The sequence below is a fragment of the Denitratimonas tolerans genome, assembly GCF_037203605.1.
In the GTDB taxonomy this organism is placed as follows: Bacteria; Pseudomonadota; Gammaproteobacteria; order Xanthomonadales; family Xanthomonadaceae; genus Denitratimonas; species Denitratimonas tolerans.
Window position 1 is genome coordinate 1 of record NZ_JBBDHC010000005.1, and the last position, 115,343, is coordinate 115,343.

Genomic DNA, 115,343 nt, shown 5'->3' on the forward strand with positions numbered 1-115,343 from the left:
GGCGGCAACGGCACGATCACGCCGGCGTCGCAGACGGTGGCCTTTGATGGCACGGCGAGCTTCACGGTCACGCCGGCCAGCGGCTACCACGTCGTGAGCGTGAGCGGCGACACCTGCACCGTCACCGGTTCGGGCAGCAGCTACAGCGCGGCCAATATCCAGGCCAACTGTGCGGTCACCGCGACCTTTGCGATCAACCAGTACACCGTGACCTTCGTGGACTGGGATGCGACGGTGCTCAAGACCGAGCAGGTGAACCACGGCGATGCGGCCACCGCGCCGGCCGACCCGAGCCGCACGGGCTACACCTTCGCGGGCTGGGACGTGGCGTTCAGCAACGTCACGGCGGACCTGACGGTGACGGCGCAGTACACGATCAACCAGTACACCCTGAGCTTCGACAGCCAGGGCGGCAGTGGCGTGGCCCCGATCACGGCGGATTTCGGTGACTCGGTGACCCTGCCTGCCGCACCGACCTACGCAGGCTACACCTTCGTCAACTGGAACACCGCGGCGGACGGTTCGGGCGCGCCGTACTTGGCCGGAGCCAGCTTCACGATGCCGGCGACAAACACGACGCTGTATGCGATCTGGACGGTGACTCAATACACCCTCACCTACACTGCCGGCCCCAACGGCAGCGTCGATGGCCAGGCATCGGTGACGCACAGCGTGGTGGTGGGTGGAGACGGGCCGCAGGTCGAGGCGCTTCCCGACATGGGCTGGTCCTTCGATATCTGGAGCGACGGGGTGACCGCCAATCCGAGGCAGGACACCAACGTCCAGTCCGATCTCAGCGTGACGGCCAGGTTCACCCAGCGCTGCGACATCTACTGCGATGGCTTCGAGGCGGGTGCATCGCCGCGTCCGGATGCGCTGGCCGCACCTGGGCAGGGCGGCGCGGCGGGTGCGGTGGTCGGCTGGTCCATCGCCGCTTCGCCCGTGGGCGGCATTGATCGGGCCCTGGAACTGCTGGATGCGCGCGGTCAACGCGTGGCGTGGATCGAGGCATCGGGTACGGAAGGCGGGCAGCGCCTGCGCCTTGGCTGGATCGATGCGCAGGGTGCCGAGCAGCGCGGTGCCTGGGTGCCGTGGAGCGCGGATGATCTCCTGCTGTACGCGTGGGACCTGTCGATGGACGATCTGATGCTGCGCTTTGGCACCATTGGCCGTTTCCCGGATGATCTGGCTCTCCGGCTGCCGCCCGGCAGCCCGATCCCGGAGGCGGCTCGCGCGCTGCGGGCGTTGCCGTCCTACTGATCCGGAACCAGGCGTGATGGAGCGGGGCGAAGCAGGTCTTCGCCCCGCTTTTTTGGTTTTTCACCCGGGTCCGCGGCCCGCAGGCCACGCGGGCACTTCCGGCACTTTGCCGGCGCGGCCGGTGCTTCTACCATCGCGGTCTTGCGCAACCACACGGGAGCTTGGCGGGATGATCAGGATTTTGGCAGGCGCGGCGCTGTCGTTCGCCGTCGCGGGCGCGATGGCGGCCCCGCATGGATTGACGGCGGAGGAACTGGTGGCGCTCGACCGCGTTTCAGCGCCAGTGCTGTCGCCGGACGGCGAACAGGTGGTCTTTTCGCTGCGTCAGGCCGATGTGGCGGCCAACAAGGCCACGAGTTCGCTCTGGGCCATTGCGCTTGACGGCAAGACTCCCGCACGCCGCCTGCTCGCGCCCGGTACGGCCGCGACGGCGGCACAGTTTTCGCCGGATGGCCAGCAGCTTTATTTCCTGTCTCCGCGCTCGGGCTCCATGCAGGTGTGGCGGCTGCCGATGGCAGGCGGCGAAGCGCAGCCGGTGACGGCCTATCCGCTCGACGTGGGCAGCTATCGCCTGTCGCCCGACGGCACGGCGCTGGCCTTCAGCCTGGAGGTGTTCAACGACTGCGTCGATCTTGCCTGCAGCAAGGCGCGCCTCGACGAGCGTGCGGCAGCCAAGACCACAGGGGTTCTCTACGAGCGGCTCTTCGTGCGGCACTGGGATACCTGGGCCGACGGACGCCGCAGCCAGCTCTTTGCCGCGGCGATCGGTGCCGACGGCCGCGCGGCGGAAGCCCCGGTCAAGGTCAGCCGCGACATCGACGGCGACGTGCCGTCAAAACCCTTCGGCGGGTCGGAGGAGTACGCCTGGTCGCCGGACGGGAAGAGTCTGGTGTTTTCGGCCCGCATCGCCGGAAGTTCGGAGGCGTGGTCGACCAATTTCGACCTGTATCGCGTGCCGGCCGATGGTTCTGCGGTACCCGTCAACCTCACGCCGGACAACCCGGCCTGGGACACCGCGCCGGCGTTCGCTGCCGATGGCAAGGTGCTGTACTACCTTGCGATGAAGCGCCCCGGCTTCGAGGCCGATCGCTTCGCCCTGATGGAGAAAAACCTCGCCACCGGCAGCACCCGCGAGATTGCGCCGGGCTGGGATCATTCGGCGGGCGGCATCACGCTCTCGGCGGACGGCAAGCACATCTACACCGCCACCGACGACGTCGGCAATCACCCCATCCACGCCATCGAAATTGCGACCGGCAAGAGCCGGCGCATTACCGGCCCGGGCTCGGTCGAAGGCTTCGATCTCTCCCGCGATGCACTGGTCTATACCCAGTCTTCCCTGGGTTCTCCGGCGCAGCTCCACGCCGCGCGTGCGGACGGAAGCCAGGCGCGCACGCTGGCGACGTTCAACCGCGAGGCGTTGGCCGACGTGCGCCTCGGTGCCTACGAGCAGTTCAGCTTCCCCGGCTGGAACGATGAAGTCGTGCACGGCTACGTGGTCAAACCCTGGAATCATGAGGCGGGCGGGAAGTATCCGGTGGCCTTCATCATCCACGGCGGGCCGCAGGGTTCGATGGGCAACAACTTCCACTACCGCTGGAATCCGCAGACCTATGCGGGACTCGGGTTCGCCGTGGTGGTGATCGATTTTCACGGCTCGACCGGCTATGGCCAGGCCTTCACCGACTCGATCTCGGGCGACTGGGGCGGCAAGCCGCTGGAAGACCTCAGGAAGGGCTGGGCCGCGGCGCTGGAAAAGTACGACTTCCTCGATGCCGACCGCGCCTGCGCGCTGGGTGCCAGCTATGGCGGCTACATGGTCAACTGGATCGCCGGGAACTGGAACGAGCCCTGGAAGTGCCTGGTCAACCACGACGGCGTGTTCGACACCCGCTCGATGGGCTATGTCACCGAAGAACTGTGGTTCACCGAATGGGAGAACGGTGGGCCGGTGTACGAAGTGCCGGCCAATTACGAGAAGTTCAATCCGGCGAACCACGTTGCCAAGTGGCGGGTGCCGATGCTGGTAGTGCAGGGTGATCGCGATTTCCGGGTGCCGACGGACCAGGGCTTGTCCACCTTCACCGCCTTGCAGCGCCGTGGCATTGCCTCGCAGCTGTTGTTCTATCCGGATGAGAATCACTGGGTGCTCAAGCCGCAGAACAGCATCCAGTGGCACAACGCGGTGGCTGACTGGCTCAAGCGCTGGACGGCTGCCGGTGACTGATGCCGCCGCGCGCCGGGGCAGATGCGCGTGGCCCCGGCGCGAGTCACCGGGTCTCGGTGCGCGCCAGTGCGGTCAGGTTGGGCGTCAGACGGATCAGGAGCTTCTGCAGCTCGGCGTGGCTGCGCGTGCCGGTCTTGGCCAGCAGGCGCTTGATGTGCGTGCGCACCGTGTCGGGTCGGATCAGGAAGGCCTGGGAAATCCCCTCGGTGCTCAGGCCGCCGACCAGCGCGTTGGCGATGCGTGACTCGGTGGCGGTGAATCCGAACAGGCCGCGCAGTTCGTCGGGATCGTGGCACGGCGCGGCCTGCAGATTGTCGATCAGGATGAGGAGCGTGGTTGCGGGCGAGGATGTGGGATCGAGGCCCACGAGCAGGCCGTAGTAGCGCGCGATGCGGCTCCCGTCGGTCCGCAGCGCGAGGCAGCGCGAACGGTGGCGGCTGCCTGCCCGGACCTTGCCGGCAATGTCCCTGAGCGCGCCATTGAGCCCGGAAGCGTGGTCGTATTTGCGCCCCGGCGCCAGGCGGCGCTCGGAATCCAGCACGAGCCGCCGGCCATCGCGCAGGATCTGATCGGCTGCCGCGTTGTGCGTCACCACCGCGCCCGCGGCGTTGAGCAGGAAGATCGGCCGGTTCCATGCGTTGGCGGCGGCCCGGTGCGTGGCCAGCTCGCGTTCGAGCTGGCGAATCCTGCGGCGCTCGCGCAGGCGGTGCGCGACATGCGTGTGGAACAGCCTCAGCGCATCGCGCTCGCAGGCAGAGAACGGTTCCTTGTCCGCACCACGGAAGAGCCGCAGGCTGATCAGGTGCTGCGGGCCGGTCCGCGCATAGTGCGAGAGGCCATAGACCAGGTCGCCGTGCGGTGCCAGGAAGCGCGTGTGGAACGGGTGATGACGCAATTCGTCCGGTGCCATCACCTCGCGTGACACGATGCCGCGGTCGTTTCGCAGCGCATCGTTGCGAAGCGCCTCGGGGGAGAAGGGGTCGATGGAACGGAATCGGGCGAAATAGTCGTTGAGGAACTGCGAATCGGTGCTCGCGCTGGCGCGCAGGCGGGCAACGCCGCCGGCTTCCTCCCATTCGTAGGCGAACGCCTGGCAGCAGGGGATCAGCCTGACGACGGCGTCAAGGGTCAGCTGCAGGAGCCGCTGTTCGTCCGCCGTGGCGTCCAGAGCGGTCAGGAGCTGCAGGAGTACGGCTTCCGGCGTGGGGGGCAGTGCCGACAGCTCGGGGGGCGGGGTGGCATGGGTATTCATGGTCCCGGATCCTGCAGCGATGTTGCGACAGGTATTGTCGCGCATGGCTTGCTGGTGCTCATGTTGTCCCCCTGTATTCATCCGAAGCCCGCGGGCAGAGGGCGGCTCGGTGTGTCCGTGCGCCATGTATTTCCCGTTTTCCGCCCCGGTGTGAAGTGTCTTTGCAGGCCTCCCTACCTTGTATCGGGTAAACACGGATGCGGGTATAGGAAAATTCCTACCCAGTCCGGGTACCCAGGCGCGAAGCCGCCGGATCGGCAGGCGTGCAGGCGCGATGTGCATCGGCGCAAGTTTTGCTATACTGCGCGGCCCGTTCCGCTGCATGGACCGGGGGTTGGACCGCGCGGCAATCGCCGGGCACAAGAAGCGGATGCGAGCAAGAAGGAAAGCGCGGCCAGCGCCGCCGCTTGCATCGGTGACATAACAGCGGCCTCGTGCCGCACCTCAAGGACACATCGTCATGCCCAAGATGAAGACCAATCGGGCGGCGGCAAAGCGCTTCCGGAAGACCGCTTCCGGCAAGTTCAAGTGCGGCCACGCCTTCAAGAGCCACATCCTCACGAAGAAGTCCACCAAGCGCAAGCGCGGCCTTCGTGCGCCCAATCACGTTCGTGCCGAGGACGCAGGTCGCGTCCAGCGCATGCTTCCTTACCTCTGAGGAGCACTGAGTCATGGCACGAGTCAAGCGTGGAGTCATCGCGCGCCGCCGGCACAACAAGGTGCTGTCGCGCGCCAAGGGCTATTACAACGCCCGTCGCAAGGTCTATCGCGTCGCCAACCAGGCCGTCATCAAGGCCGGTCAGTACGCCTACATCGGCCGCAAGCAGCGCAAGCGCCAGTTCCGCGCGCTGTGGATCGTCCGCATCAACGCTGCGGCGCGCCAGTTCGGCCTGTCCTACAGCCGCCTGATGAATGGCCTCAAGAAGGCCGACATCACGCTGGATCGCAAGGTGCTGGCCGATATCGCGGTGCACGACATCGCCGCCTTCGGCGCGATTGCCGAAAAGGCCAAGGGCGCACTCGCGGCGTAAGATGCCGCACGGTGGCCGTGGCCACCGCAGCTGCCCGCGGCGGCCTGGCCGCCCACGCATGGGGAAGGGCGCAAGCTCTTCCCCATGTGCGTTTATGGACTCCGGAAGATCCGGCCTGGGCCGGACAACCTGCAGGGATCGGAATGGACGATCTGGATACGCTGGTGGACGAGGGCCTCGCCGCGATCGCGGACGCGGGCTCGCTCGATGCGCTCGACGCGGTGCGCGTGCGCCTGCTGGGAAAATCCGGCAGCGTGACGGCGCTGCTCAAGAACCTCGGCAAGCTGCCGCCCGACGAGCGCCGCGCGCAGGGTGAGCGCATCAACAGCGTTCGCGATCGCCTGGGCGAGGCGCTGGGCGCGCGCAAGGCGGCGCTGGAGAAGGTGGCGCTGGACGCGCGCCTCGCCGGCGAGCGCATCGACATCACCCTGCCGGGCCGCGGCGGCGAGCGCGGCGCGGCGCATCCGGTGTCGCGCGCGCTGGCGCGCATCGTCGCGATCTTCGAGCGCCTGGGTTACCAGGTGGCCGATGGCCCGGAGATCGAGGACGACTGGCACAACTTCGAGGCGCTGAACTTCCCGCCGCACCACCCGGCGCGCACGATGCACGACACCTTCTGGTTTCCGGACGGCCGCCTCCTGCGCACCCATACCTCGCCGGTGCAGATCCGCACCATGGCCGGACGCCAGCCGCCGATCCGCATCATCGCGCCGGGCAAGGTCTACCGCAGCGATTCCGACCAGACCCACACCCCGATGTTCCATCAGGTGGAAGGCCTGCTGGTGGATGAAACTTCCAGCTTCGCCGACCTCAAGGGCACCCTCAAGCAGTTCGTGGACGCCTTCTTCGAGCGCGACTTCGAAATGCGCTTCCGCCCCAGCTACTTTCCTTTCACCGAGCCTTCCGCCGAAGTGGACATCGCCTGGGATCGCGGCGACGGCAGCGCGCCGGGCTGGCTGGAAGTGCTCGGCTGCGGCATGGTGCATCCCAACGTGCTGAAGAACTGCGGCATCGACCCGGAGCGCTACAGCGGCTTCGCCTTCGGCCTGGGCGTGGAGCGCTTCGCGATGTTGCGCTACGGCGTCGCCGACTTGCGCAGCTTCTTCGACAACGATCTTCGCTTTCTCAGGCAGTTCGCTTGAGAAAACGAGGGATTCGGGATTGGGGATTGGGGATTCGCAACGGCAACAGCGTTGCGTCTCCCACCCACATCACCGCATCCCGCTTTTGACCAATCCCCAATCCCCAATCTCGAATCCCGGCTCTCATGAAATTTCCCGAATCCTGGCTGCGTGAACATGTGTCGGTCGAGGCCGACCGCGATACGCTGGCCGCGACCCTGACCGCCATCGGGCTGGAAGTGGAGGGCGTCGAGCCCATCGGTGCGCTGCTGCCTGGCGTGGTGGTGGCGCAAATCCTCTCCTGCGAGAAGCACCCCGAGGCTGATCGTCTGAATCTGTGCCAGGTGTCGACCGGCGCGCAGACCGTGCAGATCGTCTGCGGTGCGCCCAACGCGCGCGCGGGCCTCAAGGCACCGCTGGCGACGGTCGGAGCCGAACTGCCCGGCGGCCTGGTGATCAAGGCCGCGAAGCTGCGCGGGGTGGAATCGTTCGGGATGCTGTGCTCGGCGAAGGAGCTGGGCGTCGATGCCGACGCCTCGGGCCTGCTCGAACTGCCCGAGGATGCGCCGGTCGGCACGCCGATCGCCGAGTTCCTTTCCCTGCCCGACGCCAGCTTCGAGCTCAAGCTCACCCCCAACCGCGCCGACTGCTTCTCGGTGCGCGGGGTTGCCTACGACGTGGCGGCGGCGCTGGGCGGTGCGGTGAACGAATTCGAGGTCGAGGCGGTTCCCGCAGGCGTCGAGGACCGGCGCGAGATCGTGCTGGACGCCCCGGCCGACTGCCCGCGCTACTGCGGCCGGATCGTGCGCGGCGTCGATCCGACCGCGCCGACGCCGTTCTGGATGGCAGAACGCCTGCGTCGCGCCGGGCTGCGCCCGATCAGCGCGCTGGTGGACGTCACCAACTACGTGATGCTCGAACTCGGACAGCCGATGCATGCCTTCGACCAGAGCCTGCTCAAGGGTTCGGTCCACGTGCGCCGTGCGGCGCAGGGCGAGCGCCTCACGCTGCTGGACGAGCGCGAAGTGAAGCTCGATCCCGGCTTCCTGGTGATCGCGGACGAATCCGCGCCGCTGGCGGTGGCCGGCGTCATGGGCGGGCGCGATTCCCGCGTCACCGACGATACCCGCGACGTGTTCCTGGAAAGCGCTTTCTTCGCGCCCGAGGCGATCATCGGCCGCGCCCGCACGCTCGGTCTGCATACCGATTCATCCCAGCGCTTCGAGCGCGGCGTCGACCCGGAACTGGCGCGCCGTGCGCTGGAACGCGCCACCGCGCTGGTGCTGCAGATCGCCGGCGGCACGCCCGGGCCGGTGGTCGAAGCCAGCGACGGCCAGCGCCTTGCCGCACACACGCCGGTGCGCCTGCGCCGCGCGCGGCTGGAGCGGGTGCTGGGCATGGCGGTTCCCGATGCCGAGGTCGAGCGCATCCTGCGCGCGCTCGGCATGGGCGTGTCCGCCGATGCCGAAGGCTGGCTGGTGGCCCCGCCTTCGCGCCGCTTCGATATCGCCATCGAAGAGGACCTGATCGAGGAAGTGGTGCGCATCCACGGCTACGACCGGGTACCGCTGCATGCGCCGACCGGTCAAATCCAGCTCGCGCCGCTGCCCGAGGCGCAGGTGCCGCTGGCGGCCTTCAGCGCGCAGCTGGCCGCGCGCGGCTATTTCGAGGCGATCAACTACGCCTTCCTGGACGTTGCCGTGCTTCGCGCCTGGTCGCTGGATGCCGGTGCCGAGGCGCTGGCCAACCCGCTGTCCAGCGAGTTGGGCGTGATGCGCACCGCGCTGCTGCCCGGGCTGGTCGAGGCGCTGCGGCACAACCTGGCGCGCCAGCAGTCGCGCATTCGCTTGTTCGAAACCGGCCGCGTCTTCCTGCGCGACGCCGATGGCCCGCGCGAGGCGCTGCACCTGGCGGCGGTCGCCTGCGGACCCGCGCGCGCCGAACAGTGGGGCGAAGCGGCGCGCGAGGTCGATTTCTTCGACCTGCGCGGCGACTTCGAGTCGGTGCTGGCGCTGGTTGGTGATGCCGGTCGGGTGGAATTCCTGTCGGCCGATGTGCCGTGGCTGCACCCCGGGCGCAGTGCGCGTATCGTCCGTGATGGCCGGCTTCTGGGCCACCTTGGCCACCTGCATCCGGCCCTGCTGCACGCGCTGGACATCGGGCAGGAGGTCCTGGTGATGGAGCTGGATCAGGCTGTGCTCACGCAGCGCGCCGTGCCTGCGGCGCGCGAGCTCTCGCGCTTCCCCGCCGTTCGTCGGGATCTGGCGGTCGTGGTCGCCCAAGCCATGCCCTGGGCGGCGATCGAGGCCAGCCTCAGGACGGCGCTGGGTGCGCAGCTTCGAGCCGTGATGCCGTTCGATGTCTACCAGGGCAAGGGGATGGAAACGGGATTCAAGAGCGTTGCTATGGGCTTGATTTTCCAAGACGATTCACGCACCCTAGCCGAGCAGGATATCGAGAAGGCCGTTGCGGCCGCGCTGGACGGTCTGGCGCGTGACTGTGGGGCGACACTCAGGGGAGCGTGATGGCATTGACCAAGGCCGACATGGCTGATCGGCTGTTCGAGGACGTGGGCCTCAACAAGCGCGAAGCCAAGGAATTCGTCGATGCGCTGTTCGACACCCTGCGCGAGGCGCTGGAGGGTGGGCATCAGGTCAAGCTGTCGGGATTCGGCAACTTCGACCTGCGCCAGAAGAACCAGCGCCCCGGCCGCAACCCCAAGACGGGGGAGGAAATCCCGATTTCGGCACGCACCGTCGTGACCTTCCGCCCCGGACAGAAGCTCAAGGAGCGCGTGGAAGCCTATGCTGGACCCGGGAAGTAATCGCGAGCTTCCGCCGATTCCGGCCAAACGCTACTTCACCATCGGTGAGGTCAGCGAGTTGTGCGACGTCAAACCGCACGTGCTGCGCTACTGGGAAACCGAGTTCCCCAACCTCAAGCCGGTCAAGCGGCGCGGCAATCGCCGCTACTACCAGCGCCACGATGTGCTGACCATCCGCCAGATCCGCGGGCTGCTCTACGACCAGGGCTTCACCATCACCGGCGCGCGCCAGCGGCTGGAAGGCGAGCAGGGCAGGGCGGAGGCGACCATTTCCAGCCAGATCGTGCATCAGGTGCGCGTGGAACTGGAAGAGGTGCTGCAGCTCCTGCGGCGCTGAGTCCCGTCGATCCGAGGCGCTCGTGCAAGCCACGCGGCGCAAACTCTGCTAACATGTGCGGCCCGCCGCAGCACCACGCGACGAGCGGGCTGATCCAACCATCGGGGTATAGCGCAGCCTGGTAGCGCACTTGTCTGGGGGACAAGTGGTCGTCGGTTCAAATCCGGCTACCCCGACCAAATTCCAGTTGCGAATCAGCGGCTTGTGACTTTTGTCCAAGCCGCTTTTCGTTTTCAGCCGATTCCCATCCTGATTCCACCCATCGTGCGAGCGCGCAACAGGCGCGTCTTGCGCCAGTGCGGGTCGTGGCCATCGGAGTGGCGCGCCGGTGGGGCCGCGCCAGCGGCGCGTGGAAGTCCTGGCCCCATGGTGGAAGAGGATCGCGGCGCGGGGAGGCGCGAGCGCCCGAACCCGGCCGCCGGGCCCCGAGGCTGACAACAACAGCCCGGCCGGAAGGCAGGCCGCCTGCCGGATCGCGGCCAAAGAAAAGGGCCTGCATCGCTGCAAGCCCTCGAAAGATTTGGCGCCCGAAGTTGGACTCGAACCAACGACCCCCTGATTAACAGTCAAGTGCTCTAACCGGCTGAGCTATTCGGGCGGGCCGCCCATTATATGGCCTGGCGTGGAGTGGTCAAGACGCGGATGTTCAGTGTGCGGATGTTCAGTGGGCCCTTCCGGTACCGGCGGTTCAGGGGCGATCGGTTCCGGCGGCGGGTTCGGGCGCATCGCGCTCCTGCAGCGCCATCCGCGCCAGCGCCAGCAGGCGTTCGGCGGAAGGAGCAGCCAGGCGCTGGCGGAACGCGGTCAGCGTGGCGTCGCGGTCGAGTTCGCGCGCGTTGGCCAGGGTGTCGGCCAAGGCATGGCCGAGGCTGTCGAAGATGAGGCCGTAGGCCACCGCGTGCACCAGCCCGCCCCCGAGCGTGCCGAAGCCGGGAAAGGCCTTGAGCGCGTTGCCGACCACCGCCAGGGTGATGGAGCTTCCGGTGCGCAGCAGGCCGCCGGCGCGCGAGAGCAGGTCGTCGACGTCCACGTCGCGCGCGCGCAGGCCGTGGATCTGGCACAGCTCGCGGGTGAGCGCGGTCGCCAGCGCGCCCTGGATGACGAGGTCGGTGCCGGGCGCAACGGCGGCGAGCGCGCCGATCACGGCGCGGCGGGTGTAACGCTCGATGGCCTTGTCGCTGCGCTCCTGCTGCTCGCGGCGCTCGCCTTCGGCCAGGCGCTCGTCGATATGGGCGAACAGGGCGGCTTCGCGCCCGGGCTCCAGCGCCTGCGTGCCCGCGCGTGCGATCCGGGCGAGCGCGCGCTGCAGGGCGTCGACCTGCGCCGGGCGCTCGCGCCGCAGGATCTCGTGACGGCCGTCGTGGTGCTCCCGCACCACGTCTTCGAAATGTCCGGCGCTGGCGCTGACCACCTCGGCACCCAGTTCGCGCACTTCCTCGGCGAGCCGGCCGGTGAGCGCCTTCAGTTCGGCCGGGGTGTAGCGGTCGGCCTTGTTCAGTACCAGCACCAGCGGGCGGCCGAACTGCGCCAGCGCGGCAAGCTCCTGGCGCTGGCTGCGCGAGAGGTCGGCGTCGACCACGTAGATCAGCGCGTGCGAGCGCGCCGCCTCGGCCCGCGCCAGCGCGATGTGTTCGCTGTCGCCGGCCTCGAAGCTGCCGGGGACATCCGCGATTTCCAGGGTGCGGCCGTCCGGCAGCAGGCCGCGGTGGTGGCTGATGCGCCGGGTCGATCCCCCCACCGCGCCGATCTCGGGTGCGGCGTCGGGTGCGAGCGCCTTGAGCAGGCTGCTCTTGCCGGTGGAAATCTGGCCGAACAGGCAGGCCTGAACCGCCCCTTCGGCGCGGCGGCGGTCCAGTTCGCCCAGTTCTCCGCGCGCCTCGAAGCCTTCCGGCACGGAGGCGCCGATGCGTTCGATCCGGGCCTCCAGGGTGCTGCGGTCGATCGCGGCGGCGCGCGGCGTGCGCGCGGCGCGCGGGCGCAGCAGGCGCCACACGCCCCACAGCGCAAGAATGACCAGCGCGGCCATGAGCGCGGCGAATCCGATGCGGACCCATTCGGGCCAGGCTTGCAGGCGATCCCATACCGAAAGTGCGGCATCGGTGGCGCGCAGCAGGGTCAGGGTGAGCATTGCCACACCCAGCATCAGTGCGGCGGCAAGCAGGAGTCGCAGGGGTTGGCTGGGTCGTTTCATCGCCTGCTCGCGGTGGGATGAGGCAATGTAGCGCTTGAACCGCGCCGCGGCCATTGCGAGGATGCCACGGGGGCCAAGGGCTGGACGCGCGCAGGCGCAGGGGGTTGGACATGGGTCGATGGGCGCACGCGCTGGTCGCACTGGGGTTCGTACTTGCGTTCGGGGCACGCGCGCAGGGCGTTCCCGAGTCACCCCTCTTCGTCCCGATGACGGCGGCCGATGGCCTGCCTTCCAGCCACGTCAACGCCTTGGTGCAGGACCACGACGGCTACCTGTGGATCGCGACCCACGACGGATTGGCGCGGTATGACGGGGTGGAGTTCAAGGCGTTCCGCCACGCGGTCAACGATCCGGCCTCGCTGCCGAGCAATTCGGTGGAGTTCCTGCACGTCGATGCGCGCAACCGCCTGTGGGTAGGCACGGAAGGGGCGGGCCTGAGCCTGCTGGAACCCGACGGGCTGCATTTTCACCGCTATGGGCCGGAGTTCGATCCGCGCTTCCGGCTGCGCGACGTGTGGGCGATCGCCTCCGGCGCGGATGGCGTGATCTGGGCCGGCGGCTATGCCGAGGGCCTGTACCGCTTCGATACCTTGGCCGATACGGTCGAGGTGCTGCGCGTCGATCCCGAAGGCGGCGGGATGCCGTCCAACCACATCCTCAGCCTGCTGCCGCTGCCCGATGGCCGCCTGCTGGTGGCCACCAGCGCCGGGCTGGTGTTCCTGCGCGACGGGCGCTTCGAGGCGGCACCGCCGTTTCATCACCCCAGGCCCGGCATGGTGCTGTCGCTCCTGGCCGAGCCGGACGGATCCATCCTGGTGGGCACGCAGGCCGGGTTGGAGCGGCTGGTGGATGGCCGCTTCGAGCCGGCGTTCCCGGGGGCGGAAAACGAGGCGGCGCTGGCGGCTGGCGTGAACGCGATGCTGCGCGACCGCGATGGCGAATACTGGCTTGGCACGCGCTCCGGGCTGCGCCATGCGCGCGGCGGACGCGTGCACGACAGCCGCACCCACGCCGCGCTGCCGAGCGCGGAGCTGGTGCAGTACATGCTGGAGGATCACGAGGGCGGGCTCTGGTTCGTGCTGCGCAACACCGGCCTGTTGCGGCTGCGCCCGGATTGGGAGAACTTTGCGGTACTCAGCCGCGGTGCGCCGGAGCTGGGCGGGCTGAGCAGCGATGTCGTGTCCGGCAGCACCTCCGATGGCGAAGGCGGCATGTGGCTGGTGCATCGCGACGGCGGACTCGAGCGGCTTTCCGCGGCGGGGCGTTCGACCCGCTACTTCGAGACGCTGGACGGCACCGTCCCGTGGCGGCAGCTTTCCGCCGTGCTGGCGCGCGAAGACGGCCGGCTCTGGCTGGGCCACACCCGCGGCGTGAGCTTGTTCGACCCGGTGAGTGGCGACCTCACCCACTGGCTGAGCGACGCCGAACGCGATGCCGCTCCGGTCGGCATGGTCGACCAGCTGCTTTCCGATGGCGACGGGCGATTCTGGATGACGGCCTACGGCGGAGGACTGCAGTACCGCGATGCGCAGGGGCGGGTGCTGGGAAGCTGGGCAAGCGGCGCGCCGGACGGCCTGCCGGACGGTTCCATCGAAGGATTGGTCCACGATCCGGCGGGGCGCCTCTGGATCGCGGGCGACTTCGGCGTGCTGCGGCAAACCGGCGACGGACGATTCGAAGCGATGCGCGGGCTGCCGCCGGGCCGCATCATGGGCCTGGCGTTTTCGCCCGATGGCGAGCTGTGGACCGTGCGCATGGGGTTCCTTGAGCGCCATCGCGTGCGCGATGGCCTGCTGGAGCGGGTCGACCAGGTGGGCGAGGCGCAGGGCCTTCCCGCGGTGGAAGTGGGTGGCGTCGTCGTGGATGCGGCCGGAGATGTGTGGCTCACCACGGTGCGTGGCCTGTGGCGCTATCAGGTCGCGTCCGGCAGCTTGCTGGGCTTCGGCGTGCGCGATGGCTTGCCCAGCGACGAGTTCACCATGCGACCACCGCGACAGAGCGCCGAGCGCATCATTTACGCCTCGACCATGAAGGGCATGGTGGTGTTCGATCCGGCGCGGATCGGCTTCACCCAGGCCCAGTCACCGCTCCTCATGCAGGAAGTCTCCGTGCTGCGACCGCAGGGGCGCGAAGCGCTGGATTCGACCGCACCGATCCGGCTCGCATGGAACGACCGCGAGCTGACCATCAAAGCGCGCCTGCTGTCCTTCGCCAACCCGCCGTCCAATCGCTACCGCTTCCGCCTGACGGGATTCGAAACCCAGTGGGTCGACGTGGGCGCGTCGGGCGAGCGCGTCTTCAGCCAGCTCGATCCGGGTGACTATCGCCTGGAGGTCATCGGCGACAACGGTTCGGGCGCGTGGAGCGCCGCGCCGCTGCAGCTTGGGCTGCGCGTGTCGCCGCCCTGGTGGCGCAGCGGCTGGGCCTACCTCGGCTACGCGCTGGCGCTGCTCGCGGCGCTGGCCGTGGCCCTGCTGGCACACCGCCGCCGGCTCGATCGCGAACATGCCCTGCAGCTTGCCCAACGCCAGCGCGAATGGGCCGAGCGCGCGTCGGAGGCCAAGAGCAGCTTTCTCGCCACCATGGGGCACGAGATCCGCACCCCCATGACCGGCGTGCTGGGCATGAGCGAACTCCTGCTCAAATCGCCGCTGGACGCGCGTCAGCGCGGCCACGTCGAGGCGATCCGCCGCTCCGGCGACCTGATGCTGCGGCTGGTCAATGATGCGCTCGATCTGGCGCGGATCGAGGCGGGCAAGCTGGATCTGGCCGATGAAGCCTTCGACCTGCGCGCGATGCTGCAGCAGGCCGCCGGGCTGCTGCGGCCGCTGGCCGATGCCAAGGGGCTGGTTTTCGAGGTGCGCCTGGATGCCGATGCGCCGAGATGGGTGCGCGGCGATGGCCAGCGGATGCAGCAGATTGTCCTGAACCTCGCGGGCAACGCGATCAAGTTCACCGAGGTCGGGCGCGTCGATCTGCATCTGGCGCGCCGGGCCGATGGCCAGGCGGTGATTTCGGTACGCGATACCGGGCCGGGCCTGGACGCCGAGCAGCAGTCGCGCCTGTTCCGGCGTTTCGAGCAGGGCGAGGGCAACCTGACCGCGCGCCGCCACGGCGGCAGTGGCCTGGGACTGGCGATCTGCCAGGAGCTCGCCGGCGCGATGGGTGGGCGGATCACGGTGGAAAGCGCGCCGGGCGCGGGATCGACGTTCCGGCTCGAGGTGCCGCTGCCCGACGCCCTCGCGCCGCCCGACAGCGCACCCGCCGCGGCGGCACCGGCGGCGCGGGATATTCTGGTGGTGGAGGACGACCCGGTGGTGGCGCAGGTGATCGCCGGGCTGCTGGCCGCCCAGGGGCATCGCGTGGAGCACGCCGCGCACGGTTTGGCGGCGCTGGCGGCGCTGCGCGAGCGGGACTTCGCGCTGGTGTTCCTCGATCTGGACCTGCCCGGCCTGAGCGGCTTCGAGGTGGCGCGCATGGTCGGCACCGGCGAAGGCGCGCCGCCCATGGTCGCGCTGAGCGCGCGCGCCGATCCGCAGGTGGAGGAACGCACCGCCCAGGCCGGCATGCGCGCCTTCCTGCGCAAGCCGGTGCGCGGCGAGGATCTCGCCGAGGCGGTGCGGCGCTGGGCGAGGTAGGGAATATATGCCCCGGCAACCCGATTCCTGATTAGCCCTGATCCTCAGCCGATGCTTCGGCGAAGAGTGGCTTTGGCTCGCCATTCCCGCATGCTTTTGGCGGAAACCCGGAGACTTGGCTTTTGTTGTGGGGGCATCTGGAAGCAAAGACACTGGATTCCTGCCTTCGCAGGAATGACGAGCTGAGAGTCAGGGCTAATCAGGACCCGATTTTGATCGAACGGAAGGGAGCATGAATAAGTCCGCTGAAAATCCTGATCGAGCGGATCGAATCACGCGTTTCTGCTTTTACCGCTAGTGCGGCAGACTCGCAGGCTTTAACTGTTGCGCTTCATTCGCACCTGAAAGCCAGTCTTCCCATAGCCTGATATTTTTCACTCCTCTCGATCATGACCTTTTTCAATCGATCCTTTGATGATCGCCAGAGAATCGAGAAATCGGCAGATTCCGTGGTGCCGACTGCGCCCGCAGGTTCCGGCGACGGTCATGTTGTGATACAATGCCTTGATTTGCACTGATCCCAGCCCGTCCTTCCTGTGAAGGCAGGAGTCCAGTGTCTTTGCGTCCTGATGCTCCGCATCAAAGGCCAAGTCACTGGATTCCCGCAAAAATCATGTGGAAATGACGAACCAAGGCCGTTCTTCAACGAAGCATCGGCTGAGGATCAGGGCTGACCAGATACGATATTTGTCGCAATTCACTGAACCAATCATCAAGTCCGACGGTTCGTGCTGCGCGTTTGGTATCGATTGCGTCGTTCCATCCGCTCGAACGGACGAGCGTCGAGCCCGCTTGTCGGCCTCCGCTCTTTCCTCCGTTCTTTCTCCGGGTCGATTCCGCGGACTTCCGCGCCGCGCCGCGATCCACCGCGCCTCGCCTCGCGCAGCCGTTCCCGAGCCATCCCTGTCGGCCCTGTTGTCGGCAATCCATCAAAAGGAGAACCTGACATGATGCTCGCGACCGATCTTGACGGCACCTTTCTCGCCGGTCACCCCGAAAACCGCCAGCGACTGTACCAGCTGATCACGGCGCACCCCGATATCAAGTTGGTATTCGTCACCGGCCGTGGGCTGGAAGTGGTGATTCCGCTGCTCTCCGACCCGTCGGTCCCGACGCCCGATTACATCGTCTGCGACGTCGGCGGCACCGTCGTCGACGGCCATACCTTGCAACCGATCCAGCCGCTGCAATCGCAGATCGACCAGCGCTGGCCCGGCGAGCGCGTCGTCGTCGACGCGGTGGCCTCCTTTTCCGGCATCGAGCGACAGGAAGTGCCACAGCAGCGCCGCTGCTCGTATTTCTGCGAACCGGGGGCGGTGACGGCGGAACTGCGCGACATCGCGCGCTCGCTCGGCTGCGAGGTGCTCTACTCCGCCGGGCGCTACCTCGACATTCTGCCCAAAGGCGTCAACAAGGGCAGCACGCTCACGGCGTTGGTGCGCCTGCTCGGCGTCGACGACGACTCGGTGCTCGTCGCCGGCGACACCCTCAACGATCTTTCGATGTACGAGCAGGGCTTCGTCGGCGTATGCGTCGGCGAGTCCGAACGCGCGCTGCTCGACGCCACGGCCGACCGTGCCCGCGTCCTTCACGCGCGCCACGCTGGCTGCGGCGGCATTCTCGAAGCGGTCGGCCATTTCGGATTTCTCGGCACCGGCGGCGTCGAGGCCGAGCTCCGCGAGATGGAGACGGCGGGCCGCTCCGAGCTGGTGATGGTGTATCACCGCCTGCCCTATGAGGAATCGATCCAGAACGGCCGCACCGTCCGCCGGCGCCCGGCCTCGCCGAACGGCATCATTCCGACCCTGCTGAGCTTTTTCGCGAACGGGCAACCCGGCGCGTGGGTCGCATGGTCGATCCACGATCCGAAGAGCGCGATCCCCTTCGAGACGCACACCAGCGTCGACCGGGACCGCTATCCGAACCTCGTTGCCGCGCGCGTGGCGCTGACCAAGGACGACGTCGACGTCTTCTACAAGCGCTTCTCGAAAGAGGCGTTCTGGCCGACGCTGCACACTTTCTGGGAGCGCGCGCAGTTCCGCGAGGACGACTGGAACGTGTTCCTCGAGGTCAACCGGCGCTTCGCCGAGCGCGCGGCGGCCGAAGCGGCCGAGGGCGGAACCGTGTGGCTGCACGACTACAATCTGTGGATGGTCCCGGCGGTGTTGCGCGAGCTGCGCCCGGACGTGAAGATCGCGTTCTTCCACCACACGTACTTCCCGTCCGCGGATACCTTCAACGTCCTGCCGTGGCGACGCGAGATCGTCGGCAGCCTGCTGCAATGCGACTACATCGGTTTCCACATTCCTCGCCAGGCCGAGAACTTCGTCGATGTCGTCCGCGGCGTCGCCCCGCTGACGGTGCTCGAGCGCCGCAACTGCGCGCCGCGCTTCCTGACCTACGGCTGCGCGGTCGGGCTCGACGAGATGACCACGGCGATCGAGGTGCACGGCCGCCGCATCGGCCTCGGGGCGCATCCGGTCGGGCTCGACGTCGACCGCATTCGCACGATCCTCGCCGATCCACGAACCGTCGAGCGCACGACGCAGCTGCGCGGCGAACTCGAAGGCGTGCGCATGATCCTGTCGGTCGAACGGCTCGACTACACCAAGGGCACGCTGGAAAAGCTCCTCGCGTTCGAGCGCCTGCTCGACGAGCACCCCGAACTGCATCGCAAGGTGTCGCTGCTGACGGTGTGTGTGCCGGCGGCGGCCGAAATGACCGTGTACGACGAGTTGCAGACGCAGATCGAGCAGATCGTCGGCCGCATCAACGGGCGCTTCTCGCGCGTCAACTGGGCGCCGGTGAAGTTCTTCTTCCGTGCGCTGCCGTTCGAGGAGGTCGTTTCCCTCTACACGATGGCGGACGTCATGTGGATCACGCCGCTGCGCGACGGCCTGAATCTCGTGGCAAAGGAATACGTCGCCGCGCAGGTGCTGTCGGGCGGCCGGGGCGTGCTCGTGCTGTCGGAGTTCGCCGGTGCGGCCGCGGAGCTTCACGGTGCCGTGCTGACCAATCCGCACGACACCGCCGATCTGACCGCACGCCTCTATCAGGCGATCGCAATGAACCCGGCCGAGGCGCAGTCGCGGCTGCGCGAACTCTTCGCCATCGTCGAGCACAACGACATCCGCATGTGGGGCGAGGCGTTCATCGACGCGGTCAGAAGCTCGCTCGCCGCCGACGAGGCGGCCGTAGTCAAGCAGAGCGAGGCGCTCGCGGCCTAGCGCCTTCCTCAGCGCGCCAGGTCGCCGGAGGATTCCGGCTGGTAGGAGATCGTGGCGACGCGGATGCGCAGCGGGCGGCCGTCCGGGCCGGTCCAGTCGATGCTCTGGCCGACCGACAGGCCCAGCAGTGCCGCGCCGATCGGCGCGAACACCGAAACGCGGCCGGCGGCCGCGTCGGCGTCGGGCGGATAGACCAGCGTCAGGTGGTGCTCCTTGCCGCTGATTTCTTCCACGCAGGTGACCCGGGAGTTCATCGAGACCACATCGGCAGGCATGTCTGCCGGCGCGACCACGTTGGCACGCACCAGCTCGTCACCCAGGCGCTTGGCGATGTCCAGATCGCGGTACGCCGGTGATTCCAGCAGGCGCTCCAGCCGCACCAAGTCCAGGCTGCTGATGGTGAGGGAGGGTTGCGGTTCCGCGGGCATGGGTATTCCTGGCGCAAATCTTGCGTGAACGAAGAGGCGGCGCCGTTGCGCCGCCTCGCGAAAGTCGAAATGTGGTCCGATGGGTGCAGGCTAGCGCGGCTGGGGGCGGGATTCAATCGCCGGCTTTCACGCGCGGCGCGCGCGGAGCCTGCCGGCGCGACATCGCCGGCGGCGGCGCGGAGTCGAGGAGGTCGCTCGGCAAGCCTGCGAACAGGTCGGCGAGCTTGTGCAGGAGCCCCTCGCGCGCGGTGCTGCGCCGCCAGACCATGGCGATGCGGCGATGCGGCGGCGGGGCGCGAAACGGCACCAGGGCGATATCGGCCGACGGTGGCACCGGCGCGGTTACGGCGAGCTGCGGCAGCAGGGTGATGCCCACGCCGGCGGCTACCATCTGGCGCAGTGTCTCCAGGCTGGTCGCGCGGAATCCCGATTTTTCGTCGGCCCCGGACAGGCGGCACACATCCAGCGCCTGGTCGCGCAGGCAGTGGCCGTCCTCCAGCAGCAGCAGGCTTTCTTCGCGCAGGTCGTCAAGCACGATGGAGCGGTGTTCCGCGAGCCGATGTCCGTGCGGCACGGCAAGCAGGAAAGGCTCCTCGAACAGGAAGCGGGTTGCGAGCTGGTCGTCGTGCACCGGCAGGGCGAGGATGGCCGCGTCCAGGCGTCCTTCGCGCAGCTGGCGTAGGAGGACCTCGGTCTTTTCCTCCACCAGCAGCAGCTCCAGCCGCGGGAACCGCTCGCGCACCCGCGGGACGACGTGCGGCAACAGGTAGGGACCAAGGGTCGGGAAGATGCCGAGGCGGACCGTACCGGCATCCGGATCCTGGGAACGCTGCGCGATCTGGTGCAGTTCGTCCACGTCGGCCAGGATGCGCCGCGCGCGCTCGGCAATCTCGCGCCCGACCGGCGTCAGCATCACCCGGCGTGGCGCGCGTTCCACCAGGCTGACGCCCAGCTTGTCCTCGAGCTTGCGGATCTGGGTGGAGAGCGTGGGCTGGCTGACGAAGCTCGCCTCCGCGGCGCGGCCGAAATGACGGTGTTCGGCCAGGGCAACGAGGTAGCGCAGGTCGCGGAGGTTCATGCGGGCGGTCCGTGGGATGCCGGCAATCTACCATCGCGGCCGAGCGCGGTTCGCGCGCTGCGGCATCAGCGCCTCACTGCAGGATCCGCCGCGCCTGCAGGTAGTTCTCGCGCCAGTACGGCCCGTCGAGTGCGTCCATGCGCACCGTGCCGCCGCTGCTTGGTGCATGCACGAAGCGTCCTTCGCCCACGTAGATGCCCACGTGGCTGGCGCGTCGCTTGCCGAAAAAGACGAGGTCGCCCGGGCGAAGCCGCTTGCGCTCCACCCGCGACGCCGCGTGTTCGGACAGGCCCTGCGTCGTGCGCGGCAGGCCCAGCCCCGCCGCTTCCCGGTACACATAGCCGACCAGGCCGCTGCAGTCGAAGCCGCCCTCGGGCGTGTTGCCGCCGTGGCGGTAGGGCGTGCCGACCAGGCCGATGGCGCGGAAAAGCACGTCGTTGGCGACGGTCTGGTTCGCCGTGGCCGGACCTGAGCGCGTCGCGCCGCCGCCGCAGCCGCCCAGGGCCAGCGTCAGGGTCACCAGCAGGATTGCGAGGGCAGGGCGGGAGCATGCGCGGGCCATGGCGACACCGTGGGCAGTGTGGCCGGACTTGTCAATTGTCGCCTCGTGCGTCGCCCCGGCGTGCCTTGGTGCCTGCGAGCCGCTATGCTGCGCGCCCCATTTTCCGGTTTCAGATCCATGAATATCGAGAAGAACAAGGTCGTCACCTTCCACTACACCGTTTTCGACGCGGACGGCAGCCAGGTGGAAACCTCTCAGGGACGCGATCCGCTGGTGATCCTGTTCGGCGCAGGCAACATCATCCCCGGCCTGGAGCGCGCGCTGGAAGGCAAGACCGCCGGTGATCGCGTGGATGTCACCGTGGCTCCGTCCGACGCCTACGGCGAGCGTGACGAAGGCATGATCCAGCGCGTGCCCAAGAAGCGCTTTGGCGAGGCGAAGCTCGTCCCCGGCCAGACCCTGATGGTGCAGACCCAGCAGGGGCCGCGCATGCTCACCGTGGTGAAGGTCGGGATGTCGGTGGTGGACGTGGACCTCAACCACCCGATGGCGGGCAAGACCCTGCGCTTCGAGGCGGAAATCAGCGGCGTGCGCGATGCCAATGAGGAAGAAATCGCCCACGGCCACGCCCACGGTCCGGACGGCCACGCCCACTGATTCCGTCGCGCACGGGGAATGACGCCTGGCACGGTACGCCAGGCGTCACGCTGCGCTAGGCTTTACGGGCCAACACAGTCCGGAGCCATCATGCAAGCGACGTTGCGCGTTCTCCCCGTCCTGCTCCTCGCGCTGGCCGCCGCCGCAGCGCAGGCCCAGTACCAGCAGCCGCCCGAACCGCTGCTGGGCGTGATGCGCGCGCCGTTGCCGCCGGTGCCGCAGCTCGATCCCACCGGCACCACCCTGATGATCGTGCAGCAGGGGCAGTACCCCTCGATCGCGCGCGTGGCCGAGCCGTATCTCAAGCTGGCCGGCGTGCGCGTGGAGCCGCGCATCCACGCCCGCCACGACATGGTCAGCGGCTACGGCATCCGTACCTGCCTGGAAGGGTTTTCCCTGGTGGACGTGGCCACGGGCCGGGAAACCCCGGTGGCCCTGCCGCCCAATGCCTGCCCTGACTGGCCGCTCTGGTCGCCCGACGGGCGGCGTTTCGCCTTCGTCAACACCACGGATGCGGGCGTCGAACTCTGGCTGGGCAAGGTCGAGGACGGCTCCATCCGGCGCGTGGACGGCGTGCGCATCAACCCGATCCTGGAAAACGAGCTGCAGTGGCTGGGCGCGCGCGATGCGCTGCTGGTGAAGACCGTGCCCGAAAACGCCGGGCCGGCACCGCAGAAGGCCGCCGTGCCGCCCGGCCCCGAGATCAAGGACGCGACCGAGGGCGGTGGCGAAAGCAGCACCTACGAGGCCCGCGATACCCTTTCGAGCCCCGAGGACGAAACCCTGTTCGACTACTACGCCAGCGCGCAGCTGGCCGTGGTCGATGCGCGCAGCGGTGCGGTGCAGCGTGTGGGCGAACCGGCCGTGCTGGGCGAGGTGCGCGCGGCACCGGACGGTCGGCACGTACTGGTCGACGTGCTCACGCGGCCTTATTCCTACGTCGTGACCTGGCAGCGCTTCGCGCACGAGGTGACCGTGCTGGACCTGGATGCCGGTACCAGCCGCACTCTCGCCACGCTGCCCGCCGCCGAAAGCGTACCGGTGCGCGGCGTGCCGACCGGACCGCGCGGTTTCGAATGGCGCGCCAATGCGCCCGCCACCCTGGTGTATGCCGAGGCGCTCGACGGCGGCGACTGGAAAAACACCGTGCCCGAGCGCGATCGGGTGCTGATGTGGGCCGCGCCCTTCACCGCTAAACCGGTGGAAATCGCCCGCACCGCGCAGCGCTACGCCGGCCAGTACTGGTTCGAGCGCGACTCGAAGGCCCTTCTCGTCCAGTACGACGCCAACCGGCGCTGGTTAACGATTTCGCTGATGGACGTCGACAAGCCGCGCAGCGCCGCCCGCGTGCTCTGGGATCTCTCGATGGACGAACGCTACGCCCATCCGGGCAATCCGCAGAGCCGCACCCTGGCCAACGGAGCCAGCGTGCTGCGAGAGCAGGACGGGGCGATTTTCCTGGCCGGATCGGGGGCCTCGCCGCAGGGCGATCGCCCCTTTCTGGACCGCTATGACCTCGGCAGCGGCAAGACCGAGCGGCTGTTCCGCAGCGCGCCGGATGCCTACGAGCGCCTGCTCGGGTTCGCCCCGGAACCGGGTGGCCTGCTGACCTGGCACGAGTCACCGATCGATCCGCCCAACGCGTTCCGCCGCAGGCTCGGTGCCGCGCTGGCCGATGCCGCCGCCGGCGAAGCCGCGTTCGCGTCTTCGGCCGAAGCCATCACGCGTTTCCCCGATCCGACCCCGGAAGTGCGCAAGATCAAGAAGCGCCTGGTCACCTACACCCGCAAGGACGGCGTGCCGCTTTCCTTCACCCTCTACACCCCGCCCGGCTACGTCGAGGGTACGCGCGTACCGGCCATCCTCTACGCCTATCCGATGGATTTCGCCGATCCCTCGCAGGCCGGACAGGTGCGCGGTTCCGAACAGACCTTCACCCGCCTGTCGAGCTATCGCCTGCTGCTGCTGGCCGGCTACGCCATCGTCGACAGCGCCGCCTTCCCGATCGTGGGCGATCCGAAGAACGCCTACGACACCTATCTCGAACAGCTCGTCGCCAATGCCGAGGCCGCCGTTGCCAAGGCCGTGGAACTGGGCGTGGTCGATCCCGAGCGCATTGGCGTGACCGGCCACAGCCACGGCGCGCTGATGGCGGCGAACTTGCTGGCGCACACCGATCTCTTTCGCGCCGGCGTGGCCTCGAGCGGTGGCTACAACAAGACCCTGACCCCGTTCGGGTTCCAGAACGAGCGGCGTTCGTTCTGGGCCGCGCCCAAGGCCTACGACGAGGCTTCGAGCTTCTTCCACGCCGACAAGATCAACGAGCCGATCCTGATCGTGCACGGCATCGATGACGCCAACCCCGGCACCGAACCCACCCAGTCGCCGCGCCTGTTCCAGGCCGTGCGCGGTCTGGGCGGCACCGCGCGCCTGGTGATGCTGCCGTTCGAGCCGCACTGGTACGCCGCGCGCGAATCCAACGAGCACTTCGTGGCGGAAATGCTTATCTGGTTCGATCGTTACGTGAAGAACGCCGCGCCGAGGTAGGTCATGGATACACCTCCCCTCTGACGTTGCGGGGACGTGCCGTAGGTCGGGGCTACGTCCCCGACGGGATGTTCGATGCCACGCCGCGTCGGCCACGTAGGGCCGACCTACGGGAAACGATGCGCCACGCGCGACGACGCGCACGGCAACGGCGGCGCGTAGTGCCGTAGGTCGGGGCTACGTCCCCGACGGGATGTTCGATACCACGCCGCGTCGGCCGCGTAGGGCCGACCTACGGGAAACGATGCGCCACGCGCGACGACGCGCACGGCAACGGCGGCGCGTAGTGCCATAGGTCGGGGCTACGTCCCCGACGGGATGTTCGATGCCACGCCGCGTCGGCCGCGTAGGGCCGACCTACGGGAAACGATGCGCCACGCGCGACGACGCGCACGGCAACGGCGGCGCGTAGTGCCGTAGGTCGGGGCTACGTCCCCGACGGGATGTTCGATGCCACGCCGCGTCGACCGTGTAGAGCCTGCCCAGGACTTGATCCGGGAGACCTACGGCGTTCTGTCGGCTCTGCGCGTGAACGGCACGCTGTCCGGGCTGACCGCGCCGCCGGAGATGATGAAGCTCATCGCCTGGTCCACGGTCCAGTCCGTGGGGGTGAGGTTTTCCACCGGCACCACTTCGAGATAGCCCGAGGTCGGGTTGGGCGTGGTCGGCACGTAGACGGCCGCCAGTTCGCGTTCGTTGCCTTCCTCGCGCAGCACCCGCGTGACGAAGCCCACGGCCTTCATGTCGCGGTGCGGGAAGTCGATCAGCACCACGCGCTGCGCGCCCTCGGGCTGGGTCTGGAGGATGTCGATCAGCTTGCGCACCGCGCCGTAGATGAGGTTTGCCAGCGGAATGCGGTGGACGACGGCCTCGAACCAGCGCAGCAGGCGCTGGCCCAGCACGCGGTGCGCCATCACTCCGACCGCGATGATGGCGGCGAGGGTGGCGACCAGCGCCAGCGCGGTCTGTACCCAGGGCGCGGCCATCCATCCCAGCGTCAGCGGATACTGCGCCGCCAGGCGCGCCAGCAGCGGCGTGATCCAGGGCCGGCTCACGTCGGACAGCAGCACGAACACGAAGCGGAACACGATCACCGTCAGCCACAGCGGCAGCAGGGTGATGACGCCGGAGAGGAAATAGCGCTGCAGCGAGGGGCGGTGGGCGGACATGGCGCGAGTTTACGCGACCGGCGAAATTCGGTGCAGCCGGTTCCGTTTGCGCCGTCGATGTGCTATCACTGTCGCCGTGAACGCCCCCACCCGCCGCTATTGGTACTTTTTTTACCGCTCGCCCCAAGGGCTGGCGCCGCGTGGCGTTCGCGTGATCTGAAGCATCGCGCAAACGAATCCCCCGAAGCCGCCAGTCCCCTGGCGGCTTTTTTGTTGCCGCCGGCCTGGCACCCACCCAGGAGCATCCCGATGAACCAGCCCACCGACGATCTTCGCATCCGCGAAATCCGCGCCCTTCCCACGCCCGCGGAACTGATGGCTGAAGTGCCTTGCGATGCGGTGTCCTCGCGCACCGTGCGCCAGTCGCGCCGCGTCCTGCACGACATCCTGCACGGTGTCGATGATCGCCTTGCGGTGGTGATCGGGCCGTGCTCGATCCACGATCCGGCGGCGGCGCTGGAGTACGCGCAGCGCCTCGCGCGCGAGCGCGAGCGTTTCGCCGGAACGCTGGAGATCGTGATGCGGGTCTATTTCGAGAAGCCGCGCACCACGGTGGGCTGGAAGGGCCTGATCAACGACCCGCACATCGACGGCAGCTGTCGCATCGACGAAGGGTTGGTGATCGCGCGCCGGCTGCTGCGCGACATCAGCGCGCTCGGCCTGCCGGCCGGCACCGAGTTCCTCGACATGACCACGCCGCAGTTCATCGCCGACCTGGTGGCCTGGGGCGCGATCGGCGCGCGCACCACCGAAAGCCAGGTGCACCGCGAAATGGTGTCCGGCCTGTCGTGCCCGGTCGGCTTCAAGAACGGCACAGACGGCAACGTGCGCATCGCGCTGGACGCGGTGCAGGCGGCGGCGCACCCGCACCATTTCCTGGCCGTCACCAAGGACGGGCGCAGCGCCATCGCCGCCACGATGGGCAACGCCGACTGTCACGTGATCCTGCGCGGCGGCAAGGCCCCCAATTTCGATGCGGCCAGCGTGGCTGAGGCCGCCTCGGCGCTGGAAAAGGCCGGACTGTCGCCGCGCCTGATGATCGATGCCAGCCATGCCAACAGCAGCAAGAAGCCCGAGAACCAGCCGCGCGTGATCGACGATATCGCCGGCCAGGTGGAAGCGGGCGCGCGCCGCATCATGGGCGTGATGGTGGAAAGCCACCTGGTCGCCGGACGTCAGGACGTGATCCCCGGGCGCGCGCTCGCCTACGGCCAGAGCATCACCGACGGCTGCATCGGCTGGGAGGAGTCGGTGGCCGTGCTCGAACGCCTCGACGCCGCGGTGCGGGCGCGGCGGCGCAGCGCGGCGGAAGAGGCGGCGGCCTGAATCAGTCCCAGCGTGCGCCGATCCCGAGGCTCAGCCAGCGGCCCGGGATCGGCGCGAAGCCGGTCTCGATGATCTCGCGGTCCAGGAGGTTCTGGATCGCGAGGTGGGCGCGCAGGGTCTTGCCCTGCCAGCCGAGTCGCGCGTTGGCCAGCGTGGCGGCAGCTTCATCGGCGTAGCGCGGGTGGCGCAGGTCGAGGTCCAGGCCGAAGCCCGCGCCCAGGTCCAGGCGCGCGTCGGCCCGCCAGGTGTGGCGGGCCACGCGCGGGGCGTACTTCACTTCGTAATCGGCGTCATCGACGCGCACCTGAAGGTACTCGTAGCCCAGGCCCGCGCGCGCCAGCCAGCGGATCGATGCGGGGTTCCAGCGCCAGCCGGCCTCCAGGCCGCGCCCGCGGTGGCCGTCGAGGTTGTTCGCGACCCAGGTCACGGTGCCGGGCGTGCGGGTCCAGTCGATCAGGTCGTGGGTGCGGCGCTGGTGCAGCGCCAAGGTAAGGGTTTGCGCGCCTAGACGCCCTTCGATGCCAAGCTCCGAGTGATCGGAAACCTCCGGTGCCAGCACCGCGCTGCCGCGGTTGGCGGCGGTGGCCAGATACAGTTCGGTGTAGGACGGCGCGCGGGTGGAGCGCGCCGCGGCGGCGAAGCCGCGCCAGTCCGGGCCAAAGGCATGGGAAAGCGCCAGCGCCGGCAGCCAGCGGGCGCGGTGGCCTTCGTGATCGGCGCGGCTGAGGCTCGCCTCGGCGCGGGTGTCGGGGCCGAGCTGCTGCTGGCGCAGCAGCCAGATCGCGGAGACGTCGCGCTCGTGATCGCGCAGCGCATTGGAGGCAAGGCGTTCGTGGCGCAGCTGCGCGCCCATCGCGGTCGAGCCGCTGGCGTCCTCGCGCTGGGCGTCGGCCTGCAGGCCGGCGACGCGGGTGAGGTGCTCGTTGATGTAATCGCGCCCGCCGATCCGGGTCAGGAACTCGTCTTCGTGGCGATCGAAATGGGCGCGTGCGCGCAGTCGCCATGCCCCGCTGCGGCCTTCGGCACCGAGCCAGGCGAGGTGCCCTTCGGTGCGTTCGCGCGCATCCGGGTATTCGGCGCTGTAGAAACCCCACGCGCCGAAATCCTTTTCCAGCGCGCCCGCGCCCCAGAAGATGCGCCCGGCCTCGCTCGCGTGCGCGCCGGTATAGAGCGCCTGGCGCAGCCGCGCGTCGCTCGGGCCGGACTGCGGGTCGCCGTCGCTGTCGAGCGTGCTGACCGACAGCCCGTGGTGACCCGCCTGCCCGGCACCGACGATGCGCGCGTCGAACTGGCGCGTGGCGTGGGAGCCTGCGGCGACGGCCAGGCCGGCTTCGAAGCCGTCGGGCTGGCGCGTGATCAGGTTGACGATGCCGCCGGTGGCACTGCCGCCGTACTGGATTGCGCCCGGGCCGGTGACGATCTCGATGCGCTCGATGTGCGACAGCGGCACGGCGACATCCAGATTGTGGTGGCCGGTCTGCGGGTTCTGGATCGGCACGCCGTCCACCAGCACCAGGGTCTGCTCGAAGCTGCTGCCGCGGATGCCCAGATCGGCCTGCACGCCCGGTGCGCCGCGGCGCTGGATGCTCAGCCCGGGCTGCTGCGCGAGCAGGTCCGCCAGCGTCGCGGCCGGGCTGCGCTCGATGTCGGTGCGCTCGATCACCTGCACCGATTGCATCGCCTCGGAGGTGCGCGTTTCGACCGGGCTGGCGGTGACCAGCAGGGCATCGAGGCGGGTGGCCTGGGCCGAAGAGGACGCGGGTTCGGCGAGGGTGGCGGCGGGCACGAGGGCGAGCGCCGCGAGGACGAGTTTTTTCATCGGAGTCCGGGGGATTCGGGAACGGTGGGACGGTGCGCGCGATGCGCGGGTTCACTCGCCGCGCGGGTTGGGCGGATGCGAGGAACTTTCCATGCGCGCCCCGACGTGGCGCAAGCCGCGCTTTCCGGCCAGATCGACTTGACGCTGGCGCTCGCTCAGCCGCGTGCGGCGGTCGTCGTCCAGCCGCTCGTGGCAGTGTGGGCAGCTGACGCCTTCCTCGTACTGCGGCGAGCTGCGGTCTTCGGGCGAGAGCGGATACCGGCAGCTGCGGCACAGCGTGTGCGGCCCCTGTACGAGGCCGTGGCCGACCGAGACGCGCTCGTCGAACACGAAGCATTCGCCGCGCCAGCGGCTTTCCTCGGCCGGCACGGCTTCCAGGTACTTCAGGATGCCGCCCTTGAGGTGATAGACCTCATCGAACCCGCGCGAGCGCAGCAGCGCGGTGGACTTCTCGCAGCGGATGCCGCCGGTGCAGTACATCGCCACCCTGCGCCCGCGCAGCTCGGGACGGGCATCGAGCCAGGCCGGCAGCTCGCGGAAGCTCGCGGTGCCCGGATCGAGCGCGCCTTCGAAGTGGCCGATGGCGACTTCGTACTCGTTGCGGGTGTCGATCAGCACCAGCTCGGGATCGGCGAGCAGCGCGTTCCAGTCGCCCGGCTCGACGTAGGTGCCGGCGTTCGCGGCCGGATCGAGGCCCGCCACGCCGAGCGTGACGATCTCGCGCTTGAGCCGCACCTTCATGCGGTGGAAGGGCGCGCGCTCGGCCGGTGATTCCTTGTGCTCGAGCGCCGCCAGGCGCGGATCGGCGCGCAGCCAGGCGAGCACCGCGCGCACGTCGCCCGGCGCGCCGGCGATGGTGCCGTTGACGCCCTCGGCAGCCAGCAGGATCGTGCCCGAGACATCGTGCGCAGCGCAGAGCGCCTCCAGCGGCGGCTTCTTTTCGGCGAAGTCGGGCAGGGTGGCAAAGTGATAGAACGCGGCGGCGATCCGGGACGTTTTGTTCATTGCAACATTCTAGCCCGCGTCCGGCGCGGCCCTGCAGTCTTGCATCGGGCCGCGCGATGCGGCAGGGCGTCTCAGCCGGCCGCCTGATCGCGCAGGCGCGATCCGTAGCGGCGCTTGCGCTCGGCGGTGTAATCCCACCACGGCCGCGCCGCGCCGCCCGCGGCGAAATCGGTGAGCGACATGAACACGTCGAGCACGCAGGGGTCGTGCCGCGTGGCCGTCTGCTGGCACAGCGCCTGGTAGAGCGCGAAGGGATCGGCTTGGGCCAGGTCCGCCGGCCGGGTGATGCCCAGGAGGCGCAGGTCGGCCGCGGTGGCCGGACCGACGTTGGGCAGATCGGTGAGGCGACGGACGGCCTCGCGCCGCACCTTGCCTGGATTCATCGTCTGGTTCCCGCAGTGCGCAAAGCCCGAGTATAGGCGCGCCGTCGGCGCGCGGCGCGCGGCGGCGTTGACGCCTGCATGCCGCCGCCGGATGCTGGCCGCCATCCTGATGACGGACCCACGCCATGATCCACGTGTACCCGCTGACATTCGCCGCCGAGCCGGCGTCGGTCTGGATCGACCTGCGCCAGCCCGACACGGCCGAGCTCGCGGACGCGCAGCGGCGCGCCGGCTTCGAGATACCCGATCGTGCGCGCATCAGCGAAATCGAGTTCACCAGCCGCGTGCGTCACGTCGGCGATACGCTCTTTCTCAACCTGCCGCGCTTCGAGGAGGGCAGGGGTCGCGCCGCGCCACTGGGCTTCGCGCTTTCGCCCACCGCGCTGGTGACCCGCTGCGAACAGGAGATCACGGCGCTGGACGACATCGCGCGCGATCTGGCCAAGCGCCCAAGCGCCGGCTCGGTCGATCTGTTCCTGCGCGTGCTCGAACACATCGTCGATCGCCTCGCCGACCGGCTGGAGGCGATGGAGTCGGAGGTCAGCGAGGCGACCCGCGCCAGCTTCGAGGGCAGCCGGCGCGACCGCGACCTCAAGCAGAACCTGATGCACGCCGGCGATCTGGGGCGCCGCCTCGGTCGGCTGCACAACACCCTGCTGGGCCTGCTGCGCATCGTGACCTGGCTGCATGAGACGCCGCCGGCGTGGTTCGGGCCGGATGCGCCGCGCCGCATCACCCTCATCCTCAAGGATCTGGGTTCGCTCAACGAGTTCGACCAGCAGCTCGGCGATCGCCTCGACTTCCTGCTCAACGGCGTGCTGGGGCTGATCAGCACCAACCAGAACGAGGTGATGAAGGTGATGGCCGTCGCCTCGGTGGTGGGCGTTCCGCCGACCGTGCTGGTGGGCGTGTGGGGCATGAACTTCGCCTTCATGCCCGAGTTGGCCTGGCGGCCCGGCTACTACGTGGCGCTTGCCGTGATCGGCCTGAGCATCGCGCTGCCGCTATGGTGGTTCCGGCGACGCGGGTGGATCTGACGGCGGCCGCGTGGCGGGCCGGAACTCCGGCTTGAGGCGGACGTAAAGCTGCTTTCGCACCCGCGCCACCAGGGTGCCGTCGGCGGTGGTCACGTTCACGTCGAACCAGCGCAGGTGTTTTTCACCGTTGGCCGCGACGGCGTGCAACTCGTCGACGACCGCCTGTTCCAGGTGGAACTCGGCAAACACGTTCTCGCGCCCCGGCGTGACGAAGTGGATCGAGCCGGCCTGGTCCCAGACGTGGTAGCGCGGCCCCAGGCTCTGCATCACCAGTATCATCCAGAACGGATCGGTCATCGAGAACAGGCTGCCGCCGAACTGGGCGCGCACATAGTTGCGGTTGTACCAGGTGAGCCTGAGTTCCACCCGTGCGTGCCGCCAGTCGTCCGACAGCGCGCGCACGCGGATGCCGGAGAAGAGGAACGGCGGCCACAGGTTTAACAGGCGGCGCAGCAGGCGCGGCGACATGGACGGGCGTCCCGGCTCAGAACAGCATCGCGGCCATGTTGCGGCGGTACTGGCTCACCAGTGCGGGATCGGGAATCACGTTGAAGGCCTCGATCAGGGCGCGACGCGGCAGGCCGTCGTCGAAGTCGCGGTTCTGGCGCAGCATCTCGAGGAACTGGTCGAGCGCCGCGGCGAACTCTCCGTCGGCCAGAAGCCGCAGGCCGAGCAGGTGGCGCGCGGCGAGGTCGTCCGGTGCGGCCGCCACGCGCGCGGCCAGCGCGGCGCGATCCGGCGCATCCTTCAGCCAGGCTGCGTTGGCGATCAGCACGTTGGCGTTGCGCGCGCGCTCGTCGGCACCAAGGTTGGCGGGCAGGGCGTCGATCAGCACCCTGGCCTGCGCGGTTTCCCCGACGCGGGCCAGCGCCAGCGCCAGATCCAGTTTGAGCGCATCGTCGTCCGGCGCGGCTTCCACCGCAGCACGCAGGCGCGCGACCTCTTCCTCGGGCGTGGGCGGCACCACCTCCGCAGGCTCCGCCGGCTGCGCCGGTTCGATGCCGTGCTGGGCGAGGAACTGGCGCAGCTGGCCCTCCGGCACCGCGCCGGGGAAACCGTCCACGAGCTGGCCGTCCTTGACCAGGATCACCGTGGGCACCGAGCGGATCGAAAAATAGCCGGCCAGCTCCTTCTGCGCGTCGACGTCCACCTTGGCCAGTCGAAACGCGCCGTGGTAGTCGCCAGCGAGCTTTTCCAGGATCGGCCCCAGCTGCTTGCACGGCCCGCACCAGGTGGCCCAGAAATCGAGCAGGACGGGCGTGGTCAGGGAGTGTTCGAGCACCTCCTTCTGGAAGGTTTCAGCGCTGACGTCGATGACGTGCGATGCGGCGGCGGGCGCGGCGGCGGTGTCGGAAAGGAGCATTGCGGTATCCGTAAGCTGGGTCGTGGTGGTGCGGGAAGTTGGGCGATGCGGTGGATGGGCATCCGCGTCGGGCCCGGCGGGTTTCCAGCCTCGTCATGCCCGCGCGCGCGGGCACCCGGTGCCTTGAAACCTTGAGGCGCGCGTCAACACCGCTGCGGCGACCGACGCGGCGCCAAGGCGTAGATGGTGGCAACAGCCCGCATTGCAAGGCAAACTCGCGCGCCGTCATGGACGCCACGCCGATGCCTTCGCCCCCGCACCACGTCCGCAGGCTGGCGCTGCATCTGGGCTGGATCGCCCCGCTGTGGTTTGCCGCCGCCGTGGCGCTCGCGGCGATGCTGTTGCCCGGTGCCGCCAGTGCGCCGCTCGGCCAGTTCGGCGCGATCGGTGCGCCGGGTGGCGCCTGGTTCAACGCGCTGGCGCTGGTGCTTCCGGGGCTGATGCTGCTGGCGTTTTCCATCGCGCTCGAAGCCGCCGTCGCACCCGACGGCACGGGCCGCACGCTGCGCCTGGGCACCGGAATGCTGATGATTTCGGCGCTGGCGTTCGCGGCGCAGGGCGTCTTCCCGTTCGATCCCTCCGAACCCGACGGCCCGGCCTCGCAGCGCCACGCCGCGACGTTGGCGCTGGCCCTCATCGCACTCGTGGCGGCGTCGGCCTTTGTTTTCCCGGGCCTGTGCCGGATGCGGCACTGGCGAACGCTCGCCATCTGCGGCGCGCTGCTCGGCGCGGCACTGGCAATCTTCCTCACCTGGCCACCGCAGCAGCTCTTCCCCCCGCTCGAAGGCCGCCACGCCGCCGCGCAGCGGCTCGTGCTCGCGACCTACTTCGGCTGGTTCGCACTGGCGGCCGGGGTGGCGTTGGGGCGGCGGCGCGAGAAGACTTGAATCCGGTAACGCGGGGCTGCGGTCTGCGCCGCTGGGGGCCTTCCATCGAGCAGGAAAGCGCGCTCGGCCGCACCCACCGGATTCACCTCGCCACTTTCGCCCGCAGCGGCGATCCTGTCGCCGGCGGGAGGCGCGGTGTCGCTCCGGGGCGTTTGCGTGCGCGGTCAGAGGTTGGTCTGCTCCGGCGGCACGCCCGCGGGCAGGGCGGGCGGCGGCGATCCGTGGCCGGTGTCGGCGGCGTCGCAGCCGACGGTGTAGCAGGTCATCGAGATCGACCCCAGGGCGTGGCCGCGTGCGAAGGCGGTGGCGCGGCCTTCGCCTGCCGCGGCGAGCCCGGCGGCGTAGAGCAGCGGGATGAAGTGGTCGGGCGTCGGCACCGCCAGGCCGTAGTCGGGATGCTCGGCCAGCTTCAGGATCGCGCCGGGGTCGGAGGCCATCTGCCCGATGGCGGCGTCGTCGAAGCGCTCGCCCCAGTCGGTGGCTGCTTCCGGCTTGTCCCACTGCACGCGTCTGAGGTTGTGCACCACGTTGCCGCTGCCGACGATCATCACGCCGCGTTCGCGCAGGGCGGCGAGCCTTTCGGCGAGCTGGAGGTGGTATTCGAGCGGCTTGAGCGCGTTGATCGAAAGCTGCGCCACCGGCACGTCGGCCTCGGGATACAGGTGCGCGAGCACGCTCCAGGCACCGTGGTCCAGGCCCCACTGGTCGCGATCCAGCCCCACCCAGTCGGGCTTGGCAACGTCTGCCACCTCGGCGGCGAGGTCGGGTGCGCCCGGCGCGGGGTAGTCGAAATCGAACAGGGCCTGCGGAAAGCCGTAGAAGTCATGGATGGTGCGTGGCCAGGGCATCGCCGTCACCGCGGTCGCGCCGATGTACCAGTGCGCGGACACCATCAGCACCGCGCGCGGCCGCGGCAGGCGGCGGCCCAGCTCGCGCCAGGCCCGGGTGTAGCGGTTGGTTTCCAGGGTGTTCATCGGATTGCCGTGGCCGATGAACAGGACGGGGCTTGCGGCCATGGCCGGTTCCTCCTGCGGGTCTGCGGGCGTGCCGCGCGCATCCGGGCCGCGCGGCTGGCCGGACGCGGCGAGTATGGCGAGCGTGCTTCGGTCCGACAAGGCGCGCCGCGTGAGGACAGCGGCGCGTTTCTCAGACCAGCCCGGTGGCGTAGTACACGCCGATGATGACGAACACCGCCATGGTCTTGATGCAGGTGACCGCGAAGATGTCCTTGTAGCTCTGGCGGTGCGAGAGGCCGGTGACGGCCAGAAGCGTGATGACGGCACCGTTGTGGGGCAGAGTGTCCATGCCGCCGGAGGCCATCGAGGCGACGCGGTGCAGCACGTCCATCGGGATGCCGGCAGCATTGGCGTTGGCGATGAAGGTGTCGGCCATGGCCGCCAGCGCGATGCTCATGCCGCCCGAGGCCGAGCCGGTGATGCCGGCCAGCGCGGTGACGGTGACGGCCTCGTTGACCAGCGGATCGGGGATCGAGCCCAGCGCGTTGGCGACGACGAGGAAGCCGGGCAGGGCGGCGATCACCGCGCCGAATCCGTATTCGGAAGCGGTGTTGCCGGCCGCGAGCAGGGCACCACCGACGGCGGATTTCGAGCCTTCGGCAAAGCTGCTCATGACGGGCCGGAAGGCGAACACCAGCACGGTGCCGATGCCCACCAGCAGCGCGCCCAGCACCGCCCAGATCGCGGTGATGCGCGAGACTTCCTGCACCACCGGCGCGGGGCTGCCGATCACCGCCGGGATGAAAGAGTGGCTGTCCCCGTAGGCCTGCGGAATCCACCAGGTGAAAAGAATGTTCGCCACGCCCACCAGCACCAGCGGCAGCACCGCGATGACCGGATTGGGCAGCGCGCCGCCCCGGTAGGTGGCCGGTTCGTTCGCGAGGCTGGCGGCATCGCCATAGCCTTCGCCTTTCGCCGCCGCGGCGCGGCGACGCCATTCCAGATAGCTCATGCCCAGGATCAGGATGAAGACGCCGCCGATCGTGCCCAGCACCGGCGCAGCCCAGGTGTTGGTGCCGAAGAACGTGGTAGGGATGATGTTCTGGATCTGCGGGGTGCCGGGCAGCGCGTCCATGGTGAAGGTGAACGCACCCAGCGCGATGGTGCCGGGAATCAGGCGTTTGGGGATGTTGCCCTGGCGGAACAGCTCGGCCGCGAACGGATAGACCGCGAACACCACCACGAACAGCGACACCCCGCCGTAGGTCAGCAGCGCGCAGACCAGCACGATCGAGAGCATCGCGCGCTGGGGCCCGACGATGCGGATCACGGCGGTGACGATGGATTTGGAAAAGCCCGACAGCTCGATGACCTTGCCGAACACCGCGCCGAGCACGAACACCGGAAAGTAGAGCTTCAAGAAGCCCACCATCTTGTCCATGAACAGGCCGGTGAACATCGGTGCCACCAGCGAGGGGTCGGTGAGCAGCACCGCGCCCAGCGCCGCGATGGGCGCGAACAGGATGACGCTGTAGCCGCGATAGGCCACGAACATCAGGAAGCACAGCGAGGCCAGAACGATCAGGAAGGCCATGGGCGGGTCCGCGTTTCAACTCGCGGCGCAGTGTGATGAGCCGGACCCGCGGCTCCCACTGTACCAAGGTACAAGTGCGCCGCCTGCGCGCGCTGGGCACCATGCCGTCACATGATCGGCGGCCGCCGTGGCCGTTTCCCATCACCGTCACGAGGAAAGACTCCAATGAATCGCACGCACCTGAGTGTTGCCATCGGCCTGCTGCTGGGCATGGCCGCATCCGCCCCCGCGCAGGCCCAGCAGTCCGGCGAGCGCCAGGCCGGCAGCGACGAGGCCCAGCGTCTGGACAACGTGGTGGTCACCGCGCGTCGCCGCGAGGAATCCATCTTCGACGTGCCGGTGGCGGTGAGCGCCTTCGGCGAGTCGGACCTGATCGAGAAGCAGGCCAGCGCCATCGATGGGCTGCAGGGCTCGGTGCCCAACCTCAACATCGTGCAGGGCCGCGGCTCGGCCAACAGCGTCAACGTGTTCATCCGCGGCATCGGCCAGCCGGATGCGCTGCAGACCTTCGACCCGGGCGTGGGCATGTATGTGGACGACATCTACTACTCGCGCATCAACGGCGCGCTGATCTCGATGTTCGACGTGCAGCAAGTGGAAGTGCTGCGCGGTCCGCAGGGCACGCTGTACGGCAAGAACTCCACCGGCGGTGCGATCAAGATCACCACCAAGAATCCGTTCGACGACGAAGGCGGTTCGATCGAAGGCACCATCGGCCAGTTCGGCCGCGCGGAAGGCCGGCTGTACGCGGGCGGCCAGCTCAGCGACACCCTCGCGGCCAGCGTCGCGGGTGCCTGGCTGACCAACGACGGCTTCATCAGCGATGCGGCCAGCGGCCGGCGCTACAACGACGATGACACCCGCGCGATCCGCGCCAAGCTGGCCTACAGGCCGAGCGATGCGTTCCGCGCCACGCTGACCATCGACCACACCAAGCAGGACGCCTCGCTGGCCATGGGTCGCCCGATGGCGCCGCTGCGCCAGACCGACCTTGCGCTGGGCGTGGTGCAGCTCAAGCCGGCGGCGTCCGGCGGCTTCGACTACTTCGCCCGCACCTCGTTCGGGCCCGACAAGGGCCAGGACATGAAGCACCAGGGCCTGACCCTGGGAATGGAGTGGGACCTGTCCGACCGCTGGCTGTTCAAGAGCATCACCGGCCACCGCCGCCTGGATACCAACTCCTACATCGACATCGACGCCTCCGAGTTCGAGCTGGGCGACGTGCTGGTGGCGCTGGACCAGAAGCAGACCAGCCAGGAGTTCCAGTGGCAGTTCGACAACGGCTCCAACCTGCAGTCCACCTTTGGCGTGTTCTACATGAAGGAGAACGTGCCCTCGCACCAGGAAGCCTACGCCGACGACCTGTTCGCCAATGCCGGAGTGCCGGTTGGCTTCCTGCGTACGATCGATGACGACCTGACCACCAAGAGCACCGCTGCCTTCGCGCACGTGAACTGGGAGTTCGCGCCGACCTGGAAGCTGGCTGCCGGCCTGCGCTACACCAGGGACGAGAAGGACTACGCTCGCAGCACCAGTACCTTCTGGGAGTCGGACTCCCTGTTCCTGGGATTCATCCCTTTCCCTGCACTCAACGAAACCGTCGCCTTTGAGGGCAAGCAGAGCTGGACCGCGCTGACGCCTTCGATCAGCCTGCAGAAGAACTTCACCGACCGCGTGATGGGCTACGTCTCGGCCAACCGCGGCTTCAAGTCGGGTGGATTCAACGGGCGCGCCAACAGTGCGCTCGAGGTCGCCAACGCCGTGTTCGATCCGGAGTTCGTGTGGACCTACGAAATGGGCGTGAAGGGCAGCTCCAGCGACGGCCGTTTCCGCGGTGGTGCGCTGGCCTTTATCTCCAATTACGAAGACTTCCAGGCGCGCGTTTCGGAGATCCACAACCCGAATTCCACCAGCCCGACGTTCTCTTTCCCGGTGCTCAACGCCGCCGAGCTGGATATCAAGGGCATCGAACTGGAAGGTGCCGCGATGCTGGGTGAGGCCACCACGCTTTCGGCACAGATCGGCTGGCTGGATGCCGACTACAAGAAGTTCGATGATCCGCGTCTGGACGCCAGCTACCCGGGCTTCGACCCGAACGTGAGCCACGACCACGTGCCGTTCTCGCCCGAAATGACCGCGCGCGTCGCGTTGAACCAGGGCTTCTCGCTGGGCAACGGCTCGATGCTGAGCGTGGGCGGCGACGCCTCCTATCGCGCCAAGACCTGGCTGTCGGTGGACAACCGCGACGTGCTCAGCCAGGACGCCTACACCCTCTTCGGCCTGTATTCGATCTGGGATTCGCCCGACTACACCTGGCAGGTGCGCGCCGGCGTGCGCAACCTGACCGACAAGGAGTACAAGGTCGAGGGTCAGGAGTTCGCCAGCGTCGGCAACATCCAGACCGCCTACTACGGCTGGCGCCGCAACTGGTACGTTTCGGTGCGCTACAACTTCTGATCGTTTCTCTCCATGATGTTGGAAATACTTGCGGGCCGCGCTGCGGCCCGCTTTTTTGGCGGAGGACGCAATGAATTTCTCGAAGGCATCGTCATCCGGCGCGCTGGCGCTGGCCGTGGCCCTTTCGCTGGGCGGTTGCGGCAGTCAGGCGGCGGAGTCATCGCTGCCGGCGTTGTCACTCGATCCGGCACGGGTATCGGTGGTGGGCCTGTCCTCCGGCGCGGCGATGGCACAGCAGGCGCATTTCGCGTTTTCCGATCGGCTGATCGGCGCCGGCCTGATCGCCGGGCCGCCTTATGGCTGCGCCGAAGGCGATCTGGGCACGGCGCTGGGTCGCTGCATGAAGGGCGAGCCGGATGCGCCCGACGCGGTGAAGCTGGCCGAGCGTGCGCGGGAACTGGCCGATGCCGGAAAGATCGCGCCGCTTTCGGGGCTGGATGGTGACCGGGTCTGGGTGCTGCACGGGGCGTCCGATGCCACCGTGAAGGAGCCGGTGACGCGCGCGTCCTACGCCATCTACGAGGCGCTGCAGCGTGAAGTGGCGCAGCCGCCGGTGGCCGGCATGAAGCTGGTCTGGGACGCCCAGCGCGATATCGGCCACGCCTGGCCGACCGTGGACAAGGGCGTGGCCTGCGCCACCACCGAGGCACCGTTCATCGCCGCCTGCGGCTTCGACGCCGCCCAGGCGATGCTGGAAACGCTCTATGGCACCGCGACCAAGGCGGTTGCGGATGCCGCCGGCGGCCAGGTGCTCGCCTTCAACCAGGATGCCTATCGTCCGGCAGGTGAAGACGCCTATCTGGCCGACGAGGGCTTCCTGTATGTGCCACCGCAGTGTGTGCAGGATACGCGCTGCGGCGCGGTGATCGCCTTCCACGGCTGCGAGCAGAACGCCGCCTCGCTCGACCGGCAGTTCGTCGACGACAACGGCCTCAACCGCTGGGCCGATGCCCATGATCTGGTGGTCGTTTATCCGCAGGCGCGGGCAAGTTTCATGCCGCTCAATCCCAAAGCCTGCTGGGACTGGTGGGGCTATTCGGGCGCGGGCTACGACACCCGCGACGGTCGCCAGCTCGCCTGGCTGGCCGGCCTGACCGCGGCGCTGGGGATCCCGCTCGACGCAAGGTAAAGGCGGCGGGTTGGCGCGACGCCCCCGGCGCGGTGGGCTATCGTTGGCGTCCGCCGCGACGGGTTCCCAACGGATGATGCCTTTCTCCGATCCCTCCAGCCGACGCCAGCTGGGCTGGCTGGCGCTGGCCTGCGCCTGGCTGGCGGCGCTGGCGCTGGCCGCGCACGGGCCGCCGATCGGCGATGAGCTGGTGCACTGGAGCCAGATCCTGCGCTTCCAGCAGGGCGACTTCCGGATTTACGAGGAGTACCTGACCAACATCCCGGGCTACCACTGGCTGGTGACGGTCGTGCTCTGGCCCTTCGGCACCCAGTCACTGGGCGCGGCGCGGCTGGTCACGGCGCTGTTCACGGCCGTAGCGGTGGTGCTCGTCCATCGCATCCGGCGGCAGCTGCATCCCGCCGATGCGCAGCGCACCGCGGCGCTGTTCCTGTTCCTGCCGGTGACGTTCGCTTACGGATTCCTCGTCTACACCGACATCCCCGCGCTGGCTTTCCTGCTGGCCGCACTGCTGGCCACCCTGCGCGAACGGCACGTGGTTTCCGCACTGCTGCTGGTCGCCTCGATGGCGATGCGGCAGAACAACGTGCTCTGGGTGGTGTTTCTGGCGGTGCTGGCCGCCTGGCCGTTGCTGTGTGAAGCCGTGGTGATGCTGCGCCGCGGGCGGTTGCCGCCGCGCGCGTGGTGGGCGGCCCTGCTGGCGCGGATCTGGCCCTATCTCGCGGCCTTCGGCGGCTTTTGCGCGTACTGGGCGAGCAACGGGTCGATCGCCTATTCCACCGCCCAAAGCGCATATTCGCACCCGGATTTCCGGCCGGACGTCGGCAACCCGATTTTCCTGCTCGTGGCGGCGGCCTTGCTCCTGCCGTTCCAGGTCATCGCCGGCTGGCGGCGCGCCTTCGGGATCGGCGCGGCGCGGGGCTGGGGCCGCGCGGTGGCGCTGGCGATCGCCGTGTTGCTGGCCTATGCCGTCTTCTTCCGCGTGCAGCATCCCTCCAACCTCTTCACCGGCAACGTGCGCAACCAGCTGTTGCTGGCGGTCGCCGAGGGCGGCTGGCTGGGCTGGGGGTTCGGCCTGTTGGCGGCGCTGGCCGCCGGCGGGCTGCTGTTTTCTCCCCCCGTGATGCGCCGCGCCGGCCTGTGGCTGCCGTTTTCGATCTTTTTCGTCGGTGCGTCCTGGATGATAGAAACCCGCTACATCCTCGTGCCGCTGACGCTGTTGCTGCTCTTCCGCCGGCCGCAGGCCGACTGGCAGGAGCGGGTGACGCTGGCGGCATGGATAGTGCTGTCGTTGGGCCTGGTGGTCTGGGTGTTCGATCGGCAGATGGTGCCGTAGGGCGTATCCGCGTGCGCGAGGAGGGGCCGGCAGCGCTCGATCGCTTCGACGAGGGTGCGTGCGCCGGGCATGGGCGCTGGACAAGAAGCGTGCGTCGTTGCACAGTTTCCCTCACACTGCAATGGAACCGGGTGACCGCCGCCACGCCTGCGGGGGAGCCGTCAGGCAGCGGCAGGTCGCAGGGACGGGAGGGAGCGGTCATGCGCATCGCGGCAGGGAAACGTTTCGCGGCAGCCGGAGGAGTCCTCGCGGGATTGCTCCTTGTCGGCATTGCCACGGCAGGCAGTGCGCCCCAGAGCTGGGGCAGGCTCGCGGACGCATCCAGCGATCCGCTCAAGGCCATGGCCACGGTCGATTGCCTGCTGCCCGGGCAGGTGCGTCGCTCCGGCAGGATCAACTACATCGGCCCCGCGCTTCCGGTCAAGACGACGGCGGAACTGTGCGAGAAGCGCGGCGGCGAGTACGTGGCCTACGACCGCGCTTCGCTGCAAAGCACGCTGCGCGTCTGGCAGGAAAAGGCCGATGGCGGCGATGCCGAGGCCCAGCTTTTCGTAGGCCAGGCGTGGGAGCGCGGCTTCGATCGTGCGCCCGATCTGGCCAAGGCCGCCCAGTGGTATGCGAAGGCGGCGAAGAACGGGTCGCGCGAGGCCAAACTGGCGCTGGCCGCGATGATGGAAACGGGGAACGGCGTTCCCGCCGATCCGCAGGGCGCGTTGCGCCTCTACCGCGAGGCCATGGGCCTGAGAGAGGAACTGGTGCGCGCCAGTGACGCCGAGGCGCGCGTCAGCCAGGCGCGGTTCGAGGCCGAGGCGCAGCAGGCCGAGGCCGAAGCGCGCATCGCGCGGCTGCAGTCGGAGATGGCGGCACTCGCGGCGGCGCGGGCGCAGGACACCCGGGCGCGCGAGCGCAAGGAGGCCGAGCTGGCGCAGGCGCAGGCCGCGCGTGAGCAGGCCGGCGTGCGCCTTGACGCGCTGCCGCCATCGCCCACCCGAAGCTTCTCCAGGCGCGCGGCCGGCACCGCCGGCGCGGCCCCTTCGCTGAGCGTGGATGGCACCCGGTTTGGCCGCTACTACGCGCTCGTGATCGGGGTGCAGGACTACGACACCATCGCGCCGCTGAAGACGCCGCTGGCCGATGCCGAGGCCGTGGCCGGGGTGCTCGAACGCCGCTACGGCTTCCGGACCACGCTGCTGCGCAATCCCGATTACCACACCCTCGCAGGCGAACTGGTGAAGGTGCTGGCCAACCGCGAGGACGACGACAACGTGCTGGTCTATTTCGCCGGCCACGGCGAACTGGATGGCAGGGAAGGCTTCTGGCTGCCGCGCGACGCGAGCCATGATCGCGCCTCGGGCCTGCCCAACAGCCTGCTGGTGTCGGCCATGTCGCAGTTTGGCGGACGCACCCTGCTGGTGATCGCCGATTCGTGCTTTGGCGCGGCGCTGGCGGCGCCGCGCGAGATCAGCGGGCCGCTGGAGTATTTCCCGCAGGATTCGGCCAGCTTCCTCGCCAACAAGGGGCGCTACGTGATTTCGGCCGGCGGCGAAACCCCGGTGGTGGACGACGGCGGGCAGGGCCACTCGGTGTTTTCGGCCGAACTGCTGCGGGTGCTGGAGCGCAATGACCGGGTGCTGACCCAGCGCGGTCTGGCGGAAGCGCTGCGCCCGGCGGTCGAAAGCAACTCCACGCGGCTGGGTCACAAGCAGGTGCCGCAGGTGGCACCGATGCGCGACGGGCGCGGCTACGAGGGCGGGAAGTTCTATCTGGTGCCGGTGGGCGATGAATCGTCGCGCGCATCGCTCGGCATGCGCGGTGAGGGTGCCGGCACGCTGGGCGGCTGAACGCATCGCGCGCACCAGCACCGCGAGGCGGGGCCGTGAACGCGCTGGTGCGGGTACGGCAGCAACGTGGGTGACATCGACAGGGTTTGGAGGGGCGCAGCATGTGGACGATGGCGGATTCGGATCGACGAAGCGCCCGGCGCGGTGCGCGGCGGCTGCGGTATCTGGCGGCGGGGGCGTGCCTGCTCCTGGGCCAGGCTCTCGCCCAGGTTCCACCCCAGAGCGTCCTTTTGACTGCGGTGCCCACCAGCGCGCATGTCGGTGAAGCCGTCGTCCTGACGGCGCAGAACAACCACGTTCCCTATTACACGGGCCTGGAGATGTGGTTCTTCGAGGACGGCGCTGCCGTTCCGTCCTGCAGCCCGGTCGTGCTCAACCCGACAGGCAACTCGGCCACCTGCACGGTGACCTCGACCACCTACGGGACGCGCCAGTACAGCGCTTCGCTGGGATCGCCGACCGGTGGCCCGGCCATGGCCGTCAGCAACGTCGTGCCCGTGGCGTTCGACAAGTGGGTCGCGGACGTGATCCTGGGCATGGACGTTCCCGATCCGGCGCTGGGCCAGATGGTGACGTTCACCGCGCAAGTTTCCGGCCAGCTTCCCACGGGAGACGTGTCGTTCCACGACGCCTTCGGTGCCAATCCCGCAGCGCCCCTGTGCACCTCCACGCTCTTGCCGGGCATCAGCAGTCCGCCTTCAGCCACATGCGCCACGGTGATCATCCGCAGCGGCCCGCATCGGATCAGCGCGCATTACCTCGGGGATGCCAACCACTGGGACGGCTGGTCGGGCGATCTGGACTTCATCGTCGGCTCCCTGCAGACGCAAAGCGTCACGACGGTGGACGTCGCGCCGCCGGTTCCGGTGGCGGGCGAGCCGGCCGTGCTGAGCGCGACCGTGAGCGGCCAGGCTCCGACGGGCAGCGTGACGATCCTCGATGGAGCCGCGACGGTGTGCGTCGCGACGCTGGATGCGGTGCCTGCGGACAGCAAGTCGGTAGTCTGCGACTGGGTGTTCGGCGCGGCCGGACCGCATGCGATCTCGGCCAACTATGGCGGCGACGGTGACAATCTGCCCTCCAGCGCAAGCCTGACGGTCCAGGTGGATGCCGCGCCTGTCGTGCCGGTCAGCGTGCACCTGCGGTTGCTTCCCGCGGACGCGCAGGCCGGCCAGCACGCGGTGCTTCGGGCCGAGGTTACCGGCGAGGCCGACGGCGCCACCGTCACCTTTCTGGATGGCGGCGAGGACGTGCCGGGCTGCGCGCAGGTGTCGGTGTCCGCGCACGCCGGCGGGGCCGCGACGGCCGACTGTGCCTTGGTGTTGTCGTCCCGCGGCCAGCATGCCTTCAGTGCGATCTATCGTCGCGGCGGCCTGGTTCGGGAAGGCGCGGCGCAGCGGCTCGTGCCCGGCCGGTCCACCGCCACCTCGCTTGCCCGGGTGGGCGGCGCGGCCTGGGCGGGCCAGCCGGTCGTGCTGCAGGCCACGGTCTCGGGGGAATCGGTGCGCGGCGGCAGCGTTCGCTTCCGCGACGGCGCGACCGCCATTCCGGGCTGCGATGGCGTCGCGCTGGCACCGCAGGCGGTGCGGCGAATGGTGGCCGACTGCGTGACGACCTTCCCGGCGGCCGGGCGGCATGCGCTGGTCGCCGAATATTCGGGCGACCGCTACTCGGCAACGTCGTCCGGCGCTCTGGCGCTGGTCGTGGATGCGACCGCGCCGGCATTGCTGCTGACCGTGCTCGATCTTCCGCTCGTGGACCAGCCCGTGCTCGTGCGCGCCACGCTCAACGGCCTGCCTCCCGGCGGAACCGTGGCGTTCGGCAAGGACGGCCAGGCCATCACCGGTTGCGAGGCGGTGATGCAGGCGGATCCGAGCGGTGCGCCGAGTTTCGCGGAGTGCTCCACCGCCTTCGCCGAGGCCGGCCCGCACACGCTTCAGGCCACCTATACCTTCGCCAGCGGGCGCGAAACGGCTGAAATCGGCATCGAGGTGGAAGCCAATCCGACGGCAACGCGCCTGCGGGTGGAACCCCCGCCGGGCGGCGCGCGGGAAGGCGAGCGGGTATGGCTGCATGCCGACGTGCTGCCGGCCACGGCCGCAGGCGGACGGGTCGCCTTTGGCGGCGATGCCACGGCCTTCGACGGCTGCCAGGCCAGCGTGCTGGCGGCCGGCAATGACGGCGTCGCGGTGGCGCGGTGCGAGGCCATTCTGGGTCAGTCCGGGGTCCGGAGCCTGCAGGCGTCCTTCCAGGCGGATCGCACGCACGCGGCGTCGGCCGACCGCCTGTCCATCACGGTCGCCCCCGCTTCCGCCATGCTGAGCCTGTCTTTGCCCGACGGCGCGGTGGTCGGCGAGCCGGCGCGGCTTGAGGCCAGGGCGTCGGGCGCGTCATCGGGTGGCCAGGTGGCATTTTCCGACGCTGGCCTCGCGATTCCCGGCTGTCAGGCGCTGCCGCTGGACGGCACGTCGGGAGCCGCCGTGGCGCAGTGCATCACGCGCTTCCCGCTCGCCGGACTGCGCCTGGTCGGCGCGGAACACGATGCAGGCAGCAGTCGCCCGCAGGCCGCGCTCACGATCGATGTCGCCAAAGCCGCCTCCTCGACCCGGCTGACGGCCGCGCCGGCGCCGAGCGGAACGGCGCTCATGCTGCAGGCCCGGGTGCTCGGGTATTTTCCCGCCGGCACCGTCGCGTTCCACAATGAAGGCGCGCCGATACCGGGCTGCGGGGCGGTGGCGCTGGAAACCGCCTCGCCGCAGGAGGCGAACGCCGCCTGCATCCTGACCGGCAGCGCGCCGCGCTGGGTGTCGGCCACCTATCCGGGCGACGGGAACAACGCGCCATCGGAAGCCATCCGCGCGGTTGCCGGCGTGGTCGCAGCGACGCTGGATCTGGTGCGGGTCGATCAGGGGCCGGCCTACGCGGACCGCGTCTTGAACCTGGAAGCGCGCGTCAGCGGCACCTCGCCGACCGGCAGCGTGAGTTTCTTCGACGGCCCGGGGGCGATCCCGGGCTGTGCGGCGGTGCCACTCGCCGCCGCCGGCTCCGGCGCGCTGGCCCGTTGCGATGCGCGCCTGGCCGGTGCGAGGGCCCATGCGCTGCGCGCGGAGTATCCGGGCGACCTCGTGCACACGCCGGCGGCAGGGACCCTCGCCCTCGCGGTGGAGAGGAACCCGACCGTGACGCAGCTGGAAGTCGTCGGCGCGCGCTTCACCGGCGCGAGCCTGCGGCTGCGGGCGACGGTGAGCGGCCATGCGCCCGGCGGGCATCTCGCCTTCCTGGCCGATGGCGTGGAGATTGCCGGCTGCGATGCCGTGGTGGTCGTCGCGACACCGCCCGATGTCGATATCGGGCGGGCCGAGTGCGTCACGACGTTCGCGCAGCCCGGCACCCGCGACCTGGAGGCGCGCTATGGCGGCGATGCGGCCAATGCGGCGTCGAGTCGCGTGCTGACGCAGGTGGCGGTGCCGCAGGCTCCGGAGGCGTCGGGCGCGGCGCGCGTGCAGTTCTTCGGCCAGCAGGCGCTGCGCTTCACCCTGCACAATCCCGGGACCGCGCCCGTCGCCGAGGTGCGGGCCTCCTTCGATGCGGCCCGGGTGGTGCGCATCGCCTTCCTGCCCGCCTGCAGTACGGGCGTCGGGAGCGGTGGTGGCGCGGTGAGCTGCGAGAATCCGGTGGCGCTGGGGATTTCCTGCGGCGAGGAGGCCGGCACCCGCTCCTGCGGGGTGGCGTCGCTCGCGCCCGGGGCGTCGCTGTCGTTCGTGGCGTTCCCCTCTGGCTCTGCCACGGCTCCGCTGCAGGTGGTGGTGTCGGTGGCGGGTGCCGTGGTCAGTCGCACGGTCCTGGATCCGGACCGCTGAGTCAAGCGCAGGAGAACCTCATGCAGAGTCCTGGAAAGTTCACCGTGGCCTGGCTGGCCCTTGTCCTGCTCGCGGGCGTCCCGCTGCAGGCCGCGGCCGCCGCGCAGGGGCGTCTGGTGGTGGTGCACCAGGGCGGCAAGACCCGCACTGCGCTGCTGCCGGTGGCCGACGGGCGCCTGGCGAAAGCGGCAAGCGCCGCTTGCCTGGACGCCGGCGTGATGTTCGCATTCACCGAAGAGGCGCTGCCGTCCGCGGCTCCGGTGATTTCCCGCGTCGATCGCGTGGGGCAGGTGGGAGTGCGGGTCACGCTCACCTGCACTTCACTGGATCCGATCGGCGTGGAGCTGGTCTACGGGGCGCAGCGGGGTGGCGGCACGGCCGGTTACGTCGTCAATCCGCAGGCGCGGGTGGCCCTGAATGGTGCCGGATCCAGCGCCACGGCCGATTTTCGGGTGGATATCCCCGAATCGGCACCTTCCCGGGACGAGCACTTCTCCGTCCGCCGCGAGGCCGGCCAGTTCTCCGGCGACATGCAGGGCGTGCCGATGCTGGGAACCATCGCGGCGGGCGAGGCACCGATCCTGCACGCCACGATCACCGGGACGATCCTGCCCTCGCAGCCGCCCGATGGGCTTTCCGGACGGATCGATGATCCCTGGGCACCGGGCATCTACCGCGATCTTTACGGCTTTTGCAGCGCACCCGGGCACCGCAGCGGACCGGAATGTCAGGCGCTGACCCGGCTGGTGGCCGACGGCGACACCGAAGGACTGATCCAGGTGCTGCGCGCCGTTTCTCCGGAGAAGGCGACCTCGCTCGGACCCAGCAGCGTCGGGCTCATGACCACGCAGATCGGCAACGTCGCGCTGCGCATTTCGCAGCTCCTGCACGGCATCGGCGGCGGGCTGGACACCAGCGGGCTGGCGCTGGCGGGTGCCGGGGGCAGCTTCGCGCTGGGCGATGTGCTGCATGCGGACGAGGATCCCAACGAGGAGCGCCGCACCCTTCTGGGCGGCACGCGCTGGGGACTCTGGATCAACGGCATGGTCGGCGGCGGCGACAGCGCGCGCCATCTCGGCAATGCCGGCTTCGACGTCGACAACTGGTCGCTGACGGCCGGGGTGGATTACCGGCTGACCGATGCCTTTTTTCTTGGCGCTGCGGGCGGGTACTCGCGCCTGTCCTCCGACTTCGACGGCGGGCGCGACAGTCTGGATGCCGACACCCGCGCCCTGCACCTGTACGGCGGATTTTCCGGTGCCCGCGGCCTGAGCCTCGATGGCTCGGTGAGCTGGGTGCGCAGCGGTTTCGACCTGAAACGCTACCTGCCCGGCCCGGGAAGCCAGGACCTTCGGCGGCTGGATGCGCTGGCGCAGGGATCTCCCGATGCCACGCAGCGGGGGGCGGCGCTGGGGATGACCTGGTACCTGCAGTCGGATATCTGGACGATTGCGCCGATGCTGCAGTACCAGTGGATCGGCACGCGCGTGGACGCTTTCGAGGAGCGCAGCGCCTCGATCTTCCGGCTGGCCTATGCGCGCCAGGATCTGGTGACGCGCTCGCTTTCCGGCGGCGTATACGGTGACGTGACGCTGGCTACGGGCGTCGGCTCGTTCCGGCCCTACGGCCGCGCGCTCTGGTACGCCAACAGCGGCAGCGGCGCGCGCAATCTCCTGGCCGAATTCGTCGAGGGCGGCGCGCCCATGAACGCGGTGGTGGCGGCGGAACCGGACCGCAGCTACGCCACGCTCGAGCTGGGCCTGGGCTTTCGCCGGCCGATCGGAGCGCGCACGGTGGATTTCAACCTCGGTGCCTTGAAACTGTTCGGTTACGAGGCGGTCGAGCGCTGGTCGGTGCGCGGCGATGTGCGGATTCCGTTCTGAGGCTCGCCCCGGGGTCCTGACCGCGCCGCACGCGCGCGGTGCGCAAGGCGCGAACGGAGTGCGTCGTGGCGCGTGAGTTCGACTCCGAAGTCACCCGCGCCGCGCCCGGCCCGGGGCAGCAGGGTCCGGTGCCGGCTGCGTTCCAGACCTTTGCGACGTCGGCGCTCCAGGCCCCGCCCGCAGTATCCGGTCGGGCCGGCATCGAGCTTGCGCCCGGCGACATCGTCAAAGGGCGCTTCGAGGTGGTCGAGGAACTCGGGCGCGGCGGGATGGGGCTGGTCTACAAGGCGCGCGACCTGCGCAAGGTGGAGGCGCGCGATCCCGATCCCTTCGTGGCGATGAAAATCCTGTCGGGCGACATGGCCGAGTTCGGGCTCGGTTTCGTCGCGCTGCAGCGCGAAGGCAAGCACGCGCAGAGCCTCAATCATCCGAACATCGTCAAGGTGTTCGACTTCGACCGCGACGGCAAGCTGGTCTATCTCACCATGGAGCTGCTGCGCGGTGAACCGCTGCAGCTGCGCCTGCGCGATGCCGATCGTCCGCTCGATGCCGCCGAGCGCCTGCGCATCGCGCGCGGGATCATTTCGGGATTGGGCTACGCCCACGCCCAGGGGCTGGTGCATGCGGACATCAAGCCGTCCAACGTGTTCCTGGGCGAGGACGGCGAGCCCAAGCTCCTCGATTTCGGCATCGCGCGGGCGCGCGAGCGCGACAGCGTGTTCGACGCCGATGACGTCGGCGCGATGACCATGGACTATGCCAGCCCCGAGATGCTGGCCGGCGAGCGCCCGCAGCCCGCCGATGACGTGTATGCGCTGGGATGCCTGCTGTTTCGGCTCTATGCCGGTCGCCACCCGTTCGATCACGTCCCGGCCGATCAGGCCGCCAGCCAGCGCCTTCGCCCGAAGTTTCCGGCGAACCTGACGCGGGTGCAGTCGCGCGCCGTGGCGCGTGCGCTGGCGTTCCGGCGGGCCGACCGGTTCGAGGATGCGATGGCGCTGGGTCGCGCGTTCGACGCCTACGACTGGCGCAGGCTGGGGCTGGGCCTTGCCGGCGCGGCGCTGGCGGCGGTCCTTGCGCTGTGGAGTTCGAGCGACTGGCTGCTGGCGCGCTGGGGCACGCTCCAGCTCGATGCGGATCAGCGCGCCCAGGTCGAGGCGGCGGTGCGCGAGGGGCAGGGGAACCTTGCGCGCCGGTACTGGGAGGACGCCGCGCTCCAGTTCGTCGAGGCCCTGCGCCTCAACCCTTACGATCGCGAGGCGCGGGCCGGGCTGGTGGCGGTGGTGGCGGACATGCGCGGCGCGATGCCCGCCGTGGACTTGCCCGATGCCATCGCCGTGCTGCAGGAGCGTACCCGCTGTCTGGGGGACGACCCGCAGTGCCCGCGGTCGGCGAAGCGGATCCTGGCGCGGGCAGCTGATCGCCACGCCCCGCCCGATTAGCACGCACCGGGCTGCGCATTGCGCCGGCACCGCGGCCGCGACTGGCCGCCGGCACCGCCGATCAGTCCGGAACTGCCCGACCCGCAAGCCGGCCGTCGATGTCCCGCACCGCCGCGACGAACGCGCGCATCTTTGCCGGATCCTTGATCCCCGTCGCTTGTTCCACGCCGCTGGAGACGTCCACGCCCCACGGCCGCGCGCGGCGGATGGCCTCGGCGACGTTGCCAGGATGCAGGCCGCCGGCAAGGAGCACACGCCGCTCGCCGGCGTCGGCCGTCCGCTGCCAGTCGAACGTCTGGCCGCTGCCGCCTGGCTCGCCCGGCGCATGGCCATCGAGCAGGAGCGCGTGCGCCGATGGCCAGGCGTGGGGAAGGTGGCGGGCGTCCTGCGGATCAGCGCCGCCCAGCGCGATCGCCTTGATGTAGGGCATGCCGAAGGACGCGCAGAACGCCTCGGGCTCGGTGCCGTGGAACTGCAGGAGATCGGGGTGGACCCGGGCCAGGATCCGCGCGATGTCGTCCGCTGGCGCATCCATCACCAGCGCCACGGTGGCGATGTGCGCGGGGATGCGGGCGCGCAGCGCGGCGGCGCGCTCGCCATCGAGCCGGCGCGGGCTGCGCTGGGCGAACACCAGGCCGATCATGTCCACGCCCAGCGCCACCGCAAGGTCGACGTCGGCCTCGCGGGTGAGGCCGCAGAACTTGATGCGGACAGGCGCGTTCACAGCGTGACTTCGGCCGGCAGACCGCATTCGCGCGGATACAGCGGCCCGATGAACAGAAGGCCCTGCGGAAGCGCCGTCGGACCGGCCACGGTGCGGTCGCGGCCGTCGAGCAGTTCGGCCAGCCACGACACCGGGCGCTCGCCGCGGCCGATGGGCAGCAGGCTGCCGACCAGGTTGCGCACCATGTGGTGCAGGAAGGCGTTGGCGCGGACGTCGACGTGGATTTCCTCGCCGCAGCGCTGCACGTCGAGCCGCTGCAGGTCGCGGCGCGCGTGGCTGGCCTGGCACTGCGAGGAGCGGAAGGCGGAGAAGTCGCGTTCGCCCAGCAGCGCCTGTGCCGCGGCGTGCATGGCGTCGGCGTCCAGCGGACGGCGCTCCCAGGCCACGAAACGTGCGTCCAGCGCCGGGCGCACCCTGCGGTTGAGGATGCGGTAGCGATAGCGCCGCGCGCGGGCGGAAAAGCGCGCGCTGAAGGCGTCCGCAACGGGCTGGCACCAGCGCACCGCCATGGAGCGCGGCAGGCGCGAATTGGCACCCATCATCCAGCCGTAGTCGCTGCGCTCGGACTGGCTGTCGAAGTGCACGACCTGGCACAGCCCGTGGACGCCGCGGTCGGTGCGCCCGGCGCAGGTGACGTCGACCCGGTGCCCGGCGACGAACGCCAGCGCCGCTTCCAGCGCCGCCTGCAGGCTCGGGTTGTCGCCCAGCCGCTGCCAGCCGCAGAAGTCGGTGCCGTCGTACTCGATGCCCAGGGCGTAGCGCATGCGTGATCCTGAAATGCGAAGGGCCGGAGGCTGACGCGTCCGGCCCTTCGGGGTGGAGCCTTGTGGTTCAGTGAATGGTGGCGATCAGCGCGCGGGCCTCCTCGCGCTGGGTCGAGTTGCCCTCGGTCAGTACTTCCTCGAGCATCCCGCGGGCACCTTCCGCATCGCCCATGTCGAGGTAGGCACGCGCCAGTTCGAGCTTGGTCGCGGCGACATCGGCATCGATCGCGGTATCGGCAGCGACCGGCGCGGTGTCCACGAAATCATCGGATCCCGCGGCGTCAGCCGCATCGCCTTGCGCTTCGAAGGTGAAGTCTTCGAAGTCCTGGTCGTCGCCCGGACTTGCCGTGTCGGCGGCTGCGGCCGGGCTGGCGCTGAGCCAGTCGACGTCGCGCGAGGCCGGTGCCGCGGTGGGCGCTGCGACCGGCTCGAAGTCCGGCGCATCGTCGTAGGATGCCTCCGCATCTTCATCAGCGTGGGCGGCATCGAACAGCGGGTTGTTCGGCGCAATCTGCCGGCCCAGCGTCGCCGCCTCGAGCCAGAGCGGATCGTTCAGGTCGCGGACCTGGGCGTACATCGCCTCGGCCGCCATTTCGAAGGCCGCGCTTTCGCCGCTGGCGACATAGTGCTTGAGCAGGTCGAGATGGAGGTGCAGGTCGTCGGGATAGTGCGAGAGCGCCTCGATCAGGTCGCCTTCCTGCGGGTCGGGCACGAACGGTGCGACGGCCGCAGGCGGCTCGGCTGCGCCCGCGATTGCAGCCGGTGCGGCTGCGGCCGGCTTCCTGCGCCGCCGCGCCAGGAGCAGGCCGACGAGTCCGAGCAGCAGCGCCGCGCCGCCGCCCACGAGCCAGGGATTGAAGCCGCCGGGCAGGCCGGACGGAGCCGCGTCGGGCTGCGGTGCCGGCGCGGACTCGGCGATCGGTTCGGGCGTGGCGGCCGCTGGCGCGGCTCGCTCGGGCGCGACCTGCGAAACGGGTTCGGCGGGCGTGGCTGCGGAGCCTCCCTCTTCGGGTACAGGCGTCGCTGCAGCCGTCGCATCGTCGCCGGCCTGCAGAGGCGCGGCGTCCGCGAGCGGGTCGGTCGTCGCGACAGGCGCGGCTTCGGCGCTGGCGCTGCGGGTGGCTTCGGCAGCGGTCGCCAGGCGGCGCTGGGCCGCGGCCAGTTCGCTGTCCTTGAGTTCCAGCAGGCGGCGGGTTTCGGTCTGGAGCGTTTCCAGCTCGCCGACGCGCGACTTGAGTTCCACGTTTTCCTGCGACAGCGCGCTGGCTTCCTCGCGGCTGCGCGCCAGTTCGGCGCGCAGCTCGCGGCCGCTGCCCTCGGCGGCGGCACCCGACTGGCTGGCGTTGGCGCTGGCTTCGCCGCGCGGCGGGGTGAGCTCCAGGCGCGAGTCGCTGCGTCGATCGGCCGCACCGCGCGTCGCGACAGGTGCGCCCATCGATGCGTCGGCCGGCGCTGCAATGGTGGCGGCACCGCCGCCCCAGGCCTGCATCTGGTCGCGCACCTGCGCAGCGGCTTCCGATGCCGCCAGGATGGTGGCTTCCTCGCGCGCCGGGATGCGCAACACCGCGCCCTTCTTGAGGCGATTGATGTTGTTGCCGGCAAACGCCTCGGGGTTGGCGCGCAGCAGGGCCAGCATCATCTGGTTGATGGTGACCGATTCATCATGCCGGGTGCGCGTGGCGATCGACCACAGCGTGTCGCCGGTCGCGACCGGTCCGTAGCTGTCGGCCCCGTAGGCCGGGTAGCTGTCCTGCGGGGGGAGGCGGGTGTCGGGCACCGCTGCGGGTGCGGGCGCAGGCGGCGGTACGTAGGCCGGAGCCGGCGTTGGCACAGGCTGGGGCGCCGCGACGGGCTCGGCGGCCAGCGGCGGCGGCGTTTCCAGCAGCGGTTCGGCCGGTGCCGGCGGCGGTTCGGGCAGCGCGCTGGTTCGCGCCGGCGCGCTGGCCGTGATCGGCACCATCGAGGGCGGATCGAGCAGCACGGTGTATTCGCGCAGCATGCGGCCCTTGCCCCAGTCGGCTTCCAGCAGAAAGCTCAGGAACGGGTCGGAGACGCTGTCGGGCGTGGTGATGCGGATGACCTTGCGGCCGCGCTCGTCGGTACGCACTTCGAAGCTGAGGTTGGCGGCCTGGATGGTCGGGCGGCTCAGTCCGACGCGGGTGAAGGCGTCAGGTGGTGCCAGCTTGACGCGCAGGTCATCGGCTTCGCCCGGACTGCTCGTCAGCACCGGGATTTCGGCGACAAGTGGCTGATTCAGGGCGGATTTCACCTCGATCTGGCCCAGGCCAAGCGCGCTGGCGTGGCTGCTGCCCAGCGCCAGGGCGAGGGCGATCGGGAGACGGAGACGCATGTTCATCGGGTGGCTTCCCCTCGGAGGCATGGTGCGACGCGCCGCATGTCGTTTCCCCCTGAATCCTCGAAACGACTTGATAACGCGGTGCTAACTTTAGATCAGGCGTGAGTTTTTACCAATAGTTCAGCAATCTGTACAGCGTTTAGTGCGGCCCCCTTGCGGATATTGTCGGCCACCACCCACAGATTCAGCCCGCGCGGGTGCGAGATGTCCTGCCGAATGCGGCCGACGTAGACCGGGTCGGTGCCCGAGGCGTGGGTGACGGGCGTGGGCCAGCCGCCGGTGCGCCGTTCGTCCACCACCACGACGCCCGGCGCCTGCTCCAGCAGCGCGCGCGCGGCTTCCGGAGATATCGGCGCGCGGGTTTCCAGATGGACCGCCTCGGCGTGGCCGAAGAACACCGGCACGCGCACCGCGGTCGGGTTCACCTCGATGGATGCGTCGTCCAGGATCTTGCGGGTTTCCCACACCAGCTTCATCTCTTCCTTGGTGTAGCCGTTGTCGAGGAAGTCGTCGATCTGCGGGATCAGGTTGAACGCGATCTGCACCGGGAAGCGCGCGGGTTCGGGATCGGCGAAGCTGAGGATGGCGGCGGTCTGGCGACCGAGCTCTTCCAGCGCCGAACGGCCCGCCCCCGACACCGACTGGTAGGTCGCCACGTTGATGCGCGCGATGCCCACGGCGCGGTGGATCGGGGCGAGCGCCACCAGCAGCTGCATGGTGGAACAGTTGGGATTGGCGATGATGCCGCGCGGCGGATTCCGCGCCGCCTCGGGATTGACCTCCGACACCACCAGCGGCACATCGTCGTCGTAGCGGAAGGCGGAACTGTTGTCGATGACGATGGCACCGGCGGCCGCAAACCGGGGCGCGAATTCCTTCGAGATCGAGCCGCCTGCGGAAAACAGCGCGATGTCGACGCCGGTCGGGTCGAAGGTGGCCAGATCCTGCACCACAACCGTCCTTTCGCCGAAGAAAATCCGCTCGCCGGCGGAGCGCTCGGAGGCCAGCGCGACCAGTTTTCCCACGGGGAAATCGCGCTGGGCGAGGATGTCGAGCATGGTTTCGCCCACCGCGCCGGTGGCACCGACGACGGCAACGGTGTACTGCCTGGATGTGTCACTCATGAAAGGTGCCTGGACAAGAAGTATCAGGGAGGGAACGCGCCGCCGGGAACGCGCGGCGCGACGGTACCGACATCGCCGCACTGGGCGCGGTGGCGCAGGGCCTGGTCGATCAGCACGAGCGCCACCATCGCCTCGGCGATGGGCGTGGCGCGGATGCCGACGCAGGGATCGTGGCGGCCGGTGGTGACCACATCGACCGGCGCACCGGAGGTGTCGAGGCTGCGGCCGGGCAGACGGATGCTGGAGGTGGGCTTGAGCGCGATCGAGCAGCGGATCGGCTGGCCGCTCGAAATGCCGCCCAGGATGCCGCCGGCGTGATTGGAGAGAAAACCCTCCGCAGTGATCTCGTCGCGGTTTTCGGTGCCCTTCATCGCCGCCACCGCGAAACCGTCGCCGATTTCCACGCCCTTGACCGCGTTGATGCCCATCAGCGCCGCGGCCAGCTCCGCATCGAGCTTGCCGTAGACCGGCTCGCCCCAGCCCGGTGGTACGCCCTCGGCCACCACGTCCACCCGCGCGCCGACCGAGTCGCCGGACTTGTGCAGGACCTTCATGTACTCCTCCAGCTCCGGCACCTGTTCGGCGCAGGGCCAGAAGAAGGGGTTGGTTTCGATTACGTCCCGGTCGAATCCGCGCGGGCGGATGTCGCCGAGCTGCGAAAGGAAGCCGCGCACGCTGACGCCGCGCTGCGCCAGCCATTTCTTCGCGACGACCCCGGCCGCCACGCGCATCGTGGTTTCGCGCGCCGAACTGCGCCCGCCGCCGCGCGGGTCGCGGATGCCGTACTTGTGCCAGTAGGCGTAGTCGGCGTGCGCCGGGCGGAACTGGTCGGCGATGGCACCGTAGTCCTTGCTGCGCGGGTCCACGTTGCGGATCAGGAGCGCGATCGGGGTGCCGGTGCTGCGGCCTTCGTACACGCCGGACAGGATTTCGACCTCATCGGCCTCGCGCCGCTGCGAGGTGTAGCGCGAGCGCCCGGTGGCGCGGCGCGCGAGATCGGTGTCGAAGTCGTCCGGCGCAAGCGCCAGCCCGGGCGGGCAGCCGTCGATCACGCAGCCGATCGCCGGGCCGTGGGACTCGCCGAAGGTGGTGACGCGAAAGAGCCGGCCAACCGTGTTCACGCGCGCGCGTCCGCCAGCGCGCGGATGCGCGCGTGATGGCGCACCAGCGCCTCGCGTTCGATCACGAACACGCCCATCTGGCCGACCTTGAACTCGATCCAGTCGAACTCGAGCTCCGGCAACAGCGCGGTGAGGGCACGCTCGCTTTCGCCCACTTCGCAGATCAGCAGGCCGTCTTCAGTCAGGTGTTCGGGCGCATCGCGCAGGATGCGCAGGGCCAAGTCCAGGCCATCGTCGCCGGCGCGCAGCCCCAGTTCGGGCTCGAAGGCGTACTCGGGCGGCAGTGCGTCGGTTTCCTCGTGGGTGACGTAGGGCGGGTTGGTGACGATGAGGTCGTAGCGCTCGCCCGCCAGCGCCGAGAAGAGATCCGACTCGATCAGCCGGACGCGCTCGCCCGCATCGAAGCGCTCGACGTTGGACTGCGCCAGTTCCAGCGCGTCGGGGCTCAGGTCCACCGCGTCCACCTGCCAGTCGGGCCGGTGCACCGCCATGGCGATGCCGATGCAGCCCGAGCCGGTGCAAAGATCCAGCGCGCGCGCCACGTGGCGGTCGCCCAGCCAGGGCTGGAAGCCGGCTTCGATCAGTTCGGCGATGGGCGAGCGCGGCACCAGCGCGCGCGCATCGGTGAGGAAGCACAGGCCCGCGAACCAGGCCTCGCCGGTGAGGTAGCAGGCCGGAATGCGCTCGTCGATGCGGCGCTGGAACAGCGTCAGCACCTGCGCCTTTTCCGCGGCGGTCAGGCGCGCCTGGCCGTAGGCCGGCGGCAGGTCGTGCGGCAGGTGCAGGGCGTGGAGCGCGAGCTGGGTGGCTTCATCCAGGGCATTGTCGAAGCCGTGGCCGAAAGTCAGCCCGGCCTCGCCGAAGCGGCTGGCGCCGTAGCGGATGAAGTCGATGATCGTGGCGAGTTCGGCGGTCATGGTGCAGTGCGGGATGGGTGCGCACGCAGTATAGCCCGCGCGCTGGTCCGGTTCGGGCGCGCCTGGCAGCCGATGCGGCCTGCCGAGGGCGTGGTCTCGCGGCCAGTCGGTATACTGGCCCGATGACTACCCGTACCCGCCCCTCCGGCACGCTGCCGACCCTCTTGGTGCTGATCGCTGCGCTGGCCGCCGGCCTTGGACTGTGGGCTGGGCAGAAGTTTTTTTCCCGCACCGCCGCGGTGCCGCCGGTGGAAAGCATGCGCCTGCTCGATGCGGCGCGCGTGCTGCCGGAGTTCGCTCTCGCCGCCGCTGACGGCAGCGTGGTGGACGCGACGGCCCTGCGCGGGCGCTGGACCCTGGTGTTTCTGGGCTTCACCCACTGCCCGGACGTGTGTCCGATGACCCTGGCCGCCCTGGCGCGCGCCGAGAAGCTGTGGGCCACGTTGCCCGAAGCCAGCCGTCCGCGCATCCTGTTCGTCTCGGTCGATCCCGAGCGCGACACCCCCGAGGCGTTGCAGAAGTACGCGGCCTACTTCAGCCCGACCGTGCTCGCGGCCACCGGCGACATCGACGCGCTGACGCGCTTCGCCGCCTCGCTCAGCATGGTGTTCGCCAAGGCACCGCTGGAGGATGGCGGTTACACCATCGACCACACCAGCTGGGTCGCCGTGCTCGATCCCGAAGCCAACCTGGCCGGCTTCATGCGCCCGCCGCTGGACCCGGAGCTCATCGCCGCGGACATGCGCACCCTGGTGGAACACGCGCCGTGACGCCCGGCATCCTGGCGCAGTACCTGTTGCCGCACCGGTTTCTGTCGCGCCTTGCGCTCCACGCCGCGCGCAGCCGCTGGGTGCCGTGGAAGAATTTCCTGATCCGACAGGTGCTGGCGCACTTCGACGTGGCGATGGACGAGGCGGAGCAGCCCGATCCCTTTGCCTACCCGAGTTTCAACGCTTTCTTCACCCGCGCGCTCAAGCCCGGCGCGCGGGCGCCCGACGCCGAACCCGCCGCCTTCCTGATGCCCTCGGACGGGCGCATCAGCCAGTGGGGCGCGATCGAGGATGGCCGCATCCTGCAGGCCAAGGGCCACAGCTACACCGCCGCCGAACTGCTGGGCGACGAGGAACTCGCCGCGCCTTTCGCGCAGGGCAGCTTCCTCACCGTCTACCTCGCCCCGCGCGACTACCACCGCGTGCACATGCCCTGGCGCGGCACGCTGCGTGAAACCCTGCACGTGCCCGGACGCCTGTTCAGCGTGTCGCCGGCCACCGTTGCCGCCGTGCCGCGCGTATTCGCGCGCAATGAGCGCCTGGTCTGCGTGTTCGACTGCGACTTCGGGCCGATGGCGGTGGTGATGGTGGGGGCGATGCTGGTCTCGGGCGTGGAGACGGTCTGGAACGGCGTCAACATCCCGAAGTACGCAAGTCGGGTCCTGCGCCGCGACTTCCGCGGCCAGGGCATCACCCTGGAGCGCTTCGCCGAGATGGCGCGCTTCAACTACGGCTCGACCGTCGTGCTGCTGCTGCCGCCGGGTGCCGTGGATCTGGATCGGCACCTCGCACCGCACCAGGCCGTGCGGGTCGGCGAGCGTGCCGGCGTGCGGACGCCCGCCGGCACGGCCTGAAGGTGCGGACCGCCGCCGCGCCCATCGCGGGGCTGGACCATCCGCGCCGGCGCAGCCTAAGATGACCCCGCATCCCACGGACGGAATCGTGTCATGACAACAGGGGGATTCTCGCGCCAGGGCGTGCTGTCCCTGGCGATCAAGGAGAAGAGCCAGCTCTACGGCGCCTACATGCCCTTTCTCAAGGGCGGCGGCCTGTTCGTGCCCACGCCCAAGCGCTACAACCTGGGCGACGAAGTGTTCGTGATGCTGACCCTGCTCGACGACAAGGAGCGCCTGCCGGTGGCGGGCCGGGTGGTCTGGATCACCCCGGCCGGCGCGCAGGGCAACCGGCCGCCGGGCATTGGCGTGCAGCTCAACGAGTCGGCCGACGGCGAGATGGTGCGCAGCAAGATCGAGACGCATCTGGCCGGCATGGTCAGCGGCGACAAGCCCACCTTCACGATGTGACGCGGCGTGCGCTGCGCTGACCGATGAGCCACGCCGGCGGCGCGTCGCTGCAACTGGCGCTGCGCCCGTCGCGGAGGCTGCGCGCCGCGATCATCGCGCTGGGCCTGATTGCCGGCACGGCCGTGCATCTGTCGCATATTCCCGACGCCTGCCTCGTGCTGCTTCCGGCGCTGGTCTGGGTGGCATGGCGCGGCCTGTCGCGGCTGGCCGGGGAAACGCTGGTGCTGCGCGCCGATGGCAGCGTCGGCCTGATCGGGCCGGACGGCGGCGAGCGCGTGGCGCAGGCGCGTGCCCTGCACGAACGCGGGCCGCTGGGCGTGCTGGTTCTGGCCGTGGATGAGCGCGAGCGGCGCTGGGCGTTCGCCGGCGACTCGCTGCCGGCAGCGTCGCGTCGGGAACTTCGCCTCTGGATGCGCGATCATGCACCGCTTCGGGATGCCGCCGCGGCGCGCGCCCTTCCTTCCGGCCAGACGACGAGCCCTGGATGATACGACCGCTGGAACTTGCGATCGGCCTGCGCTACACCCGCGCCAAGCGACGCAACCGATTCATCTCCTTCATCTCGCTGGTGTCGATGCTGGGCATCGCGCTGGGCGTGGTGGCGCTCATCGCCACGCTCTCGGTGATGAACGGTTTCGAGACCGAGCTGCGCACCCGCATCCTGGGCATGGTGGCGCACGCCACCATCAGCGGGGTGGGCGAAGACCTGCACGACTGGCCGCAAGCGGTCGAGGTGGCGAGCGCCGATCCGCGCGTGCTGGGCGCGGCACCCTACATCGAGCGCGAGTCGCTGCTCACCGGCGTGCGCAGCCAGGGTGCGCTGCTGCGCGGCATCGAGCCGGCGCTGGAGCCGGCGGTATCGGTCGTGGGGGAAAAGATGAAGGCCGGTGCCATCGGCGACTTGAAACCCGGTGCCTTCAACATCCTCCTGGGCACCGAACTTGCGATGGCTCTGGGCGTGGACATGGGCGACAGCGTGACGGTGCTCGTGCCCGAGGCGCGCAGCACGCCGGTGGGCGTGGTGCCGCAGATGAAGCGCTTCACCGTCGCCGGCCTGTTCGAGACCGGCATGCAGGAGTATGACCTGCAGATGGCGATCATCCACATGGCCGACGCGCAGCGCCTCTTGCGCATGGGCGAGGGCGTGACCGGGGTGCGGCTCAAGCTCACCGACATGTTCCACGCCTGGAGCGTGGCGCGCGATCTGGCCGACCGGATCGGCGAGTTCTACCGGGTGCGCGACTGGGCGCGCGACCACGCCAACTTCTTCCGCGCCATCCAGATGGAAAAGAGCGTGATGGCGGTGATCCTCTCGCTGATCGTCGCGGTGGCGGCCTTCAACCTGGTGTCCTCGCTCATCATGCTGGTCACCGACAAGCAGGCCGATATCGCCATCCTGCGCACGCTTGGCCTGTCGCCCGGCTCGGTGATGGCGGTGTTCGTGGTGCAGGGCACGGTGATCGGCGTGGTGGGCATCCTCGCCGGCGTGGCGGGCGGCATCGCGCTTACCCTCAATCTCGACCACGTGATGCGCTTCATCGAACGCCTGCTCGGCTTCGAGCTGATGCCGGCCGACGTCTACTACATCAGCGGCGACCTGCCGGTCGACCTGCGCCCGGAAAACATCCTGTGGATCGTCACCATCGCGTTCGTCATGTGCATGCTCGCCACGCTCTATCCGGCCTGGCGCGCCTCGCGCACCGATCCCGCCGCGGCGCTGCGCTATGAGTGATCCGGCGATGGGTAATGCGGTGATCCGCTGCGAGGGGCTGTCGCGCACCTATGCCGAGGGCGGCTTGAACACGCCGGTGTTCGATGGCCTGAGCCTGTCCGTGGCGCGCGGCGAAACCGTGGCCATCGTCGGGGCCTCGGGCGCGGGCAAGAGCACGCTCCTGCACATCCTCGGCGGGCTGGACACGCCGACCGCGGGCGAAGTCTGGGTGGAAGGGGAGGCGATGAGCCGCCTTTCCAACGCCGCCCGCGGTCGCCTGCGCAACCGCGCGCTGGGCTTCGTCTACCAGTTCCACCACCTCCTGCCCGAGTTCACCGCGCTGGAAAACGTGATGATGCCGCTCCTCATCCGCCGCGCACCGGAGCGCGAGGCGAGGGTCGCGGCGGCTGCCCTGCTGGATCGTGTCGGCCTGTCGGCGCGCCTGATGCACAAGCCCGGCGAACTGTCCGGCGGCGAGCGCCAGCGCTGCGCGGTGGCGCGCGCGCTGGTCACCCGTCCGGCCTGCGTGCTGGGCGACGAACCCACCGGCAACCTCGACGAAAAGACCGCCGCGCAGGTCTACGCGCTGATGCTGGAACTGAACCGCGAGGCCGGCACCAGCTTCGTTCTGGTCACCCACGACCGCCGCCTGGCGCGCACCATGGATCGCGCGCTGGAACTGGCCGGCGGCCGCCTGCGCGAGCTGCCGGCCGGCGACGTGTGAGGCGGCCGGGGTGATGGAGAACGCGCGCCGTCATCCCGCGGTGCCTGCTCCCCGGCTCGACATATTCCTGGCGGCAGGGCTCGCGTTGGGCGCGGTGGCCGCGCTCTCGCTGCCGCAGCTGCCTCCACCGGCCCTGTGCTGGGCGCTGCTCGCGCTGGCCCAGATGCTGTGGCTTGCCTTGCCGAAGGCGCGCTTTCCCGCGGGCCTGGGAATGGGGTTTGCCTGGGCCCTGCTGGTGGCGGGCTGGGGCATGGACGCGCGCCTGCCGCCGGCGCTGGAAGGCACGGAACTGGTGGTCGAAGGGCGCGTGGTCGGCCTGCCCGAAGCGCGCGTGGATGCGATCCGCTTCGGATTTGCGGTGGATTCGGGCGAAGGCGAGGCGGCGGTGCTGGCCGGAAGCCGCCTGCGGCTGTCGTGGTATCGCAGCCGGGTGCAGCCCGAGCCGGGCAGCCGCTGGCGGCTGGCCGTCCGACTCAAGCGTCCGCGCGGCAGCCTCAATCCCGGCGGCTTCGATTTCGAGCGCCACGCGCTGGAGCGGCGGATCGCCGCCACCGGCTATGTGCTCGAGACCGGGGACATCCGCGTCCTGGCACCGGGCAGCGGCATCGACCGGCTGCGGCTGGCGCTGGCCGAACGCATGGCTGCCGCCGTGGGCGACAGCGGGGCGCGCTTCGTGCAGGCGCTGGCGGTGGGCGATACGCGTGCGCTGGATGGTGACGACTGGCACGTGTTGCGCGCCACCGGGACCGCACACCTGATCGCGATTTCCGGGCTGCACGTCGGGCTGGTAGCCGGTTTTGGCGCGCTCCTGGTGCGCCTCCTGTACCGCCTGTTCCCGACCCTCGGGCTGCGGCTGCCGATGCCGCAGGCGGCGGCGCTCGCGGCGCTGGCGATGGCCTCGGGCTACGCCGCGCTGGCCGGTTTCGCCCTGCCCACGGTGCGCACCCTGCTGATGATCGGCGCGGCCCTGCTGACCGTACTCCTGCGCCGGCGCTTCGACGCGGTGCAGTCCTTCGCGCTGGCGCTGATCGCGGTGCTGGCCGTCGATCCGCTGGCGGTGCTCGGTGCCGGGTTCTGGCTTTCCTTCCTCGGCGTGGGCTGGTTGCTGTGGTGCCTGCCGCACGGCCCGCGGCGCTGGTGGCGCGCGCTGCTGTCGGCGCAGGGCGTGACCGCGCTGGGCCTGCTGCCGCTGACGGTCTGGTTCTTCGGTCAGGCCTCGGTCGCCGGGCCGCTGTGCAACCTCGTGGCCGTGCCCTGGGTGAGCCTGGTGGTGGTACCGGTGGCGCTGGCCGGCACCGCGCTCGAACTGCTGGTGGCCGGCGCGGGTACCTGGGCGTTCCGGCTTTCCGCCTGGCTGATGGAGCTTCTGTGGCGCGCGCTGGAGCCGGTGGCCGGGCTGCACGGCGCGCTGGTCTACCTGCCCGAACCGGGCGCGTTCGCGTTCGTGCTGGCGCTGGCGGGCATCTTCTGGCTGCTTCTGCCGCGCGGGATTCCCGGCAAGCCGCTGGCGGTCTTCCTGCTGCTGCCGCTGCTGTTGCCGGCGCGCGAGGAGCGCCCGCCGGACAGCATCGATCTCACCGTGTTCGATGTGGGACAAGGCTTGTCGGTGCTGGTGCAGACCGCACGCCACGCCGTGCTTTACGATGCCGGCCCGGCCTTTCCCGGCGGTCTGGACATGGGCGAAGCCGCCGTGGTGCCGGCGCTGCGCGCGCTGGGCGTTTCCAGCCTCGATCTTTTCATCGTGAGCCACGGTGACAACGATCACGCCGGCGGTGCCGATGCGGTGCGGCGCGCGTACGCGCCGGCCCAAGTGCATTCCTCACGTGCGCGCCCGGAGGTGGGTGAAACCGCCTGCGAGGCCGGGCGCGAATGGCGCTTCGACGGCATCACGCTGCGCCTGCTGCATCCGCCCGAGCACTTCCCCTACCTCGGCAACGACAGCTCTTGCGTGCTGCGCATCGAGGACGCCAGCGGCAGCGCCCTGGCGCTTCTGCCCGGCGACATCGGCCAGCTGATCGAACAGCGCCTGGTGCGCGAACGCTCCGGGCAGCTGCCTGCGCCGCTGCTGGTGATGCCGCACCACGGCAGCCGCAGCTCGTCCTCGGATGCCTTCATCGACGCGGTGGCGCCGCGGCTGGCGCTGATCGGCACGGGCTACCGCAACCGCTTCGGCCTGCCGCGCGAGGACGTGCTGGCGCGCTACCGCGAACGCGGGATCGCGCTGGCCGATACCGCGCAGGACGGCGCGCTGCGCCTGCGGATCGATGCATCCGGGCCGCAAAACGTGAGACGCGAACGCGATCGGCGCAGGCGCGTGTGGCGCGAGGGCGGCTAGCGGCCCGGGGCCGTGCGGCCGCCGCCATCAGCCCTGCAGCGATGCTTCGATCTCCTGCCCCCACGCCTCCAGCGCATCGAGGATCGCGTGGCTGCCGGTACCGGGTTCGGCGGTGGCGCGCAGCTGCAGGATCTCGGCGCGATAGGACGCAAGGTCGTATTCGGAAAGGCCGCTGCCGGGCGCGAGGCGGTCGCTGCGGTACTGCTGCCAGCGCGCGTTTTCGGCAGGACCGAGCGCCTGCGGCCAGTTGCGGGCGCGATGGCGGAAGGCCAGCTCCTCGTAGCGCGGATCGCGGAAGCCGAAGCGGCCGCCGGGTGGCGAACGTCCACCGCTCTCGCGCACGCGGGCGAACAGCGCGGCATCGGCGGGGACCGGAAATCCGGCGTAAAGCGCAAGCTCCGGATCGTCCCGCCCGGTATCGGGGCGCGGTGCGCCGTAGACCGCACGCAGCTTGTCGGCCAGGTTCGGTGCCGCGCGCAGCCGCGCCGCGTAGTCGAGCTGGCGCGGAAGATCGATGCCGAACACCGCAAGCTGATCGGGGTTCAGATGGCGCAGTTCGACCAGGATCGGGGCGCGGTTGAGGTGGATTTCCTTGAGTCCGATGCGCGCAACCCCCTCGGGAAGATCGCCGCGCGGGGTGTAGAGGCGGTCGAGGATTTCGTCGGCGGCAAGCTCGAGCACCGGCGTCGGGTCGTCGTGCAGGTCGACGACGATGATGCGGTTGGCGATCTGCGGGTGCGGGCAAACCGGCAGCACCAGCCGCCCGCAGCCTTGCGCAGCGGGAAACCGCTGCGAGATGTGCAGCACCGGCGTCATGCCGGCGTAGTCGAGCAGGGCCGCGGCGCGGCGCTTGTCGCGCAGCGCGAGGGCGTAGTCGAACAGGCGTGCGTGTTCGGACTTGAGCCGTGCCGCCAGCGCGATGGTGGCTTCCACGTCCGAGAGCGCCTCGTGCGCGCGCTCGTGTACGAGGCCATTGGCGGCGGCCAGCTGCTCCAGCCGGAAGCTCGGCGCGCCGTCGTCGCGCAGCGGCCATTGGATGCCGTCGGGGCGCAGCGCGCGCGCCATCCGCACCGTGTCGATCAGATCCCAGCGCGAATTGCCGTTGCGCCACTCGCGCGCGTAGGGATCGAAAAAGTTGCGGTAGAAGAGGTGGCGGATGAACTCGTCATCGAAGCGGAAGCTGTTGTAGCCCGCCACGCAGGTGTCCGGCCGGCTCATTTCCTCGTGGATGCGTGTGGCGAACTCGGCTTCCGGCACGCCGTCGGCGCGGGCCTGCTGCGGGGTGATGCCGGTGATCAGGCAGGCGCCGGGCGAGGGCAGGATGTCGTCGGACGGCTGGCAGAAGAAGCTCAGCGGCGTCTCGATCGGGCGCAGGTGCTCGTCGGTGCGGATCGCGGCGAACTGCGCGATGCGGCTGCGCCGCGCGTCGCGCCCGAAGGTTTCCAGGTCGTACCAGAGGAACTGCATCAGCGCCGCGCTGCCGGGGCGATGGGGACCACCTTGTCCGCCGCCGCCAGCCGCGCGGGCGGTGCCGCGACGGCGAGTTCAGCCGCCCGCGCCTCGCCGGCCACCGCGCTGGGCACCTGCGGCAGAAGCTGCAGGCGCGGATGCCCGATGGCGTTGCCCTGGGCGTAGTTGACGCCGCATTCGTGCAGCACGCGCAGGGTTTCAAGGCTTTCGACCCACTCGGCCACGGTGCGCTTGCCGGTGACCTCGGCGATGCTGGCCAGGGCCGCGATCACGGTGCGGTCGAGCGGGTCGTCGGGCAGGCCGTGCACGATGGATCCATCGATCTTGAGGATATCGGCGTCGAGCTCGCGCACGTAGGCGAAGGTCGAGAATCCGGTGCCGAAGTCATCGATCGCGATGCGGCAGCCGAGCTGGCGCAGGCGCGTGAGCAGCGCCTTCACTCCGACGATGTCGGCCAGGGTTCCCGATTCGGTGATTTCGAAGACCAGCGCCTCGGGGTCGACGTCGTGCCGCACCAGGCAGTCGGTGACGAAGTCGGCCAGCGACACGTCGGCCAGGCTGTCGGCAGAGAGGTTGACCGTGAGCGCGATCCGGCGATGGTGCCCGCGGACCTCCTGCAGAGCGCGGACCGCGCGGTGGATCACCCAGCGGTCGATCTCGGCCATCAGGCCGAAGCGCTCGGCCGAGGGCAGGAAGCGCTTGGGCAGGATCAGGTCGCCATCGGCCCCGCGCAGGCGCAGCAGCGCCTCGTACAGCGCCGGCTCGTCCGGGTTGCGCAGGAACTGCCGTTGCCACAGGTCCGACGCCGGCTGTTCGCCGGTTTCATGTTCGATCCCCGCCAGCGGCACGATCGGCTGGAACACCAGTTCGAAGCGGTCCTGCACGAGCGCTTCCTGCAGCCGTGCCGACCAGCCCAGTTCCTCGGTCATCGAGTTGATGTCGTCGAGCTGCGGATCGAACACATAGCAGCGCGCGCGTCCGGAGGTCTTGGAGCGGTAGCAGGCGAGGTCGGCCTGGGCCATCGCCGCTTCCGGCGAGGTCGTGGTGCCGCTGATCGAGGTTGCGCCGATCGAAAGCGTGATGCGGTAGGTCTTGCCGCGGTGGCTGAACGGTGCCGTGCAGGCCGCCGTGCGGATGCTGTCGGCCAGTGCCGCGATGCCTTCGGGCAGCACGTTGCGCAGCAGGATGGCGTACTCGTCGCCACCCATGCGGGCGATCTGGTCGCCGGGGCGAAGCTGGGCGCGGATGCGTTTGCTCACCTCCACCAGCAGCTCGTCGCCGGCGCTGTGGCCGGCGGTGTCGTTGATGTACTTGAAGCGGTCCAGATCGATGAACAGCAGCGCGCCGTTTTCGTCCTGTTGGCGCAGGCGCTGCAGCTCCACCCCGAGCTGGCGTTCGAACCAGGCGCGGTTGTGCAGCTGGGTGAGGCTGTCGTGTTCGGCCTGCCAGCGCAGCTGTTCCTCCAGCTTGCGCTGCGCCGAAACATCGCGGAAGGCCACCACCGAGCCGCGCCGCGCGCCGTCGACGTGCAGCGGATAGACCGTGCCTTCCACCGGAATCGGCAGGCGCGAGGCGGTCCAGAAGATGGACTGCCAGTGCGGCAGGCTGGTGCCGTCGCTGTAGCAGCGGGCCAGCGGCCCGGGCTCGTCCGGATTCCATCGCCCCGAAGAGCCCGGATGGATGCATTCGGCCGCAAGGCTGCCAATCAGCGGGCGCGCGTCGGCGTGGCCAAGAATCTGCACGGCGGCCGGGTTGATGAAGAGGATGGTGCCGTCGTTGTCGACCCCGAAGACGCCGTCGCCCACCGCCGCGAGGATGCCCTCCAGGCGACGGCGCTCGGCGTCGATCGCCTTGCGGTCCTGGACCGAGCGGGCGAGCGAGGCCAGGCGCGCGAGGAAGAGGTCGCGGGTCTCGCTCTTGAACAGGCACTCCACCGCGCCGGAGGCCAGCGACTCCACGATCACTTCGTCGGAATAGGTGCCGGTGATGATGGCCGACAGGATGTGCCGGGTTTGCGGATGATGCTGCAGTGCGGCGATCAGCGAGGGGCCATTCTCGCCCGGCATGAAGTAGTCGATGATCGCGATGTCGAACGGCTTCGCCAGCGCCAGCCTGAGGCCATCGGCCGCGCTGTTGGCCGCTTCCACGATGTAGCCGTGGTTTCGCATCAGCTTCACGAAGGCGGTGCGCACCGTCGGCGAATCGTCCACCAGCAGCACGCGCTGCGGGCTTTGCGGCCGCGTCGCGGGTGTCGCCAGCACGTGCTGGTCACCGGCATGTTCGATCTGGCGGGTGATGTGGGTGTAGTCGCTCCAGCTCAGGAGCGAGGTGCGCGCGCGCGTCATGCGCCATTGCGCGATCGCCTCGCTGCCCTCGTCGGCGAACACCACCACCGGGACGTGCTGCAGGTTCTCGGCGTGCAGCAGCTCGCGCAGGTCCTGCTCGTCGGGGGTGAGCAGCTCCGGCCAGCCGAGCACGACCGCCTCGATGCTCAGGCCGCGGGCGTGCGCGTGGCGGAGCAGCTCGCAGCAGGCCAGGGTCGAGCCCGGTGCGTGCACGTCCCAGCCCTTTTGCGTCAACAGTGCCGCCAGCGCGCGCCGGCGCGTGGGCGAGGATTCGGCCACCAGTATGGATTTCATTCCCCACGCCCCCAGCAGCGGGCGGGTCAGAACACCTGCTTGATCATGTTCCAGCCCGCGAGATAGACCCCCACGACGGTACCCAGGTTGGTCAGGAAAAAATTGACGAATACCCGCGATACGCGGTTTCGCCACCAGCCACCGAGGGTGCCGACATCATCGCGCAGTTTGGCGAAGTCCGCGACTTTGGGCCGCCGCAGCGAGGCTTCCACCCAGGCGCTGGCCATGCCGGAGGACAGCGCCGGATGGAACGGGGTCAGCGGAGAAATCAGGAACGCGACCAGCACGCTGAGCGGATGGCCGGCCGCCGCAATGCAGCCGATGGCCCCGCCGATGCCGGTCAGCAGCACCCAGCGCAGCACGAATTCGCCGCCCACGTCGCTGCCCTGCAGGAATCCCCAGGCGAATCCGCCCAGCACGAACACCGTCAGCGCCGCCCCGATCCACGTTCCCCACGGCTTGGGCCGCGGCACTTCCTTCAGCGCGGCGATCTCCCGCGCTGGCTCGGCTGCTTCCTCGCGCAGGTAGTTCGACAGGCCGGCGAGGTGGCCCGCGCCCACCACGGCGAGCACGCGCGCGCCGGGTTTTGGTGCGAAACGTGCCTCGTCGCGCAGGCTCGCGGCCATGTAGCGGTCGCGTTCGTCGATCAGGGCGCGATACAGCGTCTCATCGCGCTGGGCAAACTCGTGGAAGCTGCTTTCCAGGATGTCGCCCTGCTTGAGGCGCTCGATCTCGGCCTCGTCCACCTCGTTTGAGGCGATCAGGCTGACCGCCAGACCGCTCATCAGCGTCATTTTGCGCCAGAAACCGACTGCGGCGTAGGTGCGGCGCAGGGTGAGGCCGATATCGCGGTCGATGCACCACAGCGGCAGGTTCTGTTCGCCCGCCGCCTCGATCGCCGCGCGCATTTCGGCACCCGGTTCCACGCCCAGTTGTTCGGCCAGCCGGCGCTGATAGGACGACAGCGCCAGGTTGGCGGTGACCAGCCCGATCTTGCCCTGCCGGATCACCTGGAAGATGTCCAGGCGCGAGAATGCATCCGGATCGGTCAGGGCGCGATGGCGTGCGTCGCACAGCTCCACCGCGACCGCATCGAAGCGGCCTTGCGCCAGCAGCGCGCGCACCGCCTCGACGCTCGCGCGCGAGACGTGCGCGGTGCCCAGCAGGGTGTAGTGGATGCCGTCGCGCTCGACTTCTACGATGGGCTGGCCTGCGAGCGGATCAGCTGCTGGTTCCACATTGGCCGCTTCGGTGGTTTCAGTGTTGGGAAGATCGTTCATCGACAAGGGTTCAGTCGCGGTAGCGGCGCAGCAGGTCGGCGTAGGCGTCGATGCGGCGGTCGCGCAGGAACGGCCAGATGCGGCGGACCGACTCGCTGCGCGCGAGGTCCACGTCGCAGACCAGCAGGGCCGGCTCGGTCCCGACCTGCGCCAGGAATTCGCCCTGCGGTCCGAGAGCGTGACTGTGGCCCCAGAAGTCGATGCCGGCAGCGCCCAGCGGGGACGGCTCGTGGCCGACGCGGTTGCAGCTGAGCACCGGCAGCCCGTTGGCGACGGCGTGGCCGCGGTGGCTGAGGATCCAGGCATCGCGCTGGCGGGTCTTTTCCGCCGGCGCGTCGTCCGGATCCCAGCCGATGGCGGTGGGATAGAGCAGGAGGTCGGCACCGGCCAAGGCCATCAGCCGCGCGGCTTCCGGGTACCACTGGTCCCAGCACACCAGCACGCCGAGGCGGCCGACCGAGGTGTCGATGGGCTCGAAGCCGAGGTCGCCGGGCGTGAAATAGAACTTCTCGTAGAACCCCGGATCGTCGGGAATGTGCATCTTGCGGTAGCGCCCGACCAGGCGGCCGTCGCTTTCCAGCACCACCGCGGTGTTGTGGTAGAGGCCGGGCGCGCGGCGCTCGAACAGCGAGGCGACGATCACCACGCCGTGACGCCGCGCCAGCGCGCCCAGGCGCGCGGTGCTGGGGCCGGGGATCGGCTCGGCGCGATCGAATTCGTCGACCGATTCGTGCTGGCAGAAGTAGGGGCCGTTGTGCAGCTCCTGCAAAAGGACCAGGCGCGCACCGGCGGCAGCGGCCTCGGCCACGCGGGTTTCGATCAGGGTGAGGTTGGCGTCGGCCTCGCCCTGGTTGCGCTCCTGCACCAGGGCCACGCGCAGCGTGCGGGGATCAGGCATCGGACAAGGCTCCTTGCGGGATCTGCATGGTGAGGCAGTGCAGGCTGCCGTTCTGCCAGATCAGCGCGCGGCAGGGCACGGGGATGATCCGGCGGTCGGGAAAGGCATCGGCCAGCACCGCCGCGGCGGCGACATCGGCCGGATCGTCGTAGGCGGGCACCAGCACGGCACCGTTGATGATGAGGAAGTTGGCGTAGGACGCGGCCAGCCGACGCCCCGCATCCAGCACCGGGCGCGGCCAGGGCAGCGGGAAGAGGCGATAGGGGCGTCCGTCGACGGTGCGCAGTTCGGCCAGTTCGGCGGCCATGGCGGCCAGTTCGGCGTGGTGCGCGTCGGCGCGGTCATCGCAGGCCTGGAAGACGATGGCGTCATCGGGTGCCAGCCGCGCCAGCGTGTCGATGTGGGCGTCGGTGTCGTCGCCTTCCAGATACCCGTGCTCCAGCCACAGCACGCGCTGCTGGCGCAGTTCGGTGCGCAGCACTTCGCTCACCTGCACGCGGGTCAGCCGTGGGTGGCGCTTGGACAGGCAGCGCCAGGTGCTCAAGAGCGTGCCGCGGCCGTCGGTCTCGATGGCGCCACCCTCCAGCGCAAAGTCGATCCGTTCGATCCGCGCCGCATCCAGTACACCGCGCGCCGCCAGCCCCGCGATCAGCGCGTCATCGCGGCTGGCCCCGAACTTTCCGCCCCAGCCGGTGAAGCGGAAGTCGAGGAAACGCGGCGCGCCGGCCGCATCGCGCAGGGTGATCGGACCTGAATCGCGCAGCCAGGTGTCGTCGTACTCGATCTCGATGAACCGCACGCGCTCCAGCGGCACGCCGGCGGCGGCGAGCAGGCCGCGCGCGCGCTGCGCCACGCCGCCATCGGCCGCGCACAGCAGCACGGGTTCGAAGCGCGCGATGGCGCCGACCAGCGCGACAAACGTCGCTTCCACCGATGCCAGGCGCTCGGCCCAGTCGGTCCCGGCGTGTGGCCATGCCAGCAGCACGGCATCCTGCGGCTCCCATTCGGCGGGAAAGCGCCAGTCGGGCATGAAACGCTCCTTGCAAAACGACGAGACCACGGGCGGCGTGCCCGTGGCCTCGAGAAGATCCGTCGGCCCCGCGCCACGACGCGGCGCCAGCCCGCAATGATAGCGGACTTACTCGACCGGCTTGGGGCCGATTTCGCCGGGAGCCGCCTGGCGCAGCACCACGTCGATGACGTGCGAGTTCTCGAAGTAAACGGTGAACTGCGGGTAGACCCAGCGGTGGATGACCGGCCATTGCGGCTGCTGGCCGCCGCGCGGTTCGAGCTTCTGGTCCGGCGCGCCGAACTGGGCCTCGACCTTGCCCATGCTGGTGCCCCGCTTCGGGCCGTCCATCGCCTTGCCGGCAGCGGCACGGTCGATCAGCAGGGTGTCGGCGCGCGACTGTTGCGCCAGCGCCGGGGCGGACGCCAGAAGGGCGATGACTGCAATGGCAGCGGAAAGCAGGAACGAACGGTTCATGGGAGGCTCCGGATCGCGGCGTTACACAATGTTTGACATTATGTCGCAACTCGCCGCGGCGTGCGCGCCGCGTTCCGGAAACGAGAAGGGCCGCAGACGGCGGCCCTTTCGACGCGCGATCCGGCAAGCCGGATCAGCCGCTCTCAGCGCTGGCGCGCCTTGAAACGCGGGTTGCTCTTGCAGATGACAAAGACCTTGCCACGGCGACGGACGACCTTGCAGTCACGGTGCCGGGACTTGGCCGACTTCAGCGAAGACAGCACTTTCATGACGGAAACCCTCTGGGCAGGCAACAAAGACCGCCAATGATAGTCGGCGGCAGCGCGGATCGCAATGGGTTAGACTCGTTCGCTTTGCTGACGCGAGTCCCGGCATGACGCTCTATCTCTGGATCAAGCTGCTGCATCTGGTTTTCCTGATCGCCTTCATGGCCGTGGTGTTCTACCTGCCGCGCATCCTGGTGAACCTGGGCGAGGCCGGCAACCTGGCACCGGTGCGCGAGCGGCTGGCGCTGATGGGCCTGCGCCTGTATCGCTTCGGCCACGTCATGTTCGGGCTGGCCTTCCTGTTCGGTCTGGTGCTGTGGCTGGGCTATCGCGTGCTGCCGGACTTCCCCACGATGGTCGTCGCGGGCACCGGCTGGATGCACGCCAAGCTCGCGCTGGTGGTGGCGCTGTTCGTCTACCACGTCCACATGGGGCGGCGGGTCAAACGCATTGCGGCGGGTGGCGCGCTGCCCAGCCCCGGCGCGATGCGCGTGGTGAACGAGCTGCCGCTGCTGGCGCTGGTGGCGATCCTCTGGCTGGTGCTGCTCAAGCCGTTCTGAGGCAATCCGGTTTCACAGCGCCAGCCGTATCGGCACAGGCACGTTGCACAGCTCGATCCGGCCCACCGGATCGATGAACCATTCCTCATGCCGTACGCGCCGCGCCTGCACCAGGCGCTCGAAGGCGGGCGTGTCGGTGCGGAAGACCTCGATGGACAGGCGCTCGGATTCCGGAAGGTCGGAAGCCAGGCGCAGGCTGCGGATCGGCGTACGCTGTGCCGGGTCGGTGTAGAAGCCCATCGGTGCCGGCCCGCGCGGCAGGGACGAGAGGTGCTCGATGCCCGAGAGCACGCGCCCGACCGGGGTGATGTTGCGATCCAGATGGCGCGGAGCGTGGCCGATCACTGCATACAGTTCGGCCCCGTTGCTGCTGTCGGCGGGATTGTCCCGGCCGGCACCGACCAGCCCGTAGCAGTGCGCCATCCACACCTTTCCGCGCGCCGGATCGCGCGCCGCGGCAAAGCCGTCGACGAAGCCGACCTGTGGCGCATAGGCGTCGCGGCTGTCGATGCGGCGGAAGCCCGAGTCCGCTGCATCGCGCTCGAACTCCGCCGGCAGCCGCGCCCGGGCCTCGCCCGGCGCGCGGCGATGCTCGGGATTCCCGGCTTCCGGATCGCCCCACTGCGCCACGTAGTTGTCCTGCACCCGCACGATAGCCAAGCCATCCCAATAGCGGGCGTGAGCCAGAGTGCGGATGTTGGCGACGTGCTCAGGCGCGAACTGCGGTGCCAGTTCGATCACCACGCGTCCGCCGGGGAGGTCCATGTAGAGCGTGTTTTCCGGATCGGGCCGACGCCAGTCCGCCGCGCTGGAGGCGGCGAGCACCTCGGCAAGGGTCGCTGCCGGCGCAGAGGGTGCGGCAATCGCCAGGCAGGGCAGGGCGCAGGCGAGCAGCAGTGCGGTCGGGCGCAGCAGGGACATGGCGGCTTCCAGATCAGGGTGGGTGCAGTCTAGGGGCCTGCGCGGCAAAGGTGCAGCGGCGTCGGACCGTGGCTTGCGCAGGGCGGCGCGGCTGCGCAGACTCGCCGCATGCACGATGCGTCACTGCCTCTCGCATCGCATGCGATGCGGCCACTCGCCTGCGCAGCCGTCGGGCTGCTGCTGGCGCTGCCGTGTGCCCGTGCCGCCGAATCCGGGGCCGCGCCGGATGTGCCGGATGTACCGGATGCGATACCGGTGCTCGTGGTGACGCCGGGCCTGCGCGCAGAGGATGCATTCGCGGTTCCCGCCTCGGTCACCGCACTTGACGTGGATCTGGCGGGGCGCGGTGGGCCCGGCGTGGGGCTTTCGGAGACGCTGCGGCGGGTGCCGGGCGTGCTGTCGCGCTCGCGCCAGAACCATGCGCAGGACGAACAGCTTTCGATTCGCGGCTTCGGCGCGCGTTCCAGCTTCGGGGTTCGCGGCGTGCGGCTCCTGGTCGACGGCATTCCCGCCACCATGCCGGACGGACAGGGGCAGATGTCCCACGTCGATCTGGCCTCGGCGGCGCGGGTGGAGGTGCTGCGCGGGCCGTTTTCGGCGCTCTACGGCAATGCCGCTGGCGGGGTGGTGCAGGTTTTCAGCGCCGGCGGCACGCCGGAGCCTGAATGGAGCCTGCGCCTGGGCGGTGGCAGCCACGGCCTGGAGCGCGCGCATGCGTCCGCGCGCGGGCGCACCGACGTGATCGACTACAGCGTGGCCACGGGCGTCTTCCGCAGCGACGGGTTCCGCCGCCACAGCCGGGCCGAGCGACGCCACGGCAACGCGCGGCTCGAGTTTCCGCTGCGCGGCGACGGCCGGCTCGTCCTGCTGGCCAACGCGATGGATCAGCCGCTGGCCGAGGATCCGCAAGGGCTCACTGCCGCCCAGTTCCGCACCGATCCGCGCCAGGCATCGGCCCAGGCGCTGGCCTTCGACACCCGCAAAGAGGTGCGCCAAAACCAGGGCGGCGCGATCTATGAGCGCGCCCTGGGCGCGCAGGTTTCGCTGCGCGCCATGGCCTACTGGGGCGAGCGCGACATGCGCCAGTTCCTCGCGGTGCCGGTGGCGGCGCAGGCCAGCCCGCTCAGCGCGGGCGGCGTGGTCGGGCTGGATGGCGACTACGGTGGCGCAGACCTGCGCGCCTCGCATGAAGGCCGCCTGCGCGATCGCCCGTTCGCCCTCACGCTGGGCCTTGCCGCGGACCACCAGCGCCAGCACCGCCAGGGCTGGGAAAACTTCGCCGCGGGTCAGCTTGGCGTGGTCGGGTCGCTGCGCCGCGACCAGCGCGATGCGGCATCCAGCCGGGACGTCTACGCGCAGCTCCGCTGGGAACCGGTGCCGCGCTGGGCGCTGAACCTCGGCGCGCGCAGCAGCGAGGTGCGGCTGCGTTCGCGCGATCGCTACATCACCGCGTCCAATCCGGACGACAGCGGCAGGGCGACCTACCGCGGCACCCGACCGGTCGCCGGCCTGGTCTTCCAGGCGAGCCCCGCGTGGCGTGCGTACGCTTCCTTCGGGCGCGGTTTCGAAACGCCGACGCTCAGCGAGGTGGCCTATCGTCCGGATGCCGCCAGCGGCCTGAACCTGGACCTGCGCCCGGCCACCACCGCAAGCGTCGAACTGGGCGTCAAGTGGCGCGGCCATCGCGATGCGATGCTCGATCTGGCCCTGTTCGACGCCGCCACGCGCGCGGAGATCGCGGTCCTCGCCAGCGCGGGTGGGCGCACCGTCTATCACAACGTCGGACGTTCGCGGCGGCGCGGCCTGGAGGCCATGCTGCGCCTGCCGCTGGGCGAGGCGTGGACGCTGCACGCGGCCTGGACCTGGCTCGATGCGCACTATCGGGACGGCTTTGGCGCGTGCGATGCGGCCGGGCGGTGCGCCGTGCCGGCCGGCGCGCGGATACCGGGCGTGCCGCGCGCCGCGCTGGCCGGCGAACTGCGCTGGTCCAACGGCCGCGGCCTGAGCGCCGCGCTGCATCTGGATGCCGTCGGCAGGATGCCGGCGGACGACGCCGGCCGCACGTTCGCCCCGGGTTTTGCGACGCTGGGCTTCAGCGCCGGGCAGGAATACGACCTGGGCCAGTATCGCCTCGCCCCCTTTGTCCGCATCGACAACGCATTCAGCCGGTCCCACGTCGGCTCGGTCATCGTCAACCAGGCTTCCGGTGCCAGCCTCGAGCCGGCCCCCGATCGCAGTCTGTGGCTGGGGATCCGCGTCAGCCGCAGCGCCCGCTGACCGCGCGGGAATCGCCGGACTGCCGCCTTTCCGACGCGTCCGGCCGCCGCAGGACGGGCGGAGGTTCGCCAACCCGCAGCTGCCGCGCCCTCCCGCTATTGCAGAGGGAGATACTTGTTCCTATAATGAGCGACTCTGCTGCGGGGTGGAGCAGTCTGGCAGCTCGTCGGGCTCATAACCCGAAGGTCGCAGGTTCAAATCCTGCCCCCGCTACCAGTTCGGTGATGAGAGGGCCTCTTCGGAGGCTCTTTCATTTGCCGGACCGAGGAAGGTCCGCAGGCGGACTTTCCTGGAGGCCTGGCCAGGCCTCCGTGAAACCGGACTGGACTGCAAGGGGCCTCGTGCCCCTTTTCTTTTGCTTTGAACAAGGTGTTGCCCGTTTTTTCCATGACCTCGATCGAACGCGACATCGAAGCGCTGCTGTCCCCTGCCGTGACCGCGCTCGGGCTTGAGCTGCTTGGCGTGGAGTTCATCCCCGGCAGCGGCAACGCGGTGCTTCGGCTGTACATCGACGAGCCGGAGCGCGGGGTGACGCTGGAGGACTGCGAGGCGGTCAGCCGCGAAGTCAGCGCGCTGCTGGACGTGAACGATCCGATCGAGACGCACTACACGTTGGAGGTCTCCTCGCCGGGGCTGGACCGCCCGCTGTTCAAGCCGGCGCAGTACGCGCGCTTCATTGGGCAGGCGGCCAAACTGACGCTGGAGTTCCCGCAGGACGGGCGCCGCCGTTTCCAGGGGCCGATCCTTGCGGTCGACGGCGACAGCATCACCATCGAACAGGACGGGCAGCCCGTGGCGCTGGTCTGTTCGGCCATCCAGAAGGCCCGGCTGGTCCCGGTCTTCGAGCCACCCGCCAAGCCCGGGCGCGCGCCTTCCGGCGGCACCCGGCAGAAACAGCGCGATTCGTGAGGATCGCCTGATTTTCGTCAACTCGACAGGGCCGTGAGCGGTCCGACGGAGCGATACAGATGAGCAAGGAACTGTTGAACGTCGTTGAAGCCGTCGCCCACGAAAAGGGTGTGGCGCGACAGGTCATCGTCGAGGCGATGGAAGCGGCGCTGGCGTCCGCGGCCAAGAAACGCTACCCGGACGAAGACGTGACGATGCGCGTGACGATCGATCCGCGCAGCGGCGAGTACGAGACGTTCCGGCGCTGGGAAGTCGTGGCCGACGACGTGGTGATGGAATCCCCGTCGCGCCAGCTTCGTCTGATGGATGCCATCGACGTGCGCCCCGAGGCGCAGGTCGGCGAGTTCATCGAGGAACAGGTCGAAAACGCCGAGTTCGGGCGCATCGCGGCGCAGGCGGCCAAGCAGGTCATCGTGCAGCGCGTGCGCGAAGCCGAGCGCGCGCAGGTGGTCGAAGCCTACGCCGACCGGGTGGGCGAACTCCTCACCGGCGTGGTCAAGCGGGTCGAGCGCGGCAGCGTCTACATCGACCTGGGCGGCAACGCCGAGGCCTACATTTCCCGCGACAAGGCGATCCCGCGCGACACCATGCGCGCCGGCGACCGGGTGCGCGGCTATCTGGCCGAGGTTCGGGCCGAGTCGCGCGGCCCGCAGATCTTCATGTCGCGCACCGCTCCCGAGTTCATGATCGAGCTGTTCAAGCTCGAGGTGCCGGAAGTCGGCCAGGGGCTGGTGGAAATCAAGGCCGCCGCGCGCGATCCGGGTGATCGCGCCAAGATCGCGGTGCTCGCCCACGACAGCCGTACCGATCCCATCGGCGCGTGTATCGGCATGCGCGGCTCGCGCGTGCAGGCGGTCTCCAACGAGCTCAACGGCGAACGCATCGACATCGTGCTGTGGGCCGAAAATCCCGCGCAGTTCGTGATCAATGCGATGGCACCGGCCGAGGTGCAGTCGATCATCGTGGACGAGGAAAAGCACTCGATGGACATCGCCGTGGCCGAGGACAAGCTCGCCCAGGCGATCGGACGCGGCGGCCAGAACGTGCGTCTGGCCAGCAAGCTCACCGGCTGGCAGCTCAATGTGATGACCCAGGACCAGGTCACCGCCAAGAGCGAGGCCGAGCAGAACATCGCGCGGCAGGCATTCATCGACCGCCTCGAAGTGGACGAGGAAATCGCCGGAATCCTCGTGGCCGAAGGGTTTTCCTCGGTGGAGGAAGTGGCCTATGTTCCGGCCGCCGAGCTGCTGGCGATCGAAGGCTTCGACGAGGACATCGTGGAGGAGCTGCGCGCCCGTGCGCGTGATGCGTTGCTGAACGAGGCGCTGGCGGTCGAGGAGGGGCTGGACGAGAGCCAGCCGGCGGAAGATCTCCTGGAACTCGCCGGGATGAACGAGGCGCTCGCCTACGAGTTCGCCCGTCGCGGCATCCTGACGCGCGATGACCTGGCCGACATGGCCGTGGACGAGATCCTCGACGTCGAGGGACTCGATGCCGACAGTGCCGCCGCGCTCATCATGGAGGCGCGCAAGCACTGGTTTGAATGACTGGGGGGCATCTTGCCAGCCCACGATAATCACGAATCCGCTCGCGTTTCGGGCGGGTCAAAGAGATAGGAAGTCGCATGTCTGACGTCACCGTACGATCCCTTGCCACGTTGGTCGGCACCCCGGTCGACAAGCTGCTGGAGCAGCTGGCGGAGGCCGGCATGAGCTTCAGCGGTCCCGATCAGGTCGTGACGCCGACCGAGAAGATCAAACTGCTCGGTTTCCTGCGCCGCGCCCATGGCCGCAGCGAGGCCGCGGCAGCCGATGCCGCGCCGCGCCAGATCACGCTCAAGCGCCGCAAGATGGAAGAACTCACCGTCCCCGCCGGCAAGGGCAAGGCGACGGTGAACGTCGAGGTGCGCCAGAAGCGCACCTACGTCAAGCGCGCCGAGATCGAATCGCCGCAGGATGATGAGCGCGAGGAGGCGCAGCGCAAACTGGCTGAATCCCAGGCCCGCAACGAGGCCGAGAATGCGGCGCTGGAGGGGGCCGACCAGAAGCGCCGTGACGAGCTCGCGCGCCAGCGCGCCGAGGAAGAGGCTGCGGCCGAGCGCGCGCGCCAGGAGGTGGAGGAAGCCGCCCGCCGCGCTGCGGAAGAGACCGCCGTGGCGAGCGAGGAGCGCCCGCGCCGGGCGCACGACGCGGACGAGGGCCGTGCACCCGTGGTGCGGCGCGAGCCTGCGCCCGCCCCGCGCAGCGACAAGGCGGCGCGCCCTGCGCGCCCTGCGCGCGGCGGCGGGCGCGACAATGCGGGCGGACGCACCGGCCGCGGCGAGCTGCATCTCTCGGATGCAGGCAGCGCGCGGCGCGGCGCGAAGAAGAGGCCGACGCGGCGCGAGGCGGGGCGCGGCGCGACCGGGTCGCACAGTTTTTCCCGCCCGAACGCGCCGGTGGTGCGTGAGGTCGCGATCGGCGATTCGATCGTCGTGGCCGATCTCGCCAACAAGCTGGCGCTCAAGGGCGGCGAAGTGGTCAAGGCGCTGTTCAAGATGGGCGTCATGGCGACAATCAACCAGAGCATCGACCACGACACCGCCGCGCTGGTGGTGGAAGAGCTGGGCCACACCGCGGTCCGGGCGACCGATACCGACGCGGAATCGACCCTGATCGCGCTCACCGGCGAGATCCAGGGCGAGGTCGAGCCGCGCCCGCCGGTGGTCACGATCATGGGCCACGTCGATCACGGCAAGACCTCGCTGCTCGATTACCTGCGCCGCACCAAGGTCGCCAAGGGCGAGGCCGGTGGCATCACCCAGCACATCGGTGCCTATCACGTCGAAACCCCCAAGGGCGTGATCAGCTTCCTCGATACCCCCGGCCACGCGGCGTTTTCGGCGATGCGCGCACGCGGTGCCAAGCTCACCGACGTGATCGTGCTGGTGGTTGCCGCCGACGACGGCGTGAAGCCGCAGACCGTGGAAGCGATCCAGCACGCGCGCGCTTCGAACGTGCCGCTGGTGGTGGCGATCAACAAGATCGACAAGTCCGATGCCAACCCGGACCGGGTCAGGCAGGAGCTGATCCAGCACGAGGTGCTGGCCGAGGAATTCGGCGGCGATGTGCAGATGGTGCCGATCTCGGCCAAGCAGGGAACCGGCATCGACGAGCTGCTCGACGCCATCCTGCTGCAGGCCGAAGTGCTCGAGCTGACCGCGGTGCGCGATGCGCGCGCCGCCGGCGTCGTGATCGAATCCTCGCTCGACAAGGGCCGCGGCCCGATGGCCACGGTGCTGGTGCAGCGCGGTACCCTGAAGAAGGGCGACTACCTCGTGTGCGGCACGCAGTACGGCCGCGTTCGCGCGCTGTTCGACGAGAGCGGCCAGCAGGTGCAGGAAGCCACCCCGTCGATCCCGGTCGTGGTGCTGGGGCTTTCCGGCGTACCCGATGCCGGTGACGATTTCGTGGTGGTCGAGGACGAGCGCCTGGCCAAGGACGTGGCGCAGCAGCGCGAAGCCAAGCGCCGCGAAACGCGCCTGGTCAAGCAGGCCGGCAACCGCATGGAGGACGTGCTGGCGCAGATGGGCCAGACCGACGGCCAGCCGCAGCAGCTCAACCTGGTCATCAAGGCCGATGTGCAGGGCTCGGTGGAAGCGCTGCGCCAGTCGCTCACCGCGCTGTCGAACGACCTCATCACCATCAACGTCATCACCTCGGGCGTGGGCGGCATCACCGAGTCGGACGCCAATTCCGCGGCAACCGCCAAGGCCACCATCATCGGCTTCAACGTGCGCGCCGATGCCTCGGCCCGCAAGGTGATCGAGGCCAACGGCCTGGATCTTCGCTATTTCTCGATCATCTACGACGTGATCGACCAGGTGAAGCAGGTGGCATCCGGGCTTCTGGGCAAGGAGGTGCGCGAGGAAATCATCGGCGTCGCCGAAGTGCGCGAGGTGTTCCGCTCCTCCAAGTTCGGTGCGGTGGCCGGCTCGATCGTGGTCGAAGGCGTGGTCAAGCGCCACAAGCCGATCCGCGTGCTGCGCGACAACACGGTCGTGTTCGAGGGCGAGCTGGAGTCGCTGCGTCGCTTCAAGGAAACCGTTGACGAAGTGCGCGCCGGCACCGAGTGCGGCATCGCGGTGCGCCAGTACAACGACGTGCAGCCGGGTGACCAGATCGAATGCTTCGAACGCATCGAGGTGGCGAGGACGCTGTGAGGCCGGGGATCGGGAATCGGGAGTGGGGAATCGTGAAAGCGGTTCCCCGTGCGCCCGGAGCCTGAATCCCGGACCCGCCGACGTCCTGCAATCCGATTCTCCATTCTCCATTCCCGATTCCCGGCCCCATGAAACGAAGCTTCAACCGCACCGACCGTGTCTCCGCCCAGCTTCGCCGCGACCTTGGCGAACTGGTGCACGCGGCCGTGCTCAACCATGGGCTGGCCTCGGCCAGCGTGTCCGATGTCGAGGTCACGCGCGATCTCGCGCATGCCAAGGTGTTCGTCACCGCGCTCGAAGCGGCGCGTTCGGCGGAAGTGGTGAAGGCGCTCAACGAGATGGCGCGCGAGCTGCGCTTCGAGCTGGGCCGCCGGGTGCGGCTGCGCACGGTTCCCGAACTGCACTTTCACTACGACGATTCGGTCGATCGCGGCGAGCGCATCGAGGCGCTGCTGCGCGAGGACCAGGATCGCGGGAATGCCTGATCGGGCGTTTCCTGACGCCGCACGATGACGCCTTCCCCTTCGCGCGCTTGGCGTCCGGTTCACGGCATCGTGCTGCTGGACAAGCCACAAGGCCTCAGCTCCAACCAGGCGCTGCAGCGGGTCCGACGCATTTTCGGCGCCGAGAAGGGCGGCCACACCGGCGCGCTCGATCCGCTCGCGACCGGCCTGCTTCCGATCTGCCTGGGCGAGGCGACCAAGATCGCCGGGCTGCTGCTGGAGGGCGACAAGTGCTATCTCGCGCGCGTTGCGCTGGGCGTCGAAACCGATACCGATGATGCGGAAGGTCGCATGCTGCAGCAGCGCCCGGTGCCGGCGCTGGATCACGAGCGGGTGGCGGCGGCGTTGACGCCCTTCATCGGCCGCATCCGCCAGGCCCCGCCGCGCTACAGCGCCCTCAAGCAGGGTGGCGAGCCGCTCTACCGCAAGGCGCGGCGGGGCGAAGAGTTCGAGGTGCCCGAGCGCGAAGTCACCGTGCATGCCATCGCGCTGCGCGACATGGGCGAGGACTGGCTTGATCTGGAGGTCACCTGCGGCAGCGGCACCTATATCCGCAGCCTGGCGCGGGACCTCGGGCGCGCGCTGGGCTGCGGCGGACACATCGCGGCGCTGCGCCGGCGGTGGGTGGAACCGTTTCGCGCGCCGCGCATGTTCACTCTGGAGGAGCTGGCGGAACGGGCGCAGTCCGGTCCTGCCGGACTCGATGCCGTATTGCTGCCGATCGAGGCCGGCCTGGCGCACTGGCCCCGCATCGTGCTGGATCCGGCCCAGGCGCAGCGCCTGCGCCAGGGCCAGCGCTTCGCGGTATCGGCCGCCGACGGGCCGCAGCTGGCGCTGGACGCCGATGGAAAGGCTCTGGGCCTGGTCGACGTGGTGCGGGGCGTGCTGCAGGCGCGTCGCCTGTTCCAACGGCCTGCGGCCTGAGTCGGAACGGAAAGGCCGTGGGCGGCCCGGCGGTCTCCTTTCGATGCGTACTGCGCCAGCGGGATGTCCGCAGGCGCATCAGGCGAACCACCGGCCGGGTGACAGGAGCCTCCACCTGTCTACAGGAGACCCGGTCATTGGTCGCTTCGCTTTCCGCCTGCCCGCACGCCTGCGACAGCGACGGTTTCCGCGGCGGCGTCGCGCTATCATCTGAGGCTGTCGAACCAAGCCGGGCGGGGTACCGTGGGCGACATCACGGAACTTCTCGAAGCCGCCAGATCGGGGCAGGCGCATGAGCTGGACGCGGTGTTCACAGCCGTCTATCCGGCGCTGCGGACCCTCGCCGGGGCGCGCCTGCGCGAGTCCGCTTCCGAGGCGACGCTGAGCCCGACTGCCCTGGTCAACGAGGCCTACCTGAAGCTGATCGGGGCCAGTGCCCTGGATCTGACCGACCGCCGCCACTTCTTCGCCTGCGCGGCGCGCGCGATGCGCCACATCCTGATCGACAGCGCGCGCGCGCGCGCCAGCCTCAAGCGCGGCGGGCCGCTCGCGCAGGTGACGTTGACCGGGGCGGGTGGCGATGCGGAGGCGATCACCGGACCGGACCTCCTGGACATCAACGCCGCGCTCGATCGGCTCGACGAGATCAATCCCGAACTGCGGGAGCTGGTTGAATTGCGCGTCTTCGCCGGCATGACGCTCGAAGAACTTGCCGCGACCCTGGGGCGCTCGCTGCGTTCGATCAGCCGCGACTGGCAGCGCGCCCGCGCCCTGCTTCTGGCCCAGCTGGGCTGAGCCGATGGATGCCACCGAGCGCGATCAGTGGCGCGAGGCGGATCGGCTGTTCGATGCGCTGATCGAACTGGCACCCGATGCGCGCAGCCGTCGCGTCGCGACGCTGGACATCTCCGCCGGGGTGCGTGACAAGCTCGAAGCGTTGCTGCGCCGAGCCGGAGAGGCCAGCCCACTGCTGGATTCGGACGCTGCGCTTGTATCCGCCCTGCCGTTGCCCGATGGCTGCGCCGCAGACCCGCTGCTGGGGCGAAACCTGGGCGACTGGCACCTGCTGGAACTCCTGGGGCGCGGCGGCATGGCCGTGGTCTATCGCGCCGAGCGCGTGGGTGGCGACTACCGGCAGCAGGCCGCCGTGAAGGTACTCAGCCTCGTGCTGCGCAGTCAGGACGATCATGCGCGCTTCCGGCGCGAGCGCCGCATCCTGGCCCAGCTCCAGCACCCGCACATCGCGCGCCTGCTCGACGGCGGCATCGCAGCGGACGGCACGCCCTATCTTGCGATGAGCCTGATCGAAGGCGAGCGCATCGATGCCTGGTGCGAGCACCACCAGCTCGATATTCCAGCGCGCGTACGCCTGTTGCACCAGGTGTGCGGCGCGGTCGCGCATGCCAATCGCCTGCTGGTCGTCCACCGCGACATCAAGCCTGCAAACATCCTCGTGGATGACGACGGCAGCGCCTGTCTGCTCGACTTCGGCATTGCCCGCCTGCTGGATGGCGATACCACCGGGGAAGCGACGCTCACGCGCGCGTTCACGCCCGACTACGCCGCGCCCGAGCAGCGGGCTGGCGACGTGCCGCTGAGCACCGCGGTCGACGTCTACGGCCTCGGGGCGGTATTGCACCGACTGCTGACCGGCCAGTCGCCGCGCCTCGACGCGGCCGGAGATCCCGTGCCCGCCTCGCAGGTGGCGGCGGCTGCCGGCAACCCGCTTGCCGCGCACGCGCTGCGAGGCGATCTGGATGCGATCCTGGCCCAGGCCATGGCGCGAGAGCCGCAGGCGCGCTATGCCGGGGCGGATGCGCTGGCAATGGATCTGCATGCCTGGCTGTACCATCGGCCGATCCAGGCGCGCCGCGCCAGCCTTCGGGGCCGCGTGGCCCGACTCGTCCGCCGCAATCCCGGTGCCAGCGCGCTGGCCGCGCTGTGCCTGGTCCTCGGGCTGGGCGGGATCGTCGCCGTGCTGCTGGGCCAGCAGCAGGTCCGAGAGCAGGCGCTCGAGCTGCAGACCGTGGTCGATTTCCAGTCGAGCATGCTGCGTTCGGTCGAACCGGCGCAGGTTGGTGCCCGGATCCACGCGGCGCTGGATGCCGCACTGGCCGACGTCGGACTGGATCCCGAACTTCGCCGTCGCGCCATCGGGCAAATCGACACGGTGGGGCTCGCCATCGACAGCCTCGACGAAGGCATGCTTCGGCGCGCCGTCGACGCTGCGCGCCGGAACCTGGCCGACCAGCCGCGGGTGCAGGCGCGGCTGCTGCAAAGCCTCGCCAGCATCTACATCGACCTCAATCGGTTCGACCAGGCGGCACCGATCCAGCGCGAGGCGCTGGACCTCTTCCACCGTACCGTCGGTCCCGGCGACCCGCTGACCCTCGCCAGCCTGCGCGAACAGGTCGATCTGGGCATGCGCAGCGGTCAGGGCATCGACGAGGCCGCCATCGAGGACATGCTTGCGCGGCACCGTCGACACCTCGGGGACGACAGCTTCGATACCGCGTTGGCGCGCGGCCTGTTCGCGCGCTGGCACATGGATGCCGGCAACCTGCCGCGGGCCGAGGCCGAACTGCGCGCCGCGCTCGCGCGCATGGAGGCACTGCGCGGCAGCGAGGATCCGAATGTCGTCGGCGAGCGCGCCGTGCTCGGGCAGCTCCTGCTGAACGCCGGTCGCAATGACCAGGCCGCGGAGCTGTTGCAGCAGGCACTGGCGGCTGCGCGGCGGATCCATGACGCCCAGTCCGCCAGCGTGCTGTCGATTCTCTCCAACCTGGCGACGGCGCTTGCGCGGCAGGGCCGGCTGGACGAGGCGGAGGCGATGCACGCGGAAGTGTTCCAGGCCTATCGCGCCAGCCTGGGTGCCCGCCACCCACGCACCCTGATCGCACTCAACAACCTCGCCGCCGATGCGCGCAAGCGCGGTGATTACGCGGCTGCGCTGCCGCTGCAGGAGCAGGCCCGCGCCGGCATGATCGAGGTTCTTGGAGCCGAGCACCCGCTCAGCCTGCGCATGCAGATGAGCCTGGGCGAAGTCAGGCTGGGCCTCGGTGAAGCGACCATTGCGGCCGGTTTTCTGGCCGAGGCCCTGGCTGCCTGGGAGCGCCTCGCACTGTCTCCGTCGCCGCCGATCGCCCGCGCCCAGCGTCACCTGGGGCAAGCCCTGCAGGCGCAGGGAAGAGTGGAGGATGCCGCTGGCGCAATGCAGGCGTCCTGGGATACGGCAAACGCCATCGGATCACGGGAGGAACAGCGCGCCACGGCAGCCGCCTTCGTCGCCCTGTACGCCTCAGCCCCCGAGAACGCCGAACCTCACGCCCGATGGCTGGCGCGACTGGATGCGCTTGATGCACCGGATTCTGGCGGCACGCCGCCGCCCTGATGCCGGCGGCGATGCGCCCCGCACCACTTCAGCAACGAGCGGTGCGAGGACGGTGTCGCAAGGCCGGGCCGCAAGCCACGGCGCGGGAATTGACCGTCTTTCGGTGCCACCCTACAATGCGCGGCTACGCCGGAATAGCTCAGTTGGTAGAGCGGCGCATTCGTAATGCGTAGGTCGTAGGTTCGATTCCTATTTCCGGCACCACACGACGACTCTGGCGGGTTCCGTAACCGCCACGAATCACCACGAAACGCCCGCGCCGCAACGGTTTGCGGGCGTTTTCGTTTCCGCGACCTGCCCGAACCGGCCCCAACCGCAACACCCATTTGCGCACGATTTACGCATAGGATGCGGGCATGGCAAGCATCCGGCGACATGGGAACCGATACCGCGCGCATCTGTGCGTCGGCGGGGCGGGCGGCGACCTCTTCCCAGGCAGCGTCCGCCCGCGCGTGCGGAAGAAGATCGCGTCATCGGGCCTGCGCCCGCGCGAGCCCTGGCGCGAGCGTCGGGTGGTCCTGCGCCACGGAGTCTGGAGTCGCCCATGACCACGCTTTCCGCCGCGATCCTGCTGTTCCTGATCCTCGATCCGCTCGGCAACGTGCCGGTGTTCCTGAGCCTGCTGCGCGACCTGCCGCCGAAGCGGCAGCGCTGGGTGCTGGCGCGCGAATTGCTGATCGCGCTCGGGGTGCTGCTGCTGTTCCTGTTCGCCGGCCGCGCGATCCTGGCGGCCATGCACCTGCGCGAAGAATCGGTTTCCATCGCCGGGGGCATCGTGCTGTTCCTGATCGGCCTGCGCATGATCTTTCCGCCGCAGGACGGGCTGCTCGGGCACCAGCCTGAAGGCGAGCCCTTCATCGTGCCCATGGCGATTCCGCTGATCGCCGGCCCGTCGGGCATGGCGGCGGTGATCCTGATGGCAAGCAACGATCCGACGCGGCTGGGCGACTGGGTTCTGGCCCTGCTGATGGCCTGGTCCGCTACCGCCGTCATCCTGTTTTCGGCCACCTTCCTCTACAAGGTGCTGGGCCGGCAGGTGCTCACCGCGGTGGAGCGGCTGATGGGCATGCTGCTGGTGGCGCTGTCGGTGCAGATGCTGCTCGACGGTGTGCGCGCCTATCTCGCCGGCTGACGAATCCGCCGCGCGGCAAGGGGATTTCTCGGCAGATCGAGTCTGCGGCGCGCGGTGCGGCGCGCGCTGTCGGTGCCGCGGCGGGCCGACGCGCCGGGTATTGGGCCGGGAAGTAGCAAAACAGTCATAAAGTTCGGTTAAACTGTGGTTAAAGAATCGCCGGATGCACGGGGACTGGCCGATCCGGTGGTGGCAAGACAGAACCAGTTCAACAAGCAGCCCGCAGTCGCGCGAGTGCGCGAATGCGGGCGCAGTACGGGCGGCATGGCCGCACGGTCAGCGGCATCAACGTCAGGCAATCAGGGCAAATCCATGAAAAAACAACTTCGTATCAAGCACCTCGCAGGCGCACTCGCCGTCCTTCTCATGACTGCGCCGGCGTATGCGCAGCAGACTTCGTCCAACATTGCCGGTCGCGTGACCGACAACGAGGGCGCGCCGCTGGCCGGTGCCGAGGTCATGATCGTGCACACGCCCTCGGGCACCACCAGCCGCGCCGTCACCGACGGGCAGGGCCGCTACACAGCGCGCGGCCTGCGCGTGGGTGGTCCGTACACCGTCACGGTCACGCGCGATGGCTTCAAGGGTGAAGCCACCGAGAACGTATTCCTTGCGCTGGGCGAAACCTCGGCCCTGAACGTCGATCTCGACACCGCGGCCACCTCGCTGGAGGCCATCCAGGTCGTGGCTTCGGCGGGCCTGTCGGTGTTCAATCCGGACAACATGGGTACCGGTACGGTCCTTTCTTCCGGCGACATCGCGGCGCTGCCCTCGGCCGGCCGCAACATCCAGGACCTGATCCGCCTGGATCCGCGCATCAGCCAGACCAGCAAGGCCGACGGCCGCATTTCCGCCGCCGGCCAGCATTCGCGCTACAACCTGATCCGCATCGACGGTGTTTCCACCAACGATCCGTTCGGCCTGGAGGCCAACGGCCTGCCGACCGAGCGTCAGCCGGTCTCGGTGGACGCGATCGAAGAGCTGAACATCGCGCTGGCCAACTACGACGTGACCTACGCGGGCGCCACCGGTGCCGTGGTCAACGCGGTCACCCGTTCGGGCACCAACGACTTCCACGGTTCGGTCTACTACGCCTACCGCGACAAGGACTGGGTGCGCGAGGACCTGCAGGGCGTCAAGTTCAACGGCTTCAATGACGAGACCACCTACGGCGGCACCTTCGGTGGCGCGCTGGTGAAGGACCGCCTGTTCTTCTTTGCCAACTACGAGAAGTACGTGCGCTCCGCGCCGGGCTCCAGCTACGCCTCCACGCCTTATGGCCGCGGCCAGATCACCGATGCCGACATCGCCGAGGCCCAGCGCATCGCGCGCGACGTCTGGGGCTTCGACGCCGGTTCGCTCGACCCGGTGAAGGGCGACACCGAGATCGAGGAGTACGCGGTCAAGTTAGACTGGAACATCAACGACGACCACCGCGCCTCGCTGCGCTACAGCAAGCTCGAGCAGAACGTGATCCGCCAGCCGGGCATCGGCTCGAGCAGCATTTCGCTCAGCAGCCACTGGTACAACCAGCCCAAGACCTTCGAGACCATGGTCGGCCAGCTCTTCAGCAACTGGTCGGACAACTTCTCCACCGAGCTGAAGCTCTCCTACCGCGACTACATCGCCGAGCGCGCGCCGATTTCCGACCTGCCGTCCATCCGCGTCAACATCGGCAACCAGGGCCTGATGTTCGGTACCGAGGTCAACACCCACGTCAACGTGGTCGACACCACCGAGAAGAACGTGTTCTTCGCCGGCACCTACTATCTGGGCGACCACGCCCTGAAGTTCGGCATCGACTACGCCGAAAACGACATCATGAACTTCTACGGCCGCGACCTGAACGGCTCGTACACCTTCGCCTCGCTGGCCGACTTCGCCGCCGGCACGCCGAGCCAGTACACGGTGCGCACGCCGCGTCCGGGCCGCGACTACGGTGATATTCCGGCGACCTACGTGTTCGAGAACACCGGGTTCTTCCTGCAGGACAACTGGTCTGCGACCTACAACCTGAGCCTGATGTTCGGCATCCGCGTCGACATCCCGGATTTCGATCGTGAGCCGCTGTACAACGAAACCATCCACCAGATGTACGGCTACGACAACCGGGTCACCATCGATACCAAGCTCTGGCAGCCGCGCTTCGGCTTCAACTACACCTTCGACACCGAGCGCTCCACCCAGCTGCGCGGCGGCGTGGGCCTGTTCCAGGGCACCGCGCCCAACGTCTGGATGGCCGGTGCCTTCCAGAACACGGGCCTGAACTTCGTCGCCTACGACCAGCGCAATCCGGGCGCGATCTTCACCCCGGGCGTCAATCCGCCGTACATCCCCAGCGGCCCGGGTTCCACCCCGCGCCTGCGCGTGGACCTGATGGAGCCGGGCCTGGCGCTGCCGTCGGTGTGGAAGGCCAACCTCGCGTTCGACCACGAGCTGCCCTGGCACGGCATCGTGGCCTCGGCCGAGCTCCTGATGCTCAACACCAAGAACGACATCTACTTCGAGTCGCTTGACCTGGGCGCGCCGACCTTCGCCGGCCAGGACGGCCGCATGATCTACTGGAACGCGGCGGGACTGAATCCCATCAACGCCCAGAGCAACGGCATCCAGAACGGTCGCGGCAATCCGGGTGGCGGCGGCAGTGCCGGCAACCGCGCCAACCGTCCGAGCAACATCGATCAGGTGATGCTGGCGCGCAACACCAGCAAGGGCGAAAGCAAGGCGCTGACCCTGTCGCTGACCAAGCCGATGCAGGCGGGCGACCACTGGTCCTGGACGGCGGGCTACACCTACACCGACGCCACCCAGGTCAGCCCGATGGCCAGCTCGCAGAACACCTCGAACTGGAACGGCACCACGATCTACCAGGTCAACGAGAACGTGTCGTCCACCTCGCGCTACGCCATCCGCGACCGCTTCACCGGCGTGCTGACCTATACCAACGCGTTCTTCGGCGACAACAACACCACCTTCGGCCTGTTCTACGAGGGCCGCTCGGGCCTGCCGTTCAGCTACATCTACTACAACGACATCAATGGTGATGGTGCCTCCACCAACGACCTGTTCTATGTTCCTGCCGGTCGTGGCGACGTGCTGTTCACCGGCGGTGCGCAGATGGAAAACGACTTCTTCAACTGGCTCGAACAGCACCCGGACCTGGCCCGCTACGCCGGCCAGGTGGTCCCGGCCAACAGCGGACGGGCGAAGTGGGTCAACAACTTCGACCTGCGCATCAGCCAGCAGCTGCCGTCGTTCTTCGAAGGCCACAAGGCCGAGTTCAACTTCGACATCATGAACGTGGGCAACCTGCTCAACAAGAAGTGGGGCCTGATCGAGGACTACGGCTTCTTCCAGACGATGCGCGTGGCCAACTACGCGGGTATCGACCCGGCCACCGGCAAGTACGTCTATACCTTCTCGGGGTCGACGGACGAGCCGGGCATCCAGGAAAACAACAACGACAAGGGCAACACCGGCGTGTCGCGCTGGTCGGTCATGGCCACCTTCAAGTACAGCTTCTGATCCATCGAAGCGGTATCGCGTGATCAAGGCGGCCGGGGGAAACCCCGGCCGCCTTGCTTTTCGCGCAGGAAGCGATGCGGTTGTGGACGCTGCCGGGCACGGCCGGTATCATTTCCGCTCGCCCCAAACCCCCTCGTCCCACCTGTGGCCGCCCTTGCGGCAGCCGATGCGGACGTGACCGCGTGCCGCAAATCAGGCGCGCGGGGTTTCCTCCCTCCACAAGGCGAAATCCGTGCCCCATCCCGCAATTCTTGCCCTCGCCGACGGCACCGTCTTCCACGGAACCTCGTTCGGCGCTTCCGGGCTGCGCGCCGGCGAAGTGGTGTTCAACACCGCCATGACCGGCTATCAGGAAATCCTCACCGATCCGTCCTACGCCCGACAGATCGTCACGCTGACCTGGCCCCACGTCGGCAACACCGGCTGCAATCCGCAGGACGACGAGGCGCGCGCCATGCACCTCGGCGGCTTGGTGGTGCGCGAGCGCCCGACGCCCGCGAGCAGCTGGCGCAGCACCGCCAATCTCGAAGACTGGCTGGTGGCGCGTGACGTGGTGGCCGTGGCGGGGATCGACACCCGCGCCCTGACCCGCATCCTGCGCGAGCGCGGCGCGCAGGGCGGCTGCCTGATGGCGGGGCCGGATGCCGATGCCGACGCCGCCGTGGCCGCCGCGCGCGCCTTCCCGGGCCTGGACGGAATGGATCTGGCGAAGCAGGTCACCACCGCCTCGCGCTATGCGTGGAGCGAGGGCTCGTTCGATCTCGACGCCAATTGCTTCAGCACGCCGGCCACCCGCTTCCACGTCGTGGCCTATGATTTCGGCATCAAGCTCAACATTCTGCGCCTGCTGGTCGATGCCGGCTGCCGCCTTACCGTGGTGCCGGCGCAGACGCCGGCGCGCGAGGCGCTCGCACTCGATCCCGACGGCATCTTCCTCTCCAACGGTCCGGGCGACCCGCAGGCCTGCGGTTACGCGATCGAGGCGATCCGCGAGTTCATCGCCGCGCGGATTCCGCTGTTCGGCATTTGCCTGGGCCACCAGCTTCTTGCGCTGGCCGCCGGGGCCAGGACGATCAAGATGCCGCACGGCCACCACGGCGCGAACCATCCGGTGCAGGAACTGGCCTCGGGTCGGGTGATGATTTCCAGCCAGAACCACGGCTTCGCCGTGGACGAATCCAGCCTGCCGGCCAGCGCGCGCGCCACGCATCGCTCGCTGTTCGACGGCAGCAATCAGGGCATCGCCCTCACCGACGCGCCGGCCTTCAGCTTCCAGGGCCATCCCGAAGCCTCCCCGGGCCCGGCGGATGTGGGCGGATTGTTTGCGCGTTTCGCAGCCACCATGCAAGCCGCCAACGCGGCGTGATGAACGGAGTTTCAAGAATGCCCCGACTTTTCCTTCTTGCCGCGCTCTGCGGCGCGCTGCTTCTTTCATGGGCCGGTGCAAGCGCCGCCGAACGCCTCCCGGTGGGTGACTTCTTCAAGGATCCCGAGTTCCGCAGCGTGTCGCTGTCTCCCAGCGGCACCTACATCACCGTCTCGGTGCCGCGCGCCGACCGCACCGTGCTGGCCGCGTTCCGGGTCCGCGACATGAAGCTGATCGGCAAGTGGGACCAGGGCGAGAACCGCCACATCGACCGGGTCCGCTGGGTCAACGACGACCGCTTCATCCTGTACGTCACGCGCAAGACCGGCGCGTTCGACTTCCGCGTGGGCACGCCGGACCTCTATCTGAGCGATGTCGATGGTGCCAAGCGCATCCACATTCCCAACGGCGGCACCTACAGCATCGTCGATGTGACCTGGGACGAGCCCGACACGATCCTGGTGCAGCGCTCGGTCGATTCGGCCTACCTGTTCAAGCTCAACGTCTACACCGGCAAACTCAATACCGTCGCGACCGCGCCGCTGCGCTTCGGCGGTTTCGTGCTCGACCACGCCGGCAAGGTGCGCTATGCCATCGGGCAGAAGACCGAGGGCGGCGATTTCGTCACGCTGCGGCGTGACGGCGAGGACTGGACCACCGTGCATTCGGCACCGATGGGCGAGTCCGTCCGCAGGCCGCTGATGTTCGCCAAGGACGGCGAGCGGGTGATCTTCTCGATCAGCGACGAGGGCGAACCCGTGCGGCTGGCGCTGGTCGATCCGCAGACCGGCGAGGAGACGCTGCTGGCGCGCAATGCCAACGTGGATGCCACCGCAATGCTGATGAGTTCGGATGAGACCGAACTGCTCGCCGTGGGCTATCAGGACGGCCTGCCGGGCTACGAATTCGTCACCCCCGATCACCCCGAATCCAAGGCGCTGGCGGGGCTGCTCAACGCCTTCCCGGACCACGCGGTGTCGTTCTCGGGAATGAGCCGCGACGGCCGCTTCATCCTGCTGCGGCGCTACAGCGATGTCGATCCGGGAGCCTATTTCCTGTTCGATCGCAAGAGCGGCGAGGCGCGCTTCCTGCTGGCCTCGATGGACTGGATCGATCCGGCGAAGATGTCGCCGACCCGGCCGATCTCGCTCACCGCGCGCGACGGCACGCCGCTGCACGGCTACCTCACCGTGCCGCGCGGCGAGGGCAGGAACCTGCCGCTGATCCTGCACCCGCACGGCGGCCCGCACGGGGTGCGCGACGAATGGGGCTTCGATCCGCAGGTGCAGTTCCTCGCCAATCGCGGCTATGCCGTGCTGCAGATCAACTTCCGCGGCTCGGGCGGCTACGGCAATGCCTTCGAGCGCAAGGGCTATCGCAACTGGGGTACGACGATGATCGACGACATGACCGATGCCGTCGACTGGACGGTGGCGCAGGGCATCGCCGATCCGAAGCGGATCTGCACCTACGGCGCCTCCTACGGCGGGTTCGGCGCGCTGCAGTCGGTGGTCCGCAACCCCGAGAAGTACCGCTGCACGATCGGCTACGTGGGCGTCTACAGCCTGCCGATGATGTTCACCAAGGGCGACATCCCGCAGACGAAATCGGGCGTGGCCTATCTCAAGCGCGTGCAGCCGGAGGCGCTGGCCGAGCAGCAGGCGCAGTCGCCGGCGTTCAACATCGACAAGATCCGCATCCCGGTGATGCTGGTGCAGGGCGGCAAGGACGAGCGCGTCCCGCCGTCCCAGTACCGCCTGCTCAAGGATGGCCTGGCCAAGGCCGGTAATCCACCCGAGGTGGACATCCTGGAGCCGAAGGAAGCGCACGGTTTCTATGACTTCGACAACAAGGTTCGGCTCTACACCGCGATGGAAGCCTTCCTGGACCAGCACATCGGCCCATCCGCGCGTTGAGCGGCAACTCCCGCCTCCCGCCTCCCGAACCTGACTCGCACCCACGGACCCCTTCCATGCCCAAGCGCACCGACCTCAAGACCATCCTCATCATTGGTGCCGGCCCGATCGTCATCGGCCAGGCCTGCGAGTTCGATTACTCCGGCGCGCAGGCCTGCAAGGCGCTGAAGGAAGAGGGGTTCCGGGTGGTTCTGGTGAACTCCAACCCGGCCACGATCATGACCGACCCGGGCACCGCGGATGCGGTGTACATCGAGCCGATCAACTGGCAGACGGTGGAGAAGATCATCGCCAAGGAGCGCCCTGATGCGCTGCTGCCCACGATGGGCGGGCAGACCGCGCTCAACTGCGCGCTGGATCTGGCCGACAACGGCGTGCTGGAAAAGTACGGCGTGGCGATGATCGGTGCCAACCGCGACGCCATCCGCACCGCCGAGGACCGCGAGCTGTTCAAGCAGGCGATGCAGGAAATCGGGCTCGCCTGTCCGAAGGCGGAAGTGGCGCGCAGCTACGAGCAGGCGGTTGAAGCGCAGGCCAAGGTGGGCTTCCCGACCATCATCCGGCCGAGCTTCACCCTCGGCGGATCGGGTGGCGGCATCGCCTACAACGTCGAGGAGTTCGAGGAGATCGTCAAGCGCGGCCTGGAGCTTTCGCCCACCCACGAGGTGCTGGTGGAAGAATCCGTGCTGGGCTGGAAGGAACTGGAGATGGAAGTGGTCCGCGACCGCGCGGACAACTGCATCATCGTGTGCTCGATCGAGAACCTCGATCCCATGGGCGTGCACACCGGCGATTCGATCACCGTGGCACCGGCGCAGACGCTCACCGACAAGGAATACCAGCGCCTGCGCAACGCCTCCATCGCGGTGCTGCGCAAGATCGGCGTGGAAACCGGCGGCTCCAACGTGCAGTTCGCCATCAACCCGGCCGATGGCCGCCTCGCCGTGATCGAGATGAATCCGCGCGTGTCGCGCTCCTCGGCGCTGGCGTCCAAGGCCACGGGTTTTCCGATCGCCAAGATCGCGGCCAAGCTCGCGGTCGGCTACACCCTCGACGAATTGCGCAACGACATCACCGGCGGGCGCACCCCGGCCTCCTTCGAGCCGACCATCGACTACGTCGTCACCAAGGTGCCGCGCTTCGCCTTCGAGAAGTTCCCGCAGACCGATTCGCGCCTCACCACGCAGATGAAGTCGGTGGGCGAGGTGATGGCGATGGGGCGCAACTTCGGCGAATCGCTGCAGAAGGCCCTGCGCGGGCTGGAAACCGGCAAGGCCGGGCTCGATCCCACCGGCCTGGACCTGCGCTCGGAAGACGATCTGGTCACCCTGCGCCGGCAGCTGCGCGAGACCGGCCCGGAACGGCTCTTCTACGTGGCCGACGCGTTCCGCGCGGGCCTGTCGCTGGAGGAGATTAACGCGCTTTCCAGCATCGACCCCTGGTTCCTGCACCAGATCCGGACGCTGGTGGACACGGAAAGGGAAACGGCGACGGCGGGCCTCGCCGGCCTGGATCGCGCCCGCCTGCTCGAACTCAAGCGCCAGGGCTTTTCCGACGCGCGGCTGGCGCGCCTGCTCGGCACCGACGAGGCCGCGGTGCGCGCGCTGCGGCACGCCTTCGGCCTGCGTCCTTCATACAAGCGGGTGGATTCCTGCGCGGCTGAATTCGCCACCGATACCGCCTACCTGTACTCCACTTACGGCGAAGAGTGCGAGGCCGAACCGTCCTCGCGCGACAAGATCATGGTGCTGGGCGGCGGCCCGAACCGGATCGGGCAGGGCATCGAGTTCGACTACTGCTGCGTGCACGCCGCGCTGGCGCTGCGCGAGGACGGCTACGAGACGATCATGGTCAACTGCAACCCGGAAACGGTGAGCACCGACTACGACACGTCCGACCGGCTCTACTTCGAGCCGCTGACGCTGGAAGACGTGCTGGAAATCGTGGCGCTGGAAAAACCCCGCGGCGTGATCGTGCAGTACGGCGGCCAGACGCCGCTCAAGCTGGCGCGCGCGCTGGAGGCCGCCGGCGTGCCGGTGATCGGCACCTCGCCCGATTCGATCGACCTGGCCGAGGACCGCGAGCGCTTCCAGCACCTGATCGACGATCTGGGCCTGCGCCAGCCGCCCAACCGCACCGCGCGCACCGCCGAGGAGGCGCTCGCCGCCGCGCGCGAGATCGGCTATCCGCTGGTGGTGCGCCCGAGCTACGTGCTCGGCGGTCGCGCCATGGAAGTGGTCTATTCCGACGCCGACCTTTCGCGCTATATCCGCGATGCGGTGCAGGTATCCGAAAATTCGCCGGTGCTGCTCGACCGCTTTCTCGACAATGCCGTGGAGGTGGACGTGGACCTCATCGCCGACGCCCAGGGCGGCGTGCTGATCGGCGGCATCATGCAGCACATCGAGGAGGCCGGCGTGCATTCGGGCGACTCCTCCTGCTCGCTGCCGCCGTATTCGCTCTCCGCCGCGATCCAGGACCGCCTGCGCGAGCAGGTCGCTGCGATGGCGCGCGGGCTCAACGTGATCGGGCTGATGAACACGCAGTTCGCGATCCAGGGCGAGGACATCTTCGTGCTGGAGGTGAACCCGCGCGCCTCGCGCACCGTGCCCTTCGTGTCCAAGGCCACCGGCGTGGCGCTGGCCAAGATCGCCGCGCGCTGCATGGCCGGGAAGACGCTGGCGGAACAGGGTGCCACGCGCGAGGTGGTGCCGCCCTATACCTCGGTCAAGGAAGCCGTGTTCCCGTTCGCCAAGTTCCAGAACGTCGACCCGATCCTCGGCCCGGAAATGCGCTCCACCGGCGAAGTGATGGGCGTGGGCGTGAGCTTCAACGCCGCCTTCGCGCGCGCGCAGGAGGCCGCCAGCATCGTCGAGCCGCCGCGCGGAAAGGCGTTTGTCTCGGTGCGCGATCCGGACAAGGCGCGGCTCCTGCCGCTGGCGCGCGCACTGCTCGAGCATGGCTTTTCGCTGGTCGCCACCGGCGGCACCGCGAAGGTTCTCAACGATGCCGGCGTGCCCTGCGAGCGCGTCAACAAGGTGGCCGAAGGCCGCCCGCACATCGTCGATCTCATCAAGAACGGTGAAATCGTGTATATCGTGAACACGACCGAGGGACGCCAGGCGATCGCCGACTCGTTTTCGATCCGGCGCAGCGCCCTGCAGCAGAAAGTCACCTATTCCACCACCATGACCGGGGCGGTGGCACTGGTCGATTCGCTCGCCTCGCGCGAGCAGGGCGACGTCCATTCACTGCAGGAACTGCACGCCCGCCTTGCGGCCGGCGGCAGCGGAGAACACGCATGAGACCACCGATGACCACCCAGGGCGCGCAGCGGCTGCGCCAGGAACTGGAACACCTCAAGAGCGTCAAGCGCCCCGCGGTGATCGCCGCCATCGCCGAGGCGCGCGCGCACGGCGACCTCAAGGAGAACGCCGAATACCATGCCGCGCGCGAGCAGCAGGGTTTCATCGAGGGCCGCATCCAGGAGCTGGAGGCGACCCTGTCCAACGCCCAGCTCATCGACGTCGCCACGCTCGACGTGGGTGTTCGCATCGTGTTCGGCGCGACGGTCGAACTGGTCGACGAGGACAGCGGCGACGAGGTCACCTACCAGATCGTGGGCGAACTGGAGGCCGACATCCGCCTCGGCCTCGTCTCGATCACCGCGCCGATCTCGCGCGCGCTGATCGGGCGCAGCGAGGGCGACGTGGTCCAGATCGAGGCACCCGGCGGCCGGCGCAGCTATGAAATCGTCGCGGTGCGCTACGGCTGACGGGTCGTGGTGAGCAGGCCCGATCCCACGGATGCGCTGCTGTGGCTGCCGCCCTGGGCGGTGCTGCGCGAACAGGTGCGCCCGCCGATGGTCCTGCATCGATTGGCCTGCCGCGCGGACGAGGAACCGGTGGAGGTGGGCGAGGCGGCGCGCATCGCGCGTGCCTTCGACATCCTGCCGCGTGGACTTCCGGTGGCGGCGCTGACGCGCCAGCTCGACGCCGGCGATGCCGCCGGTTGCACCTGGCTGCGCGCCGATCCGGGCTTCGTACGCGCCGACATGGCCACGGTGCGCCTGTATGCCTGCGGCGAAATGGATGTTTCGCCGGAGGAATGCGAGGCACTGCTGGCCCCGCTCAAGCCGCTGTTCGGTGACGAAGGTTTACCGATCTCGGCACCCGTGCCTTCGCGCTGGTACCTGTGCCTGCCGCCCGATGCGAGGCTGCCTGACTTCGATCCGCCGTTGGAGGTCATCGGTGACGATCTCTTCGCCCACATGCCCGAGGGCGACGCCGGCCGGCGCTGGCGGCGGCTGATGAACGAAGCGCAGGTGATCCTGCACAACCACGAGGTCAACGCGCGGCGTGCGGCCGCCGGCAAGCTGCCGGTCAACACGCTCTGGTTCTGGGGCGCATCGCGCCTGCCCGACCACGTGCGCAGCGCGCGCGCGCAGGTGCGCAGCGGCGACGTGCTGCTGCGCGCGCTGGCGCAGCGCGCCGGCGTGGAGCCCAGCACCGATCCGGAGGTGGCCACGCTGCCGCCTGCGGCGCTGGTGGATCTGCGCGAGGTGCGCGACGCCGCGCTTCTCGAGGAGCACTGGATCGCGCCACTGGTCGCGCAGGTGCGGCGCGGTGCGCTGGACGAACTGCGTCTGGATTTCGGTGACGGCCACCTGCTGCGCTGGCGTGCCGCGCACCGCTGGCGCGTCTGGCGCAGGCATCTTCCGGCGTGAGTACGGCAGCGATGGTCATTCGTCGCCGCGCCTCCGTCGTGACCGGCGATTGGCCCGACGCGGTGCATCCGGTGCTGCGACGCGTGTATGCGGCACGCGGCGTGACCGACATCGCGCAGGTGCGCCATCGCCTTGGCACGCTGCTGCCGCCAGGCCTGCTGGGCGGGCTGGATCGCGCCGTGGAGCTGCTGGTCGAAGCCATCACAGACGATCTGCGCATCTGCGTGATCGGCGATTTCGACGCCGATGGCGCGACCGGCACCGCCGTCGCGGTGCGTGGCCTGCGCCTGCTCGGCGCGCGTCAGGTCAGCTATCGCGTGCCGCACCGGATGCGCCACGGCTACGGCCTTTCGCCGGCGCTGGTGGCCGATCTGGCCGATCTTGCGCCCGACCTGCTCCTGACCGTGGACAACGGCATCGCCTGCGTGCCCGGCGTCGCCGCCGCGCGCGCAGCGGGCATGCGCGTGATCGTCACCGATCATCACCTTCCCGGCGCGCAGCTGCCGCAGGCCGATGCCATCGTCAATCCCAACCTGCGCGGCGACGGCTTCCCGAGCAAGGCGCTGGCCGGGGTCGGCGTGATGTTCTACCTGCTGCTCGCGCTGCGCGCGCAGCTGCGCGCGCAGGGCGCGTTCGCCCACGGCCGCGAGCCGGATCTTTCCGTGCTGCTCGATCTGGTCGCGCTGGGCACGGTCGCGGACATGGTGCCGCTGGACGAGAACAACCGCATCCTCGTGGCCGCGGGCCTGAAACGCCTGCGCGCCGGTGTCGCGCAGGCGGGCTTGCGCGCGCTGATGCAGGTGTCGGGGCGCACTCCCGAGCGCCTCGGCAGCGCCGACCTGGGTTTCGCGCTTGGCCCGCGCATCAATGCCGCAGGCCGGCTCGAAGACATGGCGCTGGGCATCGAGTGTCTGCTCGCCGATGACGAGGCCACGGCGCTGCGGCTGGCGGCACAGCTCGATGCCATCAACCGCGAGCGCCGCGACCTGCAAGACCAGATGCTGCAGCAGGCCGAAGCCATGGCCGCAAGTTGTATCGCCGCCATCGAAGCCGGCGGCAGCGGCGATGCCGCATTGTGCGTGTTCGATGAAGACTGGCATCCAGGCGTCGTGGGTCTGGTGGCTTCGCGCCTGAAAGAGCGCGTGCATCGCCCCACGGTCGCCTTCGCGCCGGGTGGCGAGGATGGTCTGTTGCGTGGCTCCGCGCGCTCGATTCCCGGTTTCCATATCCGCGATGCCCTGGCCGATCTCGCCGCCGCCCAACCCGATCTCATCGCCCGCTTCGGCGGCCATGCGATGGCCGCCGGCCTGAGCCTCGCGCCGGAAAATCTCGATGCCTTCCACGCGGCTTTCACCACGCTCGCCGCAGAACGCCTTGACCCCGCCGCCCTGCGCGCGGAACTCCTCAGCGACGGCGCGCTCGCCCCGCAGGATTTGAGCCGCGACCTGGCCGAGCAGCTGCGTGACGGCGGCCCGTGGGGGCAGGGCTTTCCCGAACCGGTGTTCGACGACGAGTTCACCGTCGCCGGCTGGCGCGTGGTCGGCAATGGTCATCTGAAGCTGCAGTTGCGCCACACTGCCTCCGGTGTTCCGATCGATGCGATCCATTTCAGCGGCTTCGACGGCACGCCACCTGCTTCGCACCTGCACCTGGCCTACCAGCTGGAAACCGACGATTTCCGCGACCGCTGCGGCGTGCAGCTGCTGGTGCGGCATCGGATCGATCTTCCGTGATCGTCGGTTTCACCTCGACCCGGGCTTCGGCTTCCTTCGTCTATTGATTTTGCGCTTTCGTGAGGTTTCGACCGCCTCAGCGGCGGCCGACCTGCTTTCTCTTGCTTGTCCAAGAGGAAGTAGGCACTGCGCCGCAGGAGCGGCGCGAACGGCGAAGCCGGCCCCGAAGGGGCGGAGGGCAGGATGCCCGGAGTAAAGAGAACGACACCCCAGCGGCCCGCCCGGAAGATGAAGCCTTCCGGGTTCGTGAGGCGGTGCCGGGGTTTCCCGATGGCGCATCCCGTGTCTCCGGGAAGCGCGCGGGCATCCATGCCCGCGCCCCTGCGGGCCACATGGGGACCCCAAGAGCACGAGCGTGGGGTCATCCCGCTTTCGCTCTTGATCTACCGGGTCCCCATGAGCCGCGCCGAGTAGCGCAGGCAGCCGGCGGGGATAGGCGCGATTGTTCGAGGCCATGGATGGCCGAGTTCGCGCCGGCCGCCGGGTGCCGAGCAACGCAGGGCACGACGGCTGCGCAGCAGACGGCGCGCGGTGCCGGGGTGCCATTTCTTTGGGTTACCTTTCTTTGGGCAAGCAAAGAAAGGTAACTCGGCCGCCGCCGAGGCGGACGAAACCCTGCGAAAACATCCAAACCAGAGGCAAAAGAAGCCGCACACGCCACCCGCCGATGAAAGCGCGAGCCGGCGCGGTCGCCGCCGGGACGGGCGAAATCCCGGCGTAAACGCCCGATCGCCCGGCAAACAACACCGCCCGTACCGCCCTCAGCCGCCGAGCATCCCCTTGGCCTGATCCAGCACCACGCCGCAGGCCTTCTCCGTGAGCTTTTCCTTGAGCTTGTCGCTGCGGTCGGAAAGGTCGAGGCTCTTGCCGTCCCTGGTCGAGAGCAGGCCCTTGAGGCCGTTGGCGTAGCCTTCGTCGTCCTCCGGTTCCGGCGCGGTTTCGGCGTTGCCGCCGAGGGAGAGCTTGCCCAGCAGCCGGTCCTTGACCGCGCCGGCGGCGCTATCGCCCAGGTACTTGTTCTTTATGCAGAACTGCACGATGCCGGCGACGTTGCCGGCGTTGGAGGACAGCAGGGAGCCGGCGTCCGTTCCGCTGATGGCACCCTTGAGCGAGCCGACGCCGGAGGCGGCGGCCGTGGCGGCGGTGCAGGACAGCAGCAGGCCGAGGGTGAACGTATGCCAGGTGGACATGGAGATTCTCCTTTGCCGATGCGTGACGGTGGTTCTGATCCTATTCCCGACGGGCGCTGTTGTCAGGTGCCGGCCGACGCGCGGATCACTCCATCAGCACCAGCGTCGCCAGCCCCAGGAAGGTGAAGAAGCCGAGCGAGTCGGTCAGCGCGGTGAGGAAGATCCCGCTGCCCAGCGCCGGATCGAAACCCATGCGCCTGAGCAGCAGCGGAATCGTCACGCCCACCATGGCGGCCAACAGGAGATTGACGGTCAGCGCCACGAAGATCACCAGCGACAGCCCCGGGTTCCGGAACCAGGCATACACGATCAGGCCCAGCACCGCGCCCATCAGCAGGCCGTTGAACAGCGCCACGCGCAGTTCCTTCCACAGCAGGATCAGTACGTTGGAGGCACCGACCTGACCCAGCGCCAGGCCGCGGATCGTGAGCGCCAGCACCTGGGTGCCGGCATTGCCGCCGAGGCCCGCGACCATCGGCATCAGCACCGCGAGTGCGACGAGCTTGTCGATCGTGCCTTCGAAATTGCCGACCACGTTGGCCGCGATGAAGGCGGTGCACAGGTTTACGAAGAGCCACACCAGTCGCCGCCGCATCGCGCGCCCGACCGGGCTGAACAGGTCCTCGTCCTCGCCCAGACCCGCCGCGCCCAGGGCCTGGTGTTCGGCCTGCTCGCGGATGATGTCGACCACGTCGTCGATGGTGATGCGGCCGAGCAGGATGTTGCTTTCGTCCACCACCGGAGCCGAGACCCAGTCGTGATCGGAGAACTGGTTGGCTACCTCGCGCTCGCTGGTGCCGGCGGGAATGGCCGATTGCTCGTCGTCGATCAGCTCGTTGATCGGGGTGGAGGTTTCGTGGGTGAGCAGGGAGCTGAGCGAAACCCGGCCCAGGTACTGGTGCCTGCGGCTGACGACGAACAGGTAGTCGGTATGGTCGGGCAGCTCGCCGCGCAGGCGCAGGTAGCGCAACACCACGTCCACCGTGGTGTCGGCGCGCACCGTCACCACGTCCGGATTCATCAGGCGTCCGGCGCTGCCCTCGGGGAAGGAGAGCACCTGTTCGAGGCGATCGCGGTTTTCGCGATCCATCGAACGCAGGACTTCCGCGATCACCTGGTCGGGGAGGTCCTCGGCGATATCGGCCAGATCGTCGATGTCGAGGTCTTCGACCGCGGCGACCAGCTCGTCCGCATCCATCTCCGCGATCAGGCTTTCGCGAACGTCCTCGCCGACGTGGACCAGCACCTCGCCGTCGTCTTCCGGATCGACCAGGCCCCACACCAGGGAGCGCTTGGGCGTGGGCAGGGACTCGAGGAGGTTGGCGATCTCGGCCGGCGAGAGCGTGTTGATCAGCCGTCGCACCGGCCCCAGCCGGCCGGTGTCGAGCGCATCGGACAGCAGCCGCAGCTGGCGGGCGGTCCTGTCGTGGCGGGAGGCGTCGGCCATCGGGCGCTCCGGAAAGGGAAGGGGGTGTTGCTCGCTGCATGCAGCCGCCGGCCGCGCATTATCCTCGGCCTGTGCCCGTCGGGGCCAGCCCCGCGCGATGCGGGTGTGTCTGCACGGCGGACAGGCTGCCCCGAGTGCGTCCGGCGAGGTGCGGCTTCAGCCGTGCGGCTGGCGGGGGGGCACCGGATCCAGCCCGCCCTCGCATAGCGGCTGGCAGCGCGCGAGCCGCTTGATCGCAAGCCAGCCGCCGCGCAGGTGGCCGTGCACCTGGATGGCCTCGATGGCGTACATCGAACAGCTGGGATGGAAGCGGCAGTGCTGACCCAGCAGCGGACTGATGAAGCGTTTGTAGCCGCGCAGTAACGCAATGACCGGAGAATTCATGGAGTGACGCGTCGGAAAGCGGATTCCCGCCCGCGGCACGCTTGCCGCTTCGGGGGGACTAGGCTATAACACGCGACCACTCGTGCTCAACGACGATTCTCCGGGGGCCTCCACCGTGGCAACGAAAGCGAAAGCGTCCGATCGATCTCCTGCAAAGGCCGCCGCACAGGCTGGCAAGGCCGTGAAGAAGCCTGCTGCCCGGCCTGCGACCAAGGCGGTTGCGAAGAAGGGACCTGCCGGCGCGGCCGCAGCGAAGAAGGCGACCGTGAAGATGCCAGCGGCGAAAAAGGTCGCGGCGAAAAAGGCTGTGGTGAAGAAGGTCGCTGCGAAGAAGCCTGTCGCGAAGAAGGCGGCCGCGACCAGGGCGACACCGGCAAAGAAGGCTGTGTCGAAGAAAACGGCACCCAAAACGGCCGCCGTGAGCAAGGCGGCCCCGAAGAAGGCCGTGACGAAAGCCGCGCCGGCAAAGAAGGCCGGCAGCACGCCTGCCAGCGCCATCAAGCGCGTGGCTGAATCGCTGGTACGACTGGTCAAGCCGAAGGCTGCGGCGACCAAGACGGCACCGGCCAGGACATCAAAGGCCGGGACGGGCGGCAAGGCGGCAGCCAAGCCCGCGTCCCGCGCCTCCGGACAAACCCGCAAGGCGACTGCCGCGCCGGCCAAGAAGGCCGTGCCGGCGCGATCCGCCGAACAAACCCCTGCAAGGAAGACGATGACCCACGCTGCACCCCAAAGCGCCAAGGCCAGGACGCCGAAGACGCTGCCCCCCGTTGCCGATTCCGGCGCTGCCATTCTGCCCGACCGTCCCGATCTGCCGATGGGCTATCGCCCCAAGCCGGGCGAGGAATACATGAGTCCCGAGCAGCTCGAGTATTTCCGCCAGAAGCTGATGAAATGGCGCGCGGATCTGGTCGAGGAATCCCAGCAGACCATCGACAACCTGCGCGAGGAAGTGCGCGACGTCGGTGACGACGCCGAGCGCGCCACGCGCGAGACGGAAAATTCGCTCGAACTGCGGACCCGTGATCGCTATCGCAAGCTGATCTCGAAGATCGACAAGGCGCTCAAGCGCATTGAAGAAGGCGATTACGGTTACTGCGAGGAAACCGGTGAGGAAATCGGCCTGGAGCGGCTGGAAGCGCGCCCCATCGCTACCCTGAGCTTCGATGCCCAGGAGCGTTGGGAGCACCGCCAAAAGCTCATGGGCGATTGATCCGCGGTTCCCGGAACGGGCGCTGCCGGTGCCCGTTCACTCCGTCTCGCGGACGGAAAGTACGAGCCCCACTTCCGCAAGATCCTCGCGCTCGGTCGCAAGATCGGCGCGCGCCAGCGCGTGCGCGGCGAGCCACGCACGCGGGATTGCAAGCTGGATTCTGGCCTCGTTCGCGCTCAGGCCCAGGTTGGGGAGTTCGGCGGCGTGGCTGCGGCACAGGAGGATGGCAAGGCGCAGCAGCACGGCGTTGCGCAGCGTCGCGTGCGCGGCGCGCGCCGGCAGCCCCGACACCAGGCTGCGCGACAGGCCGCGGCGCTGGCAGCGCACCAGTGCGGCCAGCACGGTCTGCTCCTGACGCGAAAAGCCGTCGATGTCCGAGTTGGCGATGACGTAGGCCGCGTGCTTCTGGTGCTGGCTGTGCGAGATGGCCAGGCCCAGTTCGTGCAGGCGTGCCGCCCAGCCGAGCATGAGGCGGTCGTCGTCGTCCAGCGCCCAGGTGTCCCGGACCTGATCGAACAGCGCCAGCGCCATGGATTCGACCCGCGCGGCGTGATCGGTATCGACGCCATAGCGCAGCGCCATGGCCGCGATCGCGGCGTCGCGCGGGTCGCGGTTCTGACTGCGTCCCAGCATGTCGTGGAGGACGCCCTCGCGCATGGCGGTCTCGCAGGCGCGCATCTGCGTCAGTTCCAGTTCGCGGAACGCGGTGGCCATCACCATCAGTCCGCCGGCGATGACCGGTCGCCGGTCGGCGGAAACCCCGGGCAGCCGGATGTCCTCGATCCGCCGGAACTTGAGCAGGGCCTCGACGGAACGCTCCAGGCCCGCGGGCGTGATCGCATCCACGCTGGTGCCGCTGGCGGCCTGCATTTCCGCGATGGCCCGCGCCGTACCCGAAGACCCGATGGCCTCGTCCCAGCCCAGCGTGCGATACGCGGCGGAAAACTGCTGGAACTGCTGGGCCAGTTCGAGCTGGCCGGCCTGCCAGCGCTGCTGGGAAATCTTGCCGTCCGGGAAAAATCGGCGCGTCGTGGCCACGCAGCCCATCTGCAGGCTTTCGCGCTCCAGCGGCTGGAACCCGGTGCCGATGATGAACTCGGTGGAGCCGCCACCGATGTCGATCACCAGCCGGCGCGCGTCGCTGGGGGGCAGGCCGTGCGCGACGCCCAGGTAGATCAGGCGCGCTTCCTCGCGGCCGGAAACCACCTCGATGGCGTGCCCCAGCGCGGTTTCCGCCGGAATCAGGAAGGCCTGCGGGTTGCGCAGCCGCCGCACCGTGTTGGTGGCGATGGCGCGCACCCGGTTGGGCGGGAAGCTGTGGATGCGTTCGCCGAAGCGGGCCAGGCAGGCGAAGGCGCGATCGCGCGCCGCCGGATCCAGGTCGCCATTGGCGCGCAGGCCGGTGGCGATCCGCACGGTCTCGCGCAGACGGTCGACGATGCGAAGCTGCCCCAGCACGTTGCGCGCCACCACCATGTGGAAACTGTTGGAGCCGATGTCGATGGCCGCCATCAGCTCACCTTCGCGCAGGGCCGTGCTGCTCATCGGCATAGGCGGGCCACCAGTGCGTTCTGTGCCGAGTGGGGCATCTCGTCGCCCTGCGGTTCGTTGCGCAGGTAACCGCCGTCGGCCTGAAGCGACCAAGACTGGGTATTGTCGGCCAGATAGTTGGCGAGCTCTTCGTCGTAGACGCGCTGTGCCAGCGCCGGGTCCAGGATGGGGAAACAGGTCTCGATCCGGCGCAGCAGATTGCGCTCGAGCCAGTCGGCGCTGGAGCAGTACAGCTCCGGTTCGCCATCGTTGCCGAACCAGTAGACCCGGGCATGTTCGAGGAATCGTCCCACCACCGAGCGCACCCGGATGGTTTCGGATACTCCGGGGATTCCGGGGCGCAGGCAGCACGCGCCGCGCACGATGAGGTCGATCTCCACGCCCGCGCGGGATGCCTCGAACAGCGCCCGCATCACCTTGGGTTCGTTGAGCGCGTTGATCTTGGCGATGATCCGCGCCGGTTTGCCGGCCTGCGCGTGCGCGGCTTCGCGCGCGATCTTTGCCAGCACGGCGGCATGCAGGGTGAAGGGCGCCTGCAGCAGGCGCGTCAGCTTGAACGACGGCACCAGGCCGGAGAGCTGCTGGAACAGGCGGTGCACGTCCTCGCCGATTTCCGGGTGCGCGGTCATCAGGCCGATGTCGGTGTACTGGCGCGCCGTGCCGGTGTGGTAGTTGCCGGTGGACAGGTGGGTATAGCGCTGCAGCCGGCTGCCCTCGCGCCGCACGATCAGCAGCATCTTGGCGTGGGTTTTGTAACCCACCACGCCGTAGACCACCTGCACGCCGGCTTCCTGCAGGCGGTCGGCCAGGCCCAGGTTGGCCTCCTCGTCGAAACGCGCGCGCAGTTCGATGACGACCGTGACGTCCTTGCCGCCGCGCGCCGCCTCCACCAGGTGCTCCACCAGCACCGAATCCTTGCCGGCGCGATAGAGCGTCTGCTTGATCGCCAGCACGTCCGGATCGCGCGCCGCGGTCTTGATCAGCGACACCACGGCGCTGAAGGAGTCGAAGGGATGGTGCAGCAGCACGTCGCCGGCGCGCAGCGTGTCGAAGATGCGTTCCTCCTCGCCCTCGGGGTGGCGGCGCGAGGTGAACGGCGGAAACTTCAGCTCCGGGCGGTCCACCAGGTCGTAGACCGCGGTGACGCGGTTGAGGTTGACCGGGCCGTTGATGCGGTAGACGGCATTGGGGGCGAGCTCGAAGTTTTCCAGCAGCGACTGCACGATGTCGTTCGGGCAGCTTTCCGCGATTTCCAGGCGCATCGCCCGCGCGAAGCCGCGTCCGCGCAGCTCGTCCTGCACCGCGTGGGCGATGTTCTCCACTTCGTCTTCGTCCACGAACAGTTCGGAATTGCGCGTCACGCGGAACTGGTGGATGCCCTTGACCCGCATTCCGGGAAACATCTCCCCGGCAAAGCTCGACAGCGTGGCCGACAGCAGGACGAAATCGTGCGGCCCGCCGGAAACGGATTCGGGGAGCTGGATGATGCGCGGCAGCGAACGCGGCGCGCGCACGATCGCCATGCCGCTGGCGCGCCCGAAGGCGTCCTTGCCCTGCAGCACGACCACGACGTTGAGGCTCTTGTTGAGGATGCGCGGGAACGGATGCGCCGGATCCAGCCCCAGCGGTGAAAGCACCGGCATGATGTCGCTGACGAAGTGCTGCTTGAGCCAGCGTCTCTGGCGGGCGTTCCAGGCTTCCGGCGACAGGATGCGCACGCCGGCGGCGTCCAGCGCCGGGCGCAGGGTCTGGCGCCAATAGCGGTACTGGGTATCGACCAGCTCGGTGGCGCGCGCGTGGATCAGGTTGAGCAGGGTGCTGATCGGGATCGCATCGGGCGGCAGCGGCGAACCCATTTCCTGCATGTGGTGCACGCCCGCGACCCGGATCTCGAAGAACTCATCGAGATTGGTGCAGGAAATGCACAGGTAGCGCAGGCGCTCGAGCAGCGGCACGCGCTCGTCCATGGCCTGGGCCAGCACGCGGAAGTTGAACTCCAGCTGCGAAAGCTCGCGGTTGAGGTACAGCGCAGGGTCGTCGAGGTCGCGCACTGCGGCGGCCTTCTTCGGGCGGTGGGGGCTCGGGATGGGTCGCGACATCGCGAAAGCATAGCAATCGCCGTGCCATCGTGGGTGACAGCGCGCTGCGACCGGTGCCCGGTCAGCGGCCGATCCGCCAACCCGGAGTGGAGTCCAGGTTGGCGGAGGCATCGCTTCGGGCCTGTCGGCGCATCTCCAGCGCATCGGGCGTGATCGCGGCAATGCGCGCGTCGACGCGGGCGCGCTGGTAGAAGTCCAGGTCGCCGTTCTTGCGCAAGCGCTCGAGCTGCCCGAGCGCATCGTCCGGGCGGCCGTTGAGCCAGGCGACTTCGGCATAGGCCTCGGCGGCGCGAACCTCGTCCCCGGCGACCTCGCACGCGCGCGCGTAGGCGCGCTGGAAGCCGGGATCGTCGCCGTGGGTGGCGAGCAGCGGCCGCAGCAGTTCCTGCGCGGCGCGCGCCGCGTCGACGCTGCCGTATTCGGCCAGGGCTGCGGCGTAGCTCAGGGTGATCGCGGTGTTCTTCGGGCGCGCGGCCAGAAGCGCCTCGTAGCGCGCCCGGGAGATTTCACGCTGCCCGGCGCGATGCTCGTTTTCGGCATGCGCCAGATCGATCCAGTAGAGCTCGGGAAATTCGCGGGACAAGGCGGCGAGCCCGGTTTCGGCCGCTGCGGTATCCCCGGACAGGCTTTGCGCCAGCGCCAGGCCATAGCGCTGTGCCGCAGTGAATGCCTCGGGACTGGCGCGGCGATGGCGCAGGTATTCGTTGACCGCCTCGCCCGGCGAGGTGGCCGAGAGCACGCGCAGGCGCTCGCGCGCCAGGTCGAACAGGGCGCGCGTGGTGCCGGGTTCGGCCATGGCCTCGGCCACGTAGTCGGGCAGGAGCGGGTTGGCCAGCGTGCGCGCCGGCGGCAGCTCCGCGGGCAACACGCAGCGCGCGGCGCGGGCGGCGGGGGTGCCCGTGTCGGAATTGCCGGATGCCGTGGCGCAGGTCATGGCCATGCCGATCTGCTCGGCGCGCGCCTTGGCCTCGCTGATGCGGGTGGTGGTGACCGGGTGCGAGCGCAGGTATTCGGGTGCTTGTGCGCCGCCGGTGTTGCCGCGCATCTGGCGCTCCATGCGCGCGAAGAAGTCGGCCATGGCGATCGGCTCGTAGCCGGCGCGGGAGAGTGTCTGGATGCCGAGGCGGTCGGCTTCGTGCTCGTTGGAGCGGGTGTAGTCGATCTGGCGCTGCTGGATCATCGACATGCCGCCCACGATCGCGGCCTGCACGCCATCGCCGCTGCCGGCCTGGGAGCTGGCCAGGATCGCCCCGAGCATGCCGAGCATGATCGGCAGCTGGTCGCGCTGTGCTTTCTCCACCGCGCGCAGGACGTGGCGCTGGGTGACGTGGGCAATCTCGTGCGCCATGACCGCGGCCACTTCGTCCTCGCGCTCGGCGGTGAGGATGAGTCCGGCGTTCATCCCGATGTAGCCGCCGATCGTGGCAAAGGCGTTGATCTGGCGCGATCGCATCAGGAAAAAGGTGAAGGGCTGCACCGGCCGGTCGCTGCGCGAGGCGAGGCGATAGCCCAGTCCCTGCAGATAGCCTTCCAGCAGCGGGTCGTCGATGACCATGTCGTAGGCGCGCAGCTGGCGCAGCATCATCCCGCCGTAGGCCTGTTCCTGCGCCGGGGTCAGCAGCTCGGCGGCGGACGATCCCATTTCCGGCAGGGTGCCAGGCGTCTGCGCCCCGGCCAGAGGCAGGGCGGCGGAAAGCGCGATGCAGAGCGTCCAGCGTCGGATCATGGCGAGGGTGCTGCAGAGGATCAGGCTGCCATCATGGCGCGCTGCTGGCGGTGGCGCGTTAACTTGGCGTGAACTTTTCCGCCCCGGCCTGCCGTGCGCTGGCGGGTGAGTGCGGGCAAAATGGGCCGCGTCGGGGGCCATTCCCCCTCTTTGATGCGGAGTCGGCACATGAACAAGGTCCTGATGTACACCACGCGGGTCTGCCCGTACTGCGTGTCGGCCAAGCGCTACCTTGCCAACAAGGGCGTCGAGGTCGAGGAAATCCGGGTGGATGAAGACCCGGCGCGGCGCGAAGAAATGCGGGCGCGGGCGCAGCGCACCTCGGTGCCGCAGATCTTCATCGGGGATACCCACGTCGGTGGCTATGACGACCTGGTGAAGCTGGATCGCGCCGGTGGTCTGGATCCGCTGCTGGCGACCCTCGCGCAGGCCGCGCCTGACGCCTGAGCGCCGCGCGCCGGGTCAGTCGATCCGGAACGCCAGCGTGCGGTGCGCGTCGGCGTCCCAGCCGGCGAGGCGGCGCAGCGCGATGTCGGTGAATTCGACCGCGTCGCCGTCGCCCGCGTCCAGCCGGCACAGCGCCGGCGGCGAGCCGGGCAGGCCGGGCGTGGCCTCGCACCGGAGCACGGCACCCTCCGCATCGTGCAGGATGAAGCCGCCTTCCACCGATTCGCTGCGTACGAAGTCGAGCCAGCGCGTGATGCGCTGGCTGGCGTCGGCGCTGGTCAGCACCCAGCGGCCGAGCAGCGCCTCACCCGGGTCCTGGGCGAAGCTGAAGCGCACGACCGACAGCGGACGCAGGTCGATCAGGCCGGTTTCCGGATTCGGTCGCGAGAACCACAGCACGGCGCGTGACGGGGTGATGGGTTCCACGTCCACGCCGCCGCTGAGCCGGACCGTTTCCGGCGCGGTGTAGCGTGCAAACGGGCCGGCACCGCCCTCGAACTGGGCCAGCTCCAGGTGTGCCGTGCCCGAGTCGATCTCGCCGGCCCCGAAGTACCAGGCCGATGCGCCCTGCGCGTCGTAGCCCATCACGCTGAGGCTGATGAGACCGGATTGGGTTTCCACCGACAGACCGAGCCCGGGGCCGGCATCGAACTCGCCGCCCTGTTCGGCCCACCAGAACCCGGTTTCGAGCGCCAGGCCAGGCGTCGTTCCAACCTGCACCAAGGCGAAGCCCGCGAGTGCGGGGCGGGTGCCGTCGGCGGAATCGTCCAACTGCAGGCGCACGCGGTGGATGCCCGCCCCGGGCAGCAGGCTGGGCAACGGCATCCGTGTGCTCGCCAGTGAATAGGGTGTGGGCGAGGGCTGGCAGCCGGCGGATTCGCGCGCACCCAGCAGGGTCACGTCGCGGTCCTCGACCATGATTCCCGCCAGGCGCGGCGGGCAGGTATCGGGCCAGGTGCCCGATACGTTGAAGTACGCCTGTTCACCGGCGTCGACCACCAGTTCGATGCGCGCCGGCTCGAACGCCGCCGCCGGCAGCGCGCCGGACAGGAGCAGGGCAACGGTGAATTTCGCCAAAAGTCGCATGCCGTCAACTGTACCCCAAGCCGTCGCTGGACGATAATGGGCGGTCAACTCGACGCCGGAGCGCGTCGGGTCCCTTTCACCCATGCACAAGGACCAGTCCACGATGAACCCGACGATTGCAGTGATCCGCGGTGACGGCATCGGCCCCGAGATCATGGAGGCCACCCTGCATGTGCTCGACGCCATGGCGCTTGGCCTGCAGTACGAATTCGTCGATGCCGGCCTTGCCGCCTACGAGAAGGACGGCGAACTGCTGCCGGCGCGCACGCTGGAGACCATCGAACGCCTGGGCGTGGCGCTCAAGAGCCCGCTGACCACGCCGGTGGGCGAAGGCTTTTCCTCGATCAACGTGGCGCTGCGCCGGCGCTTCGATCTGTATGCCAACGTGCGTCCGGCAATCACCTTCCCCAACACCAGGGCGCGCTACGAGGGCATCGACATCATCACGGTGCGCGAGAACACCGAGGGAGCCTACATCGGTGAAGGCCAGGCGCTGTCGGAAGACGGCGAGACCGCGACCCTGACCCAGAAGATCACCCGCAAGGGTTCCGACCGCATCGTCCGCTACGCCTTCGAGCTGGCCCGGTCGGCCGGTCGGCGCAAGGTGACGGTGGTGCACAAGGCCAACATCCTCAAGACCACCTCGGGCCTGTTCCTGCGCGTGGCGCGCGAAATCGCGGCGCAGTACCCGGACATCGATTTCAACGAGATGATCGTCGACAACACCTGCATGCAGCTGGTGATGCGTCCGGAACAGTTCGACGTGATCGTCACCACCAACCTGTTCGGCGACATCATTTCCGATCTGTGCGCGGGCCTGGTCGGCGGCCTGGGCCTGGCACCGGGTGCCAACATCGGCAAGGACGCGGCGATCTTCGAGGCGGTCCACGGCACCGCGCCGGACATCGCCGGGCGCGGCATCGCCAACCCCGTGGCGCTGATGCTGGGGGCGGGGCAAATGCTCGGCCACCTGGGCATGGAGCAGGAGGCGCGCCGCCTGCGCCGGGCGATCGTGGCCACGATGGAGGCGCGCGACAGCCTGACTTCGGACCTGGGCGGCGGTGGATCAACCATGGACTTTGCCCGCGCCATCGCCCGCCGTACCGCCCAGTAAGGGCCGCGCCCGACGGCGCTCGTGCGGACCCGTGCCTGCGCGGCCGCGGGATGCCCGCGATGTGCCGGCTCGGGCCGTGATCGGAGGCCTTCTGTTGCGTTGGCGCAACAGGCGCCCTGCCGGATGTGGCGAAAAAGCAGGGTGCGATCGGAAAACGGCGGCAGCCCGCGTTTTTTTCGTTGACGTCCTGTTGTTTGTTCGCCATACTCGCGCCCGTCCAAGGTTGCCATCGAGCCATGAACAGCACGTCCAACCGCAATTTGTTCGCACGCCGCGCGCTCGCCGCCGCCTGTGTCGCCGGATTGGCCTCGGGCGGTGTGGCGCAGGCCGCAGGGCAGGGGCCGGAATCCTGGCGCGAGTTCGCGCGGCGCAGCATCATGCCCGATTACGCCTGGAACGATGCGCCAACGGCCAAGAGCCTTGCGCCGACGCTGCGCGACCAGGTGTTCGGCACCCAGCGCCATCGGGTCACTTTTGCGCTGTCGGACGCGAAGGCGTCGGTGCAGCGCAGCCTGACCCTGTCCTTGAGCGAGGCGGCCTCTTCGGGTCTGGGCTACGGCTCGACCACCTCGACGGCGCCGGTCGATCTGGTGACGCGCGCCGCGCCGGTGCGCAGCCAGTTTTTCGATGCCACGTTCCAGCAGGAGGTCGAGAACCTCGGCCGCCTGGGGGTGACCGCGCTCGTCGCGCGGCAGCAGTTTGCAACCCCGGGCCTGGGCCTGATGCGCGGCTTCCACGATCCGTACGCCGCCATCGTGGGCGAGCGCCAGCCGATCACCGAGATGGTGACCGGACACGGCGTCCGCTTCGACTACCGGGTGCCGGTCGGCGATCGCGTCGCATGGGCCTGGAGCGCGCAGTCGCGGCTCGACATGAGTTCCTTCGAGTCGGTGCGGGGCATTTACGGAGAGCCGGGTGATTTCGACCTGCCGGCGCGTCTGGGCGGACAGCTGGAGTGGCAGGCATTTTCCGGCGTGTCGTTCGCACTCGGCATGGAGCGGGTCTACTTCAGCAAGATCACGCCGTTCACCAGCACCGCGCTGCCCACGCGCCTGCTGTCGCTGATGGCCGATGGCAACGCCCCGGCGTTTGCCTGGCGCGACCTGACGGTGTATTCGGCCGAAACCCGGATCAATGACCCCTGGCAGGGACAGTGGGTGTTGCGCTACACCACGCGCCAGCAGCCATCACCGACATCGGCGCTCTACCAGCGCGCCCTGGATCCCGAATACACCGATACCAACCTGGCTCTCGGCTATCGGCGTGGCTTGAGCCGCGCAGGCGAGCTGGCACTGACGGCGAGCTATGCGCCGTCCATGGCCTTCCTCGGGCCGGGGCCGGTGTTTTCATCCAATACCTATTCCCGCGGCGCGGTTGCCGAATTCGAGGCCAGCTGGATCGTTCCATTCTGACCTCTTCACACGTTTTCACGCACTCACAGGCTCTTCTTTTTCGGCCCCGGACTCCGGGGCCGTTTTTTTTGCCTGCGCCGGGGAACGCCGCGCGCCACGGCTTCCGGCGGGCCCGTAACGCTCCCGCAGCGCGGCTCCGGCCGGGCCTTGCGCGTGGTGTTATCGTCCCCACCTGAGAGAGGAACGCGAGGGCAAGACGCCCGTCGCCCCTACATGGAGAGTTTCTGTGAGCGATAGCCAGATGCCCGAGATGCTGACGCTGCCGGTCCTGCCGCTTCGGGACGTGGTGGTTTATCCCCACATGGTGATCCCGCTGTTCGTTGGCAGGGAAAAGTCGATGCATGCGCTGGATCGCGCGATGGAAGCGGACAAGCGCATCCTGCTCGTGGCCCAGACCAGCCCTGAAATCGACGATCCCACCGGTGCCGATCTCTACACCGTGGGCACCGTGGCCCAGGTGCTCCAGCTCCTGAAGCTTCCGGACGGAACGATCAAGGTGCTGGCCGAAGGCGTGGCGCGCGCAAGCGTGGCCGATTGCCGAGAAGTCGACGGCGCGCTGGTGGCCAACGCACAGGATCTGGCACCTTTGAGCGACCGCGAGCCGCGCGAACTGGACGTGACCGTGCGTTCACTGATGTCGCTGTTCGAGCAGTACGTGAAGACCAGCCGGAAGATTCCGCCGGAGCTGCTCACCACGCTGGCGGGCATCGAGGATCCGGGCCGCGTGGGGGACACCATCGCCGCACACCTCGGGATTCGCCTGGCGGACAAGCAGACCTTGCTCGAAACCCTGGACGTGGGCGCACGTCTCGAACTTCTGATCGGCTTCGTCGACGGCGAGATCGACGTGCAGCAGCTGGAGAAGCGCATCCGTGGCCGGGTCAAGTCGCAGATGGAGAAGAGCCAGCGCGAGTACTACCTCAACGAACAGATGAAGGCGATCCAGCGCGAGCTGGGCGAACTCGACGAGCAGCCGAACGAGCAGGACGACCTGGCCCGCAAGATCGTCGCCGCCAAGATGCCCAAGGCGGTGGAGGCCAAGGCACGGGCCGAGCTGAACAAGCTGCGTCAGATGGCACCGATGTCGGCCGAGGCCACGGTGGTGCGCAACTACATCGACTGGCTGGTCGGCGTGCCCTGGAGCAAGCGGTCCAAGGTGCGGCGCGACCTCAAGGCGGCACAGGACATTCTCGACGCCGACCACTACGGGCTGGAGAAGGTCAAGGAGCGCATCCTCGAATATCTGGCGGTGCAGTCGCGCGTGAAGCAGATGAAGGGACCGATCCTGTGCCTGGTCGGGCCGCCGGGCGTTGGCAAAACCTCGCTCGGCCAGTCGATCGCCAAGGCGACCGGCCGCAACTTCGTGCGGATGAGCCTGGGTGGCGTGCGCGATGAGGCCGAGATTCGTGGCCATCGGCGCACCTACATCGGTTCGCTGCCCGGGCGGCTGGTCCAGAACCTGAGCAAGGCGGGGACGAAGAACCCGCTGTTCGTGCTCGATGAGATCGACAAGATGAGCCAGGACTTCCGCGGCGATCCGTCCTCGGCCCTGCTGGAAGTGCTCGATCCCGAACAGAACCACGCCTTCAACGACCACTACCTCGAAGTGGACCTGGATCTGTCCGAAGTGATGTTCGTGGCGACCGCCAACTCGCTCAATATCCCCGGCCCGCTGCTGGATCGGATGGAAGTCATCCGCATTCCCGGTTACACCGAGGACGAGAAGGTCAACATCGCGATGAACTACCTGTTGCCCAAGCAGATCAAGGGCAACGGCCTCAAGCCCGAGGAGATCGCGATCGGACCCGACGCCATCCGCGAGATCGTGCGCTATTACACGCGCGAATCCGGCGTGCGCAACCTCGAGCGCGAGATTTCCAAGATCTGCCGCAAG

At 69.0% G+C, this 115,343-nt stretch carries 85 protein-coding genes and 4 tRNA genes (1 of these 89 running past the window's edge); 54 read left to right on the forward strand and 35 right to left on the reverse strand.

The features are described 5' to 3' along the window. Both WB794_RS04620 and WB794_RS04625 read left to right on the forward strand, forming a co-directional pair. Nucleotides 1–1,260 (forward strand): InlB B-repeat-containing protein (locus tag WB794_RS04620; protein ID WP_337334680.1); only part of this gene is annotated, 1,260 nt, incomplete at its 5' end. A 169-nt stretch (nucleotides 1,261–1,429) separates the two neighbouring features. Then, nucleotides 1,430–3,487, forward strand: a complete 2,058-nt coding sequence (locus tag WB794_RS04625; protein WP_337334681.1) for a prolyl oligopeptidase family serine peptidase — start codon at nucleotides 1,430–1,432, stop codon at nucleotides 3,485–3,487. Nucleotides 3,488–3,530: 43 nt separating this feature from the next. Here WB794_RS04625 and WB794_RS04630 read toward each other — a convergent pair whose 3' ends face one another. Beyond that, entirely contained in the window at nucleotides 3,531–4,739 is a 1,209-nt protein-coding gene (locus WB794_RS04630; protein ID WP_337334682.1) for a helix-turn-helix transcriptional regulator, read from the reverse strand. Nucleotides 4,740–5,199: 460 nt separating this feature from the next. Here WB794_RS04630 and rpmI point away from each other — a divergent pair, with 460 nt between their 5' ends. The 7 genes from rpmI to WB794_RS04665 all read left to right on the forward strand — a co-directional run bounded on the left by rpmI (nucleotide 5,200) and on the right by WB794_RS04665 (nucleotide 10,231). Beyond that, nucleotides 5,200–5,397 carry a 50S ribosomal protein L35 gene (gene rpmI, locus WB794_RS04635; RefSeq protein WP_337334683.1) on the forward strand — a complete coding sequence of 66 codons (198 nt, stop codon included), beginning with the start codon at nucleotides 5,200–5,202 and terminating at the stop codon, nucleotides 5,395–5,397. A gap of 13 nt (nucleotides 5,398–5,410) precedes the next feature. Next, nucleotides 5,411–5,770: a 50S ribosomal protein L20 gene (gene rplT / locus WB794_RS04640; RefSeq protein WP_337334684.1), complete on the forward strand. Its 360-nt coding sequence runs from the start codon at nucleotides 5,411–5,413 to the stop codon at nucleotides 5,768–5,770. 143 nt (nucleotides 5,771–5,913) lie between these two features. Further along, entirely contained in the window at nucleotides 5,914–6,912 is a 999-nt protein-coding gene (pheS, locus tag WB794_RS04645; RefSeq protein WP_337334685.1) for a phenylalanine--tRNA ligase subunit alpha, read from the forward strand. A gap of 125 nt (nucleotides 6,913–7,037) precedes the next feature. Then, nucleotides 7,038–9,416 carry a phenylalanine--tRNA ligase subunit beta gene (gene pheT, locus WB794_RS04650; RefSeq protein ID WP_337334686.1) on the forward strand — a complete coding sequence of 793 codons (2,379 nt, stop codon included), beginning with the start codon at nucleotides 7,038–7,040 and terminating at the stop codon, nucleotides 9,414–9,416. Next, nucleotides 9,416–9,715 (forward strand): integration host factor subunit alpha, encoded by a 300-nt coding sequence (locus tag WB794_RS04655; protein ID WP_337334687.1) that lies wholly within the window; start codon nucleotides 9,416–9,418, stop codon nucleotides 9,713–9,715. Before pheT ends, WB794_RS04655 begins: the two co-directional genes overlap by 1 nt. Continuing rightward, nucleotides 9,696–10,052: a MerR family transcriptional regulator gene (locus WB794_RS04660; protein ID WP_337334688.1), complete on the forward strand. Its 357-nt coding sequence runs from the start codon at nucleotides 9,696–9,698 to the stop codon at nucleotides 10,050–10,052. Before WB794_RS04655 ends, WB794_RS04660 begins: the two co-directional genes overlap by 20 nt. Nucleotides 10,053–10,154: 102 nt before the next feature. Then, nucleotides 10,155–10,231 (forward strand) — tRNA-Pro (locus WB794_RS04665). Nucleotides 10,232–10,573: 342 nt separating this feature from the next. Here WB794_RS04665 and WB794_RS04670 read toward each other — a convergent pair. Both WB794_RS04670 and WB794_RS04675 read right to left on the reverse strand, forming a co-directional pair. Next, a tRNA-Asn gene (locus WB794_RS04670) sits at nucleotides 10,574–10,650 on the reverse strand. Nucleotides 10,651–10,740: 90 nt separating this feature from the next. Further along, nucleotides 10,741–12,243, reverse strand: a complete 1,503-nt coding sequence (locus WB794_RS04675; protein ID WP_337334689.1) for a GTPase — start codon at nucleotides 12,241–12,243, stop codon at nucleotides 10,741–10,743. A gap of 110 nt (nucleotides 12,244–12,353) precedes the next feature. On the opposite strand from WB794_RS04675, the gene WB794_RS04680 reads away from it, so the two are divergent. Continuing rightward, entirely contained in the window at nucleotides 12,354–15,881 is a 3,528-nt protein-coding gene (locus tag WB794_RS04680) for a two-component regulator propeller domain-containing protein (RefSeq protein WP_337334690.1), read from the forward strand. Nucleotides 15,882–16,828: 947 nt separating this feature from the next. Continuing rightward, complete coding sequence (ggpS, locus tag WB794_RS04685) at nucleotides 16,829–19,108, forward strand: glucosylglycerol-phosphate synthase (protein ID WP_337334691.1); 2,280 nt, start codon at nucleotides 16,829–16,831, stop codon at nucleotides 19,106–19,108. An 8-nt stretch (nucleotides 19,109–19,116) separates the two neighbouring features. On the opposite strand, the gene rnk is transcribed toward ggpS, so the two are convergent. The 3 genes from rnk to WB794_RS04700 form a co-directional block, all read right to left on the reverse strand. Further along, nucleotides 19,117–19,536 carry a nucleoside diphosphate kinase regulator gene (rnk, locus tag WB794_RS04690; RefSeq protein WP_337334692.1) on the reverse strand — a complete coding sequence of 140 codons (420 nt, stop codon included), beginning with the start codon at nucleotides 19,534–19,536 and terminating at the stop codon, nucleotides 19,117–19,119. Between the two features lie 112 nt (nucleotides 19,537–19,648). Then, entirely contained in the window at nucleotides 19,649–20,614 is a 966-nt protein-coding gene (locus tag WB794_RS04695; protein ID WP_337334693.1) for a LysR substrate-binding domain-containing protein, read from the reverse strand. Between the two features lie 73 nt (nucleotides 20,615–20,687). Next, nucleotides 20,688–21,176, reverse strand: a complete 489-nt coding sequence (locus WB794_RS04700; protein WP_337334694.1) for a C40 family peptidase — start codon at nucleotides 21,174–21,176, stop codon at nucleotides 20,688–20,690. 117 nt (nucleotides 21,177–21,293) lie between these two features. Between WB794_RS04700 and WB794_RS04705 the strand changes: the two genes are divergently transcribed. Together WB794_RS04705 and WB794_RS04710 are read left to right on the forward strand one after the other, a co-directional pair. Further along, nucleotides 21,294–21,773 carry an FKBP-type peptidyl-prolyl cis-trans isomerase gene (locus tag WB794_RS04705; protein ID WP_337334695.1) on the forward strand — a complete coding sequence of 160 codons (480 nt, stop codon included), beginning with the start codon at nucleotides 21,294–21,296 and terminating at the stop codon, nucleotides 21,771–21,773. A 90-nt stretch (nucleotides 21,774–21,863) separates the two neighbouring features. Continuing rightward, the gene (locus WB794_RS04710) at nucleotides 21,864–24,320 is read left to right on the forward strand and encodes a S9 family peptidase (protein ID WP_337334696.1); all 2,457 of its coding nucleotides are present in this window, start codon (nucleotides 21,864–21,866) and stop codon (nucleotides 24,318–24,320) included. A 503-nt stretch (nucleotides 24,321–24,823) separates the two neighbouring features. Here WB794_RS04710 and WB794_RS04715 read toward each other — a convergent pair. Then, a complete protein-coding gene (locus WB794_RS04715) occupies nucleotides 24,824–25,489 on the reverse strand; it encodes a DUF502 domain-containing protein (protein WP_337334697.1) in 666 nt (221 codons plus the stop codon). A 249-nt stretch (nucleotides 25,490–25,738) separates the two neighbouring features. Between WB794_RS04715 and WB794_RS04720 the strand changes: the two genes are divergently transcribed. Continuing rightward, nucleotides 25,739–26,815, forward strand: coding sequence for a 3-deoxy-7-phosphoheptulonate synthase (locus tag WB794_RS04720; RefSeq protein WP_337334698.1), 1,077 nt, complete (start codon nucleotides 25,739–25,741; stop codon nucleotides 26,813–26,815). 1 nt (nucleotide 26,816) lies between these two features. Here WB794_RS04720 and WB794_RS04725 read toward each other — a convergent pair whose 3' ends face one another. From WB794_RS04725 to WB794_RS04735, 3 genes are all read right to left on the reverse strand, one after another. After that, complete coding sequence (locus tag WB794_RS04725; protein ID WP_337334699.1) at nucleotides 26,817–28,634, reverse strand: TonB-dependent receptor plug domain-containing protein; 1,818 nt, start codon at nucleotides 28,632–28,634, stop codon at nucleotides 26,817–26,819. Between the two features lie 51 nt (nucleotides 28,635–28,685). Beyond that, the gene (trhO, locus tag WB794_RS04730; RefSeq protein WP_337334700.1) at nucleotides 28,686–29,639 is read right to left on the reverse strand and encodes an oxygen-dependent tRNA uridine(34) hydroxylase TrhO; all 954 of its coding nucleotides are present in this window, start codon (nucleotides 29,637–29,639) and stop codon (nucleotides 28,686–28,688) included. 71 nt (nucleotides 29,640–29,710) lie between these two features. Continuing rightward, nucleotides 29,711–30,022 (reverse strand): helix-hairpin-helix domain-containing protein, encoded by a 312-nt coding sequence (locus tag WB794_RS04735; RefSeq protein ID WP_337334701.1) that lies wholly within the window; start codon nucleotides 30,020–30,022, stop codon nucleotides 29,711–29,713. 125 nt (nucleotides 30,023–30,147) lie between these two features. Here WB794_RS04735 and WB794_RS04740 point away from each other — a divergent pair, with 125 nt between their 5' ends. Continuing rightward, on the forward strand, nucleotides 30,148–31,059 hold the full coding sequence (locus tag WB794_RS04740) for a CorA family divalent cation transporter (protein ID WP_337334702.1): 912 nt from the start codon (nucleotides 30,148–30,150) through the stop codon (nucleotides 31,057–31,059). Here the strand turns inward: WB794_RS04740 and WB794_RS04745 are convergent. Together WB794_RS04745 and trxA are read right to left on the reverse strand one after the other, a co-directional pair. Continuing rightward, entirely contained in the window at nucleotides 31,027–31,527 is a 501-nt protein-coding gene (locus tag WB794_RS04745; protein ID WP_337334703.1) for a DUF4442 domain-containing protein, read from the reverse strand. The two genes, WB794_RS04740 and WB794_RS04745, sit on opposite strands and share 33 nt — an antisense overlap. Nucleotides 31,528–31,543: 16 nt before the next feature. Continuing rightward, nucleotides 31,544–32,422, reverse strand: coding sequence for a thioredoxin (gene trxA / locus WB794_RS04750; RefSeq protein WP_337334704.1), 879 nt, complete (start codon nucleotides 32,420–32,422; stop codon nucleotides 31,544–31,546). Between the two features lie 242 nt (nucleotides 32,423–32,664). Here trxA and WB794_RS04755 point away from each other — a divergent pair, with 242 nt between their 5' ends. Beyond that, nucleotides 32,665–33,309, forward strand: coding sequence for a DUF998 domain-containing protein (locus tag WB794_RS04755; protein ID WP_337334705.1), 645 nt, complete (start codon nucleotides 32,665–32,667; stop codon nucleotides 33,307–33,309). Between the two features lie 164 nt (nucleotides 33,310–33,473). Here WB794_RS04755 and ygiD read toward each other — a convergent pair whose 3' ends face one another. Further along, nucleotides 33,474–34,325: a 4,5-DOPA-extradiol-dioxygenase gene (gene ygiD, locus WB794_RS04760; protein WP_337334706.1), complete on the reverse strand. Its 852-nt coding sequence runs from the start codon at nucleotides 34,323–34,325 to the stop codon at nucleotides 33,474–33,476. Nucleotides 34,326–34,455: 130 nt separating this feature from the next. Then, nucleotides 34,456–35,859, reverse strand: coding sequence for a GntP family permease (locus WB794_RS04765; RefSeq protein ID WP_337334707.1), 1,404 nt, complete (start codon nucleotides 35,857–35,859; stop codon nucleotides 34,456–34,458). 165 nt (nucleotides 35,860–36,024) lie between these two features. Between WB794_RS04765 and WB794_RS04770 the strand changes: the two genes are divergently transcribed. The 7 genes from WB794_RS04770 to WB794_RS04800 all read left to right on the forward strand — a co-directional run bounded on the left by WB794_RS04770 (nucleotide 36,025) and on the right by WB794_RS04800 (nucleotide 49,807). Further along, on the forward strand, nucleotides 36,025–38,316 hold the full coding sequence (locus tag WB794_RS04770; RefSeq protein ID WP_337334708.1) for a TonB-dependent receptor: 2,292 nt from the start codon (nucleotides 36,025–36,027) through the stop codon (nucleotides 38,314–38,316). 70 nt (nucleotides 38,317–38,386) lie between these two features. After that, on the forward strand, nucleotides 38,387–39,445 hold the full coding sequence (locus tag WB794_RS04775; RefSeq protein WP_337334709.1) for an extracellular catalytic domain type 2 short-chain-length polyhydroxyalkanoate depolymerase: 1,059 nt from the start codon (nucleotides 38,387–38,389) through the stop codon (nucleotides 39,443–39,445). 73 nt (nucleotides 39,446–39,518) lie between these two features. After that, a complete protein-coding gene (locus tag WB794_RS04780; protein ID WP_337334710.1) occupies nucleotides 39,519–40,781 on the forward strand; it encodes a Dol-P-Glc:Glc(2)Man(9)GlcNAc(2)-PP-Dol alpha-1,2-glucosyltransferase in 1,263 nt (420 codons plus the stop codon). A gap of 254 nt (nucleotides 40,782–41,035) precedes the next feature. Then, nucleotides 41,036–42,622 carry a caspase family protein gene (locus tag WB794_RS04785; protein ID WP_337334711.1) on the forward strand — a complete coding sequence of 529 codons (1,587 nt, stop codon included), beginning with the start codon at nucleotides 41,036–41,038 and terminating at the stop codon, nucleotides 42,620–42,622. Between the two features lie 101 nt (nucleotides 42,623–42,723). After that, on the forward strand, nucleotides 42,724–46,482 hold the full coding sequence (locus WB794_RS04790; protein WP_337334712.1) for an Ig-like domain-containing protein: 3,759 nt from the start codon (nucleotides 42,724–42,726) through the stop codon (nucleotides 46,480–46,482). 20 nt (nucleotides 46,483–46,502) lie between these two features. Next, entirely contained in the window at nucleotides 46,503–48,365 is a 1,863-nt protein-coding gene (locus WB794_RS04795) for an autotransporter outer membrane beta-barrel domain-containing protein (protein WP_337334713.1), read from the forward strand. 65 nt (nucleotides 48,366–48,430) lie between these two features. Beyond that, nucleotides 48,431–49,807 (forward strand): serine/threonine-protein kinase, encoded by a 1,377-nt coding sequence (locus WB794_RS04800; RefSeq protein ID WP_337334714.1) that lies wholly within the window; start codon nucleotides 48,431–48,433, stop codon nucleotides 49,805–49,807. Between the two features lie 61 nt (nucleotides 49,808–49,868). Here WB794_RS04800 and WB794_RS04805 read toward each other — a convergent pair whose 3' ends face one another. The 6 genes from WB794_RS04805 to prmB form a co-directional block, all read right to left on the reverse strand. After that, complete coding sequence (locus tag WB794_RS04805; protein WP_337334715.1) at nucleotides 49,869–50,531, reverse strand: phosphoribosylanthranilate isomerase; 663 nt, start codon at nucleotides 50,529–50,531, stop codon at nucleotides 49,869–49,871. After that, nucleotides 50,528–51,295: a tRNA pseudouridine(38-40) synthase TruA gene (gene truA, locus WB794_RS04810; RefSeq protein ID WP_337334716.1), complete on the reverse strand. Its 768-nt coding sequence runs from the start codon at nucleotides 51,293–51,295 to the stop codon at nucleotides 50,528–50,530. The genes WB794_RS04805 and truA overlap by 4 nt, the downstream gene beginning before the upstream one ends. Nucleotides 51,296–51,362: 67 nt before the next feature. After that, nucleotides 51,363–53,651: a motility hub landmark protein FimV gene (locus tag WB794_RS04815; RefSeq protein WP_337334717.1), complete on the reverse strand. Its 2,289-nt coding sequence runs from the start codon at nucleotides 53,649–53,651 to the stop codon at nucleotides 51,363–51,365. 95 nt (nucleotides 53,652–53,746) lie between these two features. Continuing rightward, complete coding sequence (locus WB794_RS04820; protein ID WP_337334718.1) at nucleotides 53,747–54,775, reverse strand: aspartate-semialdehyde dehydrogenase; 1,029 nt, start codon at nucleotides 54,773–54,775, stop codon at nucleotides 53,747–53,749. Nucleotides 54,776–54,798: 23 nt separating this feature from the next. Continuing rightward, nucleotides 54,799–55,896 (reverse strand): chorismate synthase, encoded by a 1,098-nt coding sequence (gene aroC, locus WB794_RS04825; RefSeq protein WP_337334719.1) that lies wholly within the window; start codon nucleotides 55,894–55,896, stop codon nucleotides 54,799–54,801. Next, on the reverse strand, nucleotides 55,893–56,813 hold the full coding sequence (gene prmB / locus WB794_RS04830; RefSeq protein ID WP_337334720.1) for a 50S ribosomal protein L3 N(5)-glutamine methyltransferase: 921 nt from the start codon (nucleotides 56,811–56,813) through the stop codon (nucleotides 55,893–55,895). The genes aroC and prmB overlap by 4 nt, the downstream gene beginning before the upstream one ends. Before the next feature lie 122 nt (nucleotides 56,814–56,935). Between prmB and WB794_RS04835 the strand changes: the two genes are divergently transcribed. The 7 genes from WB794_RS04835 (at nucleotide 56,936) to WB794_RS04865 (ending at nucleotide 63,657) form a co-directional block, all read left to right on the forward strand. Continuing rightward, complete coding sequence (locus tag WB794_RS04835) at nucleotides 56,936–57,583, forward strand: SCO family protein (protein ID WP_337334721.1); 648 nt, start codon at nucleotides 56,936–56,938, stop codon at nucleotides 57,581–57,583. After that, complete coding sequence (asd, locus tag WB794_RS04840; protein ID WP_337334722.1) at nucleotides 57,580–58,437, forward strand: archaetidylserine decarboxylase; 858 nt, start codon at nucleotides 57,580–57,582, stop codon at nucleotides 58,435–58,437. Before WB794_RS04835 ends, asd begins: the two co-directional genes overlap by 4 nt. A 93-nt stretch (nucleotides 58,438–58,530) precedes the next feature. Continuing rightward, nucleotides 58,531–58,887: a PilZ domain-containing protein gene (locus WB794_RS04845; RefSeq protein WP_337334723.1), complete on the forward strand. Its 357-nt coding sequence runs from the start codon at nucleotides 58,531–58,533 to the stop codon at nucleotides 58,885–58,887. Between the two features lie 23 nt (nucleotides 58,888–58,910). Further along, on the forward strand, nucleotides 58,911–59,375 hold the full coding sequence (locus WB794_RS04850) for a hypothetical protein (RefSeq protein ID WP_337334724.1): 465 nt from the start codon (nucleotides 58,911–58,913) through the stop codon (nucleotides 59,373–59,375). Next, nucleotides 59,372–60,619 carry a lipoprotein-releasing ABC transporter permease subunit gene (locus WB794_RS04855; protein ID WP_337334725.1) on the forward strand — a complete coding sequence of 416 codons (1,248 nt, stop codon included), beginning with the start codon at nucleotides 59,372–59,374 and terminating at the stop codon, nucleotides 60,617–60,619. The genes WB794_RS04850 and WB794_RS04855 overlap by 4 nt, the downstream gene beginning before the upstream one ends. Further along, nucleotides 60,612–61,322, forward strand: coding sequence for a lipoprotein-releasing ABC transporter ATP-binding protein LolD (lolD, locus tag WB794_RS04860; protein ID WP_337334726.1), 711 nt, complete (start codon nucleotides 60,612–60,614; stop codon nucleotides 61,320–61,322). The genes WB794_RS04855 and lolD overlap by 8 nt, the downstream gene beginning before the upstream one ends. 13 nt (nucleotides 61,323–61,335) lie before the next feature. Then, nucleotides 61,336–63,657, forward strand: coding sequence for a DNA internalization-related competence protein ComEC/Rec2 (locus WB794_RS04865; RefSeq protein ID WP_337334727.1), 2,322 nt, complete (start codon nucleotides 61,336–61,338; stop codon nucleotides 63,655–63,657). A 27-nt stretch (nucleotides 63,658–63,684) separates the two neighbouring features. Here the strand turns inward: WB794_RS04865 and sbcB are convergent, their stop codons facing one another. The 7 genes from sbcB to ykgO form a co-directional block, all read right to left on the reverse strand. Further along, nucleotides 63,685–65,124, reverse strand: a complete 1,440-nt coding sequence (sbcB, locus tag WB794_RS04870) for an exodeoxyribonuclease I (protein ID WP_337334728.1) — start codon at nucleotides 65,122–65,124, stop codon at nucleotides 63,685–63,687. Beyond that, nucleotides 65,124–67,766 carry an EAL domain-containing protein gene (locus WB794_RS04875; protein WP_337334729.1) on the reverse strand — a complete coding sequence of 881 codons (2,643 nt, stop codon included), beginning with the start codon at nucleotides 67,764–67,766 and terminating at the stop codon, nucleotides 65,124–65,126. Before WB794_RS04875 ends, sbcB begins: the two co-directional genes overlap by 1 nt. A gap of 26 nt (nucleotides 67,767–67,792) precedes the next feature. Continuing rightward, nucleotides 67,793–69,046 (reverse strand): TraB/GumN family protein, encoded by a 1,254-nt coding sequence (locus WB794_RS04880; protein ID WP_337334730.1) that lies wholly within the window; start codon nucleotides 69,044–69,046, stop codon nucleotides 67,793–67,795. Between the two features lie 10 nt (nucleotides 69,047–69,056). Then, on the reverse strand, nucleotides 69,057–69,944 hold the full coding sequence (locus WB794_RS04885; protein ID WP_337334731.1) for a carbon-nitrogen hydrolase: 888 nt from the start codon (nucleotides 69,942–69,944) through the stop codon (nucleotides 69,057–69,059). Continuing rightward, complete coding sequence (locus WB794_RS04890; RefSeq protein WP_337334732.1) at nucleotides 69,937–70,974, reverse strand: agmatine deiminase family protein; 1,038 nt, start codon at nucleotides 70,972–70,974, stop codon at nucleotides 69,937–69,939. Before WB794_RS04890 ends, WB794_RS04885 begins: the two co-directional genes overlap by 8 nt. A 108-nt stretch (nucleotides 70,975–71,082) precedes the next feature. Next, nucleotides 71,083–71,430, reverse strand: coding sequence for a hypothetical protein (locus tag WB794_RS04895; protein ID WP_337334733.1), 348 nt, complete (start codon nucleotides 71,428–71,430; stop codon nucleotides 71,083–71,085). A gap of 143 nt (nucleotides 71,431–71,573) precedes the next feature. Continuing rightward, nucleotides 71,574–71,699: a type B 50S ribosomal protein L36 gene (ykgO, locus tag WB794_RS04900; RefSeq protein WP_029213509.1), complete on the reverse strand. Its 126-nt coding sequence runs from the start codon at nucleotides 71,697–71,699 to the stop codon at nucleotides 71,574–71,576. A 104-nt stretch (nucleotides 71,700–71,803) separates the two neighbouring features. On the opposite strand from ykgO, the gene WB794_RS04905 reads away from it, so the two are divergent. Continuing rightward, nucleotides 71,804–72,256 carry a CopD family protein gene (locus WB794_RS04905; RefSeq protein ID WP_337334734.1) on the forward strand — a complete coding sequence of 151 codons (453 nt, stop codon included), beginning with the start codon at nucleotides 71,804–71,806 and terminating at the stop codon, nucleotides 72,254–72,256. A gap of 12 nt (nucleotides 72,257–72,268) precedes the next feature. Here WB794_RS04905 and WB794_RS04910 read toward each other — a convergent pair whose 3' ends face one another. Further along, nucleotides 72,269–73,177 (reverse strand): peptidylprolyl isomerase, encoded by a 909-nt coding sequence (locus WB794_RS04910; protein WP_337334735.1) that lies wholly within the window; start codon nucleotides 73,175–73,177, stop codon nucleotides 72,269–72,271. Between the two features lie 144 nt (nucleotides 73,178–73,321). Here WB794_RS04910 and WB794_RS04915 point away from each other — a divergent pair, with 144 nt between their 5' ends. The 18 genes from WB794_RS04915 to recJ all read left to right on the forward strand — a co-directional run bounded on the left by WB794_RS04915 (nucleotide 73,322) and on the right by recJ (nucleotide 99,780). Next, the gene (locus WB794_RS04915; RefSeq protein WP_337334736.1) at nucleotides 73,322–75,454 is read left to right on the forward strand and encodes a TonB-dependent receptor family protein; all 2,133 of its coding nucleotides are present in this window, start codon (nucleotides 73,322–73,324) and stop codon (nucleotides 75,452–75,454) included. Nucleotides 75,455–75,593: 139 nt separating this feature from the next. Further along, nucleotides 75,594–75,670, forward strand: a tRNA-Met gene (locus WB794_RS04920). Nucleotides 75,671–75,841: 171 nt separating this feature from the next. Beyond that, on the forward strand, nucleotides 75,842–76,363 hold the full coding sequence (rimP, locus tag WB794_RS04925; RefSeq protein ID WP_337334737.1) for a ribosome maturation factor RimP: 522 nt from the start codon (nucleotides 75,842–75,844) through the stop codon (nucleotides 76,361–76,363). Between the two features lie 59 nt (nucleotides 76,364–76,422). Continuing rightward, on the forward strand, nucleotides 76,423–77,910 hold the full coding sequence (nusA, locus tag WB794_RS04930; RefSeq protein ID WP_337334738.1) for a transcription termination factor NusA: 1,488 nt from the start codon (nucleotides 76,423–76,425) through the stop codon (nucleotides 77,908–77,910). A 77-nt stretch (nucleotides 77,911–77,987) separates the two neighbouring features. Continuing rightward, nucleotides 77,988–80,564, forward strand: coding sequence for a translation initiation factor IF-2 (gene infB, locus WB794_RS04935; protein WP_337334739.1), 2,577 nt, complete (start codon nucleotides 77,988–77,990; stop codon nucleotides 80,562–80,564). Between the two features lie 128 nt (nucleotides 80,565–80,692). Beyond that, nucleotides 80,693–81,049: a 30S ribosome-binding factor RbfA gene (gene rbfA / locus WB794_RS04940; protein WP_337334740.1), complete on the forward strand. Its 357-nt coding sequence runs from the start codon at nucleotides 80,693–80,695 to the stop codon at nucleotides 81,047–81,049. Between the two features lie 24 nt (nucleotides 81,050–81,073). Then, nucleotides 81,074–81,991: a tRNA pseudouridine(55) synthase TruB gene (gene truB, locus WB794_RS04945; RefSeq protein ID WP_337334741.1), complete on the forward strand. Its 918-nt coding sequence runs from the start codon at nucleotides 81,074–81,076 to the stop codon at nucleotides 81,989–81,991. 243 nt (nucleotides 81,992–82,234) lie between these two features. Beyond that, complete coding sequence (locus WB794_RS04950; protein WP_337334742.1) at nucleotides 82,235–82,786, forward strand: ECF-type sigma factor; 552 nt, start codon at nucleotides 82,235–82,237, stop codon at nucleotides 82,784–82,786. Nucleotides 82,787–82,790: 4 nt separating this feature from the next. Continuing rightward, the gene (locus WB794_RS04955; protein ID WP_337334743.1) at nucleotides 82,791–85,382 is read left to right on the forward strand and encodes a serine/threonine-protein kinase; all 2,592 of its coding nucleotides are present in this window, start codon (nucleotides 82,791–82,793) and stop codon (nucleotides 85,380–85,382) included. 128 nt (nucleotides 85,383–85,510) lie between these two features. Next, nucleotides 85,511–85,586, forward strand: a tRNA-Thr gene (locus WB794_RS04960). Between the two features lie 340 nt (nucleotides 85,587–85,926). Beyond that, nucleotides 85,927–86,514, forward strand: coding sequence for a YhgN family NAAT transporter (locus WB794_RS04965; protein ID WP_337334744.1), 588 nt, complete (start codon nucleotides 85,927–85,929; stop codon nucleotides 86,512–86,514). Nucleotides 86,515–86,826: 312 nt separating this feature from the next. Then, nucleotides 86,827–90,039 (forward strand): TonB-dependent receptor, encoded by a 3,213-nt coding sequence (locus WB794_RS04970; RefSeq protein WP_337334745.1) that lies wholly within the window; start codon nucleotides 86,827–86,829, stop codon nucleotides 90,037–90,039. 232 nt (nucleotides 90,040–90,271) lie between these two features. Further along, nucleotides 90,272–91,405, forward strand: coding sequence for a glutamine-hydrolyzing carbamoyl-phosphate synthase small subunit (gene carA, locus WB794_RS04975; RefSeq protein ID WP_337334746.1), 1,134 nt, complete (start codon nucleotides 90,272–90,274; stop codon nucleotides 91,403–91,405). Between the two features lie 17 nt (nucleotides 91,406–91,422). After that, on the forward strand, nucleotides 91,423–93,321 hold the full coding sequence (locus tag WB794_RS04980; RefSeq protein WP_337334747.1) for an alpha/beta hydrolase family protein: 1,899 nt from the start codon (nucleotides 91,423–91,425) through the stop codon (nucleotides 93,319–93,321). A 56-nt stretch (nucleotides 93,322–93,377) separates the two neighbouring features. Then, nucleotides 93,378–96,626 (forward strand): carbamoyl-phosphate synthase large subunit, encoded by a 3,249-nt coding sequence (gene carB / locus WB794_RS04985; protein ID WP_337334748.1) that lies wholly within the window; start codon nucleotides 93,378–93,380, stop codon nucleotides 96,624–96,626. Next, a complete protein-coding gene (gene greA, locus WB794_RS04990) occupies nucleotides 96,623–97,096 on the forward strand; it encodes a transcription elongation factor GreA (RefSeq protein WP_337334749.1) in 474 nt (157 codons plus the stop codon). Before carB ends, greA begins: the two co-directional genes overlap by 4 nt. 87 nt (nucleotides 97,097–97,183) lie before the next feature. Then, the gene (locus tag WB794_RS04995; protein WP_415926646.1) at nucleotides 97,184–98,047 is read left to right on the forward strand and encodes a phosphoglycerate mutase; all 864 of its coding nucleotides are present in this window, start codon (nucleotides 97,184–97,186) and stop codon (nucleotides 98,045–98,047) included. An 11-nt stretch (nucleotides 98,048–98,058) separates the two neighbouring features. Next, nucleotides 98,059–99,780, forward strand: coding sequence for a single-stranded-DNA-specific exonuclease RecJ (gene recJ, locus WB794_RS05000; protein WP_337334818.1), 1,722 nt, complete (start codon nucleotides 98,059–98,061; stop codon nucleotides 99,778–99,780). Between the two features lie 761 nt (nucleotides 99,781–100,541). On the opposite strand, the gene WB794_RS05005 is transcribed toward recJ, so the two are convergent. The 3 genes from WB794_RS05005 to yidD all read right to left on the reverse strand — a co-directional run bounded on the left by WB794_RS05005 (nucleotide 100,542) and on the right by yidD (nucleotide 102,801). Next, the gene (locus WB794_RS05005) at nucleotides 100,542–100,970 is read right to left on the reverse strand and encodes a DUF2501 domain-containing protein (protein WP_337334751.1); all 429 of its coding nucleotides are present in this window, start codon (nucleotides 100,968–100,970) and stop codon (nucleotides 100,542–100,544) included. Between the two features lie 85 nt (nucleotides 100,971–101,055). After that, nucleotides 101,056–102,417 (reverse strand): magnesium transporter, encoded by a 1,362-nt coding sequence (gene mgtE / locus WB794_RS05010; RefSeq protein WP_337334752.1) that lies wholly within the window; start codon nucleotides 102,415–102,417, stop codon nucleotides 101,056–101,058. A 156-nt stretch (nucleotides 102,418–102,573) separates the two neighbouring features. Beyond that, nucleotides 102,574–102,801, reverse strand: coding sequence for a membrane protein insertion efficiency factor YidD (gene yidD / locus WB794_RS05015; RefSeq protein ID WP_337334753.1), 228 nt, complete (start codon nucleotides 102,799–102,801; stop codon nucleotides 102,574–102,576). An 82-nt stretch (nucleotides 102,802–102,883) separates the two neighbouring features. On the opposite strand from yidD, the gene dksA reads away from it, so the two are divergent. Next, nucleotides 102,884–104,014 (forward strand): RNA polymerase-binding protein DksA, encoded by a 1,131-nt coding sequence (dksA, locus tag WB794_RS05020; RefSeq protein ID WP_337334754.1) that lies wholly within the window; start codon nucleotides 102,884–102,886, stop codon nucleotides 104,012–104,014. A gap of 36 nt (nucleotides 104,015–104,050) precedes the next feature. Here dksA and ppx read toward each other — a convergent pair whose 3' ends face one another. From ppx to WB794_RS05035, 3 genes are all read right to left on the reverse strand, one after another. After that, nucleotides 104,051–105,565: an exopolyphosphatase gene (gene ppx, locus WB794_RS05025; RefSeq protein WP_337334755.1), complete on the reverse strand. Its 1,515-nt coding sequence runs from the start codon at nucleotides 105,563–105,565 to the stop codon at nucleotides 104,051–104,053. After that, nucleotides 105,556–107,664, reverse strand: coding sequence for a polyphosphate kinase 1 (ppk1, locus tag WB794_RS05030; protein ID WP_337334756.1), 2,109 nt, complete (start codon nucleotides 107,662–107,664; stop codon nucleotides 105,556–105,558). The genes ppx and ppk1 overlap by 10 nt, the downstream gene beginning before the upstream one ends. 61 nt (nucleotides 107,665–107,725) lie before the next feature. Continuing rightward, on the reverse strand, nucleotides 107,726–109,390 hold the full coding sequence (locus WB794_RS05035; RefSeq protein ID WP_337334757.1) for a M48 family metalloprotease: 1,665 nt from the start codon (nucleotides 109,388–109,390) through the stop codon (nucleotides 107,726–107,728). A 168-nt stretch (nucleotides 109,391–109,558) separates the two neighbouring features. On the opposite strand from WB794_RS05035, the gene grxC reads away from it, so the two are divergent. Then, nucleotides 109,559–109,837, forward strand: a complete 279-nt coding sequence (grxC, locus tag WB794_RS05040) for a glutaredoxin 3 (RefSeq protein WP_337334758.1) — start codon at nucleotides 109,559–109,561, stop codon at nucleotides 109,835–109,837. 15 nt (nucleotides 109,838–109,852) lie between these two features. On the opposite strand, the gene WB794_RS05045 is transcribed toward grxC, so the two are convergent. Next, nucleotides 109,853–110,923 (reverse strand): hypothetical protein, encoded by a 1,071-nt coding sequence (locus WB794_RS05045; protein WP_337334759.1) that lies wholly within the window; start codon nucleotides 110,921–110,923, stop codon nucleotides 109,853–109,855. Nucleotides 110,924–111,026: 103 nt separating this feature from the next. Here WB794_RS05045 and WB794_RS05050 point away from each other — a divergent pair, with 103 nt between their 5' ends. The 3 genes from WB794_RS05050 to lon form a co-directional block, all read left to right on the forward strand. Continuing rightward, the gene (locus tag WB794_RS05050) at nucleotides 111,027–112,037 is read left to right on the forward strand and encodes an isocitrate dehydrogenase (RefSeq protein WP_337334760.1); all 1,011 of its coding nucleotides are present in this window, start codon (nucleotides 111,027–111,029) and stop codon (nucleotides 112,035–112,037) included. Nucleotides 112,038–112,273: 236 nt separating this feature from the next. Then, a complete protein-coding gene (locus tag WB794_RS05055) occupies nucleotides 112,274–113,449 on the forward strand; it encodes a hypothetical protein (RefSeq protein ID WP_337334761.1) in 1,176 nt (391 codons plus the stop codon). Nucleotides 113,450–113,675: 226 nt separating this feature from the next. After that, nucleotides 113,676–115,343, forward strand: partial view of an endopeptidase La gene (lon, locus tag WB794_RS05060; protein WP_415926644.1) — the 5' portion only. The gene runs 777 nt beyond the window's last position; only the first 1,668 of its 2,445 coding nucleotides appear in the window; it begins with the start codon at nucleotides 113,676–113,678; the stop codon falls past the right edge of the window.

Coding starts and splice junctions, on each gene's coding strand:
- infB (WP_337334739.1), top strand. CDS start 77,988: ATGTCTGACGTCACCGTACGATCCCTTGCCACGTTGGTCGGCACCCCG.
- WB794_RS04710 (WP_337334696.1), top strand. CDS start 21,864: ATGCAAGCGACGTTGCGCGTTCTCCCCGTCCTGCTCCTCGCGCTGGCC.
- WB794_RS04980 (WP_337334747.1), top strand. CDS start 91,423: ATGCCCCGACTTTTCCTTCTTGCCGCGCTCTGCGGCGCGCTGCTTCTT.
- WB794_RS04625 (WP_337334681.1), top strand. CDS start 1,430: ATGATCAGGATTTTGGCAGGCGCGGCGCTGTCGTTCGCCGTCGCGGGC.
- rpmI (WP_337334683.1), top strand. CDS start 5,200: ATGCCCAAGATGAAGACCAATCGGGCGGCGGCAAAGCGCTTCCGGAAG.
- grxC (WP_337334758.1), top strand. CDS start 109,559: ATGAACAAGGTCCTGATGTACACCACGCGGGTCTGCCCGTACTGCGTG.
- prmB (WP_337334720.1), bottom strand. CDS start 56,813: ATGACCGCCGAACTCGCCACGATCATCGACTTCATCCGCTACGGCGCC.
- WB794_RS04705 (WP_337334695.1), top strand. CDS start 21,294: ATGAATATCGAGAAGAACAAGGTCGTCACCTTCCACTACACCGTTTTC.
- truA (WP_337334716.1), bottom strand. CDS start 51,295: ATGCGCTACGCCCTGGGCATCGAGTACGACGGCACCGACTTCTGCGGC.
- nusA (WP_337334738.1), top strand. CDS start 76,423: ATGAGCAAGGAACTGTTGAACGTCGTTGAAGCCGTCGCCCACGAAAAG.
- WB794_RS04715 (WP_337334697.1), bottom strand. CDS start 25,489: ATGTCCGCCCACCGCCCCTCGCTGCAGCGCTATTTCCTCTCCGGCGTC.
- WB794_RS04770 (WP_337334708.1), top strand. CDS start 36,025: ATGAATCGCACGCACCTGAGTGTTGCCATCGGCCTGCTGCTGGGCATG.
- WB794_RS05005 (WP_337334751.1), bottom strand. CDS start 100,970: ATGTCCACCTGGCATACGTTCACCCTCGGCCTGCTGCTGTCCTGCACC.
- mgtE (WP_337334752.1), bottom strand. CDS start 102,417: ATGGCCGACGCCTCCCGCCACGACAGGACCGCCCGCCAGCTGCGGCTG.
- WB794_RS04850 (WP_337334724.1), top strand. CDS start 58,911: ATGAGCCACGCCGGCGGCGCGTCGCTGCAACTGGCGCTGCGCCCGTCG.
- sbcB (WP_337334728.1), bottom strand. CDS start 65,124: ATGCAGTTCCTCTGGTACGACCTGGAAACCTTCGGGCGCGACGCGCGG.
- WB794_RS05050 (WP_337334760.1), top strand. CDS start 111,027: ATGAACCCGACGATTGCAGTGATCCGCGGTGACGGCATCGGCCCCGAG.
- rimP (WP_337334737.1), top strand. CDS start 75,842: ATGACCTCGATCGAACGCGACATCGAAGCGCTGCTGTCCCCTGCCGTG.
- pheT (WP_337334686.1), top strand. CDS start 7,038: ATGAAATTTCCCGAATCCTGGCTGCGTGAACATGTGTCGGTCGAGGCC.
- ppx (WP_337334755.1), bottom strand. CDS start 105,565: ATGCCGATGAGCAGCACGGCCCTGCGCGAAGGTGAGCTGATGGCGGCC.
- lolD (WP_337334726.1), top strand. CDS start 60,612: ATGAGTGATCCGGCGATGGGTAATGCGGTGATCCGCTGCGAGGGGCTG.
- WB794_RS04655 (WP_337334687.1), top strand. CDS start 9,416: ATGGCATTGACCAAGGCCGACATGGCTGATCGGCTGTTCGAGGACGTG.
- WB794_RS04660 (WP_337334688.1), top strand. CDS start 9,696: ATGCTGGACCCGGGAAGTAATCGCGAGCTTCCGCCGATTCCGGCCAAA.
- WB794_RS04965 (WP_337334744.1), top strand. CDS start 85,927: ATGACCACGCTTTCCGCCGCGATCCTGCTGTTCCTGATCCTCGATCCG.
- WB794_RS04790 (WP_337334712.1), top strand. CDS start 42,724: ATGTGGACGATGGCGGATTCGGATCGACGAAGCGCCCGGCGCGGTGCG.
- rplT (WP_337334684.1), top strand. CDS start 5,411: ATGGCACGAGTCAAGCGTGGAGTCATCGCGCGCCGCCGGCACAACAAG.
- WB794_RS05035 (WP_337334757.1), bottom strand. CDS start 109,390: ATGATCCGACGCTGGACGCTCTGCATCGCGCTTTCCGCCGCCCTGCCT.
- WB794_RS04700 (WP_337334694.1), bottom strand. CDS start 21,176: ATGGCCCGCGCATGCTCCCGCCCTGCCCTCGCAATCCTGCTGGTGACC.
- trhO (WP_337334700.1), bottom strand. CDS start 29,639: ATGAACAAAACGTCCCGGATCGCCGCCGCGTTCTATCACTTTGCCACC.
- WB794_RS04855 (WP_337334725.1), top strand. CDS start 59,372: ATGATACGACCGCTGGAACTTGCGATCGGCCTGCGCTACACCCGCGCC.
- WB794_RS04740 (WP_337334702.1), top strand. CDS start 30,148: ATGATCCACGTGTACCCGCTGACATTCGCCGCCGAGCCGGCGTCGGTC.
- WB794_RS04970 (WP_337334745.1), top strand. CDS start 86,827: ATGAAAAAACAACTTCGTATCAAGCACCTCGCAGGCGCACTCGCCGTC.
- ygiD (WP_337334706.1), bottom strand. CDS start 34,325: ATGGCCGCAAGCCCCGTCCTGTTCATCGGCCACGGCAATCCGATGAAC.
- WB794_RS04955 (WP_337334743.1), top strand. CDS start 82,791: ATGGATGCCACCGAGCGCGATCAGTGGCGCGAGGCGGATCGGCTGTTC.
- carB (WP_337334748.1), top strand. CDS start 93,378: ATGCCCAAGCGCACCGACCTCAAGACCATCCTCATCATTGGTGCCGGC.
- WB794_RS04795 (WP_337334713.1), top strand. CDS start 46,503: ATGCAGAGTCCTGGAAAGTTCACCGTGGCCTGGCTGGCCCTTGTCCTG.
- ykgO (WP_029213509.1), bottom strand. CDS start 71,699: ATGAAAGTGCTGTCTTCGCTGAAGTCGGCCAAGTCCCGGCACCGTGAC.
- WB794_RS04915 (WP_337334736.1), top strand. CDS start 73,322: ATGCGGCCACTCGCCTGCGCAGCCGTCGGGCTGCTGCTGGCGCTGCCG.
- WB794_RS04720 (WP_337334698.1), top strand. CDS start 25,739: ATGAACCAGCCCACCGACGATCTTCGCATCCGCGAAATCCGCGCCCTT.
- WB794_RS04775 (WP_337334709.1), top strand. CDS start 38,387: ATGAATTTCTCGAAGGCATCGTCATCCGGCGCGCTGGCGCTGGCCGTG.
- WB794_RS05045 (WP_337334759.1), bottom strand. CDS start 110,923: ATGCGACTTTTGGCGAAATTCACCGTTGCCCTGCTCCTGTCCGGCGCG.
- WB794_RS04905 (WP_337334734.1), top strand. CDS start 71,804: ATGACGCTCTATCTCTGGATCAAGCTGCTGCATCTGGTTTTCCTGATC.
- WB794_RS04815 (WP_337334717.1), bottom strand. CDS start 53,651: ATGAACATGCGTCTCCGTCTCCCGATCGCCCTCGCCCTGGCGCTGGGC.
- WB794_RS04845 (WP_337334723.1), top strand. CDS start 58,531: ATGACAACAGGGGGATTCTCGCGCCAGGGCGTGCTGTCCCTGGCGATC.
- WB794_RS04910 (WP_337334735.1), bottom strand. CDS start 73,177: ATGTCCCTGCTGCGCCCGACCGCACTGCTGCTCGCCTGCGCCCTGCCC.
- WB794_RS04875 (WP_337334729.1), bottom strand. CDS start 67,766: ATGAAATCCATACTGGTGGCCGAATCCTCGCCCACGCGCCGGCGCGCG.
- truB (WP_337334741.1), top strand. CDS start 81,074: ATGACGCCTTCCCCTTCGCGCGCTTGGCGTCCGGTTCACGGCATCGTG.
- yidD (WP_337334753.1), bottom strand. CDS start 102,801: ATGAATTCTCCGGTCATTGCGTTACTGCGCGGCTACAAACGCTTCATC.
- WB794_RS05055 (WP_337334761.1), top strand. CDS start 112,274: ATGAACAGCACGTCCAACCGCAATTTGTTCGCACGCCGCGCGCTCGCC.
- WB794_RS04745 (WP_337334703.1), bottom strand. CDS start 31,527: ATGTCGCCGCGCCTGCTGCGCCGCCTGTTAAACCTGTGGCCGCCGTTC.
- WB794_RS04725 (WP_337334699.1), bottom strand. CDS start 28,634: ATGAAAAAACTCGTCCTCGCGGCGCTCGCCCTCGTGCCCGCCGCCACC.
- WB794_RS04680 (WP_337334690.1), top strand. CDS start 12,354: ATGGGTCGATGGGCGCACGCGCTGGTCGCACTGGGGTTCGTACTTGCG.
- greA (WP_337334749.1), top strand. CDS start 96,623: ATGAGACCACCGATGACCACCCAGGGCGCGCAGCGGCTGCGCCAGGAA.
- WB794_RS04780 (WP_337334710.1), top strand. CDS start 39,519: ATGATGCCTTTCTCCGATCCCTCCAGCCGACGCCAGCTGGGCTGGCTG.
- trxA (WP_337334704.1), bottom strand. CDS start 32,422: ATGCTCCTTTCCGACACCGCCGCCGCGCCCGCCGCCGCATCGCACGTC.
- WB794_RS04765 (WP_337334707.1), bottom strand. CDS start 35,859: ATGGCCTTCCTGATCGTTCTGGCCTCGCTGTGCTTCCTGATGTTCGTG.
- pheS (WP_337334685.1), top strand. CDS start 5,914: ATGGACGATCTGGATACGCTGGTGGACGAGGGCCTCGCCGCGATCGCG.
- WB794_RS04865 (WP_337334727.1), top strand. CDS start 61,336: ATGGAGAACGCGCGCCGTCATCCCGCGGTGCCTGCTCCCCGGCTCGAC.
- WB794_RS04695 (WP_337334693.1), bottom strand. CDS start 20,614: ATGAACCTCCGCGACCTGCGCTACCTCGTTGCCCTGGCCGAACACCGT.
- rnk (WP_337334692.1), bottom strand. CDS start 19,536: ATGCCCGCGGAACCGCAACCCTCCCTCACCATCAGCAGCCTGGACTTG.
- WB794_RS04630 (WP_337334682.1), bottom strand. CDS start 4,739: ATGAATACCCATGCCACCCCGCCCCCCGAGCTGTCGGCACTGCCCCCC.
- WB794_RS04675 (WP_337334689.1), bottom strand. CDS start 12,243: ATGAAACGACCCAGCCAACCCCTGCGACTCCTGCTTGCCGCCGCACTG.
- WB794_RS04885 (WP_337334731.1), bottom strand. CDS start 69,944: ATGCCTGATCCCCGCACGCTGCGCGTGGCCCTGGTGCAGGAGCGCAAC.
- WB794_RS04755 (WP_337334705.1), top strand. CDS start 32,665: ATGCCTTCGCCCCCGCACCACGTCCGCAGGCTGGCGCTGCATCTGGGC.
- WB794_RS04880 (WP_337334730.1), bottom strand. CDS start 69,046: ATGAACGATCTTCCCAACACTGAAACCACCGAAGCGGCCAATGTGGAA.
- WB794_RS04820 (WP_337334718.1), bottom strand. CDS start 54,775: ATGAGTGACACATCCAGGCAGTACACCGTTGCCGTCGTCGGTGCCACC.
- WB794_RS04835 (WP_337334721.1), top strand. CDS start 56,936: ATGACTACCCGTACCCGCCCCTCCGGCACGCTGCCGACCCTCTTGGTG.
- WB794_RS04895 (WP_337334733.1), bottom strand. CDS start 71,430: ATGAACCGTTCGTTCCTGCTTTCCGCTGCCATTGCAGTCATCGCCCTT.
- rbfA (WP_337334740.1), top strand. CDS start 80,693: ATGAAACGAAGCTTCAACCGCACCGACCGTGTCTCCGCCCAGCTTCGC.
- WB794_RS04735 (WP_337334701.1), bottom strand. CDS start 30,022: ATGAATCCAGGCAAGGTGCGGCGCGAGGCCGTCCGTCGCCTCACCGAT.
- WB794_RS04995 (WP_415926646.1), top strand. CDS start 97,184: ATGGTCCTGCATCGATTGGCCTGCCGCGCGGACGAGGAACCGGTGGAG.
- ggpS (WP_337334691.1), top strand. CDS start 16,829: ATGATGCTCGCGACCGATCTTGACGGCACCTTTCTCGCCGGTCACCCC.
- WB794_RS04890 (WP_337334732.1), bottom strand. CDS start 70,974: ATGCCCGACTGGCGCTTTCCCGCCGAATGGGAGCCGCAGGATGCCGTG.
- ppk1 (WP_337334756.1), bottom strand. CDS start 107,664: ATGTCGCGACCCATCCCGAGCCCCCACCGCCCGAAGAAGGCCGCCGCA.
- recJ (WP_337334818.1), top strand. CDS start 98,059: ATGGTCATTCGTCGCCGCGCCTCCGTCGTGACCGGCGATTGGCCCGAC.